Genomic DNA, 115,343 nt, shown 5'->3' with positions numbered 1-115,343 from the left:
GCAGGCGGGAGCGGTGCGGGATCCTTGCCGGGGACGGGAAGTTCTGCGGGGTCGCAGAGTGGTGACGGGGGAGGGGCGGGAGGGGACTCGTCGGCGGGATCCACCTCGAGCTCTTCATCTTCCGGTGGCGGGCAGCGAACGGTGACCCATATGAATCAGTCGGTAGGGATGAGTTCGCAATAGAGGTGATTACTGGACGGTTTCGAGTTCGTGGTTTGCGCGGTTTGGTTGAGTCGTAAGGGCGAGTCCTGGACCTACCCAGGGCTCAAGGTGAGCACCCCGATAGCCATAGCCCCCTTGGACAGGGTCAGTGGCTAAGAGTAACGGCGTATCGAGGTCCAGGATATCAAACCCTTTCATCCCCAGGACGAGGCTGAACGAGCAGCCCATCGCGAGGCGGGTTTCAACCATTCCTCCCACCATCAGTTTCAATCCGGCGGCGAGCGTCGTTTCTGCAATGGCGACCGCTTCGACCACGCCGGTCTTCATGATTTTGATATTGATGTAGTCCGCCGCATTCCGCGCGATCACGTCGCGGGCGTCCGCCAGTGAGCGAACCGACTCATCGGCGGCCACGGGGATGCCGGTGTCCCGACGAATGGCCGTCATACTGTCGAGATCGTCCCGCACGACCGGCTGTTCGAGGAGGACCATCGTTCCGCCGAATCGTTGCACGCCTCTGGCAAATGCCAGGCATTCCTCGCGAGAGAACCCCTGATTTCCATCGCCGATAAACGCAATGCCGGGCAGCGCGCGATGCACGGCTTCCAGTCGCCGGATATCCTGGTCCACATCGTTGCCCACTTTCATTTTGAAGAGGCGAAAGCCTTGGGCATACCAGCCGCGGGCTAAGGCCACAGACTTTTTAAGGGTGGAGATGGGAATGGTGATGTCGGTCTCTCGCGGGCGGACATCGTGCCCGCCCCAGAGTTGCCACATGGAAACCTGCGTCGATTGACAGTACGCATCGATCATCGCCGTCTCAAGCCCGCATCGGGCGGCCGGATGAGCCGGCGCGGTCTGTGCCATCTCAGCGGCGAGCCGGGCATAGTGCCCGGGCGATGCGCCGATCAATAGTGGGGCGAGCTGGCGGAGAGTGGCCAGACAGGAGTCGCGAGTTTCGCCGCCGACCTCCGGGAAGGGGGCGGATTCTCCATAGCCCTGTGTCCCGTCGTGCAGGGTGAGGCGGACAAAGATATTTTCAGCGACGACGCGGGCACCGGTTGCGACGACAAATGGGTCGGTAATCGGGATATCGATAGGCCAGAATTCGATCGTGACGATCTGGCCGCGGGACGACTGGGGCATGTGCGGCGAGCTTCCTATTGCGGTCATGGGTCGGGATAGTACCGAGCGGGAGATCCTGCTGTCATCAGAAAATGCGCGGTCTGCGGGGCACGAGGACCCCTTGGTGGTCTGGCCCTTGACAGGGTAGTGGCCAGTGGTCGACAACCCTGAAGGGATTGTAGAGAGAGGGTAGGTCGAATCGGCATGCTGCGCTATCGATATCAACGCATTGTGTTACTGGCTCTCACGGGCCTCATGAGCGTCTATCTCCTGGTTCCATTGATGGTGTCGTACGGAGTGACGCAGTGGCTGAGTCGCCAAGGGTATCGGAATGTCATCGTGCAGTTCGGCTATCCCGGATGGCGGGAACTCTCGATTCCTGTCGCGTCGTTTCAGTTGGATCTGGGGGACGAAGTATTGATGGTATCCGTGACGAACGTTCAGGTGGAGTACCGGCTGCCCGATCTCCTGTACGGCCGGGTTTCGCGGGTAGTGCTGCCGTATCTGGCCATTCAGATGTTGAACAATCATGACCGGTCTTTCGCTGGCGAATCCGCCGTCGAGACTATGTCGGACGAGGGGAGCGGATCTCCGTGGAATGTGCTCACGGCTGGTGATTTGCTGCGACGGATTCCGGTGTTGCCATTTGAAGAAGTCCACCTGAACCAGGTGACGGTATTTCGTGAGCAGGCGACCGGCCCGCTTCGCAAAGTGGCGATTCAGGGTGTGGTCGAACAACGAGACGGAGAACTCGGCGGGCGGCTGTCATTTCAAGGGCGTGAGACGGCGTCGTATACCCTTTCTCTGACCGGTCATTCCGCGACGACCTGGGCGGCGACGCTGGTGTCGCAACGGCCGCAGGCCGCCCCGATTCTCACCTGGCAGTCGACGGCGCAGGCGCGTGACGGACAGGTGCAGGTTGAGGGAAAATTGGAGGTCAATGTTCGCGAGCTGGCTCCGTTCATTGCGTTGGCGGTTCCGATCGGACCGGAGCTGAGCACTGTATCGGGGCGTGTCGCCGTCGTATGGACGGCCACAGCGTCGTCCAGCGCGGCTCTGAGTGCGCTTCGCGAAAGTCCGGAATCACTGCTTCAAGGATCGTTTCAGGCCACCGTAACGTTGCCGGCGTTGAAAGGTGTGGCCAAGCAGATTGCCATAGCGTCATCCGGGAGTTTCTCGGGGTCCCCGGCGCGGCTGGGCTGGACGATCGATCCCGGGGTGTTGGGAACGGCGACGGTGAATATGCAGCCACGCTTTGTGCCGGGTGTGGTCAAGTCGTTGTTGCCGAGCGGCGATCAGCCGATTCGCGTCGAACAGCGTCAGCCGCTTCAGGGGACACTCTATTGGTCAGAATCGCCGATTCGCCTGACCGTGGATGGTCCGGTCCATGTGGGGTATGGGGCAGCGACGGGACCGTTGGTGGTCGAGGTGGATGTCGCTCGGGCAGATCTGGTCGGCCAAGACCTCGTGTCGGGCGAAGGGGAGTTCCATCTGCGCGGGCTGGTGCCGCCCAGTTTGGCCGCCGGGGTTTCTGTGCGAGAAGTCCGGGGGGAACTTTGGGGCCGCGTGGTCCTGAAGCAGCACGTGGTGAACGGTACCGTGCATGTTCCCTCGATGATGACGGTGAAGCAGTTTGAACAAGGGCGTGTGACGATGTCGTCCGCGATCGTCGAGGTGGCCGCGCCGATTCCGGTCCGGTGTACGCTGGAATCTGGCCAATGCGCGGCCGGTCCGGGCACGCTCAGGATCGGCGCGCAGGGGATTCGTTCGGCCGGATACGACGTCACGCTGGCAGAAGGCACTGTGACGCTTCAAAGCGCCGAATCCGTCGGGAGTTCCTGGACGGCCCACGGGGGTATCGATCTCGCCGGAGTGCGAGTCGGACAGCTGCCGGTGGTGACGATCCCGCCGTCTGCGTGGCAGGTCAAGTTTGCTGCGAACCAAGCCGGGTTCAAGGCCGACGCGCGGGGAGACCTCCCTGGGCGCGAGGGCGTCGTCACGGCAAAGGTTGCGCACTCGTTTGGAGGGGGGGAAGGATCGGCGCGAGTGGTGCTCGGGCCACTCCAGTTCGATGCCGAGGCGAATCGTTTGCAAAAGTGGCTGCCTGGGTTGCCCGCGTCGTTCGATCTCACGGCCGGTCGAATAACGGCCAGTACGGATCTTGTGTGGCCATCCGGTCGACTGAAGGACTCGACAACGGTTGCGCCTCAGCCTGGCAGAATCACGATTCAGGCGGAACAGGTGTCCGCAGCTGTTCCGGGGATGGCGATTCAGGGAATCAACACGACGTTGGATTTTGATCTCCAGGGTTTTGAACAGGTGCGATCGAGTCAGCCGGCGGTGGTGAATGTGGCGGTCATCCAGACAGGGGTGATGCTGAGTAATGTGTCCGTGACAGCCGACCTGCAGTGGTCGTTGTCAGATCTCTGGCCGGTACTGGATCTCAAGGATTTTCAGGCTAGTCTCTTTGGAGGATCCGTGACGAGTTCCGGCCTTCATCTTGACCCGGCTGCGCCGCCTCACCGGCTGGTATTGTCGCTGCGGCGGTTGGATCTGGCGAAGCTCTTGAGCCTTGAACAGCAAAAGGGGTTGCAGGGGACGGGCCTGTTGAACGGGACGATTCCGCTCGCGGTGACGGCGAACGGGGTGAGTGTCAAGGATGGGACGGTGGAAGCCGAAGCGCCCGGCGGGGTGATTCGTTACCAACCTTCATCGGAGTCCGCCGCCCTTTTAGCCGACGCCGATTCGGGCATGAAGCTGGTGGCGCAGGCACTCAGCAATTTTCAGTACACAGTCTTGAAAGCCGGAGTGCAGTATGCGGAAGACGGGGTGTTGCAGTTGGCCGCGCAGCTGGAGGGGAGAAATCCTGACATGAAAAAAAGTCCGCCCATTCATTTCAATGTGAATGTTCAGGAAAATGTTCTGGCGCTCTTGCAAAGTCTTCGTCTGGTACAGGATATTGAGGAATCGCTTCAAAACAAGGCGCAACGACGATGACAGGGCAGGGGGATAGCATGGGACGGTGCGGAGTAGGACTGGCGATGGGGTTATGGCTTGTGTGGGGGATGGCCGGCTGTACGCCCCGTGTGGAGGTGGCCGCGCCGGATAAGCCGATTACCATCAACCTGAATGTGAAGATCGAGCATGAGATTCGGGTAAAAGTCGATAAGGATCTCGATCAGGTCCTCTCCAAAAACAGCGGACTGTTTTAACGAATGGCAAAGGAGGTAAGGATGGCCCGCATACACATGACGGTTGGTGCGGTTCTCGTGGCGCTCTGTCTGGGGACCGGGTTTGCTGCCTGGGCGTTGTCGCTGGATGAGGCGAAAGCCAAGGGCCAGGTAGGAGAACGGACCAGCGGCTATCTGGGTGTGGTGACGGGAGGGCGCGCCGAGGTGCAGGCGTTGGTCAACGACGTTAATCAGAAACGGAAGCAGGCGTATGAGGAGATTGCCACACGCAATGGCACCAGTCTGAACTCCGTCGAGCACCTGGCCGGAGAAAAAGCCATTCAGAATACGACGCCCGGGAATATCATCGAGGGGCCCGGAGGCTGGGTGAAAAAGTAATCAATCTACCCGTAGCGATCGTTCTTCCACGGGAGCGCGGTGTTCGAATAGCCGCGCACTTCCCAGAATCCCTTTTCATCCTTATCTGAAAACGTGATCTCCTTGATCCACTTTGCGCCTTTCCACGCGTAGCGCTTCGGGACAATGACCCGAACCGGGCCGCCGTGTTCCTTGGTCAGCGGTTTCTCGTTCCATTTATACGTCAGCAACACATCGGCGTCGTCGCAAACTTCGATGGGCAAGTTTGTCGTGTAGTCGTCGTATGATTTGAAGAGGACGAATTTGGCGAGCGATAGCGGTTTCACGACGGAGATGATCTGCTTGAAGCTCACGCCTTCCCAGTCGTTGTCGTAGCGGCTCCAGGAAGTGACGCAGTGAAAGTCCGAGCGGTCTTGGATGTGGGGCTGTTGGAGAAATTGTTCCCAGGTCCAGGTCACCGGCGTGGTGACGAAGCCCCCGATGGTCAGGGTCCAGTCTGAGAGCGGAATCTCTGGTTTGAATCCCAGGTCCAGCACAGGGAAGGTTTCGACGAGGTGCTGCCCAGGCGGAAGCCGGTCGTCGCCTTCATAGAAGACTTCGCGTTCTTCGCCTCCCCGCCTGGCTTTTGCCCACTGCTCTTTGGATTTTGTTAATCGAGAGTCATCGCTCATAGTTTGGCCTCCAGTTGAAGGGTACGGGAGTCAGGCCTCTTTTGACAAGTCTCCACGAGTGATCCGCTTCGTTCGATCATCTCAAGACACGGAATTGCCTTCTCGAATCAAAGGCCTAGGAGCACAATAGAGTCTGCTACGTGTGGGGACCCTATGAGATCATATCTTATGCTCAGAATTCGTATGAGGCCATATCGTGCTACTGCTGGACTGGCTTTGTTTGTGGCCGTGCTCGTGTTGCCTTGGGTGGGGAATGGGAGTGTTGCCTGGGCTGAGCGGAAAGCCTCAGTGGGACAGGGGGGAGTTGCCGACAATCGTTTGGCTGGCGGTCAGTCGCGGTCGCGCCTGTCTGATCCTGTCAAAAAGGACGTGGTGGGGAGCTCCAAGAAGCAGCCGGTCGGAAAGAGTCGCATCCTAAAAAAGAACAAGGGGCTGACAACGGAACAGCCCATTCGCCGCGCGGGTGTAGCCAAACCGCTCCGCCCTCAGGCTATGCTGACTCCGAATCCTGCGGAGCCCTATCACGGCATGCTTCAGCAGCCGCAGCGGTATACCCCGCGTTATGAACAGGGTAAGGGAGGGGTTCCAAACCCGAATGCCAGCGCGCTGCTCCATGAGCATTTTCAAGAACTCGACAAGAATCGAGACGGCTCAATCGATCCGTTTGAGAGGGCCTTGGGCCGGCTCGATCTTGATCGCGATCTCGCTGATCGCCAGTGGCAGTAAATCTGTAGATGCTTCAGAAATATCTTCCGGCCACCGATAGAGACACTAGTTATGCGGCGTCGGCGTGACAGGGAGGGATGGGTGCGGATCGGACTCTGTATGGCGGTACTCATCAGTTGCGGGTGTGCGGGAGCTCCCTCCACTTCAACCAGCAATCTGGCAGAGATTTCTCGCCAGGATCCGTGTGCGTCTCGTTCGCAACAGTCCGAGCGTACCGATACCCCCGGACGTTCCTGCCGTGCTCAACATGTCTGGTGGGATGACGTCGGTGATGCACTCAGTGGCGTGGCCACGGCGGTTCGGTTTCCACGTCAGTAGATGTGTGTCCAGATTTTCCTGATCAGTGTAACTCCCTTCTCCTGAGCCTGCCCCTCTGCGTTCGGTCAGGTGTCCTCACTCTGTGGCTGCATTCACATCCAGATAACAAGCCGTTTCGTACCTCTTCATAGCGATAGAGTAGGCTTGGGCTGCGCCGTGCTGGTAAGCAACAGTCGGCGGCGCGGACGATGCCGGCCGCCTGCTCCATTGACAGACCGGAGAGGAGTCCCCATGATATTGAAGAAACTGCTATGACCAGCCAAGCGCCGACGACCAGCCCATCTCAGCCATCGAACGGAAGCAAGTTCGCCATACTGGCAGGCATCGTCGTGGCCATCGGCCTATTTTTCTATTTCGATGTGGGCCGGTTGCTGTCTCTCGACGTATTGAAAAGTAATCGCGATCACTTGCTGGCCTTCACGGAGGCGAACTACGCGACAGCGGTCGGTCTCTTTATCTTGGCGTACATCGTCGTGGCGGGTTTGTCCTTGCCTGGAGCCGTGATTCTGACGTTGGCCGGCGGATTTCTCTTCGGCAGTGCCTTCGGCCCGCTCTTTGTGAACCTTGGCGCGACGACGGGGGCAACGCTGGCTTTTTTAACGGCGCGGTATCTGTTGCGCGATTGGGTGGAGCAGAAATTCGGGAAGTGGCTGGGACCTGTTCAACAGGGCTTTGCCAATAATGCATTCAGTTATCTGATGACATTGCGTCTGATTCCCTTGTTCCCGTTCTTCGTGGTGAATTTAGTCTCCGGTCTGACCCGTATGAACGTGGGGACCTATGTCGCGGCGACGGCGCTGGGTATCATCCCTGGCTCATTCGTCTATGCGTACGCCGGTCGGCAGTTAGGAACGATCAATTCGCTGAAAGAAATCGCCTCGCCGAACGTGATTGGGGCATTTGTGTTGCTGGGGCTGTTGGCCCTCGTTCCGACGGTCTATAAGAGATTCAGAGGAGCGCAGCGATGAGTCAGCATGATGAGAGCGTGATGCTGCCGGACGATGAGTATAATCGGCGGCTTGTCGCCAATGTCCACCCTTCCAATTGGATCAATCCGGAGCCATCCGGCCGCTACAATATTGCGGTCATCGGGGCCGGGACAGCCGGTCTGATCATAGCAGTCGTCGCCGCGAGCTTGGGTGCGAAGGTTGCGCTGATCGAAAAACATCTGATGGGCGGAGATTGTCTGAACGTGGGCTGCGTCCCGTCCAAGGGGGTGATTCGCGCCGCGCGGGCCTGGGCCGATCTCAGGAAGGCCGAAGACTTCGGTATTCATATTCCACCCGGTGTGACGTACGACTTCGGTGCTGCGATGGCCCGGATGCGCAAGCTGCGGGCTCGGATCAGCCACAATGACTCGGCGCAGCGCTATAGCCAGTTAGGTGTCGATGTTTACAGCGGCAGCGGACGGTTCACTGGCTCTGATTCGATCCAGGTCGAAGGGCCGGCCGGCAATCGCACGCTCAGCTTTGTAAAGGCGGCGATTTGCACCGGTGCACGCGCCTCCGCGCCACAAATTCCCGGATTGCAAGAGGCGGGTTATCTTACCAATGAAACGGTGTTCTCGTTGACGGAGTTGCCTCCGCGTCTTGCGGTGATCGGTGCGGGGCCGATTGGCTGTGAGCTGGCCCAGGCATTTGCGCGGTTTGGCAGCCAGGTGTATTTGATCGAGGCCCAGCATGGCATCATGCCGAATGAAGACCGCGATGCGGCGCAGGTCGTGGAGCGGCAGATGGTACATGAGGGGGTAAAGCTCCTCTGTTGCGGCAAAGATCTGACGGTCAGCAAGGCCGCTGGCGGGAAACGTCTGACGGTTGATTCCCATGGCCAACAGTATGATGTGACCGTAGATGAAATCCTGGTGGGTGTCGGTCGTACTCCGAATGTGGAGGGGGTGGGGCTGGAAGCAATCGGGGTCGAGTTCGACAAACAGAATGGTGTGAAAGTGAATGGCCGGTTGCAGACCAGTAACCCGCGCATCTTCGCGGCGGGGGATGTCTGCTCTCGCTACAAGTTTACCCACGCGGCCGATGCGATGGCGCAGGTTGTGATCCAGAACGCCCTGTTCCCTCATCCATTTGGACTGGGGTATGCAGACGTGGATTCACTGATTATGCCCTGGTGCACGTTTACGGAACCGGAGATCGCACACGTTGGGATGTATGAGAAAGATGCGCAGGAGAAAGGACTCGAGGTTGAAACCTATACGTTCAAGTTGGACGAAGTGGATCGTGCCATCTTAGATGGTGAAGACGAAGGATTTGCGCGCGTCCACATTCAAAAAGGTTCGGATAAGATCCTGGGCGCGACGATTGTGGCAGCGCATGCCGGCGAGATGATCAGCGAATTCTCCGTATTGATGAAGGCCGGGCTTGGGGCAAAGACGATTGCTGGAACCATTCATCCTTATCCCACACAGGCAGAGGTCAATAAGAAGGTGGTGAATCTCTGGCGCAAGGCGCACTTCACGCAGGCGACGAAGAATCGGCTTATGAAACTCTTTGCCTGGATGAGGCGGTAGAGGGAGGCTGCTGCATGACGGCCCTGCAGAGGATGATCGCGTTCACGGTTCTCGTTGCTGGCGGCTTCGGCGGCCAGATGATGTCCTGGGGGCAATCTGTGCCGGTGATCGAGGTTGGGACGTTCTCCTCGGATCAGCCTGGGTCTGGCCTTCCAAACGGCTGGAAGCCTCTGACGTTCCCGAAGATCCCGAAGCAGACAGAGTATGTGCTGGTGAAAGATGGCGGGCAGGTGGTTGTGAAGGCCGTCAGCGAGGCGTCGGCCTCCGGGCTGACCAAGGAAGTCACCATCAATCCCAAAGATTATCCCATCATCCATTGGCGCTGGAAAATCGAGAACCTGCTGAAACAGAGCGACGTGAGCCGGAAAGACGGAGACGATTATCCGGCGCGGCTCTACATTACATTTGCCTACGACTCCGACCGCGTAAGCCTCGGGAGGAAGTTGAAGTACACAGCGGGCCGGGCTCTCTTCGGCGACATTCCCATTGGTGCGTTGAACTATATCTGGGAGACAAAGACGCCGGTTGGCACGATCATTGAGAATGCCTACACCGACTTTGCACGGATGATTGTGGTCGAAAGCGGACCGTCTAGAGTCGGACTGTGGGTAGAAGAAGAGCGGAATATCTATGAAGACTACAAAAACGCGTTTGGTGAGGAGCCGTCGTTGATTAACGGCGTCGCGATTATGAGCGATACGGATAATACCAAGGAGCGGGCGGTCGCATTCTACGGAGATATTGCATTCAGCAAGGCGGCGAAGTAATCGATAGCCGGTTCCGAGCAAAACAAAGGGGACCGGCCCTCTATAGGCCGGCCCCCCTCGGGGACCGTTCCGCATCCAGGTGGGTGCGCGGATTCAAACTTTGTTATTGCACGGAATTCGCGAAGCCGCCTCGTGTGATTTCGGCGCGGACTGTGTCCCCGACCTTCTTCTGCTTGATGTGTTTCGTTCCCTGGCCGACGTACAGTTTCACCTGATTCCCTTCGTAGTCTTCCACGGTATAGGCATTGCCATCGATCTGTTTGACCGTCCCACCGACGGTCTTCCAGGCCGGGCCTGGCTTCGAGTCATGCTCCCCGCGTTTCGGGGCCTGGCCGACTTCAGGAATGTGGCTGGTGGATGAGGCCGCCGCCGCCGCGGACGAATGGTGCATGCCGGATGACTTTTTCTTTGCCTCTTTATCCTTGGCCAACGCCGGCGCAGCGGCCAGCGTCACCAGGGCGAGGGCGGCAACAGCGATCGTCATCATGGGGTTCTTTACGTGGCTCTTCATCGACAACCTCCTTAGAATTGAACGGTGCATAGTTCTTGGTTTGCCAGTACAGCAAGGCACATGCCGAAACCAGGCCATCAAGGACTTCCTGAAAAACCGAGAGGTTAGGATGCGGGTCTAAGGTCGGACACGTAGACCGTATGGCGAGAGGGGGAAAAATGGCGGCAGCCTGTGCAAATCTGCTCAGGGTGACGCGGCGCGGCTTCCCATCATCTTCCGCGGCGATCGTAAAGACTGAATCGGCAGCACAGACTGCGACGGTCATGATGGCCGTGACAGCCGACCTGATCGGAGTGGAAGCGGCCACGCGGGCTTGATCAAACGAGGCTTCTTTTATGTGCTGGGCAGCGCTTCGCTTAGGTGGAGCTTCTGGACAGCTTCCTAGCCTCCTGATACATAGCCAAGGTCTGGCGTTCCTCGGATATGGGTATCGTCAACGGATTAGATGGCGGCGCGTTGATTGGGGCAGAGGAGCTCAACTTTTTATCCTAGGGAGGTACCGATGAAGACGATGGTATTGGCGGTTGGCGTGTTGATGCTTAGCATGAGTGGGATGGTCTTTGCGCAGGCGGAGACGCCTGTCATCGATCAACGGCAGGCGAATCAGGAACAGCGGATTGATCGGGGGATTGCCAGCGGCCAATTGAATGAGCGGGAAGCCAATCGATTGAACAAGCAAGAGGAACATATCAACAAGATGGAAGATAAGGCAAAGGCCGATGGGGTTGTGACGAAAGGCGAACGGGCCAGGATCGATCACGCGCAGGATCGTGCATCACGGCATATCGCGCGGGAGAAGCACGACCGCCAAGGCAAACGGCATCAGTAATTCGCGGCACGGCGCCAGGAGTTTCATCCTGGCGCCGTATGTGAGTAAGGAGCGCGCAATGACCGCATCAAACCCGCGGAAAGGTACGCCCTCGCATTTCACGAGGTCATCGACCCTGCTAGAATGCGGGGATGGACGTCGTGACGACTCACCACAACGCGGACTTCGACGGGCTGGCGTCAATGGTTGCCGTGCGCAAGTTGTACCCCAATGCACGGCTGGTCCTGTCCGGCGGGGCGCAGAAATCCGTGCACGCATTTCTCCTGGCGCACGATCTGAATCTCACCAAGCTTAAAGATCTCGATCTTGCACAAGTGACGAAGTTGATTCTGGTCGATACCCACGACCCCGATCGTATCGGCCCATTCAAACAGTGCTGGCTGGATCCGAAGGTCGAGGTGCAGGTCTTCGATCATCATGGAGCAGACCCCAGCGGGAGCGGGGCTTCGGCAATCGGGAAATCCATCGCGCAGGTTATTGAGACGGTCGGGGCTACGGCGACCATGCTGATTGAGCGGGTGCGAGAGGCGGGCGTTCCGCTCACATCGGAGGAAGCGACCGTATTGGCGCTTGGCCTCTACGATGAAACCGGGTCATTCACGTATTCCTCAACCACGTCGCGCGATCTGCAGGCTGCGGCCTTTCTCATCGATGCCGGAGCCGATCTGAAGCTCATCGAGCAGACGCTGCATCAGCCGCTTGATCCGAATATTGTCGCGTTGTTGAACGATTTGCTACAGCACAGTGAAGTGCACTATCTGGAGGGCCGAAAGGTGCTCGTGGCGACCAGCACCTGCGATCGCGGGCGCGTGGAAGCGGCCGAGGCTGTGCATCAGCTGGCCGAGCTTGAAGGCGTAGACGCGGTCGTGGTGGCCGTGGTGAACGAAGAGCACGTGGAAGTGATCGGACGCAGCCGTACGCCGGAGATCGATGTCGGATGGATCGCGCAGGAGTTCGGCGGGGGCGGCCACGCAGTGGCGGCGGCTGCGATCGTCAAAGGGCAGACGCTCACAGAGGTGAAGGAACGGCTCATACACTTGCTGACGCAGCGGTATCGACCGACGTTGTTAGCGAAAGATGTCATGACCAAGCCGGTCAAGACGATCAGCGGAGAGACTACGGTCAGCGAGACGGAACGGCGAATGACACACTATGGCGTGAATGTTCTACCGGTGTTGGACGGCAAAGATCGGTATGCCGGGTTAGTCAGTCGGGAGGAGATACAGAAGGCGCTGTTTCATCGATTGGGCAAGATCCCGACGGCCGATATTCTCCAATCGGATCAGTTCGCGGCTCATTCAGACACGGACTTCCATACGATCAAACAAGCGATGCTGGAGCGGAATCAGCGATTCGTGCCGATTCTTGAGGGCACGAGAGTTGTCGGAGTCATTACGCGGACAGATCTGCTCAGGGCCTGGCACGACGATGTGTTGCCTTCCGTAAAGATTCGTCCAAAAGTCATGGATCCAAGCGGTGTGCCGAGGCTGGTGCATCATCGTGATCTCAAACGGCAACTGCAAGAGAAGTTACCGCCGCGCCTCTTTACGCTGATTCAAGAAGCCGGACAGTTGGCAGACCGGCTGGATTTGCCGCTCTATGTGGTGGGTGGCTGCGTGCGGGATCTGTTGCTGGGGATCGAAAATCTCGATCTCGATCTAGTCGTCGAAGGCGACGGGATCGCGTTTGCGCGCAAACTGGCGGCGGAACAGTTGGGGCGCGTCAAGGCGCATGACCGATTCGGCACGGCGGTGATCGTGTTGCCGGATGGTCTCAAGCTCGATGTGGCCACGGCTCGAACCGAGTACTACGAGTATCCGACTGCACTTCCCACCGTCGAGCAAAGTTCGATCAAGAAAGATCTGTATCGCCGTGATTTTACGATCAACGCCCTGGCGGTTCGTCTGAATGGCCGAGGATTCGGGGAGGTGCTCGATTTTTACGGCGGCCAGCGGGATCTGAAGAATCAGGCTATCCGTGTTCTCCACAGCCTCAGTTTTGTCGAAGATCCCACTCGCGTATTTCGGGCGGTCCGCTTTGAGACCAGATTCGGATTTCATCTTGGGAAAGACACGCTGGCGCTGGCGAAGGCCGCCGTCAAGATGGCGCTCTTCCAGAAGCTATCCGGCCACCGGCTATTGGAAGAATTAAAAGCGCTTTGTTCGGAGCGGGAGCCGAAGTCTGGATTGAAGCGATTGGCGGAACTCGATCTGTTGCGATTCATCCATCCGAAGCTCAGCTGGACTCCACGGCTGGAGAAGTTGCTGTTTGCCGTCGAAGAAACACTCGATTGGTATCGGCTGCTCTATCTGGATCGGAAGCTGGAGGCCTGGTTGGTCTATATGATGGCGATCGCAGCGGTCCTGCCCGATCGTGGCGTGACGGATTTGTTGAAACGGTTTCCCTTCAGTGAGCGTGAAGCCACGACATTGAAGGCCCTGCGTGGAGGAGCCCATCGTCTCCTGCGGCAACTTAGCAAGCAGCCGCCGTTGAAGCCGTCCGGGGTTTGCCGAATTTTAGAGGGAGCGCAGGATGAGGCGCTGGTGGCCATCATGGCCCAGAGTCCGTCCGATCGGGTGAAGCGGCTGGTGTCGGCGTATCTCACGGCCTGGCGGCAGGCTGTGCCCCGGCTCACCGGGAAGGATCTTCAATCCATGGGGATCAAGCCGGGACCGATCTATGGCACGGTGCTCACCCAACTTCGTGACGCGCACCTGGATGGCCTCGTCAAGACAGAGGCGGAAGAGCGAGCGTTCATCGAGAAACTCCTCCGCCGGTGACCGTCGAACCGCATTTAGTTCGACGGTGTAATCGTGAGCGAGACTTCGTTCGGCAGCAACAGGGTCACGTTGGCTTGGTTCCCGCTATCCGGCTGAATGATGGCAAACAAGGGGACCGGTTGCGGTACCGTGCTCGGTGGCATGGCCAAGAGCGCCGGGAAATCGATCAACGGCGAGACGGTCGCAAGACTCGCGAGCCGCAGCCTGAACGCCATCAAGATGTCGCGCAGCCGTCCGGTTTGCTCCTCCTGAGAGAGCGAGTGATTCGTGACAATTCCGAGATCCCATAACGGCTTGGTGATGGTGACTGGAAACGTGAGCCCGAGTTCCTTGGCCGTCGGCGTGACATCGATCAATATTCCAGACTGAATCGCTTCCTGCCGATCCCTGATGGTCGGAACATTCGATTCAGCGGTGGTGTCTGCTGCTGCGTCCTCCGGCTTCGAGTCCGTGTCGGAGAGCGGTGCGTGCTCAACGTGTGAAACCGCGGGCAGCGTCGCCTCTAGCTCAGCGAGCACGGCATCGACTTCCGGAAGTGCTGGGACGGCGTCTTTCGGCAAGGCATTCACAATGCCGTCATAGACGGTCCGCGCAGAGGCCGACCACGATGCGTTAAACGGGCGCCCGGCGAAGGCGGCGTCCGCAGCCTTTTTTTCATCGTTCGTCAGTGTTTTTGGAGTGGTGTTGTTTGTCATGGTGTGAAGATAAGCCGGATGATTTGAAGGTCAAGGGGGGGAGGGGCGGTAAGGTGAAGCCCGGGGAAGGGGCGTGCTATAGTTTCGCGCATGGCGCAAATGGACTATTACCGCGTGCTGGGTGTCTCCCGTGAGGCGTCCGATGAGGAGATCAAGAAGGCCTACCGCAAGCTGGTCTTTCAGCATCATCCTGACCGGAACCCCGATGCCAAAGATGCCGAGGCGAAAATCCGCGAGATCAACGCGGCCTATGAGATCGTCGGCGATACGGAGAAACGACGCAGCTATGACCGGCTCTATTGGGGTGACGAACCCCGCGCAGACTATGTGGATCTGTCGGCCATTCTCCATGAGATGGAGCAGAAGCTGTTCGATGAGGGACGAAAAGAACTGTTCGCGCTGCTGGTGAAGAATGTGGCTAGAGTCAAAGCCGAGTTGGCTCTTCTGCGCGAGCGGACCGTGGCGGCGCAGGGGTATGACACATTCAAAGAGGATCTGGTCGCAGAGCGGGGTGCGGAAGTGATGGATGATTTTCTCACCGAAGAGATGGAAGCCCGCAAGGGGAGACTCGTCGAAGTGGCCGCCGAGATGATGGTGTCGCAAGGAGTAGTGAAGAAAAGCGACGAAGGCGGGTTTCGCTCATTGCGAGGACAGCTGGAGGACAGCTTCCGAAAAGGCCGCATTCACGGATATGCTTCGGCCTTGGAGCTCTTCTACGAAAGACGGTAAACGTACAAGCCCTGACTCCTCATTCGGGTCACTGCGTACGGCTTACGTTTTTGCCAGCGGTCCCGCCACGAATTTTCCCGCCTGCATCACGCCCATGATTCTGCTGCGGTCCCGCAGGTACTCAATCCGCTTGAGCGGGTTGCCCTCCACAATCACCAGGTCCGCCTGCCGGCCTCGCATCAGGGTGCCCACCGTGTCATGAATGCCGATCAAGCGCGCGGCAGCCGCGGTTGAGGCGAGAATCGCTTCCATCGGGCTCATGCCGAACGCCACCATCCGCTCCAGTTCCTGCGCATTGTCTCCGTGGTAATTGAAGGGGGTTCCGGCATCGGTGCCCATGGCAATGCAGAGTCCGCTCTGATGGGCTTTCTTGAAGCTCGCTTGATGGCGTTTGGTCATCGCCTTGGCCTTGTCGAGCGCGCTGACGGGAATGCCGCAGCCTGGGCGTCCCGCCGCAGTAGTGGAAAGCGCCGAGAGCGTCGGAACCATGTAAACCCCGTGCGTTTTCATCAGCTCGCCGGCCTCGTCATCGAGCAGCGTGGCATGTTCGATGGAGTGGACGCCGGCGCGAATCGCGTTTTTCATGCCGGAGGATCCGTGTGCGTGGGCGGCCACTTTCTTCTGTGCTCGGCGAGCGGTCGCGACCGCGGCCGTGAGTTCGTCCAGGGTCATCTGCGCCTGATCCGGCGAGGTGCCGGGAGTGAGGACGCCGCCGGAAGCGATGACTTTAATCACGCCGGCTCCGGCCGCCAGTTGTGCGTCGACGGCGCGCTGGACTTGTTCGACCCCTTCGACTTCCTGACCGATGAAGCGGGCATGGCCGCCGATCATGCAGATCGCGAGCCCGGCGCCGACAATGCGAGGACCCGGCATGACTCCCTGGTCGATGGCGTGCTTCAGGACAAAGATAGAGTGGTCGCGAGAGCCGACATCGCGAACGGTGGTGAAGCCCGCCTCCAGCGTCTGCTGTGCGTGGCGCGCCGATTTCAACAGTGTCAAGGATGGCGCATCCGATTCGACCGTGGCGACGACGTCCGGCTCTCCTCCCAGACAGAGGTGCACGTGACAATCGATCAAGCCGGGCATGACCGTCAGGCCGCGGCCGTTGATTTTGGTCACGCCTTTCGGGATCGTCATGGTGCGGCTCGACCCCGTGGCGACGATCTTACTGCCGCGGATCAGCACGGTGGCGCGTTCGATCATGTACCCGGTTCCGTCAATGAGGCGAACATGCTGAATGGCAATGGCCATGGGATTATTCTCCGACGGGGAAGGTAATCACGATGCCGCCCATCACATCGTTCAATTTAAAATCTCGGCGTGGGCTGTTGGAGTGCTGGTTGTGGCAATCGACGCAGGCTTGCGAGCCGGCGCGGTCGGCATAAATGGCTTGGAAGTAGCGCGTGCCGCCTTTGGTGATGTAGCCGTAGTGCGGTTTATCGGGGTCCTTGTCCACCGCGGCGAGGCCGAGGCGTTCAAAGTCGCTGTTGGGGCCGTTCCAGACGTAGATCGGCGTGAGGCTGGCCAGGCGGAACGAAAACTTCAGGTCTTTCATCGCCACCAGCCGGCCGGATTCCATCAGATACTGGGCGGGCAACGCGACGCCGCGTTCGTCCTTCCAATGTTCGTGCGCCTGAATCCCTTCTTTCTGCAGTTTCACCACGACGTTATCCGTATAGTTATTGCGGTTGGCTTCGAGCAGCGCTTGGATAAACGCCGCCACCTTTTCTGCCGACACCATGTCCGTCTTCATGGAATTGGCCATGGTCAGCTTGAAGACCCAGAAAAAGGTGACGCTCATCAACGCGAAGACGACGGCTCCTAGCACCACTAAGAGAGAACGGCTCATGTTCAGTACTCCTTTTGCCCAGTTCGGCTATAGACTCGTGCGGCAGCGTGCAGTGCGATCCCCGGTGTGGAGAGCCAGCCGAATTGGATTAACATTTCCTCAAGGGCGTTGAGGAACGTCAACACGTTTGCTTCCGTGCTGGACTCTCCCATCAGTCCGATACGCCACACTTTGCCTTTGAGCGGGCCCAGCCCCCCGCCGATTTCAAGGCCGTAGATCTGGAGCAGCTGTCGGCGAATCGCGGCTTCATCGATATGCGGAGGGAGTGTCACGCAGGTCAACATCGGGAGCCGATGCTCCGCCGGGGGAAGCGGCAAGAACTCCAGTTCCATCAGTCCGGCGACTAGGGCCTCGCTGTTGAGCCGATGTCGCGCAACGCGGGCGGGGAGTCCTTCCTCTTCCACCAGTCGCAGCGCTTCGCGCAGTGCGTAGATCATCGATATCGGCGCGGTGTGATGATAGGCGCGTGATTCTTCGGCCCAGTATTCTGCGACCAGGGCCATATCCAGATACCAGCTTTGACAGGGAGTGCGATGGCCTTTGATGGCGGACAGGGCTCGCGGACTTATTGTGAGCGGCGCCAGTCCCGGCGGGCAGCTCAGGCATTTCTGCGTCGCGCTGTAACACACATCAATTCCCAGACGATCGACATCGACGGGAATGCCGCCGAGCGAGGTGACGGCATCGACGATCAGCAGCGCATTGTGATCCCGGCATAGCGAGCCGATGGCTTCAAGCGGTTGGCACGCGCCGGTTGATGTTTCTGCATGGACCAGTACGACGGCCTTCACCGGTCCTGACCGGCGCAAGGCCGACTCAATCATTTCCGTGGGAATGACTTGGCCCCAGGGTATCTCCAGCCGGATCGCTTTGCCGCCGCATCGTTCGATGACCGTGGCGAGGCGCGTGCCGAAGACGCCGTTTACCCCGACGACTACGGCATCGCCTGGTTCGACCATGTTGACGATGGCCGCTTCCATCCCGGCTGATCCGGTTCCAGACACGGCGATGGTGAAGGGGTTCGCGGTGGCGAAGACAAATCGGAGCAAGTGCTGCACATCAGTCATGACCCCGAGGAAGGCGGGATCGAGATGCCCGAGCAACGGCGCGGCAAGGGCCTGCAGGACACGGGGGTGCACCATGCTGGGACCGGGGCCGAGCAACAGGCGCTGGGGAGGAACAAAGTCGCGCATCATGCCGAAGTCTCCGAACGGTTTTGCGGGGCTAGTATAGCCAAGTCCGGAGTGAGAGGCCACGTGATAGTGGCGGGATTGTGGCCTCGTGCTGACAGGCTGTTCAGACGGGTCGTTCAGCCAGGCCGCAGCGAGTGAAGAGGCGAGGCGTACGTTCCGGTACGTCGAGCCTCTGAATGAAGCGAGAACGCCGCTGGCGGGCTTTCTCAACAGCCTGGGGGGGAGGATCTAGCCATTTCGAGGGATAGGTGCCTGCGAGGGGCCGATGGTATAGTCACCCCTATGTTTGATGCACGTAGGCAAGTGGGCGGCCAGGTGGGGCTTGCCGTGACGGGACGAGACGAGACGGCGTCGCCATTCAATGGGCCCGATCGCCCGCGTTTTTCGTTCGGGGTCAGTCTGTTTGCTGCGATGCTGCTCATCACGGCCTTGGGTACGCTGCTCTGGCTGTCTTCCAATACATCCAGACTTGATCGATTTGAGGATCCTGAGCGGGCGCTGGATCTGATGGTCAGCCGGACGATGGAAGCGCAGGACGGCTTGCTGCTTGCGCCGGACTGGCAACAGCGAGTGACAGAGTGGACGGCCGGCAGCAATGATGTCGAGCGGGCGCAAGCGATTCAGTGGTACCAAGAACTTGTGGCGGCGACCGCCTCGCCGGCAGCGAAATTGCGATTGGCGATTCTGCAAGCCGAGTCCGGGCGCCCATTGGATGCGCTGGCGGCGGCCAATATCTGGGCGGGTGAGGATGCGCCACTGCCCCTCTATGCCGCGTTCATCGAGGCCGCGTATGGTGAGGGTTCACTTACGCGCGAACGCGAAATGGAGTTGCAGTCCGCCTTGGCTGAAGTCCTTCCGTCCGGGTGGTTTTACAATCATCTCGCGGCAGCCTTGGCTGAGCGGGCGGGTGATGTGGATTTGGGTGCGACGGTGCGTGAGCAGATGCGTGCCCGTGCGGCGCGGATTCAAGGGGTGTCCCAACTGCTCACGGGCCTGGAACTGCTGGGATGGATCGGCGGATCGCTCCTGTTGTTGCGATTCGTCTGGTTGAGGATTCGACGGGACGACGGCCTACGCTTGCATCAGCCCGGGGTGCCGCCACCCTGGCCGGGAGGCATCGGCACGGCGGTGCTCTTGCGAGGCGGCGCACTCGGCGCGGTGCTCTCGCTGGCGTTTATTTCAATAGCACCGTTAGAGAATGTCTCGCTGCGCGCCGTGGCGATTCCGGTAGCGAATTTGCCGTTGTTGGGGATGGCCTATTACTACCTGCTCAGGCCGTCAGGATTGAATCTCGTCACTGGGTTCGGTTTACACATTCAGTGGCGGCAGATCGGGCGGCTGGCGAGTGTGGTGCTTGCGGTAGTCGCGGCCGGCCTGTGGGGCGAGTGGGTGATGGGGCAGGTGGCGGAGTCGTTACATCTGGCGAACCACTGGACGGAATGGTTCGACCCCGATCTCGTCTGGGGCTCGGGCTCGGTATTGACCGTCAGCTTGCTGGAGTATGTGGTCTTTGCGCCCATTTTCGAAGAGCTGGCATTTCGCGGGATCTTGTATGCGATCTTGCGGCGGCGGCTGAATCCGTTGCCGGCGGCCCTCATCAGCGCCGGCATCTTTGCCCTGGCGCATGGGTACGGCCTCATCGGTTTTATCAGCGTGTTGTGGAGCGGCGTGCTCTGGGCCTGGTTGTATGAGCGAACCGGCAGCTTGCTCCCCGGCATGATCGCGCATGCGACGAATAATCTGCTGGTGTGTCTGGCCGTGATGACTCTGCTTCGCTAGAATCGGGTTAGTATTTTCCGGTGCTGAACCGCCATCTCCGCCATGCGAGCTCAGAAGGAAAGCGTGCGGGCCGTATGGATAGGGAAGGCAGGGAATATTCTTTCTAAGTATCAATTCTAAGCTGTTTCAAAGTACGGAGAGGGGGGTGACAGGACAGAAATAGGCCTGCTATCGTACTCATTCTGGAGTGGTGCATCGGAGAGTTGACCGCTTCCGGCTCGATGGGTGAAAGGACACGACACGTTACGCCTATGACTGTTACTTCAAGATCCCGCATCAAACGAACCATCCTCTTCATCACCGCCGCGCTCTTTGTTGGAGGGGTGGTCATTGCATTTAAGTCAGGGTTATCGACCGCTGCGCCGGATGCACGGCATCTGTTCAGTATTCTGGGTACATCGTACTTCCTCGCATGGGGCGCCTACGCGCTGCTCTCGCATGTCTCTCGGGATGAAATCAGAAGCCAATTCGTATTGATGACTCTGTCTCTCGTGGCAGCGCTTCTTTTAGCCGAAGTTCCTGTCTGGCTGAATCTCATCGACTATAGAAAGACCTTTGTGTCCACCAGCTTTCTTCCGTGGGAGCGGCCCAATTATGTTCCGGATCGGGAGCTGTTATCGCTTCCGCGTCCTGGGTCAACCGTGAAGACGGTGTTCGGCCGGGGCAACATCGGCGAAAGCATCTGCCTTCCCGTCCGGCCGGCCGAACCCTTCGACGTCAAGTATGACAAGAATGGCTTCCGGAACGAACAGGATTTGGCAGAGGCTGCGGTCGTGGTGATCGGTGATTCGTATATCGAGTCTCCGATGATGCCTGGTCCGGTTCTCGCGACAACTCGATTGGCTGAGTTGTACGGAGGAACCGTTGCTAACCTCGGGCAATCCGGCTACGGCCCTCAGCAGGAACTGGTGGTGTTGAAGCGCTATGCGCTTACTCTTCGCGCAAAGTGGATCGTGTGGGTCTTTTACGAAGGCAATGATCTTGTAGATGCCCAAAGGTACGAAGAGCGGGTGTCTGTTCTGAACGGCATGTGGAATTCGATGAATTTGGCCTGGGACCGTTCGTTCGTTCTCAATAGCCTCATGGCACTTGCGCGATGGACTCACGGGTGTGTGCCGAATCAGCGGATCGCAGGGAATTATGGTCTGATTGATGGAGGAGATGGTCACGAAGAACGTGTCTATTTCCTAGATCACACGTCATCCATTGTGCCGACAGGACAGGAATTGAAGGCGTTACAAACAACCGCGAATTCTCTCAAAGAGGCCTATGAATTGGCTCGGAGCGAGGGCGCAGGCTTTATGGTCGCATTTGCTCCGACCAAGTTCAGGGTGTACCACGACATTGCCCGTTTTGACGGAAACGCTCAGGGGGATCTGAAATGGTGGGTGCTGAACGATTTGCCGGAACGGCTCCATCGTCTGGTCTCAGATATTTCTCCAGACATCCGATATGTCGACCTTACGCCCGCACTGTCCGCTGCGGCAAAGACAAAACAGTTGGTCTTTATTCCTGACGATACCCATTGGACCAGCGATGGCCATCGAGTAGTGGCTGAGACGCTGCACGCTGCCCTCACCGACGCGGGGCAGGAGCCACCTGCACGTGATGAGCGCGGGACACAGGCGAAGGCCGGCGGCACCGTGGACATCGCCAAGGGTGCCCTGATGGTGCGGAATAAGGACGGGACGATTCGCTATTGGAGCGATCGTGCAAGCGAATTGTACGGATGGGATAAGAGGAGTGCACTGGGGAAGGTGTCCCACCAGCTTCTCCATACCGTCTTTCCCGTTTCGCTGCAGCAGATTGAAACAGAACTCTTGGCAAGAGGGTTTTGGGAGGGGCGCCTGGTTCATGAGCGCCGCGACGGGACGAAAGTCACGGTCTTCAGTCGCTGGGAGCTTCAGCAAGATGCTGAGTCAAAGGACCAATCCGTCACGATCGTAGAAATCAACAGGAAGTTACCGGTCTAACCGTGTGCGTTCGCCGGACCGGTCAATGCGCCCGCTGCGACCCCGCCGCGCCGGCGGGTTTATCGGTCTGGAGATGCGAGCTCGCGAAGCGAGCGGAAGAGATCGGCGTGGGTCAAGCGCAGTTCGAGGTCTCGAAGGAGTTTAGTGGAGTCGATTCGCTTTCCCGTCTCTTTACCCGCCTCTGTCTGTGCGGTTGTGTCAGCGGGGCTTCGAGCTACAGGACCCATCATTGTCTCGCAGATATCTTTCCACGTGCGGGGCTGCCCGTCGCTGACATTGTAGGCCTCGCCGGGGTTTCCTCGTTCCACGGCGGCAAGGCAGATGGCCGCGAGGTCTTCGACCTGAATCAGGTTGACGTATTTGCGTGTCGGTCCGACGCGGCCTGTTCTGATCCAGTCGAGGGGATGCCGCCCTGGCCCATAAATCCCGGCGACGCGGAGCACGACGGCGCCATGTTCCTGGCGGAGGTACTCTTCACCTTGCACGCGCGGCTGACGGAGATCGATCGGAGCGGTCTCATCGATCCAGGGCGGCGGATACTCCTGCGCGTCTCCCTGGGTATAGGCGGAGGTGCTGCCGAGGAGTACCATCCGACGGTCCAAGCCGCGTAGTGACGCGGCGAATTGCTGGACAAGATTGAGTGGCGTTGCGGGAAAGCACCAGAGGAGATCGGCCTCGCGTGGGATATTCGCCCACGTGTCCGGCTGGGACAAATCAAACCGCAGACGCTGGGCCGTCGGGATATGGCTGAGATGCTGCTCCGGTGCACGGCTGGTGGCAAAGACGTTCGGTGCACGATCGGCAACGAGCGGCCACAGAAAACGGGCGGTGTAGCCTGAGCCGAGTATGACGAGGGGGGCAAGAGGTTGCTGTTGCACGATGAAACACTCCGTCTGATTTTTCCTACAATCTGACAGCGCACAGCCGGCAAAGTCCATTGAAAATATGCGCAGGTCGATTGGCATTAGTGTTCCATAGTGCTATAGGTAGGGAGAGCCGTTGATTGAATCAACAGGCATTGGCGCGTAAGGAGATTTACCATGAAGAAACCATTGTCGATCGTGACTGCGCTGGCGGGACTCGCTCTTCTCACCGGCTGTCCAAGCGACGGCGGCGGCCCAGGAGGCAATTTCACCCTGGGCGGGTCGAGTGCTTCAGCTATCGCATATGTAGCCAATCAAGGGACCAACGATGTCTCGGCGTACACGTTCAACAGCACGACAGGTGTATTAACGGCGGTGGCAGGGGCTCCATTTTCAGCCGGGACAAGTCCCAGTGCTGTTGCGGTGTCTTCAAATGGCTCGTTTGTGTATGTGGCGAACTCGGGAGCCAACACCCTTTCAGGATTTACAGTGAATAGCACAACAGGGGCACTCACAGCTGTCGCCGGATCTCCGTTCGCCGCCGGAACTACTCCCAGTGCTGTTACGGTGTCTCCGAATAACGCCTTTGCATTTGTCGCAAACCAAGGGACCAACAATGTATCGGCCTATTCGATTAACAGTTCAACCGGGGTATTGTCCGGGGTTGCCGGGTCCCCCTTCGCAGCGGGAACTAATCCGGCCGCAGTAGCAGTCTCTCCGAACAGTTCATTCGCTTACGTGGCGAATGGAGGAGGGGGTGTTTCAGCCTATACGATCAATTCAACTACGGGAGTCCTCTCGGCGGTAGCGGGATCTCCCTTTACGGCAGGAACCAATTCAAGTGCCGTTGCCGTAAGTCCCAACGGATTATTCGCGCTCGCGACAAATCTGGGATCCAACGACATTTCGGTCTATTCGATTAACGGATCGACGGGTGCCCTGTCCGCAGTGGCCGGATCGCCGTTCTCTGTAGGGACGAGTCCGACCGGCGTGGTCGTGTCACCGAACGGGTCTTTTGTGTATGTGGCTAACCAGGGATCCAACAATGTCTCAGCCTTTACGATCAATAACACGACCGGCGCATTAACGGCCGTCGCTGGGTCGCCCTTCTCAGCGGGTACGGGCCCGGCTGGAGTGACGGTTTCCCCCAATGGATCGTTCCTGTATGTAGCAAACGGGGGATCCAGCAACGTATCCGCATTTACCATCAACAGTTCAACTGGCGTTCTTGCCGTGGTCGCCGGGTCACCATTCAGCGCAGGTACGACTCCCTCTGGAATAGCGACGCCTGGGAGGCCGTAGCGTGAGCCAATCCAATAGGGTCCCCTGGCATGGGGTGGTAAGATTTCACGCCATGCCACTGTCTTCCTTTCATCCCCTCATCGCGGAATAGTTCCTGACGCAGGCCGAGCAGCCGTGCGGTAGTAACGACAAAGGGTTGGATCTGCAGCCCTGGCTATGCCGCTCTCTTTTCGAGTTCGGCTTGAAACACCTGACAGGCGTGGGTAAAGGCGGTTTCGAGTGGATCGAGCAACGGCTCGGTACCCTTGACCGATCCTTGACGACTGATTGCTTCGATCTGCTGGCACAGGTCTGACAGCAAGACTGCTCCGAGCACGGCACTGCGTGATTTCAAGCTGTGCGCGGCTTCGTTGACACGTTGGGCTTCTCCGTCGGCGACCCCCTGACGAACCTGGTCGACGAGTTGCTGCGAGTCTGTCAGATAGATTGTGAGGATTTTGGCGAGCATGTCCGGCTTGCCGGGGCGTTGCAGCGCGGTAATTGAGTTCCATGCTGCCTGGTCGACGGTCGGGGGAGCGGCTTGTTCGGTATCTGCCGGCGGAACATCTGCTGTCTGCGTGGACTGGATTTGGGCAGGGATCTCAGCAGTCGTGCTCTGCGCCAGCCACGCGGTCACCATCTGCTGCAGCTGTTCCATGGTGAAGGGTTTGGACAAGTAGTCGCTCATGCCGGATGTCAGGCAGTGGGCGCGATCTCCGGGTGTCGCATGGGCTGTCAGTGCAATGATAGGAATAGGTTGTCTCGACGGGCCGCTGTCCAGTTCGCTTTCCCAAGTCCGTATAAGGCGTGTGGCCTCGAACCCATCCATGTCAGGCATCTGACAATCCATGAAGATGATGTCGTAGCGAGTCGTCTTCACGCAATCGACCACCTCTCGGCCGTTCTGCGCGACGGTAACGGAGCAACCCAGGTTTTCGAGCATCAGCGTCGCGATCTCTTGATTGATAGGATTGTCCTCGCCCAACAAGACCGTGCCGGCTAGGTGGGGCTTTGAGGGCGGTGCCGGTGGCAATAACGCGGCTGGCAGCGGGTTCCTCCCGAGGAGCTCCAGGAGCGCTGCATGGAGCGCGTCGTATCGGAGCGGTTTGGTGACAAAGGGAATCCCGCCGAACACCGGGTCTTGTTCGACATCGGCCCGGCGGGTAAAGGACACGAGCCTAAGCAGGCCGGCATCCGCGAGGGCCGAATCAGACCGAAGATCCTGCATCACTTGAAGATCGGTCATATCCGCGAACGTTTCATCGATGAGCGCAATGACTTGTCCGCCTTCCGTTGCCAGTCCATCCATTACCTGCTCCAGAAACTCCGCGCCGGTATCCGCTGTTCGTGGTGCGAGGCCCCAGCTGGATAGGTATTGCGTCAGAAGCTGCCGGGTAGCAGGGTGACTCACGGCGGCGCAAATCCGGACCCCTGCGAGCGCCGGATCAGACACGCGTGCGGCGCTGGGCTCGGTTTGTAGCGGCAGGGGAAGCGTGACCCGAAACGTGCTGCCTTGTCCCATTTGGCTATGGACATCAATGGCGCCGCCCATCAATTGGCTGAGCTGTTTGCAAATGCTGAGTCCCAGGCCAGTGCCCCCATGGACCCTGGTCGAGGACCCATCCACTTGAGAAAATGATTGGAAGAGCCTCGCCTGGCCTTCGGAGCTGATGCCGGTCCCTGTGTCGGTGACGGCGATGCGAACGATCGCCGGCCCGGCTTCATGTGGCGCCGGCGCGTCTACGGTGAGGTGTACACGCACATCGCCCTGCTGGGTGAACTTGATGGCATTCCCAAGGAGATTCGTCAGGATCTGGCGAATGCGAATGGGGTCGCCGATGACGGCGGTAGGGGCCGATGGATCATACTCCGCCAGCAGCTGGAGCCCTTTTCGCTGCGCGCGCTCGGCCAACTGTTCCGTCGTGCGTTCAATCAGGTCGCGGAGATCAAGGGGAGCCGGCTGGATTTCCAGTTTTCCGGCTTCGATCTTCGAAAAATCGAGAATATCGTTGATGAGTGCCAGCAAGGTGTCGCCGGAGTTGTGAATGGTCTCTACATAGTGGCGCTGTGTAGCGGAGAGGGATGTTCGGGCCAGTATTTCCGTCATGCCGATCACGCCGTTCATCGGTGTCCGGATCTCATGGCTCATGTTGGCGAGGAATTCCGCTTTGGCTTTGGTTGCATCTTCGGCTGCGAGTTTGGCGATGGCCAGAGCTTCTTCGGCCTCGCGGCGGCGAGCGGCTTCCAGCACCAGGGTCATGAAGTTTCCCAGCGCTTGCGCAAACTGCTGTTCGTCAACGGCCCATTCTCTTGGCGGTCCCACATGTTCGACCGTCACCACTCCGGCTAAGCCGGTCCTGGTATGAAACGGGGCGTCCATCCGTGAGCTGACGCCACGCGGCGCGCGCACCCCGGCCGACAGCTCGCGAAAAGATGCATCCTGGCTCGCAGGCGGAGCCGTGAGGACCTGCCCGCGCTGGAGTTTCTCGAAATAGTCAGGATATCGCGAAAGGGACAGTGTGTGTTCCGGCCCATGACGGTCCGTGGACCGTTGATAACTGTCAAGGCAGTAGAGTCGGCGGTGGCCTTCTTCAAAGATCCACACCCTGGTCCGTTCTACTCCGAGGGCCTGGGCTGCCGTCGTCGTGACCAGTCGGGCCGCGTCGGCCAGAGAACCGTCAAAGACCGTCCGGTCTTTGACGAGATTCAGCGTGGCACTCTGCTGATGCCGCAGCCGTTCTTCTTTCGTCTCCAGTGACAGGTTCTCGGCTTGTAACACGGTGGCCCGCTCCTCGGCTTCGTGTTGCGCCTCGACGGCTCCGACGAGCTCCATCTGTGCGCGCACGCGCGCTTCGATCGCGCGGTTATTGGCGAGGGCCACCGCCACTTGGTCGGCCAGCCTGCGGGCAGCGGCGATATCATCGGGGGACGGGGATTTCCCCAAGCGATAGGCCAGCACCAGTGCGCCACTCACGAGATGGTTCACGATGATGGGAAAGGCCGCAAAGCTGGCGAGCTGAAGCGGGACCATCGCTGTCACGTACCCGGGTAGTGGGGCGGACGACGACAGCAATACATGGTGCGGGTGTCGCTGGAGCTGGTCGAGCTCTGTCTGTGAAAACTGACAGAGCGACTCGGTGAATTCACTCTTGGATCGGGAGTGCAGATGCCGCACGGACATCATCGTTGGTCCGGGCTGGCCGGATTCCATCAAGGCCATCCCGATGGCGTCACAGGCAACGGTTTCGGAGATTCGGGACTGCACGAGCCGCGTCATCGCGGTGGGCTCATGACTGGAGAGGATGGCGTGGCTGATGGCTGAGAGGGTTTCCAGCACATGAAACTGTCGGCTCAATTGGCCAGTCATGCGATTGAAGGACGCGGCCAGGTCTTCGAATTCGTCTCCGCTGTTGACGGTGACATGCGTGGTAAAGTCCCCGCCGGCGAGGCGCGTCGTGCCTTCTTGCAGGAGCGTCACCGGCTGCAGGCTTCGGCGAATGTGCGAGAGGCTGAGCAGCACCACGACACTCAACGCGGAGGCGATGACCATGAGGAAGGTGTGCCGGAACTGATCGACCGGGGCCAGGGCAGACGCTCTCGTTTGGCTCAGTGCAATGATCCAGGGGTCTGCAAGAAAGATGTATCGCAGGGGCACCGTCCAGGCGCCTGCGACGTAGTCGCGTTCACCTGAGTGCCAGACGAACGCTTCCGTCATGGGGGTGGTCAGGTCCTGTCGTTGGAGAGCCGGAAGCTCGATCCGTTCCTGAAAGGTTGAGTAGAGGATTCGTTGGTCATGGTCTTCAACGACCAGGTCGGTTTCTGCCGGCAGCATGTCTCTCGACTGCATGTCCCAGAGCAGAGTTTCATTGATCGAGGCCGAGAGGAGCCCTGCCTCCCATCGATCCGGATTGACGGCGCGAGCCAGAACAATGTCTCGAAGGTTGTTGGCGGCAGGTTGAAACAGGAGCAGCGTTTTTCCTGCCTTGAGATGGCTCACCTGCTTCTCGTTCAGCTGGTGGTGCGACGGGCTATCAGGTCTCAGCAGGCGGAGTTCGCGGAACCGAGGCCCCAGCTCCTGTACCGAGGCGGTGAGTATCGAGTCCTCTGTGACGGGTTCGTCCTGCGGCAGTCCGCCGGCGAGGCGGTCGAGATCCGCCTTGAGTGTCAGGAGATGATTGTAGAGCACCATCCCCTGAGACTTGCTTTCCTGTTGAAGCCGGATCGAGGATTGTGCCATCAACTGGTCGGTGACTTGCCGGTAGGACACCCAGCCAAGGATCGATGTCGGAACCAGAGCGCAGAGTACGAAGAGCCCCACCATGCGGCGGGCGATGCGACTCTGGAGCAGGGACGTGGAGAACAATGTCTTCATGATTCCGACGAATTAGAAGTAGGTCGCGAGGCCGTAGAATCCGCCATCGCTGGCGCGAATAATGTCATCGTGACTCTTCAGCGCGGTGAGAGGGGCGACGGTTTGTCCATCCCGTCCCATGCTGTAAATATCGAAATCGGAGTTGATCGGAACCAGAAAGCGATCCTTGCGCGCTCCTCCGACTCCGCCGCAGGGTGGGCCGCCGCCACCTCCGGCCCCACCGCCTCCAGGCCCACCGCTTCCAGCTCCGCTTGCGCCACTCCCGCTGCTGCCACCTCCGCTCGCACTGCTTCCGCTTCCGCCCTTCGCAACGAGCTGGACTAACGCCTGGGTGTGGGTCGTTCCGACCGTGAGGAGCACGAGTCCTTCATGGGGAGAGGAAGGGGTGGTGGCCGGAATAATTTGTCTGTCAGGTCCATGGTCTGGAAGATCGGGCTGGTGGAAGTGGCTAATGGTGACGGAGCCGCAATTGATTCGGTAGTACTGATAGGGATGTCCCCATGGATCAAGCAATGTGCTCCGGCCAATTTGAGCCAAGGTGTTGGGGTACTGCTCCGTCGAAAGAGCAAACCCCTGCACCTCTTTAGCTAGGCCGTGAAGTTCGGCGATGGTCCTTGCAATTCTGGCTTTATAGAGAAAGTCCGTGTAGGTCGGTACGGCGAGGGAAGCCAGAATGCCGGTGATTGCCACCGCAATCATGAGCTCGATCAGCGTGAAGCCGCCGGCGGTGCACCAGGCGTCAGGCCCCGTTGGTCGGGCTGCCTGATCGGTGCGTTGACGGAGCTTGTGTGTACGGTAGTCCACTCGCCTATCCTGTATGTGTTTTAAACCAGTCGAGCGACTCTTTTAGGCTCGCCAGATCCTGTTCGGTCTGTTGAACGAGTGTGGTGAAAATCGGATTGCGCTCACGGGCAACGGTTTCTTTAAGCCGTTCGACGTCGAGTGCCAGAGTTGTCTGTGCCTGTTTGGTGGCGCTGACTCTGGCCTGGAGCTGTGCCGTCATCCGGTTCAAGAGGTCGGCTTCAGGCGTCAGGTAGTCGTGCGGGCGAAGGATCGCTCTGCGGGACAGGTTACCCTCGCCGATCTCTTGGTAGAGCTGCTTGAATCGATCGAGAGGGCCGGCGATGCGATGCACCATCCGCAGGGAGTGCAGGCAGTGGAGGACCAATAGGGATCCAGCCCCAAGGGCCCATGGCCAATATCGGGCGTGCAAATTGAGCAGGTCGGTTGCGACGGCGGCGCGTTCTTGCCAGGAGAGCGCAGGGTTGTCGAGGGCTTGCATGAAGGGTCTGAATACGGGAACGGCCAACAGCAGTGCGATCATCGTCGTATAGGAGAGCACGAGGCTGAGCATGCGAACTTGAAGCGGGTGCATGAAGGTCAGCCGATGTTTTTGTGCGCGAAGGTCCTGTGCTTTGGATTGGTGATGGCGCGAGGGCGGATGAGCCAGTGAAGAAACTGGTGGCGTCTGGGTGAACGGCGTCGGGTTGCTCGAAGCGGGAAGCAGTGGACTCATGGTTACGCCGCCTTCAACCTAGTCGGTGGATCCACGGTGATCGGATTCACAAACTCGAGGGGTAGTTGAGAGGGCAATGGCGGAGTCTCCTGCGATTTGAATGCGGCGACACAAAGCTGAAGTCGGGCGATGTCCGTTCCCAGAGTTTGGAGAGCGGCGTTGAGTTCGGCTGACGACTGTTGCTGGATCGGCCTGACGATACCCTCATAGGTTTGTGTAACGAGCAGTCCCTGCCGATGCAGCCGTTCGATATTCTGCTCAAGATAGTCGAGCATGGCGTTGAAGTCCTGCGCTTCCCGATGGAGATAATCGTGCTTCCGCAATCTGGCGCGTTGGTGAAGGTGTCCGGCTCCGATGGATCGGAAGAGGGTGGCAAATCGATAGAGAGGGCCGGCGATGCGGTGCATGAAATACAGCGAGTGAAGGAGCAACCCGAGGAACGTCACAAGCAGCCAGGGCCACACCCGCGTGTTCAACTCCAGAATCTGGGTCGCGATCTGGGCACGTTCTTCCCAGGAGACCGTGGGAGCATCAAGCGGTTGCGCCATCGGGAGGAAGATCACGCCATAGAGCACGATCAAGAGGCACGAGAAATACACCAGCGTCATGGCGACGCACCAATACTGAATAGGATGCACGAACAGCTGTCTTCGTGTGAAGGAGGGGATCACGACTCCACCATGGTTCTGGTCCAGATGAGATGCGATTGATTTTTGAAGGTGATGGTCCGGTCATGAGAATCGTAGAAGAACACGAGCGTCTGCTCCTCTTTGTGAGAGTTGCCATAGACGAGTGTATAAAGGATGCGATGTCCATCGGGGACGGCTTCTAGCCGACGCACCGCTTGAGCATCGAGATGATCCCACCCTGCACTGAATATGACGGCGTGTTTGGTCATCACCAGCATGCTGTCCGCATATCCTTGCGCAACCGTATGCCATGTGCCGATCAATTCCTCAGGGCATGATACGGCCGGTCCTCCCGTCGCCATCATGGCGATGAGCCCTATGATGAGGCCAAAGGTCAGGAGGAGGAGCATTGACGAGCGCATGGCGGTCCGCGGTTCAGTGGAGTTGCCAGAGGTTGTGGTCGGTAGGGTCATATGCCTCGTCATCTGTGAGGGCCATTGAGGCAGGGTTGTTCATGCCGCCAGCCGGATCTGTTCGCTATCTCTATCGGTCTATTGGTGTGATGACTGTACATCGTTGAGAGATCGACTACGCAGGCCGCCTGCTCTTGTGGAGCAGCCTTGTGGTACGTGGTAAGATTTCACGCCATGCCACTGTCTTCCTTTCATCCCCTCATCGCGGAATGGTTCCTGACGCAGGTCGGACAGCCGACGGATGTGCAGCAGCAGGCCTGGCCGGCGATTCAATCAGGATCAGACGCGCTCATTGCCGCGCCGACCGGATCGGGGAAAACGCTCGCGGCCTTTCTGTCCTGCATCGATTCTCTCTTCAAACAAGCTCTTGCCCGCGACCTCGACGATCACACGCAGGTGTTGTACGTCTCGCCGCTGAAGGCCTTGAGCAATGACATTCAGAAGAATCTTCAAAAGCCGCTGGCGGAGATTGGACAGATGGCATTGCACGCGGGCTTGCTGATGCCGGAGCTGCGCGTGCTGGTGCGCACCGGCGATACGCCGATGGCGGATCGGCAGCAGATGCTGAAGCGGCCGCCGCATATTCTCGTCACGACGCCGGAGTCGCTGTTCATCCTCCTGACGGCGGAGAAAAGCCGGCGCATGTTGCAGACCGTGCGAACGGTCATCGTCGATGAAATCCACGCACTGGCGCCGAACAAGCGGGGCGCTCATGTGGCCCTGTCGCTGGAACGACTGGAAGCGTTGACGCTGGTGAAGTCGCAACGCATCGGCTTGTCGGCCACGCAACGGCCGATCGAGCTGGTGGCGGAGTTTCTGGTTGGAGCTCGCCCGCGTCCGACGATCATCGATGTCGGGCATCGCCGAGAATTGGATCTGGCCGTTGAAGTGCCGAAGGATGAGCTGAGTGCCGTCGCCACGAACGCCATCTGGTCCGATGTCTATGACCGCGTGGCTGAACTCGTGCGGCAGCACCGGTCGACGCTGGTGTTCGTCAATACCCGCCGGCTGGCTGAACGGGTGTCGCATTACCTGGAAGAGCGGCTCCAGGATCTGGGCCCTGACGCGGTAGCGGCGCATCACGGCAGTTTGTCGCGGCAGATTCGTCTGTCGGCAGAAGAGCGATTGAAGGCCGGCAAGACGCGCGTGGTCATTGCCACAGCCTCGTTGGAACTGGGGATCGATGTCGGCACGGTCGATCTCGTCTGTCAGATCGGTTCGCCGCGCGCCATCGCCGCCGGGCTGCAACGGATCGGCCGCGCGGGCCACTGGGTCAAGGCGATTCCCAAAGGCCGCATCTTTGCCATGACGCGGGATGAACTGCTGGAGTGCGCGGCGCTCGTGCGCGCGATTCGCCGGGGGACGCTGGATCAGATCGCGATCCCACCCGCTCCGCTCGACATTCTCTCCCAACAGATTGTTGCAGCCTCGGCCAGCCAGACCTGGACGGAGGACGAACTCTTTGCCTTGTGCCGGCGCGCCTATCCCTATCGGGACCTTTCGCGGGCCGAGTTCGATGGCGTCTTGCACATGCTGGCCGACGGGATCGCTACCCAGCGGGGGCGGGGCCTGGCCTATCTGTTCCATGATCGGATCAATCGGCGGATCAAGGGGCGGCGCGGTGCGCGGCTGGCGGCGATCACCTCCGGCGGCGCGATTCCTGACACGGCCAATTACGCGGTGGTGGCGGAGCCCGATGGGACGGTGGTGGGGTCGGTCGACGAGGATTTCGCGGTGGAGAGTCTCGCCGGCGACATCATGTTGCTGGGCAATACGTCGTGGCGGATCAAAGGGATCGAGGCGGGGAAGGTCCGTGTCGAAGACGCGCAGGGTGCGCCGCCCAACATTCCGTTCTGGCGGGGCGAGGCTCCGTCGCGGACGGCTGAATTATCGGCGGAGGTGGCTTTGTTGCGGCACGCGATTGCCGAGCGCGCACTGTCTGCTGATCCGGCCGTCAGTCATCTGTCAGCCATCGGGTGGCTCAAGAGCGAGTGTGCGCTGGATCAGCGTGGTGCGCAGCAGGTGATCGAATACGTCCTCACCGGCAAGGCCGTGCTGGGGACCGTGCCGACGCAGGACACGATCGTCGCGGAACGGTTCTTTGACGAGAGCGGCGGGATGCAGTTGGTTGTACATGCGCCCTTCGGCGGGCGGATCAACCGAGCCTGGGGTCTCGCGCTGCGCAAACGGTTCTGCGTCACGTTCGATTTCGAGTTGCAGGCCGCGGCGACAGATAACGGTTTGGTGATCTCGCTCGGTGAGAAGCACAGCTTTCCGCTGGAGTCCGTCTTTGGGTATCTCCATTCGAAGACGGTCCGTGAGGTACTGATCCAAGCGGTCTTGCTCGCACCGATGTTTGCGACCCGTTGGCGGTGGAATGCGTCGCGTTCGCTGGCGCTGCTCAGATTTTCCAACGGCAAGAAGGTGCCTCCGCAGATTCAGCGGATGAAGTCAGAAGATTTGCTCGCAGCCGTCTTTCCGGATGCGATCGCCTGCCAGGAGAATCTCACCGGCGAGCGGGCGGCCAGGCAGATTCCGGATCATCCCCTCGTGAACGAAACCATCCGCGATTGCCTGACGGAGGCGATGGATCTGGAGGGGCTGACGACCGTGTTGCAGGCCATCGAAGCCGGCACGATTCGCTGCGTCGCGGTGGATACGCCCGTGCCCTCGGTCTTTTCTTATGAAATTTTGAACGCCAACCCCTATGCCTTTCTCGATGACGCGCCGCTGGAAGAGCGCCGCGCCAGGGCGGTGGAGATGCGGCAGACTTTGCCGCCGGAGATGCTCGGGCAGGTCGGCGCACTCGACCCGGCGGCGATTGCAGACGTCGAGCGGGAGGCGTGGCCGGTGGTCCGGGATGCCGATGAACTCCACGATGCGCTGCTGACGCTGGTCTGGGTGCCGGTCAAAGAAGGAGCGTCTTGGGTCGTGTTTCTTCCGCGCCTCATCGAAGAAGGGCGGATCGTGGAGTTGTCGGCGAGGGGTGAGGCGGGAGCCGTGCGTGGCTGGGTGGCAGCGGAGAACCGTGAGCGGGTTGAACGATTGTTTGCGGCTGGTGATGAAGAGGTTCTGGTGACGGTGGTGCAGGGGTGGATGGAGAGTATTGGGCCGACGACGGTGTTGCAGCTGGCCGATCGGCTGCATCTGCCCGCCGATGGCGTCATGGCGGCGATGCTGAAATTGGAATCGCAGGGCCAAGTCCTCCGTGGGCAATTCAGATCGCACTCAGGACTCAGTACCCAGGATTCAGCACTCTCCGGCATCTCCGCATCCGAATGGTGTCATCGCCGGCTCCTGGCGCGGATCCATCGATTGACGATCGGCCGGTTGCGCAAGGACATCGAGCCGGTGACCGCCACTGAGTTCATGCGCTTTCTGCTTCAGTGGCAGCATGTGACGCCGGGCTCTCGGCAGCATGGGGAGGCCGGCCTCACGCAGATCATCACTCAACTGGCCGGGTTCGAAGCGGCGGCGTCAGCCTGGGAGCCGCAGCTCTTGCGCGTGCGTCTGGCGAAGTATGAGCCGGAGCTGTTGGACCGTCTCTGCCTCAGCGGTGCGGTCAGTTGGGGGCGACTCTCCCCGCATCCGCGCCTGGCATCCGCCGGTGAATCTGATAAAGCTCGGCGCATTGTACCCACTAGCGTCGCACCGATCAGTGTGTTTCCGCGTGAGGATGGAGAGTGGTTGATGGCGGCATTCGCAGAGGGTGCGGCGCAGGCCGGCCCTGACCCCTATGGTCAGTTGAGTGCGGTGGCCCAGGATCTGCGGCGTACATTGCACGAGCGAGGCGCGAGCTTCTTTGCGGATCTGGTACGGCTGACCAATCATCTGTCGGCGGAAGTCGAAGCGGGGCTGTGGGAACTCGTTGCGGCCGGACTGGTGACGGCCGACGGGTTCGACAATCTGCGTGCTCTCATGGATCCGCGACGCCGCCGTGCCGAGGGGCGGGCGCGCCGCCCGCGGCATACTGCGGGACGCTGGACGTTGCTCAGGGATCCGGCTCTGTCCTCAGCGCTCAGCATCCAGCAGAGCGCCGCTGAGGCCGTTGCCCGCCAGCTGTTGCGCCGGTACGGGGTGGTCTTCCGGGATCTGTTAGTGCGGGAATCGTTGGTGCAGTCGTGGCGGGATCTGATCGTGGTGTATCGGAAATTAGAACTGCAAGGAGAGCTGCGCGGCGGGCGATTTGTGTCGGGTTTTGTCGGGGAGCAGTTCGCGCTGCCGGAAGCCGTCGAAGCCTTACGTGCCATGCGCAAGACGGTGGGGGGCGCTGCGGCGGGATCAGAGATCAAGCTTTCAGCGTCCGATCCCTTGAATCTTGTCGGCGTGATCCTGCCCGGGCCGCGCGTCGCCGCGGTGCCCTCGAACTTCATCGTGTTGAGAGACGGAGTGGTTGCCCGGACCGTGACTGCCAAGGACGGGCCGGTGATTCACCGGCCCGCGACACGTGTTTCAGGCAGGATACCGGCCGGGTAGCTCACGGATTTTTCCCCGTGCCAGCAAGATCGCGCGCTCGATCAGTGCGCGGCCGGCGCCGGGGCTCCGGCGCACAGCACATCCCACTGCGTGGCGAGATTGGCGCTCCCGCCACCCCATGATAAGAACGTTCCCGTATGGTCGACCGTCGCTCCGGACCCTTCCCATTGCAAATCTTTGGCATCGCCCTTGGCGCGAAATCGAGGCCGGCCTTTCCCTGGACCGTCTCCCCACACGCCGACGTAGCTGTAGTTCCCGCCATCGATTCCATTCAGGCGTCCGGCGAGGCAGTCCGCGCTGGCGCGATACAGCGGCCGAAATCCGATCCAGCCGGATTGAACTTGTTCTTTCGCGCAGTACTTGTCGCGCGGCTTGTAGGCGGCGCACCACTTTGCGGCGTCGTCCGGGGAGATTCGGGCTTCTGCCGTGGCATTGGCGGTGCCGATACCGGACTTGGTCGTGACCTGAGGATTGAGACATTTGGGGAGATTGCAAATCGGGAGGTATTCGGCTTCCGCGCTGAGCGCAGGACCGCCGGAATGAATGAGGCCTAACATCAGAATGGCGGCCCCAAAGAATCGTCGGCAGCGTCGCTGTGTCGTGGGGGATGATGGCATTGGAGACCTCCTTCAGGGGCGTGGCTGACAATCAACGGAGGCAATGTAGAAGAGCGGAGGCTGGCCTGTCAATTGTACGCGGTGGGGCTCTGATGGGAATGGTCTTGAGGGGGATTCTGCTTAGATCGGTAGCGCCAGCAGGGGACAACGCGCGCCGCGGAGCACCCGTTCCGTCGTGCTGCCTCGCATGAGATCCAGCAAGGTATGTTGTTTGGACGTCGTCATGACGATGAGATCGACGTCGAAGTCTTTCCCCATGGCGAGAATCACCTCCACGACATTTCCCTGGCAGGCCATGGTGTGCCAGAGCCAGCCGGTCTTGATCGGGTAATGGAGCGAGTGCAATGTGTGATCGTCTCCTACTTGGACGACGATCACCGTGAGATTGTCGCAGCCCAGGGCAGACGCCAACTGCGCGGTCGTGTCGATGGCCAGTTGCGGGCTGTATTCCGCGCTGACCGGCACCAGTACCCGGCGGAGCTTCGGTTGCCCTGAATTCTTCACCACGAATCCTTCGACCTGGGCGGGGACGAACAGCGTGGCCATGTGACTGCCGCGGGCAACCGGTTCGGCAACACTCTCATGTTGCCAGCGGGCGAGTCCTTCGTACTGATGTGTGGCCATCACCAGCAAATCGGCCGGGTGCTTGGCGAGATATTGGAGGATGGCGTCGGTCCGGTGCTTCGCCACCGTGCGGGTCTTCTTGATCGCGATTCCCAAGTCGGCCACTTGCTCGCGCGGACTGCCGTGAGGGAGCAGTCCCCAGCGTTCAAGCAGGGGGCGTACTTGAGGAAAGTCTTCGAAGTCCGCCCGGGGAACATCCGGATCGATATGCATGATCGACAGCTCGCCTCGGGCGGCCACGGCCAATTTCACCGCGTGGATCAGGCCAGTGTGGCTGTCCTCCGAAAAGTCGGAAGGATGGAGGATGCGTTGAAATGGGAGTGGCGCGGCAGAAGCGTGTAGTGTGGTCATACGAAATCCGGCAAGGGTTAGTGAGATGTTCGATAGGGTTGAGCGGTCAGTTGGAGCTGCGTGAGCCATTGTTCGGGGGCCGCATGGGAGTCCGGCCAGTCTTGAGCGTAACGGTGTTGGACTGCGGCGTCGAAGTCGGTGCGATGGGATTCCGGCACGCCCAGCAATGTTCCGACGGCGGTCAGATACTCGCCGGATCCGGACGCGATGTTCTGCGCCATATTCTCCCGGCTCGCTGCGATCAGGGCGAGTGCCTTGTGATCGGGCTTCAACAGCCCGTCTTCTGACACCCAGCCGTGAGCAGATGAAGTGGTACCGCTGACATTTGACGTCGTGTCGGTAGTCTGGTTGAGCGTGGCTTTGATCGAACAGCCGGTGGAAAGGGCAAGCGCAAGGCAGATGACCTCAAGTCGGACAGAGACTACGGGCATGCGCATGAAGGCTCCTCCATTTTGAGGCAGTGGAACAGCTGATCTGGTGGGTACTATATCACAGCACCCCTTAAGTTTAGCTAGAGGGAATCCGATAAGGGCCACAGGAAAAGGGAGCAGAATATATGCCAGTTTCAGCGCTGACCCCATTCGACCCGTCCAGATTTTTCCAGGCTTCGGCTGCGGCTCCTTCAACCTCTCAGCCAGCCCCTCAGCGGCTCGATACCAAGGTGTCGGCCGTCTCGGCGGCGGCGGATCTGAGCGGGCGGCTGAGCGTTACGACGGCTGAAGGCGACAAAATCACGCTGACCGCCGATTTTGAGGCTCGGTATCGGGCCGTGAACTATCAGGCGCAGGCGCAAACCGAGAACGGGACAGCGCAGGTTAAGGCAACGAGCGTCGAGGCCTCTTTAAAGAAGCAATATGGCGTGACGGTCGAAGGAGATCTGAACGAGCAAGAGTTGCATGATCTGGAAAAGCTTTTCCGGAAGGTGAGCAACATCTTCAGCAAATACTTCCGCGGCCAGGACGATGAGGCCCTTGCCAAGACGGCCAAGCTCGCTGACAAGTTCGGGGGGTTGTCATCCTTGTCCAGCCTGGATCTCAGCGTCAATGTCGAGCGATCGGTAACGGTCGTCGCAGCTCAGGTGGCGTCATCCGTGACCGGATCGCCGGCGTTGCCAGAGAACCAACCGGCTCAAGCTCCGGCCTCAACTCAGACGTCCAGCACTCCCTCAACACCGGTTACCCCGGGTGTGGCGCCTTCGACGGCTGCGGCGATCCCGCAATCGTCAACCGGTACTACGGCGCCCACCCAGCCCGCTGCCGACGCGGCGGCTCCGGCCGCGGATTCGACGATTCGCCTCGTCGCCCCGGCGCCGGATGCCTCGCAATCGAAATCGCTGGCCGAGCAAGTGTTGGATGCACTGAAAGAGACGAAGGTGGAGTCAGAAAAGATCCGGAAGCACCTGCCGGACTTCTTCAAGAAATTGCGTGAAAATTTGGAGAACGAGTTGCGCGAGACCCGTGAGCAGGCGGCTGAAGCCACCTCTGACAAACCCACGGCATCTCCTGCCTCGACTGCGAGCAGCGTGGTGGTTGCGTACCAGTCGGTGCGCCAGACGTCATTCTCTCTTTCGATCAGAACCTAGGGCAAGAAGCGTCAGCCTTCGGGTTGGCGTTAGGTGAGACGCGGCGAGGCCTGGTGATCCCGGGCCTCGCCGTTGTCGTGTGGTGCCCGCGCTAGTTCGGCCACAATTGCTGGTACCACTTCTTGCCCTCGACTGTCGGCACCGCAGCGAGGTTCATCTGCTTGCGGATGTCGCCGATATTCCAACCGGTCAATGTGGCCAGCGTTTGCGCTTCCCGTTCATAGCGCTCGCGCAGTTGTTGACGATAGGCGGTCGCAGCCGTGCATTCGTCCGCGCCGCTCCAGGGATGACGGAGGATGTAGCGTGCCTGGAAGTTCGACCGGTCCGGGGTTTCCTGGAACGTCAGATCTTCAGGGAAGTGCGCCGCGTCATAGCGAACGTGCAGGCGGGTCAGGAACACGTTGGGGGCTTGCCCCATGAAGCCTTTGCCTGCCCGTCCGACATTCTCCTGCCAGAACACACCCAGCCCGCGCAGTTCATCGGCTGAGAGAGGATTCGCCGCGCAGGGGTCGCACCAATTCATGTCCCAGGCATACTCTAGAAACACGCCCCGGTCACTCTCACGCTTCACTTGTTGGGTGAAGAGATCGCGATAGAAGTCTCCGAATGTATCCTTCACATAGAGCGGGATCTCCTGCGCTTCCGGCAATCGGACGGTCCGATAGTTCGTCGTTTCCACGCGGCCCTGCTTGGTCAGGAAATAGATGAACAGTTCCTGCGCGCCGTCGGCGTTCACCGTGCCGAGGCGGATCGGCAGCATGAACTTCGGCGATTCAAAGGCGATCTGGAGCGGCCGCAAGTGTGTGAGGCCGAGCTTGGCCTGTTCGCCGAGATTGACCTTGGCGACAAAGAACTTCAGATTCTGTTTCAGATAGCTGTGGAGCACGGCTGACGCTCCGCTGGGAATCTTGTAGCCGTTCTCCGTCAGCCAGGTTTCCAGTCCGGCGCTTTCCTTCGCCGAAAGAATGAGGATGTCGTACTCGCCCACGAGGTACTGCGCCTCCACCGTCACGCCCAGAACCTGATCGCGTTTGCGTGTGGCTTCGGCGGCGGCCGGGGCCATGCTCTTCATGGCGCCCATCCGGTCTTGCATCATGTCATCGCGTCGGCAGGGATTCTCATCGAAGTATTCCACCAGACGGGGGGCCGAATAGTCGGCCAGATGCTTCAGCAGGGCCGGATCGCCGACGTGGATTTGTTCCTTCTCCAAGACGGTCGGCACCGGGACCACCATCGCAAACTCCTTCGCGTCGCCCTTAAAGTCGTTGGCCATGGTGATAACGGTCTTGTTGTTGTGGCGCGCGATGGCGACTTCTGACGCCTTGTTGAACAACTTGGTATCGGCCTTGCCGACGTAGAAGCCGCAGAAGGCCGAGGCCTCGCCGTTCCAGGCGAACAGGCCGATGAGCAGGGTGAGTATGGGAATAATGATGCGTCTCATGAAAACCTCCTTTGTGGGTGAAGCGATAGGATGGGAGCCAGAGGCTCAGGCGACTCTCCGGTTGTGGGCCGGGACCAGTCGTAGCGGACCGCGGGAAGTAGCCGGTCAATCAATGGCACGAGCGGCGCGCAGGCGATTAATCCCCAGAGGGAGGCGTTGGGACGAAATAACCCGAACTGCACATAGAGAGCCGTCAGCGTGACGAGCAGGGCGTAGATGATCCGTCCGGTTCTGGAATCCGGCGTCGTTTTTGGATCAGAGATCATGAAGAAGGCAAAGATGAGCAGCGCGCCGCTTTCGAGCTGATGCAGCGGAATCGTGAGCGGATCGCCCAGCCAGATGGCCCGCGCAAATAACAGGCCGACATAGAAGGAAAGAAAGGCGAGGGTCACATCCGCCCGCGCGGCGCGGGTGACCACGAGTGAACCGAGGCACGCGATGAGAAAGCCGAACCAGGCGACCTGTCCCCATTGCCCCGATGAAATCCAGCCGAGCCCGCCGGCAAGCATGACGACCAACGCCAGATTGGTCGGATTGAAGACATGCTTGTCTTTCCCACGGATGACGAACTTACTGCCGATAGCAACGACGGCGGCCAGCGCGGCGACTTCGAGATGATCCGTGCGGAGGAGCAGGCAGAGTGAGAGGGAGGAAATCAGCGGGCTCTTGGGGTCGAATGTCGATAGGTTGACGTAGCGTGTGCCTGCATATTGTGTGAGCAGTGCAGCGCCGATCGTGATCGCGATTTGGAAGAGGGATACATCGAAGCGCAGCCAGATCACACCATACAGGAGCAGCGTGCTCAGACTGGCGATCTGATACAGGCGGGGATCGAGTGTTGAAAGATGTGTCTGGAGTCGATGCTGGTTCATCGGGCACCTCGTGAGTAGAGTGGCGTTGACGTCTACTCACGATATGGCGCGAGGGATGGAATCCTTTCAGGGGGAAGGGGGAATGTGCGATCCACAGGCTTGTTCAAGCGAGTTTCAATGAAAACGCCTAGTTGAAGAAATGGCCTCTCTCCATAGCCTGGGCGGCCAGCGATGTTGCAGAGGGGAATGATTGACAGGCGGGAATCAGTATCGTTAGGGTTCCGTGAAATCCGGGGTCGTTGATGTGCCGGTCGGCTGAAAAGGGGACATACGCATGCCTAATACCTATGCTGTATTGAATGGCGGTAGTGTGGTGATAGAGGTTTGGATAGGGCCGATCATGCATGAGGAGCTTCTGGCACATGAACGACGGCATTTGAGTGACCCCTTGGTGAAGGCCGGAGCCTCCGCGTTGGTTGATGCCGAGCGCGCGCAATTCGGCACGACTGTGGAGCAGGTGAAAGACTTTGCTGCTCTCTATGGCCAAACGGTTGGCCGGCTCCGGGTTGGCAAGGTGGCGCTCTTAGTCAACAAAGAGACCTATGCGCGAGCCCTGGTGTTTTTAAAAGAAGCGGAAGGGTATGGTGTGAAAGTCATCGTCTTCAACTCCCTCGACATCGCCTGCACCTGGCTTGGCCTTGATGTCACCGTGGCGAAACAACAAATGCAGGTGCTTCGGGCGCAGGTGGAGCGGGCCGCTTAATTTCAACCATGAGGAGAACCTATGCGCAAAACGGCATCGGGCTTCGTCAAGGTGCGGGCTATCAGCGGGACCTACGTTGTTTTCCTGGCCTTCGATATGAAGGAGGCGGATGCGGCGGGGCTCATGGGGTTTGCGATCCAACGCACGGACATTACCGACGAGGAAACAACGTGGCTGCGCGGTAACAAGACGTTTCCCCGTATCCGTATATCCACGGGCATCGAAGATGCCAGCAGCCATGAGCATCCGTTCCAGGCCTTCCAGTGGGCGGATTATTCGGTGAAGCCGGGGTACAAGTACAGATACCGGGTGATTCCGATGTACGGCAGTCCCGGTGCCTTGATCGAAAAGCCCGCAACCAGCGTCACCATCGAAACTGAACTGCGCGCCGGTACCAAGCACGATGTGCACTTTAACCGTGGGGCAATCGCCTCACAGGCGTTCGCCAAACGCTTTTCAGGAATGACGCTTGATGAGGCCGGCGCACCCGCCTATGAGTGGCTCACGCGCGATCTATTGCCCGCGTTGCTCGGGTTCATCGGGAAGGCGAAGGGGCAGGCCTACAGCCTTCACGCCGCGATCTATGAAGTGAAGTGGCCGGAAGTGTTAGCGGCATTCAAGGCGGCCGCCGCTTCCGGCGCGGACGTCAAGATCATCTATCATGGGAACGATGACGAGACCGGATCGGACAACGGCAAAGAAATCGCGACGGCGAAAATTACATCCCTGTGTGTTCCACGCGTGAACGCCAAGCTGATGCACAATAAATTTATCGTGCTGAGCAAGAACGGCACACCGATTTCTGTGTGGACCGGTTCGACCAACTTCAGCCGGAATGCATTGTATGGTCAGCTCAACGTCGGGCATGCGATTCACGATAAGACTTTGGCTAAGCGGTTTCTCGCCTACTGGACGGAGCTCCACGGCGACCCGGAATCGAACGAGCTGAAGGACTGGGCCGGGTCGGAAAATGCCTTGCCTCCGCCTGACGATTCCGACTCACTGACGCCGATCTTCTCTCCCCATCGCGGACGCGACGTATTTGATTGGTGGATCGATCTGGCACGCGCGCCCAAGCCGCTATTCATGACGTTCCCGTTCGGCATCGTCGCAGACTTCCGTCCTGTGTTTGACCGGAACGACGGAGTGCTGCGATTCGCCTTGTTGGATAAATACGTCAATGGCGGCAATGCGGCCTCGCGAGCCGCTGCAATTGCCGAGATCGAGCGCATCCGGCGCCACGAGAACATCGGCATGGCAGTCGGGCATCGCCTCTTTGTGGACTGGGTCGATGGCTGGCATCAGGAGGGCCCGGGGATCGGCGTCAATGTGAACTGGGTGCATACCAAGTTTATGCTGATCGACCCGCTCGGCAAGAAGCCTGTCACCCTTACCGGTTCAGCGAATTTCAGCGAGGCCAGCGTCAATACCAACGATGAAAATATGGTCCTCATTCGAGGCGATGCCCGTGTCGCGGATATCTACTTCGGCGAATTCATGCGCGTGTTTGCCCATCATCGCTTTCGTGAATCGGTGAAACGGTACATCGACCGGTATGGCGCAGCGGCGTTCAACACGTGGAAGCCGCAAGATTTGTTTGAGGACTGGCGGAAGTGGGTGCCGGGGCATTTCAAGAAGAACTCAGAGTATGACCTCAAGCGGCGGTATTTTGTGGGGAGCTAGAAGCCCTAATCGGCGGAACGCTACAAGGGGAGACGGTCTGAATTTCTGAAGAAGGCCGTGCGGCAGTGTACAGCGTGGGTGCGGTGATCGGAGCCAGGATCCCGAGATGTGGGCCGTGGAGGGCGGTTTGCAGGCCTGCCAGGGAGTTGCATTCATTTCGAGAGGCCATTAGCATGCGGGAGACTTTCGTGGCGAGGGCAGGGCATCCCATGAAGATCCCATTCTTACTGTTGATCCTTCTACCATCGTTGTTAACGGCCTGTGCGCTGGAACGGGAGCTCTCGCGCACGCCCCGCACGGCGGTTGAGCAGGTGTTGCTGACGCAGTCGGTTCACCGCGCGTTTGAAGATTTGACGATTCAGTTACCCGCGGGCGTCAATGTCGATGTGGATGCGACGGGCCTTGAGAGCGAGCAGTCCCGCGTGCGGATGACGAATACCACCGAGGGGGCGATGAGCCGTCCCGGACGCGATATTTTGTATATTCGCGATGCCGTATCCGCTGAGCTGGGGCGAAGAGGCTACCGCGTGTCGGTTCGAGATGCGGAGTCGCCGTATTTGATCCGCGTGATGGCGGAGTCGTTTGGCACCATGCAAGGCCTTACCTTTTTGGGGATGCCGGCAGTCCAGAGCGTCTTGATTCCATTTGCCCTTCCGGAACTCACGCTCTACAAAGAACAAGGTCAGAGCGGGTATGTCAGGTTGCATCTTGATATCTACGACAATCGGACGGGCGAGTTCCTCAGCTCGACGCCAACGCTGATCGGCCGGGCGTACTACGATCAATATACAGCGGTCTTCTTCTTTACGTGGTATCGCACGGATGTCACCGCGCCTCCGTAAGGGCGAGCCCGTGAGGAGCCACTGTTGAACACTTCTGACACGGCGCTGTGCGATTCAGCATTGTGAGCGTAATCGGCACCCGCTGAAGTATGTGGATATGGCGGCTCCAAACCGGAATGTCCCGTTGTGCGCAATGCGCGGAGACATACGCGCGCATGGGTTGATCCTGAATACCATCGCGTCGACTACAAGGTTCAGCCGTCGATGAATGTCTTCATGGTCCAACATTACCCAGGAGGAAATCGTGAAGGAGAAAGTCACTACAGTGGCTGCAGTGGTTATCATGATCTTCGCGTTGTCCTCGTCCGATCTATTCGCAGACCTCAAGGTGACGGCGCCGATAAAGCCGTGGCATGTCACGGAGATCGCCGCCGATACCCCCCGCTGCGACTCGCCGACGACGTACTCGTATAATGTCACCTGGAAGCCCGTGTATGAAACCTGGAATAAGCTGCGGGCGCCGTCGGTCTGGAAATCCTACGTCGTGCAGACCTATAACTGCGCCGAAACCAGTATCATCATTTGCGATGCCTTGTGTACGACACGGGCGACAGGGTGTTCGATCAAGCAAGCGACTTCCTGGATGCGGATCGCTACCGTACTCAATGACGAGCGAACGGCAAAAGGCTCCTTTATGCAGATTAGCGGCGTGCTCAGGCCTCCGCTGACGGTGGTCGACAGGAAACTGCAGTGTGTCAATTAATCGGCTGGGTGTATGTGTTTGAACGTGGCCGGGAGGTAGTGGTTGAGGTGTGTCCCTGAGGTGAGGACGGTTGTAGCGACTTGGATGTGAACGTGTGGAAATGAGACGCGAGTGATTATGCCCGGGGAACGTGATGGGAAGTGAAGTCCTTTTTCGAGTTGGCTCTTATCTATCCGTGTTGGCGATCATGGCCACATGGGAGGTTCTGGCGCCGCGTCGGCCGCTGACGGCCTCGAAGTTGTGCCGGTGGGGCGGCAATCTTACGATCGTGATCTTGAATACGGCGATTGCCCGGCTGTTTTTTATGGGTGGCGTGGTGGCCGTCGCCGCCATGGCGCAAGCACGGGGCTGGGGACTCTTGAATCTGATCGATGTCCCGGCGTGGCTAGAGATTGCGATCGCCATCGTGGCGCTTGACTTCGTCATCTATTGGCAGCATCAAGTCTTCCACTACGTGCCGATTCTCTGGCGGTTTCACATGATGCATCACTCCGACCTGGATTTGGATGTCTCCAGCGGGGTGCGTTTTCATCCGGTCGAAATCGTGATCTCAACGATGGTGAAGGCGGCAGCCGTGCTGGCGCTGGGGGTTGCTCCGTTGGCTGTGGTTATCTTTGAGATCGTGCTGAATGCGACAGCCTTGTTCAATCACAGCAACGTGCGGATGCCCGTGAGTCTTGATCGCGTCCTCCGGTGGTTCGTCGTGACGCCGGACATGCACCGCATCCACCATTCGGTGGATGTGCGTGAAACCAACAGCAACTACGGATTCAACGTGCCCTGGTGGGACCGCCTGTTCGGCACCTATTGCGCGGAACCGGCCTTGGGGCAATTGGGAATGAAGATCGGCCTCGAACATCTCGGCCCCCCGGTCTGTTTGAACCTGTTCATGATGTTGCGGTTCCCGTTCGTGGCTCAGCTTGGGCGCTACGCCGGACGAGCGCAGCCGTGAGCGTCTTCAGCGAAGAGTTTTCGGTCGCCTCTCCCCCGCGCACATAAGATTCTTGTACAATCGATTCCATGCATGAGTTCTTGCTGGTGCTGGCCAGTCTGGTCGGGGTCGTGGTGCTCGGCGTGATTGCGCAGGTCATCACGCCACTGATCATGATCGAGTTCGGATTGTGGATCCTGGCCGGAGGCTTGCTGATCGGGATTCCGGCAGGATTGTGGTATCACGTGGTTTTGTATCGCGCACTGAAGCGGCGGATCACGCTTCCGTCATGGTGGTGGCGGCGGCCGGTTGAGTTGCACGACCGGCTCACGCCAATCGAGTTTGCGCCGGTGCGTCCCTGGTTTGTGGCCGGCGCGGCGGGATTCGTCCTCTGCTGCGTGGGCGGCATCGCGGCGATTGCGGGGTTGTCGATCGGTCAGTTCGCTCCGTAACGCAGTGACCGCCTTCCGGTCGTGCGGCAGGTCTTTATTCCACGACGTGCAGCTTGATCAGATTCGTTCCCCCCGGTTGCCCGATGCGAGTCCCGGAAAGAATCACAATCCGTTCTCCGGTTTTAGCCAGCCCCTCCGCTTTTAGCCGTCGCGCGGCCTCGTCCACGCGGGCATCGGTCTGTTCGATTTGCGGCATGGTATAGGGACGCACGCCCCAATAGAGGGCCATGCGCTTCCTGATCGGCTCAAACGGGGTGAGGGCGATGATCGGTGCGGCCGGTCGCTGTTTCGAGATGAGGTGCGCCGTCGTGCCCCGCTCGCTGAAGGCGACGATCACACCGGCCGTGATGGCTTTGGCGGCCGAGGCCGCTGCAGTACAGATCGCTTCGGGGAAGGCCATCTCTCCCCAATCGGTGTGACGCTTGGGTTTCACGCCTGGTTCGGGACCTTCCTCTGCCGCGCAAATGATGCGACCCATGACTTGAACCGTCTCCACTGGGTACGCTCCGATGGCTGTTTCAGCTGACAGCATGACCGCATCGGTGCCGTCGAACACGGCATTGGCGACATCCGAGGCTTCCGCTCTGGTCGGACGCAGGGCCTGGGTCATCGACTCCAGCATTTGCGTGGCGGTAATGACGAGACGGCGGCGGCGGTTCGCTTCCGTGATAATGCGTTTTTGCAACAGCGGCACGGCTTCGGGACCCATCTCAACGCCCAGATCTCCCCGCGCAATCATGACCCCGTCCGCCTGTTCCAGGATCGCATCCAGGGCGGTGACGGCTTCGGCCCGTTCGATCTTGGCGATAATCGGCAACGTGCCGCCGCATTCGGCGACCAATGCCCGTGCGGCCAGAATATCTTCAGGCCCTCTGACGAAGGAGAGGGCCAGGTAATCGACGCCGTGGGCGATGCCGAACCGGATGTCTTCCCGGTCTTTGTCGGTCAGGGTGGGCGCGCTGACGAACGTGCCCGGTAAATTGATGCCCTTATGCGAGGTGATGGCCCCTCCGGTGACGACGGTACATTCGGCGGCTCCGCCGGAGATGCGATCGACCAGCAGTTCGATCAGTCCGTCGTTGATCAGGATCCGCGCGCCGGGTCTGAGATCGCGAGCCAGATAGGGGTAGGTGACGGGGATGTCAGGGATGGCGGAGTGTGCCGCGGCGATCGACTGTGCGCCGAGCTGACCGCCGGACCGCGCCAGCATCGTCTGCAGCCGCACCGATTGGCCCATTTTCACCATGATTCCCGCATCGGGTAACTCGCCCACGCGAATCCTGGGCCCCTGCAGATCCTGGATAATTGCGACGGCCGCCTGGCGGCGCTCCGCCGCCTGACGAATTGCGGTGATGGCAGCCGCGTGGGTGTCATGATCCCCATGGGAGAAGTTCAGCCTGGCGGCATCCATGCCGGCTTCAATAAGCCGTTCCAACATCGTCAGCGAATTACTGGCGGGCCCGATCGTACAGACTATCTTTGCCTTTCGCATGGTGCTCTCCTCAGCTCTTGACAAGAAACGGCGGACACCCAATGATGCACTCGTTCACGCCCGGTGATGGGCGTCACCTGTCGGTGATCGGGCCAACGACCCCGAGGTGAAGGAGGGGCATGCAGAGTACCACAGATTCGCTTGATTTCGTGACGATTGAAGGCCTGCTGGCCTATGGAGAGCAGTTCGCGCGCCGCCCGGCGATCGACGGCGTGTCGGCGCCGCCCGCTCCGGCTTCGTCGAACGACCGTGCCGCGCGAGCGCGCCAGGCGATGGCGTCGATCAAGGATTTTGTCGCCCGCGCTCGCGCGGGATTTCCCAGAGCTGACGCCTATCGGTCGGCCAGGCAAGCCGTGATCGATGACGCCTGCGCCGGCGATCCGCTGGTATTTTTTGCCGCCTGGAACCGGTTGCTCGCGGAAGGCGCGCTTCACCCCTTGATGCGGGCGCCGATCGGATCGGTGTTGAAGCCGACTCAGCGGCGTCCGGTGGCGATCGTGCCGCGTGCGCAGCTCACGCCGCAGCTGGCGGATGGACGTATCGTGCTCGATTTGGGCGATGATCGATTCTGGCTCCTGCCGCGTGAATTGTCCGGCCGCACGCTGCTCTTTACCATGCGCCACGGCATTTCCCGCGTCGAGAGTAAAACCCATCGGGTCGGTCGCCGGTTGGCGAATCAATTGGATGTTGAACGGGGCGTGCCGCGGGCTGACGTCGTGGGGGCCGCGCTGGCCCGGATGGTCGGCGTGGTCGGGCAGCAGCTGGATTTTCTCCATTTGTCGAATTACCTGGAGCCGCGCGGGTTTCTCCACTTCATCAGCCGGAGTCCCAACACGCGGCAACTCTTTGAGCGCGTGAGGGCTGCGCTGGCCCGTGACCCGCTTCCTCCGACCGAGGCTGTGTATGCGCCCGCTTTGGAGTCGTCGGATTTCGGATGGATCACGGGCGTCGAAAAGACGGTGGAGGTCCAGGAGCTGGCCGCGGCGTTCGGCGTCGAGGTGTCGACCGCGAAACGGCTGATCAAAGATCCGCTGTATTGCTATCCCGGCGGCAATTCGTTTTTCGATCTCTACGTCGATGTGATCGATGGGCTGCACCAATTGGGGGCCGCGCATGCGGGGCAAGCAGCCTGCCTGTACACGCACAGTTCGACGTTGCGGGCCCTCATGATTTATCTGGATGCGCGCCCGTTTCACGAAGCCTTCACGGAGTTCAGCGACTACAAAGAAAGCCAGGACAATGTCGTGCTGCTCACGTTTGAGAAAGGGCACTTGTCGGGCTATTCCACGGCGGTTGGATTATCGGAGCGGGAGCGGGCCTCGCGGGATTCATGGATGGCGGTGGAGCGGGTACGGAAAGACCGGGTGACGCTGAAACCTCGGCAGATCAAGCGGATCGTAGCGCTGGTCTCGGGGGGAGACTTCGCCGGCGCCGGCGCCGCCTTGAAAGAGTTGCGCGTACAGGCGTATCGATTCGGTCTGGAGGTTCATTTCGTCCGGCACGGGTTCCTCGGGCTCGCGAACAATTGGATCGAACCGGTGACCGAAGAAGATACCCGCGGCATGAGCAGCCATGCGAGCAGTCCCATCGGCAGCAGCCGCTTCGAGGACTTTAAAGACGAACTGGTTCAGCGGGCGGCGGTCGGGCACCTCGCGCCCTTCCTAGAAGACGCGGCGTTGGTGGTCCTGGGAGGCGACGGAAGTTTCCGCGGGGCGCGGGCGATTTACGAAGGGTTCGGCGTGCAGGTCGTGGGCATACCCGGAACCATCGACAACAATCTCGAAGGCACCATCTCGCTCGGCTACCATTCAGCCATGGCCCTGGCGGATCAGTCTATTGAGTCGCTCAAGGCGACGAGTGCCGCCATGGGGAGCGTCTTTTTCGTAGAAGTGATGGGCGCGGGGTCGGGACATCTGGCGCTCGCCTGCGCTTATCAAGCGCGGGCTGAGGGCTTATTGGTCAACGAACATCCCGATCCCGATGCCTATATCGATGAGGTGATTCTCGGCACGCTGAAGCGCACGTTGGGAGTGCCCAACAAGAGCCACTTGTTTGTCGTGGCCGAACGAACCCCTCATCGGCATCACCGGGAGGGTGGAGTGCATGGCTTGGTCGACTACGTGGCCGGCGCGATCGGCGGATGGGCTCAGCGTCATGCGAAGCCCGGCCAATATCCATTGACGCTCGCGACCAAGGCTACCATTCTCGGCCACACGTTGCGGGGCGCTCCTCCGACACCGGAAGACAAAGCCATTGCCCAGCATCTGGCCTATGAGACGGTCCATCGTTTAGTGGAGCGCCCGGAGGATGTCGTCGGGTGCATGATGGCGTATCGCGAGCGCGGAGCGATCGACGCGATCCCGCTGCATGCCGTGTCGCCCAAACAGTTTGACTGGGATCTCTTTGCTAGGATGCATGGCACGGAGTTGCGCAACGGGCCGCCGTGACAGACTCGTCTGTCCGCAGCGGGGTCTGCGAATCTGTACGGTGACAGGCGCGGTGCAAAGGACAATCTGCCCATGCTGGAGCTCAAAACCGTCGCGCTGTTTGTAGCCACGGCCATCGCTGAGATCGTCGGGTGCTATCTTCCCTATTTATGGCTGAAGAAAGACGCGCCGATCTGGCTGTTGATTCCGGCTGCGGCGAGCCTGGCGGCGTTCGTCTGGTTGCTTACGCTGCATCCGCTCGCGGCCGGGCGTGTCTATGCGGCCTACGGTGGGGTGTATGTGTCGGTCGCCATCCTGTGGCTGTGGTTCGTTGACGCGGTGCGACCTTCTCCCTGGGATTGGCTTGGTGTCGCGATCTGTCTCTGCGGCATGGCGATCATCATGTTTGCGCCACGCCAGCTCTCACCCTAGGGGGAGGAGATTCAGCGCGATTCAGCGGGGTGCTGGCCAAGTATTTGCGGAGCCGACGCGGGTGAGGTCGATGTCGGTGAAGCGTGCTGCGATCGGATGGCGGGTGCCGGCTTTCGTGCCGGGACGGACAATCTGCATGGCCTGAAAACCAGCCATAGTGGCGGCATCCAGTTCGGCTTCGATATCGGAAAGAAACAATATCGTGCCTGGTGGGAGTGCCAACTGTTCGGCGATGCGACGATAGGACGCGGCATCCGCTTTGAGGCCGATTTCCGTATCGAAGTAATGGGCGAAGAGGCTGGTGAGATCGCCTGTTGTCGTATGGGTGAGGAGCAGGTGTTGGGCTTGCGCGGAGCCGGATGAATAGAGAGCGAGTTGCAGCCCGCCGACATGCCAGGCGGACAGGGTGTCGGTCACATCGTCATAGAGTTCCGGTGCGAACGCGCCGTTCCGGTAGCCTTCTTCCCAGATGAGTCCCTGTAATCCCTTGAGTCCTGTGTGCTTGCGGTCTTGCGTCATCCAGCGTCGAAGGATGTCGGGAAGCTGGTTCTCTGTGGGCCTGACGCCCTCTTCCTGCGCCACGGTGTCCTGGCAGAGGAGCAGCCAGCGGCGGACGTCGCCATCGTCTCGATGATCGGCTAAGAACCGGTCGAGATGGTGATGCGCATAGGGGAACAGCGTCTCCCGTACGAACGTGATCGGGAGAATCGTCCCTTCGATATCCATGACCACGCAGCGGATCGTCATGCGCCGGCCTGGTAGTGTTCTTCGATGTGGGAATTCGTGTAGTGCGGAACCCAGCCCGCTTGGTCGGTGAAGATCCGAATGGCCCGCACGGCGGGATGTTTCCCCAGATCGAACCAGTGTTTGGTGTTGGCCGGGACCGCAATGATGTCACCGGCTTGGCAGAGCAAGGAAAACACTTCGTCTTCTTCCCGTTCCAGATGGAACCAGAACAGGCCTTCGCCTTCGACAAACATGCGCACTTCGTCTTCGTCGTGGGTGTGTTCGCGCAGAAACTTGTCGCGGATCGCGTCGAGGTTCGGCGTCCGGCCGGTCACCGTGACCACGTCGACCGTCCGGTAACCGCCCTGTTCCATGAGCGGGGTGAGCCGGTCTCGGTAGGCAGCCAGCACCTCACCGTCCGGCGTGGCCGACGAAACCGTCGCAGGGGAGGGCCACCGGTCGTACATGATTCCTCGCGCGTTGAGAAAGCGCCGGATCTCCGTTTCATCCGTGTGAGACGTATGCCGGTCCGGCACTTGAAGTATGGCCATGGCGTCGAATCTCCAATTCGCATTGCAGAATGAACTCGAACGTTTCGAGATGGCGTTTAGCCTCGGAGAGATCGCGTCCCCACACGTAGAGGCCATGTCCCGCTAAGAGAAAGCCGTAGGAGGCTGGAACGGCGGTGAGCGCCGCTTCGATCAAGACGGCGAGTGTGGGAATGTCTTGTGCGTTGGGAAACACCGGGAGCTGAACGGTGCACTCGTGTGTCTTGATGCCCTCCAACCCTTTCAGCAGTTCCCAACCGGAGAGAGAGAGGTGCCCTTGCTCGCTGGCGCGTTGAGAAAGGAGCGTGGCGGCGAGTGAATGAGTGTGCAACACGGCGCCGGCATGCATGGTGCGGTAGAGCATGAGATGTAAAGCCGTTTCCGCCGAAGGGATCAGTTTCGTGTCCGAGACCGGCCGACCCTGGTGGTCGATCGCGAGCACATGCTCGGTTCCGAGATGCTCTTTGTCCACACCCGAACTCGTAATCGCGCAAAGAGCTGGTATGGCTTCGTTTGGAAGGCGGACGCTGTAGTTGGTGCTTGTGGCGGGTGCCCATCCGTTCCGGTGCGACCAACGGGCGATTTCTGCCAACTGGCCAGCGGCTGCGGTGAACCCTGGAATCGTTTTCATATATGAGATTCCCGTTTCTGACGTCCGTATATGTACCATATAGGCGTCACGCCTCGTTACTGGCGGATGCGCCAGGAGAGTCGTGCGTCGTCATTTTCCTTCACAGTCCTCCGGAATACCAACAGAGCGGCGCTGGTTTCTAATTGGCGCGCCGGGCGTTCTGCTGTGTTTGACCGGAAGCGTTGCCGCGATTGCTGATCATCCGTGTTCATCCGTACGGGTGGAACTCCTGGCCGGGCACCGGGGCTTCCTGATTACTCGTCGAGGCTGGGGCGCATGAGGTAGGGGCCGTACACTGTGGCAAAGAGCAGGTAGCCGGCGCTCCAGGCTGCGGCGGCAGCGCCGAGCATGAGAGTCGCCGGGAGGCCGGTCATCGCCCCGAAGACTCGCAGTAGCGCACCCAGGTTGACCAGCATGTAGATCATGAGCGTCAGGCGGTCTGCCTGTTTCGGCCGTCCCGTGTGGCCTAAGCTGGCGCGGGTCATCACTGCCATGGTCATGGCGCCGACTGCGCCCGTCGTGAGGGCGTGCACTGCATCGGCCGGCTTGAGGCCGAATCCCAGCGTCGCTCCACCGATGATGAGCAGCGCCAGTGTGAGCCATCCATACCCCACATGCAGGATCAACACGATCGGCTCGCGCCAGGTGAGCCACCCGCGCCAGCGCGCGAGGCGGACGATATTGGCTAGCCCGGCGGCGATCAAGAGCCATCCGGCCACACTGGCCTGAGGGTGAATGGTCCAGCTCAGCGCGGCCATGACTGTGAGGAGAATCGCCGCTCCATCAATGCTGGAAAAGTCTGGAAGCTCTTCGGGACGGCCCTGCTCGGCCAGGTAGTCACCGGTGAAGCTGGGTGTCACGCGTCCGCCGATGAGCGTCAGCAACAGCATCATCAGCGCGACGGCCATCCGCTCGGGTAGATCCGTTTCTGATCCACTCAGCGCCAGCGCGTGAAACAAAATATTGGCGGCGGCATAGAGACTGATGACGATGCCGATCGGGGCGCGATCCCACGCCTTTCCTGCCGCGATCTCTCGCCAGACAATGGCGGCCAGCGCAGCCAGATATCCCGCATCAATGAGCGCCCCTACGAGTGGCGTTGGCCACGGCATGGCGATCGTCAGGCGTCCGGCGAGCCAGAGCATCAACAAGGCCAGCAGCGGCGTGCCTTTGAGCGGCGGCCGGTCGGTCCAGTTCGGCATTGCGGTGAGGAGGAACCCGGTAATCACCGCTGGCAGAAAGCCGAAGAGCATCTCGTGCACGTGCCAATCGCGCGGAGCATAGCGGAAGGGTGAATCCGTCCAGCCTGTCAGAATCAACGCCCAGACGGGAATGGCTAGACCGGCAAAGAGCGCCGCGCTGAGGAAGAACGGGCGGAATCCGTAAGACAAGAATGCCGGGCCCTGGTCGTTGGGTGATTCTGTCGGCATATGAAAAGTCTGCGCCCCTTCGCCTCAGTGGTGAACGGGGAGGATTATTGCTGCTGGGCCAGCAGAATGTCGACAGCGATCTGCGCGGTAGGGGAGGGATCCTGGCTGATGACATAGGTGGCCCGTTCCTGTGAACCAGTGGGATGCGGTGTGGCCACCGACTCCTGAATGAGATTCGGCGAACGTCGGTTGAGGAGCGCGGCCTCTTGTCGTGAGATGGGGCCGAACGGGACCCGAGAAAGGCGGACGATCACGGTCCCACTGCCAGCCGGCAATGGCAGGCGCTGGCGTTGTCCGGCTGGGATCTTCATGGAGATGTGGCCGCTTGCTTTCAGCGGCAGCAGCAGTTGGGTGTTGGCCGCTCCCACATTTCGCCATACCTGAATGTAGCCATCTTGATTGGACTCAATGGTCAACTGCACGGGCGTTGGATTCCTGGACGCGGCGGCTGCGTCGACTTCCTGCTCCTGCCCATCAGAGTTCTGTACGACAAAGCTGTAGCGTAGCCCAAGTGGTGTGGATGCTGTCGCAGGACCAGCTGCCTTGCTGAATTGTGAGAGCCCTTCCATTTTTCGCTGGAGTGGGGCGGCTTGCGGAGCAGATTCGGCAAGGGGCTTCATGGCGCGTTCGTTGTCCCGGAGCATCTTACCGGCATCGGCGCGGACTCCCTCTCCATAGAACAAGGCGCGTGCGCTGATGGGCTGTTCATCCGCAACGGGTGCTGCGGATTGCGCTGGTGACGGCACGATCATGGGCTCCGGCGTCGGCGCTGGTAATCCAGTAGCAAGCTGTCGGTCGGCTGACGCGGCGGCTCCTTCAGATAGTGCACTCGGTGCGGTGCTCGGAGCTGTCGGCTGCTTCCCGCCTTTCTCTCGGGGGCTTCTTGGGGGAGTAAGCTCTTGAGCAGAATCAGCCGGCCGGTATTCCTGTATTTGTGACGAGGCGGCCTTTTTATTGAGCGCCAGCTTATCAGTGCGCATCTCTTTCTTGGCGATTGTCGGTCCGGCTGCGTCGGTCTCTTTGGGTGTGGGCATCGGCGCTGTAGATTGCGGTGGCGTCGTGTCTTCCATCGCGCCGGAGTGTGCGTTCTGCTTCAGGCTGTCCTGATAGACCTTGGTGCCGAGGACGACGGCAAAAACGACGGTGGCCAGTCCGCCGGCCAGGGCGAGATTGGCGGGGCGCCGGAACCAGTCCAGCCATGAGCCTGGTTTGTCGGCAGGAACCGGAGTGGCATTGTGCAAGGCTTGGAGCAATCGGCGTCGCACGGCCGGGTCAGTCAATAGTTCTTTCAAGGCCTGCTCGTCGGCCAGAGTATTGAAGAGTTGCTGATCCTGCATGGCGGCGGTAAAGAGCTGCCGGCGTTCCTCCGGCGTCAGCGTATCCGCCGCAAAACCGCCGAGAAGTTTTTCGAACTCGTGTTCTGCCATCGGTTAGTCCCAGCTGCCGTCCATCGCCGCTAACAGCTGCTTCCTGCATCGAAGATCCCAGGTATAGATCGTATTGATTGACGATTGTCCCATGATCTTTTGAATCTCGGGAAAGGTTTTCCCCTCCAGTTTCCACTTGAAGAGTTCCCGGCAGCGCTCGCCGAGTTGCATGACCGCGGCGAGTAACCGGTTCACGCGTTGCTGTTGGTCAAGCTGAGCGGCCGGATCAGCACCGGGGTCGGCCAGCGGCAATTCCTCGACCGACTCCTGATTGTACTCGCCTCGCCGGAAGGCCTTGCGGTGAGCGTCGAGCATCTTGAACCGCAAGACCTGAAATGCCAAGGGGACCAGTTCGGTCACGTCGGTGACTGCGGGGTACTTCTCATGCAGCACTACGAGCGTTTCCTGGGTCAGATCTTCGGCCTGGTCCCTCGATACTCGTGATGTCGCGAACGCGAGAATCCTTTCGCGAAGCGAGGCAAGTATCTGATTGCGGTCCATCGGTGCGCCTATCTATCGGTTCGAGTGCATCGTGGAATGAGGAAGAATGTCGCCCAGCGACCGGAAACCCAGCTTCAATCCGTTGCACACTTCGACCTGCCGGTCGAAGCGGTTTGTGGTCTGCATCATCTTGCGTAACGTGCCGAAGGCCACGCGCCCCCAGGCGGCGATATGAAACACGGAAAGGGGATAGTCGGTTCCGAAGAGCAGGCGCTCGTGTACCTCGGGGTAGTTGCGCAGGTGCAGGAGCATACGGAAGCGGTTCGGCAGGGTGAGGGCGGAGATATCCGCATAGAAATTCGGATAGCGCTGCACCAGATCGCGCAGGGTCGGCAGAAACTTCTCGAAGAGAATCAGTCCGTAGCTGCAAGCGTGAGCTGCGATGACCGTGGCCCCTTCGTCGAGCGCGACTCGAAGCCGGTCGGGTTCGCCGACCGATTGGTCTTTGCCGATCAAGCTGAACTCGTAGCCGACATGGCTGAGGAACGGGAGCTTTCGCTCGGCGAGCGCCCGGTAAAACCGCTTGTACTTTGGATCGGCCGGGTCGAACTGTTGCGCGTTCGGCAGCACTTTGACCAGCGTCGCTCCGGCATCCGCACACCGATGCACTTCTTCGACCGCGTCCCGCCGCTGCGGGTTGATGGAGATGCCGGCCAGCAATTCGTCCGGATGGGCCTGGGCGGTCTTGAGCACATAGTCATTGTTCACGAGCAGATCGGTATGCTCCAGGCTCAGGATGCCGTTGGAGTCATAATGGCCGTCCATACCGAGCAAGACACCTTTCTGTACGTGCTTCGAGGCGCGCAGTTCGATGAGCAGATCGTCCAGATACTTTTCATTGGCTTCACGCGGCCGGTTGACGGAGAGGCCGTGCTTCCAAAACAGAAAACGAAAGAGCGGGCTCTTCAGCATCTTCGGCGAAATATAGCAGCGGTTGTTGCCGTCGGGCAACGCGGCAAGATGCACATGGCAATCGATGAGCGATTTCGTGTTCATGGCTCCGTTCTTCTGATCACGGCCATGTCGTTCTCGTGCAAGCGGCCGGATGAGGCTTGCCGTGGATATTCGTCGGGCGTGGGAAACGCAGGGGGTTCCGTGCGGCGAGACGTCATCAGGGCGCGCTGTCCTGGGCCAGTCGTTCCATCGCGATCCGTTTGACTCCACGCAAATCCAACTTGCCGGTGCCGAGGATCGGCAGCGCGTCGACTTTCACGAATTGGTTTTTGGCCGGGATAAAGAGATTGGGTAATCCGCTGGTGGCGAGCTTGTCGAGCACGGTCGGGAGCATCGCGTCGTCGATGGTGTAGAGCACGGCCAGCCGTTCGCCCTTTTTCTCGTCCGGGAGGCCGGTCACGGCGAAGACTTGCAGATCTGCGCCGGCGGCCTGTTGCAAGGCTTCTTCGACTTTTCCGTGAGGCACCATCTCGCCGCCGATTTTTGAAAAGCGGGAGAGCCGGTCGGTAATCGTGAGAAATCCATCGTCGTCCAGCGTCGCAATGTCGCCGGTAATGTACCAGCCGTCTTTCATCGCCTTGGCCGTGAGGTCTTCCCTGCCGAGATAGCCGCTCATCACATTGGGACCTTTGACCAGCAGCATGCCGGATTGGCCCGGCGGCAGAATGGCCCAGGTCTCCGGATCGACGATGCGCACCGACACGCCGGGAAACGGCTGGCCGACAGTCCCTCGGCGCGACGCCACCTGGTAGAAGCCGGAGGCGCGGAAGTCCGGACAGTTGGCCGAGATGACGGGCGCGCACTCCGTCACGCCGTAGCCTTCGACCGGGGTGATGCCGAACTTGTCCTGGAATGCCTGCACGAGGCGGAGCGGGAGTTTTTCCGCGCCCGTCAGCACGACACGCAGGTTACTGAATTGTTCAGGCGTGCAGCGGCGCAGATAGAGCTGTAAGAAGGTCGGCGTGACGACCAGGAGGGAAATGCGGTACTGGCTGCAAAGTTCACCGATGGCGCCGACATCCAACGGAGACGGGTGAAAGACGATGCCGGTATTATTGCGCGCATAGAACCAGAGCAGCATATAGCCGAACGAATGGAAGAAGGGAAGGATGCCCAAGGCGCGATCGGCTTGGCTGATGTGGATGACCTGTCCGGCGCCGTCGACGTTCGCATTGATTGCGAAGTGCGAGAGCATGACGCCTTTGGGTTCACCCGTGCTGCCGCTGCTGAAGATGATCGTGGCCAGATCGTCCAGGCTGATCGGCTGCTCCCGGCCGCAGGCCCGCTCCAGAAGGCCGATCGGCGCGAAGAGTCCCAGCAGCAAGGCGGTGAATTTCTCGCCGCCGGATATCGTCCTGGCGATATCTTCCAGATACAAGACCGTGACGCTGCCGGGGATTTCCAATTTGGCCTTGTCGATAAACAGACGGCTGGTGAGCACGGTCTTGAGGTCGGCCTGAGTCACTGCCGATTCCAGCCCGACACGGCCGACGGTGTAATTCAGATTCACACTGGTTTTTCCAGCGAGGGCGGCGGCGACGTTGAGCAGCGCACCGGGCACGCTCGGAGGCAGGAGCAGCCCCACATGACGCTGGCCCCGCCAGTGCGTTCGCATGGCGCGCGCCAGCGTGACGGTGCCGATCAAGGCTTTGAGTCCGGTGATGCGCGGGCGAGAGGCGTCGGCCATAGCAAAGGTGAGCGGATGGCGGCGCCAGGCGGTGATGACCGGGCGATGGATCGGTTGCTGGTCGGCTTTACGCAATCTCCAGGCGGCTTCACCCAGCTCGCGCACGAGCCGGCGGAGTTCATGCGCCGGAGTCCCGGCCGGTTGCGGCGCGCCGAAGGAGACTGTCACCGGATAGGGAATCTGTTCCGGAAGCTTCCAGATGAAGCGGCCTTTGACGAAGCTGAAGAGGCTGCCCCAGACGCGATCCAGATGAACCGGGATGATGGGGACGGTGCGTCCTTTCACGATGCGTTCGAATCCACGGCGGAACGGCAAGAGCGTGCCGGTTCTGGTGATTTGCCCTTCCGGGAAGATGCAGACGAGCTCGCCGTCGTCGAGTGCCTGACCGGCGCTACGGAGCGCGCGCAGGATGACCCTCGGTCCCCCGGAAGAAGAAATCGGGATGACCTGCATAATGTCCATCAACCATTTGAACAACGGATGGGTCGCGTAGGCGGCATCGACTACAAAGCGGACCGGGCGGTCGAGGCTGGCGATCAGGAGAAACCCGTCGACCAGCGACATGTGGTTCGGGACCAGAAGCGCGCCGCCTGTTTGCGGTACGTGTGCCGGTTCGACAATGCGCACTCGATAGAGCGTTTTAGTCAGGAGCATGAGGACGAGGCGGACGAAGGCGCCGGGGACCAGCCAGAGGGCCCACAGGGTGCCGGCGAAGGTGGCCGCAGCCGCCGCGAGTAGAATGCCGGTGCTGGAAAGGCCGAGAGATGCCAAGATGCCGCCGCTGAGCGATCCCATGAGGACGCCACTATACGTGCAGGTATTTGAGAGGGCAATGATGCTTCCGCGCCGATCGGTGGGCGCATGCCACTGGATCAAGGAATTTATGGGCACGACAAAGAGTCCACAGGACAGGCCAAGTCCTGCCATCAAGATGAGTGTGCCGTAGAGTGCTGGACCGAGCAGTCCCAGCAGTAAGAGAAACACCCAGATCCCGATGGCGCCCATGGGAATCAAGCCGTACTCGATGCGCTCGCCGGAAAGTTTTCCCGCGAGCATGGCGCCGGCGCCGATGCCGATCGAGAGCACGGCGAGCGGGAGGCCGGAGAGCGAGTCCGGCAGGGTCAGGACCGTTTTGGCGTAGACCAACATATCTTGGCCGACCAGGCTGGCGATCGTCCAGAAGAAGGCGGCGCCGAGGATCGTGAGCAGCAAGGTTTGGCTGGCGCGGACGGCGTGAATGGCTCCTCCGAGCGTGGAGCCGATGCCTCCCTCTGTCCGGGCGACCGGGACGGAAGGGACGGTCAGCGATGCGCCGAAGCCGATGAGCGAGAACAGCGTGAGCGCCAGCGGAGCCAGCCAGGTGGATGAGCCTGCGCCCTCCAGCAGCATTCCCCCGACGGCGGTGCCGCCAAGAATTGCGAGGAAGGTGCTCAATTCAAGAATGCCATTGCCCTGGGTGAGCCGGTCGTGCGGCAGAATTTCAGGCAAGATTCCATATTTCGCCGGGCTGAAGAGTGCGCTGTGGGCGCCCATACAGCCGAGTACGATGAGGGGCAGCCAGCCCCCGGCCTGATCGATAAAGAGGGCGACGGTGCCGGCCGCCATGAGGCCGACTTCAACGGCTTTCATGGACACGATGACGGTGCGTTTGCTGATGCGATCCGCCACCACACCGGCCACCAGCGAGATCAGCACCAACGGGAGTGTGAAGATGACAAATGTGAGCGTGGTCTGCGATTGAGAGGCTGCTTCCAGATCCGCGCCCGGCGCCAGGGTCGCCGCGACCTGACGAATGCCGAGGAGCGCGACTATGAGTTTCCAGGCGTTGTCGTTAAAGGCGCCGAAGAATTGCGCGATCAACAGACCGCGAAGCGGATGCGACGATGGAATGGACATGTACTCGCGCTTGGGTGAATGAAAGTGATGTGTCTAACTATGGAGCAAGTGCACGCGGAGGTCAAAGGAAACGTCGCTCAGAGTGAAGGAATCCGGGTATTTCTCGGTTGCAGAGGCCGGCTTCCGGCTGTCTCGTTCCGGCGGTTATGAAGGCGGCGGGAGGTTTATCGGCAGTCCTTCCAATTCCATAATCCGCAACGCATTGGTCGTTGGGCAGGGGCCTGGCCGCAGGGTGTAATCGAATTGCAGTGTGCCGGCCGCGACTGTTTCTTGAAAGTGGCTGTTGGTGAGCGCGGGAATCGATTGGTCAAGATCGGCAAGCTCGAGATCGTGGGTGGTGACCAAGCCGTAGCCGTTGCCCATGGCTAGTGCCCGTACATAGGCCCGACTGCCAATGAGCCGCTCACGGTTGTTGGTGCCTTTGAAAATTTCGTCGATCAAGAACAGCACCGGCGGGGCCTCTCGATCCTCCGTCGCCTGAAGAATCGACTTCAAGCGTTTCACTTCCGCATAGAAGAACGACAGGCCTGCATCCAGGGAGTCGTTGACGCGAATGCAGCAGGCGAGGCGGCTCCAGGTCCAGGCAAAGGTCTTGGCGCAGACCGGCGCACCGGCCTGCGCGAGGCAGAGATTGATGCCGATCGTTCTGAGGAAGGTGCTCTTGCCGGACATGTTTGAACCGGTGATTAGATACAGAATGCCGCGGCGTGCAAATGCGATGTCGTTGGTGACTCGCTTGCCCGCGGGGATGAGCGGATGGCCGAGTCCTGTGGCGGTCAGCGCCTCGGTCCGGTGGGGTGTCGGCCAGGTATATGACGGGTGCAGGTAGGCGAAGGTGGCCAGTGCTGATGCGGCTTCCACTTCGGCGAGGCAATCCAGCCAGAGTGGGAGGAGGTGCTGGATCCGCCGTTGGAATTGTTGCAGGCGGAAGGTAAAGAACAGATCCCAGGGGCACAGCGCATTGAGCACCAAGTGAACCAGCGGATGCGCTTTGACGCTGACGCCATGGAGCACCCACGCCAGGCGTCGAATCAACGCCGACGGGGCCTTATCCGTTTCTAGGAGCACGCGGCAGGTTGCGGCCAGTGCCGATCCCGGTTTCTGGGCGCGCTGCTCCAGGAACTGTAAGAGCGTTCCCAGTTTTTCGACTTCATGATGCAGGCCGACGGCATGCTCCAGCAATTCCTCTCCCTGATCGGTCTGAAAAAAGATCACCGCATAGAGGCCGAACGAGATCATCCAATAGGACGGCATGAGGTTGAGCAGCGTGCCAAGGCCGAGAATCAGCGTGGTGGCGGCGAGTATGGCTTGGATCGGGAGGACGATGCGGAGGGAGGGCAGATGCAGATGATGCCGCAGGATCGCCTCAATGCGTTGCCCGTTGATTTCCGCCTCGCCCGTCAGCCGGGCTTGGACGTTCAGCCGATCCCGAAACCCTGTCAGCCGAGTCAGTTCTTTGACCAGCCGGTGTCTGCTCTGCCAGGTCTGTTCATCCGGCGGTTGAGTGAGGAGCCAGGAAGCGAGCCGGTCGTGGCCCTGTGTGGACGTGGTCGTGTCGAGGAGATGCAGTAGGGAGCGAGGGCCGAGCAGGTCGAGGTCATGGGCATAGAGGTGTATGGCGGACTGAACCGGTCGATTGGGCGGGATGGCGTTCCAGTCGAGACGCAGACGGCCGAGATGCTGGCGCTTGATGCCGGACCATAACGCCAGCCGGTGAATCCGGTGTTCGAGCCTGTTATGATACGCGGCGATTGTGAGAAATCCGATGACGAACAACAGGAGCGACCAGTTGCCGGCGTCGTACTGTTCCAGCCGGTAGAGCGTCACGGTGATGAGCAGTCCGACCAGAAAGAGGACGCCTCGCCACCGGGAGAATCGTGTGCTGGCTTGTGTCCCGCGCCGGTGCAGGCGCTCGCCCCGTTGTAAGAGGCGGGTGAGGGTGTGTTCGCGTCTGGTGTTGGTGTGGTCGGACGTCACGATGAGATCGACCATACTGGGAAGGGCGCGTGCTCGTCAATTAATTGTGAGAGAGACTCGATGATGCAGGAATGGGTTGATGTCAGTATCCACAGCACGGTTGATCCTGGAGAATTGCTTGGGTTGCTGGGTGATCCTCATGTACGGGGCGCCTGGGAGGATCAAGGGGTGACCCATCTCTATTGGTCGCGTGACCATTGGAGTGGAGACCAGTTGGGACAGGTCCGCGCGGCGCTGGATCAACTCGATCCCTCCGGGCAGAGCAGTGGGGCTGTGCACGTCGGAGATCTGCCGCACCAGGATTGGAATCGGCAGTGGGCGCAGTCGGTCAAGCCGCTCCGGGTCGGGCGCCGGCTGGTGATTCGGCCCAGTTGGGAGCCTGCGTCATTGCTGGCCGGTGATCTCGACATTATCCTCGATCCCAAACAGGCGTTCGGGACAGGCCATCACGCGACCACCCGCATGTTGTTGGAGTGGCTGGAGGAACTGATTCGCGGCGGTGAAACGGTGCTGGATGTCGGGTCCGGCAGCGGTATTCTGGCGATGGCGGCGTTGCGGCTGGGTGCGCAGTCGGCTGTCGGTGTCGAAATCGATCCGGTGGCGGTGGACTGTGCTCAGGAGTGTGCGGGCCAGAATGCCTTCGGTCAGGAGTTGACCCTCATCTGCGGAACGCTGTCCGATGTGGCGATGGGTACGTGGCCGGATGTGGTGGTCGCGAATATCGATCGGCAGACGCTCTTGCTATTAGCCGATGAGTTGGCGGCCTACGGCGTGGCTGGGTCTCGGCTCTTTTTTTCAGGTCTGCTGGTTGAACAGGTCGAAGAAGTCATGGCACGCTATGCCGGCTTGGGGTTGTATCCTGTGAATCGGCGAGAGCAGGAAGGCTGGGTGGCGATCGAGCTGCGTCGAGCTGAATCGTGTGAAGGCCATGAGTAGAGCATGAACAGCGGACGTCCGCCCTATCCGCATATTCATCAGGTCAGCGTCTCGGACGGCGGGGTGCCGAAACAGCCGGTGCTGGAGGCGCGTGTAAGCCGGCTGGGTGTCGAAGGAGATCGTCAGCGTAACGTGAAACTTCACGGCGGTCCTGATCGTGCGGTCTGCTTATTTTCGCTGGAGGTGATTGAGCAATTGCGCCAGGCGGGCCATTCCATCGAGCCGGGTTTCTCCGGAGAGAATTTGACGTTGACGGGGCTGGACTGGAAGTTGGTGAGGCCCGGCGTCAGGCTCACTGTCGGGCCCGATGTTGAATTGGAAGTGATGAGCTATACATCACCCTGTCGCCACAATGCCCAATGGTTCCACGATGGCGACTATCAGCGCCTGTCGCAGAAGAAGCAGCCAGGGTGGAGCCGGGTGTATGCCAAAGTGTTGAAGGATGGAGTCGTTCGACCGGGCGATCAGGTGAACGTTCAGACAAAGGCCGACTGATCCAAGGAGTGAGCGTATGATATCACGGGTTCTTGAGCCGGAATTCATGGATGATCCTTTGCAGGCCACGGCCTATGCTGAGGCGGATTTCTCCGCAGAGAATCAGCGCTTCGTCGAGTTGTTTCGAGAATACTTCCCGGAGTTTTCCCAAGGGCATGTGTTTGATTTTGGCTGCGGGCCGGGCGATATTCCCGTTCGACTGGCCCGTGCCTTGCCGGATTGTCGCGTCACAGGAATTGATGCGTCGAGGCCGATGATCGAGTTGGCTGAGCAGGCCGTTCGCCAGGCTGATCTGTCGAGCCGGGTATCTGTGCGCTGTGAACGATTCCAGGATCTTGCCGGAGCCAACCAGGCTGATGCGGCTGTCTCCAATAGTCTGCTCCATCACTTGCCCAATCCGTTGCAGTTCTGGCACAAGCTGCGGCTCTTTGTGAAGCCCGGCTCGCCGGTGCTGGTCATGGATCTGTTGCGGCCCGAATCATCCGAGGCGGCCCAAGCCATTGTGGACCAGTACGCGAAGGGAGCCCCTGATATTCTGCGCCGCGATTTCTATAATTCGCTGCTCGCGGCATTTACCGAAGATGAAATCGGCGCCCAACTCGCGCAGATGAATCTCACGCGGTTGCTCATCGATGTGCCGGATGATCGGCATTGGGTCGTTGGCGGCATCATCTATTGAACAGGATGGTGAAAACGATCCCCAGCTTCGTTCTCGGTTGTGAGAACGCCTTAACGTACCAACCGCGTACGCCTCGGCGTTCACACTCCCTGCGGCCTTGCTGGATGATCGTTTTGACCATCCTGCTGCTTCTTTTGGTTGAGGCCCATGCCATGGCTCAACTGGATCGGCTCAGACGATCACAGGCTTTGGAACAAGCGCTTCCTGTGGAAACGCCGATGGTGTTGATTCCTGGAGGCCCGTTCGAGATGGGGGCAGCCGGAACGCAGGCATTGGAAGATGAGCGGCCTCTGCATCGTGTGATGCTCGATCCTTTCATGATGGATGTGTCTGAGGTAACCACTGCACAGTATGGCGCGTTTCTCTCGGCGACCGGGCGTGCGGCTCCTTGGCTGTGGGAGACCGTGAGTGTGGCCCAACACAGTGATCGTCCCGTGATCGGCGTAGATTGGCATGATGCCGATGCCTATTGCCGCTGGAAAGGGAAACGGTTGCCGACGGAAGCCGAATGGGAAAAGGCTGCACGCGGCGTCGATGGGCGGCTGTATCCCTGGGGCAATCTGCTGCCGACGAAAGAAGTCGCGAATTTCGCGCTGGGGGCACGGTTCAGCTACAGTCAGGTGCTTATGCCGGTACAGTCGTATGAAGCCGGTAAGAGCCCCTTCGGGTTGTATCAGATGGCGGGGAATGTGGGGGAATGGGTGTCTGACTGGTACGGTGCGAATTATTACGAACGTAGCCAGGAAACCAATCCATCAGGCCCTGAGAACGGCCAATTCAAAGTGCTGCGCGGCGGGTCCTGGTCGGATTTGCCCAAGTATCTGCTCACCTACGGGCGATTCAGGCTTCCTCCTGAGACGCGTAATAGCTACATAGGCTTCCGCTGCGTAAAATCCTAACAGGATGCTGAAATAGACGCCCAACGGCGTTCTCAGTCATCCATCTCCTTGCGACGTACCGCAGAGGGTACGCCTCAGTCGCTGGACTCCCTGCGGCCTTGTTGGATCGTCTATTTGAGCATCTTTGTTTCAGAGGCATCAAAATAGTCATTCCGTAAGGCCCACGTTGAGAGCCACATGCAGGAGTATTTGTGGGCTATGTTGGGAAGTGGGTGAGGAGAGAGCAACGCGAAGTTGAGACTGATCTTAAGCAGCTGTTACAGAATGCTTTTACTGGCTTCGCCAGAAAGCGCACTTTCGTTGCCGGCACTATCGTAGGCGGAGAGGGCAAAGAAGTAGGTGGTGTTTCGCTGAAGGCCGGTTACGGTGTAGCTGGTGACTTTCCCAATTACTGCGGGCGATCCTGACGAAGTGTAATTTCCCGACGAGGTTCCAAAATAGATCTTGTACCCGGCCAAGTCGCTCTCGCCGTTTGCAGACCAGGAGAGGGTGACGCTTCCGGTAGAGGATACAGGTGGCGGGGAGGTTGGGGGCGGAGCCGTTGGCGTAGGAGTAATCGCAGGCGTGGACGGCTGGAGTAAGTTCGCTAACCCCGGGCTCATCTGGACAAGCCGGGACATGGACGGCGCTAGACTGGTTATGGGGAGACCTGATTGAGCGGCCGCCGTCAATGGAGCGGCGGCGGCGGTATTGCGAGCGGCGGTTGGAGCTGCGGTGTTGCTCAAAGAAGACATCGACAGTGGCCTCGTGGCAATCGGAACAAGGGGAGCAATCGTACGGTCACCGATCGGAGTCGGCGTGCTCTTTGATGGACTCTCTGGCACAGTTTGGGGAGCCGTGATGTGAATATTTCCCGCTGAAGACAGTCTAGAGCTTATTCCTGATGAGGGCATTGGTTCTGACGGGAGAGGAGGGCTGATAACCGCCGCGGCCGGTTTTTTTGTCAATTTGTGGTGGAGTGTTTGCGTGGGAGGGATTGTCACCACCGGCGCCGCGGCTGCAACTGGCCGGGAGGGCATGGCTGTGGATTCCGGCCGCGGGACGATCGGCAATACCGGAGCGTCGGGACGGTGAATAAGACTATGCTGTTTTGGAGTAGCCGTCTCTCCAGCGAGGGCGGGAGCTGCGAATGCTATGGCCAGGACACAGATGCATGTGGAGAGAGTGGGTACTGATCTGTTTGTGGGTGTCATAATCAACCTGAATTTAGTTTTGGTTCTGCGTCATGCGACAAGAGTCATTAGTATAAGCAATAGGTATGCCAATGGTGGATTGGTGCTTTGTGAGGACAGGTGAATGTAAGTTATTGATGTAGCGTAAAAATATTTGCAGCTTGTCAATGAATACCTAAGACGTGAAGGCAAGGTTGGTTCTTCCTGAACGAAATGGTACGGCAGTATGAAGCGAGCTACATGGCTATTTCATGCTCGTGAAGATGAAGCCGAAATGGATTACAGGCTCGGGAGAAGGATGGCGACGAGGACGATACTGGTAAGGAGAGTGAGAACTGCAAGGTATTGCAGCAGGCTGCTATCGTGAGTCCATGCATTCTGCCAGTCATCAGGGTAGAGCGCATGATCGTCATGCCCGGGGAGTCCTCCGAATAGACCCATGGCCTGCTCAATCTTGATGAGTTGCTGTTTAGCCTGTTGATGGCGGTGGTGCTGCTGCCAGATGATCCCCATATAGGTGAGTGCCAACAAGAGCGTCGCACAGGCCAGGAGCAGTCGAGGTGTTGTTGAGAGTGAATGCGCTGCGGGTACGAGGAGAACGATATTTAGTATGGCGACAAGCGATCCTGCACCAATTGCCGTCCAGCGCATCATCTCGTTGCGCCGCCGATAGACCTCTTCCTTAAAAATCGGATAGAGCCGCAGAACTGTTTCGTGCCGCTCATCGTCTAGAGCCATATCAGTGTGCCGTGAGCCAATCCGCAATAAGAGTCGTCATCCGGTTAAAATCCGCACTTTTAGTGAATTGGTGGTCGGCGCCTGGCAGGAGCTCCATACGGGTGGGGCAGGTTAGTGCAGCGGCCAACTGCTGACTCTGGTGTAAGGGGACGCATTCGTCCTGATCTCCTTGGACGATGAGGGTCGGCGCCGTGATCGTCTTTGCAGGTTCGTAGGCAATTCGGCGAAGGCAGTCCTCATAAAATGCGTAGCGGAGACGGATGCGTTCCGTTCCGCCCATGAGATTGGGGATGGTGTCGGTCGATTGCCACACGGCCATCTCAGCATCTCCGAGTGTCAGCCGTAGTTCCTCAGCGAAATCGACGACGGGACATTTTAAGGCTAGGCACGTCAGATCGCGACGCTGCGACGCGGTTAAAATGGCGACCAGCCCCCCAAAGCTGGATCCCATCAACCCCAGCCGACTGAATCCTTTTTGTCGGACAAGATCTAGTGCGGTATTTGCCTGCGCCACGGCTCTCGTCGTGGTGAGCGCTTCAAAGGGGCCGTCGCTGTCTCCCTGCCCGAAAAAGTCAAAGGCAAAGGTTGCGATACCCTGAGCATTGAGGATGCGGGTCAACGTTTTATTAGTGGCGCTGCGTTTTCCGGAGAGGAAGCCATGGCACAGGACGGCGATTCGATCTGTCTCACTGGCGGGCGTGGCCAGGACTGCGGCTACACGGTGGCCCTGAGGGTCTGAAAACGAAAGATCCTGTTCCATTCTGGTCAAGCGCCTGCCGTCTGATCCGGTTCAGTCCAGAGGACCGTGACCAGTTTGACGGAGAAGACGGTCAGGCCGGTCAGCAGCAGCCCGCACGAAGCCCACATGGCGCCTTGGACGTAGGGTGACGACAGGGGCACATTCCAGGTAAGCGATGCGAGCAGGGCTAAGCCCATCGTGCCCATGCAGAGGCTGGCCACCTGTACGGTTCTCCACCGATTGATGACGCTCGTCAGGTGCTCAAGATAGGGGCCTCGTTTCTTCGGGCTCGGCACACGGCGCACGGCCAGGGTCACCGGAACGAGGTGGGAGAGCGCGCCCATGATCGTTTGTAGAATAAAGCCGATCAGTGCCATGTGCGTGTACGCCACTAAGTGCAGCGAACCGAAGGGCATGATCGGCGTGGCCGCGATGTTGTTGGCTGCTACGAGCACGCCGAGCACCAGTGTCAGCACCAGGAAAAACGTGGCGACCAGGAGGTGATCCGATGCGGCGCTCCCTTGATGGGTCGACCGGAGCCACGTGGTGAAGAGATTGGCGGCATAGAGTAGCGCACTGAAGACCAACATGCCTCCTCCGGCCATCTCGATCAGTACCGAAGAATTCATGAATCCTGTGATCAGCACCGCTAACCCCAGCGGGAACAGCCATATGACGATCCGAGCGAGCCGGGGACTGGAAAGCGGCGCGTTCAAAACCGTCGGCAGCAGATTATGCATCGTGCCGACGATTGCCAGCGTGATAAAGCCGAGCAAGTTGAGGTGGATGTGGGCGAGCCGAATATAGCCGAACGATTGTTGTGCCCATCCGAAGGCCAGGGTTTCCCCGCAGGCTAGTCCGACGAAGAGCGCCAACACCGCCAGCGCGTAGTACCAGAGATTCAGCGGAGGGGCATTGAGGCTCTGTCGGGCTTGGAGCCAAGTATCGCGCGCAATCCAAAGAAATGACGCAATGACGAAGAACCCGCTGATGCCGATCACCGTGTAGTTGTGGAGTCCGAATCCCGCTACCATTCCCACGGCACTCCCGTTAATTGTGACGAACAGGAGCGGGTGCGACTCGCGCTGCGTGCGGCCGGTCAGGAGGAGCGGGGCGATGAAGGTGAGCAACGCGCCCAGAATCATTTGCGCCACCCCACCCACGAGAGCGGCATGCACATGAGCGTGCCGAATCCAATGGGGGAGCGGCGTCCCACGAACCAGGCCGACCAGGATGGCCAGTCCGACGAGCGACGCCAGCATCAGCCATGAAAATCCGGTCAGAAGGAACGTGAGCGGGCGTCCAGGAAGTCGCGACATTGTTGATCCCTATGTTTCGAGAAAGTAGAAGTGATTGGTCGGGCCGGTGCCGTGTCCAATGGCAAGACTATGGCGGATGGTTTCCGTGAGGTAGGTCTTCGCGGCCTGCACCGCATCGGTCATCGCTTTGCCGCGCGCCAGTTGGGCGGCGAGCGCCGAGGCGAAGGTGCAGCCGGTGCCGTGTGTGTGGGGCGTGTCGATGAACTCGCCTTTGTAGATATTGAAGAATCGGCCGTCATAGAGCAGGTCGGTGCCACGTTCGGCGAGCAGATGGCCGCCTTTGATCAGCACGTACTGACAGCCGAAGCCGTGAATAATCTTGGCCGCGCGTCGAGCATCCGCCAGGTTGCCGATGGCGATGCCGGACAACTGTTGCGCCTCGTGGATATTGGGGGTGACGACGAGCGCGAGCGGGAAAAGCAGCTTCTTGAGGGCGTCGATAGCATCCGGCTTCAGGAGTGCGCGTCCGGATTTGGAGACCATCACCGGGTCAACGACCAGATTCGCCACTTTTTGTACAGCGAGCATTTTTGCCACGAGCTCGACGATCGCCGTGGAGGAAAGCATCCCGGTTTTGACGGCGGAGACCTCGAAGTCGTCGAACACGGCGTCGAGCTGCGAGCCAATGATGGAGGTCGGCAGCTCGAACACATCGGTCACGTCTTCCGTGTTTTGCGCGGTGACGGCGGTAATCACCGACATCGCGAAGACGCCGTTCGCCGACATGGATTTGAGGTCCGCCTGAATTCCGGCGCCTCCGCCGGAGTCGGATCCGGCAATCGTGAGAACTTGCTTTAAAGTACGTGCAGTCATGGTGGTTCCGATTGGTTAGGGAGTTGCTGGGGATGGTAGCGAGGGCGACGTCTCAATCGTCAGATTGTCGATGGCAAAGGTGGCGTCTCGGCGCGGTGATTTTTCATGAAAGGAGAAGATGAATTGCGACACGGCCGCGGAGTCGGCCGGCGCCGTAAACATCAGCACCGCTCGATCCTTCTCTCGCGGCGAGAGTTCGACCCCTCTGGTACAAAGCCCTTCGCGATTGCCCTCGACACTTTGTGCCCACTGCCCACCCTGATCGTCCTTCAAAACGGTATTTTGGAGCAGGCAGAGCAGTTTTACATCGCGTGGCGACCGGTTTTCAATTGTCAGATCCATGCGTATTTGATTGTCCTGCCGGCTCAGTGTTCGCACGACCAGTTCGTAGAAATCGTTTCGGTGGAAGCCCAATCCTTCCGGGATGGTCGGCCCTTTCGGAGGTTCTACTTTGACCGCCGGCGGCTTATTGAATTCCTTGACCAGCTCGCCCAGCGGTCCCACTTTCGGGATCATGCCCCGAGCCGCTCCGATCGCCTGGGCATTCAACGGGCTGATGAGCTTCACGGTGACGAGGATTCCCTCTGGGGCGTCGAGGTAGGACCCCATGACAAAAATGTCCGTGCGGATGGCCTTTGCCGCTCCCTTCAGGGCCTTCGGGGAAGCCGCGTCGATTTGAGTGAGGTGTCGCTTCTTGAGTGTGGAGCTGACGAGCTTGCGTTCCACGACTTTCAACTCGCCTGCGACTAGTAGTTGCGTGCCGAGTTCTTCCGCCAAGAACTGTCCGATCGGCGTGACGACGCCCTTGGCATCCGTGAAGTCGATAATGGCCAGACGTTCTTTCTTGGCTTTCAACGATTCGGCGATCACCCCATCGGCCAGGGCCTTCAGGCTTTCTTCATAGTTACCAGCCGCGAAGACGTGACCGGAAAGCAGCGTGCTGCAGAGGAGTCCTGATATGATGAGGAACTGTCTGATCATGAGCGTGGGCCATTATACTCAGGTTAGGTTGGGTGTCCAGAGCACAATTGCCTGCCCTTCTTCTCCTCACACCGGCCACTGTTCTTCGTTCCAGGCCATTTCCCAGAACATCCATTCGTAGCGGGAGCTGATGACGAAGGCTTCTTCCATCCGGCGTTTTTCTTCAACGCCTGCGGTCTTGGCCCACTGATCGACCTTTTTTCTCATCCAGCGCTGGACTTCGGCGAACTCCGGCGAGGCATAGAGCATGAGCCAGTTCCGATAGGGGTGATTCTTTTTCGGTGGGCCATTCTTCAAGAGATGTTGGCCGACGACGCAGTAGATCCAGGCGCAGGGGAGGGCGACGACGGTAATCTCTGTGGCCGATCCGGTGTGGGCGATGCTGAGCATGTGGCGGGTATAGGCATAGTTGGTCGGGGCCATGGGCACAGAGGTCATCTGCTTAGCACTCATCTTCCACTGGGTGCCGTAGCTTTCGTGCAGGCTGCGCTCGACGACGATGGTGTCTTCGGCCAGTTTGGCAAAGCGGAGCGCGCTCTCCGAATCAGGAGCCTTCACCGCCCCTGCGGCAAACACGCGCGAGAGGTCACCGAGAAATCTGGCGTCCTGCAGAATGTAGTATTGAAATTTCCGTTCCGGCAGCGTTCCGTTGCCCAGGGCGACGACGAAGGGATGCGTCAGCTGGCTGTTCCAGATGGGGGATGCCAGAGATCGAAGATGACGTGAGAAGGACATAGGATCTCCTGATTCAAGGAGCTGAAGTCTTCGGAGTCGCCGGCCAGGGGCGTGGCAGCCGGTTGATGCCGTCCAATGCGGCGACTTTATAACATTCAGCCAGGGTCGGGTAGTTGAAGACGGTGTCGATAAAGTAGTCGATCGTTCCATGATAGGCCATGACGGCCTGTCCTACGTGGATCAATTCAGTGGCGCCTTCCCCGATGATATGCACCCCGAGGAGTTCCTTGGTCTGTCGATGGAAGAGGAGCTTTAGCATGCCGGTCTCATCGCCGATAATCTGACCGCGAGCAATTTCTCGATAGCGGGCGATGCCGGCTCCAAATGGGATGCCGGCTTGGGTCAGCTCTTCTCCGCTGCGGCCGACCATGGAGATCTCAGGAATCGAATAGATCCCGTAAGGCAGCAAGGCGGTATCGGTGCGATCCTGATGGCCGAACGCATGGCAGGCTGCGTGCCGGCCTTGTTGCATCGAGGTGGAGGCCAGCGCGGGAAAGCCGATGATGTCGCCGGCGGCATAAATATGAGGGACTGCGGTCTGGAAATGTTCATTGACGGTCAGCCGGCCTCGGCTGTCTGGGGTGAGTCCGACTTGTTCGAGATTCAATCCCTGGCTCGCGCCCGTCCGCCCGATGGCGTACATCAGGGTGTTGGTGACAATTGGCTTGGCCTGTTGCAGGGTCACGGTGATCTGTCCGTCCGGCTCTTTCTGAATGCCAACGACTTCTTCCCCGTGGTACAGGGTGACGCCGATCTCTTTCATTTGCCGCTGGAGGGTCTCGATGATTTCGATATCCACGAATTCGAGCAGCCTCGGACGCTTGTCGATTAGTGTTACCGGGACGCCGAGCATCGCGAGAATCGACGCGTATTCTGTCCCGATCACACCTCCGCCGACGATTACGATGGAGGACGGCAGTCGTTTCAAGGTGAGGAGCTCATCGGTGTCGATGATGGATTCCCCGTCGAACGGAATCGAGGACGGCCTGGCCGGTTTGGTGCCGACGGCAATGACGATGACGTGGGCGGTATGTTCAACGGTTCCGGACGGCTGCTGCACCAGCAGCCGGTGCGGATCCACGAAGCTGGCGGTGCCGTAGATCACATCGACGGCGTTGCGCCGCATCTGATCCTGGACGGTCTGGATGCCGTTCGTAATGACGTGCGTGGCTTGAAAGCTGAGGTCTTCGATCGTGATCCGGTCTTTGACGCGATACTCCGCGCCGTAGAGATTACGTTGGCGAAACCCGGATAGATAGAGGGCGGCCTCGCGGAGCGACTTGCTGGGGATGGTGCCGGTGTTGATACACACGCCGCCGACGACGGCGTTGCGCTCGATGATGCCGACCTTTTTGCCGAGCTTGGCCGCTTGGACGGCGGCTTTCTGTCCTGCGGGGCCGGTGCCGATGACCAGGAGATCGTAGTTAGCCATCTTAGCTGGCGGTCACCAGGGAGCGGGCAAACTTGAAAGCTTCGTCGAGGTCGGGGAGTTGGGCAAGCTCCGGGGTGATTTGGAGATAGCGGATCACATTCTGTGCATCGACGACCATGACGGCTCGGGTCAGGATATGCGGCTCGCGCAGAAAGAGGCCATGGGCCTTTCCGAAATCGGCGCCACGATAATCAGAGAGAAACGTGACGTTGCGAATCTTGGCCTCTTCCGCAAAACGTTTTTGAGCGAAGGGGGTGTCGATGCTGACGGTGATGAGCTCGACCATTTTATCCAGGCCGCGATTCTTTTCGCTCAGTTGATGGGTTTGTTGTTCACAGACTTTCGTGTCGATCGAGGGAACGATGCTGATGATCCGGACTTTCCCCGATCCGGCGGTGTGGGCGATGTTGACCAAGGCGAGATCCCGATCCGTCAGCTTGATCTCGCGCAGATGATCGCCGACTTTCACGCCGGTGCCGGACAGCTGCAAGGGGCTGCCTTTGAAGAGGACCGAATGGCCCTCGCCTGCCACGACCGTTCCGTCGGCCACGGGCAAGTTTTTGTAGGAGAATCCTGAGTCTGGGAGCCGGCCGGAGCTCCCGCACGCGGTGAGTCCGTTGGCGAGGAACAAGCCGATCACGAGAATCTGAAGGCCGCGTCTGGTCATCATGCACTCCGCAGTGGTGTGGGAGGAGATTGCCTAGAGAGTATATCCTGCCGCTGCCGAACGCTCAAGGCTGGAGGAACAGCAGAAGCTGCGCATTCACGAGTTCGGGTTGCTCCCATTGAGGAATATGACCGGCTTGGGGAATGCCGACAAACGTCGACGTTGGAATGAGATCGTGCAGTAATCTGCCTGCCCGTATGGGGAATACGCGGTCTTCCTCACCCCAGAGAATCAGGGTGGCATAGGGAATCGTCTTGATGCGCGGAGCATAGTCTGTTTCCCATGCCGGCAGATTGTCCCCTACGGTCATCAGCGGCTTGATCAGCCCCGGTCGTTGGCGATTTCTGTTGGACCGTTCGAGCACTGCGGGGGTGAGCAGGGTGTGATCATACACGATCTCTTTGAGGATCTTGTCGATCATGAGGCCGCCGAACAGCCAGTTCCCGAACGAGACGAGCCAGGACGGCGTGCTGGTGGTGAGGGCGCGCTTGATCGAGGGATTGGTCAAATGCTCCATGACCTGTGGCGGGAGTCCGCTGATCAGTACAAGTTTTGACACCCGGTCTGGGTGATCCAGCGCCATGCCGATGGCGAGTCCTGCTCCCATGGAATTGCCTACCAGCGAGGCCTGAGGAATGTGCAGGGCGTCTAGGAATCCAACCAGAAATTGCAGCATCTCTTCCGGGGTGTAGGCGATATCCGGTTTGTCGGAGAGGCCCGATCCGGGAAGATCCGGCGTCAGGATACGGAAGTGTTGTGCGAGCGCCGTCTGCTGATGCTCCCACTGCCACATCGATCCGCCGAATCCGTGGATCAAGACCACCGCCGGACCGGCGCCTCGGTCGAGGTAGGCGATGCGCTGGCCATTCACGGTGACGCTGTTGACGGGAAAGTGTTCGACGGCGTCGAACCAGGGCGGCAATGGATCGGGCGTAGCGCAGGATGCAGCGAGCATGCAGAAAATTCCACCGACGATCATTCGAAGGAAGGCCTGCACAGACGACCCCGGACGTGAGTGACGCTGGTTGATTTAGTCCAGCTGGATGACGGTCTCGTCGGTCTTGACGTTGTCGCCTTCTGCCGCGAGGATCGCCGACACTGTGCCGTTGATCGGAGCCGGAACCCGGCTTTCCATCTTCATGGCTTCGATGATTAAGAGCGGGTCGCCGATTTTCACCTGATCGTCTTTGGCCACGAGGATTTTTACGACACGGCCGGGCATCGGCGGCGCCACATCGCCGGGTTTAGAGGGGCGCGGCCGCCTGGGTTTCGATCCCGTGCCGGTGTCAGGGGCCTCCGGCACGCCGGCGAGCACTTCCTGAATCGGTTCCAGCGACACTTCTTCCAGCTTATCGTTCACGCGGATGTAGTAGGGCTTCCGTCCATCGACCTTGCGGCCCGAGCCGGAGAGCTTCACATGGTAGGTTTCGCCGTGGACGGTGACGTTGAATTCCACCGGCGCCAAATGCAGCTCGCCTGCAACGGCGGGACCTTTGGCTCTCGTGACTTCCAGCGGATCCGGAGTCAACTCGCCCTTTTCGCGGGCCTCGAAGAAGTCACGCGCGATGGCGGGGAAGAGCACGAACGAGAGCTGATCTTCCACAGACTGAGCCGATGCCGGCAGCTCCTTCTTGCTGGCTTCCAGTTCCGGTTCCAACCGATCGGCGGGTCGCGTTTTGATCGGTTCTTCATCGCCGATGGCGCGCGCCAGGATGTCATGATCGACCTGGCCCGGTGCGCGGCCATAGAGCCCGAGAAAGTAGTTCTTCGTTTCCGTCGTGATGACTTTGTAGCGCTCGCCGGTCAGCACATTCAGGGTTGCTTGGGTGCCGACGATTTGGCTTGTGGGGGTCACCAACGGCGGATAGCCCATGTCTTTTCTGACGCGCGGGACTTCATCCAGCACTTCTTTCATGCGATCCAGGGCGTCCTGTTCCGTCAACTGTGCGGCCAGGTTTGACAACATGCCGCCGGGAATTTGTGACGTCAGGATTTCGGCATCGACCCCGGTGAAATCGCTTTCAAATTGGCGATACTTGCGGCGCACGCTCCTAAAATGTTCGGTGATCGGCAGGAAGGTTGCCAGATCCAGCCCGGTGTCGTAGGGCGTATTCTTGAGCGACGCGACCAGTGTTTCGGTGGCCGGATGCGACGTTCCGCCGGCCAGCGGAGACATGGCGGTGTCGAGCATATCGAGCCCGCCGAGGATCGCCATCAACGCAGACATCGACGACATGCCGGAGGTGTAGTGGGAATGCAGATGGATCGGAACTTTCACGGCGCTCTTGAGGCGCTTGATGAGGTGATAGGCTTCCATCGGCTCCAGCAAGCCGGCCATATCTTTGACACAGAGCGTATCGGTGCCGAGATCTTCCAGCTGTTTGGCCATGCTCACGAACCGGTCGACGGTATGGACCGGACTCACCGTATAGCTGATGGCCGCTTCGACATGCTTGCCGCAGGCTTTGACCTCTCGAATGGCGCGGTCCATGTTGCGCACGTCGTTGAGCGCGTCGAAGATCCGGAAGACATCGATGCCGTTGGTGGCGGAGCGTTCGATGAATCGTTCCAGGACGTCGTCGGCATAATGCCGGTACCCGACCAGGTTCTGCCCGCGCAGCAACATCTGTAGCCGGGTGTTGGGCATGGCGGCCCGCAACGCCCTCAGCCGTTCCCAGGGATCTTCTTTCAGGAAGCGCAAGCAGGTATCGAACGTCGCGCCGCCCCACACTTCGAGCGACCAATAGCCGACGGCGTCCAGCTTCTGTGCGATCGGCAGCATGTCTTCGGTGCGCATGCGCGTGGCGAGGAGCGATTGATGCCCGTCGCGCAGGGCGACGTCGGTGATCAGAACTTTGTGCCCGGGGGACGGGTGGAGCTGAACCTCGGCCGGCTTGGTTACTTTCGTTCGCGAGGTGCGCACGACCGGTCCACGAACGGGTTTCTTGGTCGCTGCCTTCTTCGATTGTACTATTTTTCGTGCCGCCATCGTCGTTGCGTACTCTTAATAGGTGTGGTGCGAGTGTTGTCGGCTATCTTGGGGCGAACCGGCTAGAGGCCTTCATAGGCGGCGATCGCCGCGGAAATGGCTAACACCAGATCTCCGGGTTGTTCCTCGTCGTCGTAGTTATAGAGGTCCGGGTGCGTGTCGAGATACGACGTATCGAATCGTCCGGCTCTGAAGTCTTCCTCCTGCATGATCGCCTTCATAAAGGGGATCGTCGTTTTGACGCCTCGCAGCACATATTCTTCCAGCGACCGGCGCATACGGCTGACGGTTTCTTCCCATGTCCGTCCGCGCACGGTCAATTTGGCGAGTAACGCGTCATAGTAGGGCGGGATGGTGTAGTCCTTATAGACCGCTCCGTCGATGCGAACGCCGATGCCGCCCGGCGACAGATACGCGGTGATGGTGCCGGTGCAGGGCAGGAAGTTATTGCGCGGGTCTTCGGCGTTGATCCGGCATTGAATGGAATGGCCTTGCAAGGTGACATCCGACTGCCGGATCGCCAGTGGCTTGCCGGCGGCGATGGAGATCTGGTTGCGCACGATATCGATCGCGGTAATCTGTTCAGTGACGGTGTGCTCGACCTGAATCCGTGGATTCATCTCCATGAAGTAATAACGGCCGTCCTGATCGAGCAGGAACTCGACGGTGCCGGCGTTGTCATAGGAGACCGCCTGGGCGATTTGGATGGCGGCCGCGCCCATCTCGGCGCGCAGTTGCGGGGTCAAGATCAGTGACGGCGCGATTTCGATCAGTTTCTGATGGCGGCGTTGAATCGAGCAATCCCGTTCGCCCAGGTGGATGGTATTGCCGTGCTTGTCCGCCAGGATTTGGAACTCGATATGATGTGGGCGCTCGACATACTTCTCAATGAATACGGCGCCGTCTCCGAAGGCGGCGAGGGCTTCGCGGGAGGCCACTTCCATATTGTCGCGGAGCTCGGCATCCGTCCGGACGACGCGGAGTCCGCGCCCGCCGCCGCCCGAGCTGGCTTTGATCATGACCGGATAGCCGGCGTCTTTGGCGAAAGCCAGGGCTTCTTTCATATCCGTGACGCCGCCTTCGGTGCCGGGGACGACCGGGATCCCGATTTTTTTTGCGAGATCGCGGGCTTTGATCTTGCTGCCCATGGCATTGATGGCAGAGGGCGATGGGCCGATGAAGGTAATACCGGATTCCTGGCACAGCTCGGCAAACTCCGCGTTTTCAGAAAGAAAGCCGTATCCGGGATGGATCGCATCGGCCCCGATTCTCAGGGCGAGGTCGACGATCTGTTGCTTGTCGAGGAAGCCCTTCACCGGGCCTGGGCCAACAAGATAGGCTTCATCGGCCTTTTTGACGTAGATGCCGGTCGAATCTGCCTCGGAATAGATGGCAGCCGTGGCGATATTCAGCTCGCGGCAGCCGCGAATGATGCGCATGGCGATTTCGCCGCGATTTGCGACTAGGATTTTCTTAAACATACGACAGCTGGCCTGACCCACAGAAGACCCTGCACGCGGCCAAGTCCGCCGCAAGGGAGCGCGTAACCTAGCATAGAGTCAAAAGTCCTGTCGAGAGATTGGGAGGTAGGGAAGGACTAGCCAGTCGTCACGGTCACAGCCGTGGCGCCGGTGAGATGGGTGCCGGTGAGGGTGACGTTGACCGAGGCCCCCGCGCTGCCGGTATTCGGTGTGAGCGCCGTGATCGTCGGCGCACCGAACCTGCCGGTGTTGCGTGTAATCGAGAGCAGATTGCCGACGGCATCATACGTATACGTCGCGACATTCCCCTGCCCGTCGATCACCTGCGAGAGCCGACCCAAGTCGTCATAGATATACTGCGCCTGGTCAGCCACCGCCAGCGTCGGGGCCAACGCACAGAGCATCAGCACACAGACCACAGCCATCAGCACTTTTGAGAACGCCATCTGCTTCATCGACAGTCTTTCGTCACCGAGTTGGACTCATTCGTGCTTCACTTAGATCGCACCATCTTCGCTTGTCTTGCTGAGTGCACAGTCAAGAATCGACCCTATCTCTCTTTTCGTCACTGATTCAGCTCACTCGCACGTCCATTCCAAAGCCACATCGCACTCAAGCTCCGCCCGAAAAGTAGCCTGTCTCCTTTTCTCCTCCCGGACACACGGACGGGACAAATCGTAGGTGAACCGGGTGATCTGATTCAGCGCGTCGGTGATCTTGGTGAGGCAAGCAGTCTCATCCCCACCTAAATCAACGCTCATTGGTTCTTTTTCAGCTACAGCAGACATCAGTTATTCAGCCTATCCCCCTTGGTATCTCTGGTAAGCCTTCTGTTTACCAGCTCCACAAAACTCCTGGGATTGTCTGGGGACATCAATAAGGTTCGGCTAATACCCGTACGTTTCCGCACAAGAATTCCTTCCTCTGCAAAAGGCTTCCCTGGCCATTGCTCAGCATGAAACATGACCGTCGGATCGGGTAATTCCAATCTGCGAACCACCTCTATTGTCTCAATGTCTTTCAGTGACACTTTTCGTAGCGTGACAAGCCCGAATAAGCGAACACGGATTGCATCACCTGATACATCGTGGACATAAACGCGATTCATATAATGAAGGTAGAAGCCAAATAGCGGCAGGATCACCAATAGTCCAAATAGGACTACAATTATTTCGTCAGTTCTCATTAACGCTCCCTCACTTACGCTTGCCTAAAGGCAGAGGAATATGACTAAGAACTTGTGTTTCTGTCGACATTGAACTCCGCCCGATTCCAGCCCCTGGGCCCGCTGTAATAGACAGTTGCCAAATATAGTTTCCTTTTGGATCGTACCCATCGCCATATTGCAATGAAAAGTTAATTCCAGGAACACCTATGTCATAGGAAGCAGTTCCAGCAGTATATTTAAGATCAGCAGCAGATGTTGCATTGGTGATATACGGCCCTATTCCAATTCCTCCAAAGCCGCCCACAACCCAATTTGGAACATTGGGATCTGGACTTGGGTAACCAATACTTCCCAGTGGCCCTCCGGCAAATGCCCCTACACTAGAAAACGAGCCGACATTGAGCCCTTGATCTCCTCCACCAAACAAGCCAGCTCCGACTGAAGCAGTGCCCGCTATGCCCACCAATCCATTTCCAGATCCACCTGAAATACCTGCGGTGCCGCCAATGCCAAGTAGCCCAAGAGGATCACGGAGTTGGATCGGAGAATTCCAAACGTAGGCGAAGACATTCAGATCTCCTCCTGCATAACGAAGAGGATCCTCATTCATAAACCGGTGAGTTTTAGGCATAGCGTACCGATTGCGATAGTAGTACAACCCCGTGCCATCATTCTCCCGCCCCGTGTATTGCAGCACATTCGACGAACTACCCGTCACCGTGGTTTTCCCAAACGGCTCATAGCCATAGGTCGCCACAGATCCACCGGTAGCATCGCTCAAGGCCAGTAAACTCCCCAGGGCGTCGGTGTGGTAATGCTCGTTGCCTGTTCCGGTCTGGCGGATAAACGGTTCATCGATGTTCAGACTGCGCAGATAGTTCGCGCCGACCGTCCCACCACCGATCTCGGCAGCAATATCGTTTCCGTCATAGGCAAACTGGGTACTTGCACCGTTGATCGTCTTGCTCGCTCGACGACCGAGCGGATCATAGACGAAGTTCGCCGTTGCTCCGCCGCTCATGCTGATCAACCGATTCCTGGCGTCCCACTGATAGGTATTCACGCCATCGTTCATCAGATTCCCATTCGCATCATACGTGAGCGTTGCACCGGCAAAGGCTGTCTGCTCATTCGCGGCATCATAGGTGGCTGAAGCCACGGCACTTGGTAAGAGGCTGGCGGTCCCGTTGGTTCTATCAGCGCTGAACCGGTTCCCCGCCGCATCGTAGGTATATGTGAGTGCGTCGATCACTCCGCTTGAGCCATTGTGGGTAATATTCGTCAAACGTGTAGCCAGATCGTACGCGTAGCTCGTGGTCGTCCCGTTAGAGTAGCTCAGTGAAGCCCTCCGATTGGCGTTGTCATAGCCTAGCGCGGCGAATAATGAACCTTGCGCCACGCGGGTGAGACGAGAGGCAGCATCGTATTGATAGCTCGTTGGCTGCTGGCCGTTGGCAGCCATCTGCGTGCGGCGACCGAGTATGTCGTACTGATAAGTAACCGTTCCCTGCTCGGTCGTCTCCTGGATCAACCGATTCAGGATATCGTAGCCAAACTCAATCGTCCCGGCACCGGAAGCGGAGTCGCTGGCCTTCACCAATCTTCCGACCGTGTCATACGTGAAGTTCGTGCCGGTGCCGTCGGCATAGCTGGAGCTCGTCCGGCGGTTCAGCGGGTCATAGACAAAATTGGTCTGCTGGTTCTTGCGATCGGTGAAGCGTGTGAGGTTGCCGACCAGGTCGTATTGATAGCGTTCACTCCGATTCAGCGCGTCGGTCCTGGTTTGGAGCCGGTCCATGTTGTCGTAGACGTAGGTCGTGGTCTGACTCTTGGCCTCGGCGACGGTGAGGAGATTCCCGTTGGGATCGTAGATAAAGCCGGTCAAACCATTGATGGCGTCAGCAATCTGGGTGACCTGGTTCACCGGATCATAGGTGAACTGGGTGGTCTTGCCGCGGGGATCGATGAGGGCCGTGAGGCGCGAGGCCGCGTCATAGAGGCGCTGCGAGCGGTTCCCCAGCGGATCGGTCACGCTCGCCGTTTGGCCAAACGCGTTGTAGGCAATCGTGGTGGTGTGGTTGAGCGGATCAGTCGTGGTCAGCAAGTTAAACCTGCCATCATAGCTGTAGGTGGTGATGCCGCCGGTGTATTGGGACGTGAGCGCCAGGCGGCATTAGAGGAGGGCTTGTAGTTTGCTGAGCGTTTCTGCGACTGCGTCGAGCGGCGCGACTCCCTTCTTGACCGCCTTTCGGATTTTCCAATCCAGGCTTTTGACCTGATCTGCCAGCACGACGCTCGTATGGCTGGGTTCGTCTGAGATGACGACTTCAAATGGATAGCCTTTGGATAGCCTTTTTTCTGGCTGGTCATAGGGCAGCACAGCATCAAGCCGCTGGCGCGATTGTAACTGGCCGGCGACAGTACAAGGGCTGGTCGATGTCCTGCTTGTTCCTGGCCAGCTTGAGAATTGAATTGCAGCCAGACGATATCTCCCCAGTCTGGAATACATCAGGGTGCCTTCACCACCAGACCTCTCGTCCGGCCGGATCACCGGTGCTGATTTCGTCGTGCACATTCTTTGATGTAATGCGTTTCACTAAATCGTCCAATCGGCAGACGCGGCGAAGGTGCGGCTTCAGGACGACATTCCCTTCCCGGACGACGATCTCAAGGTCGTCGTGGGCTTTGAGCCCTACCTGCATGGCCACACTCTTCGGCACTCGGATCGCCAGGCTGTTTCCCCATTTCTGCGCGGTCGTCTTCATCGTGATTCTCCCTATGTAGATACGGCGCAGATACTACAATGAGGTGGCAGGTGTGTCGAGCGAGGGTGGCTCGAGTTCTACGTGGGAGCTCACTCCTGCGCGAACGACAACGCGTGGAAGCTAACGAGGGAATGTGGTGTGTGATGGAGAGGTGACGGCAATCAGGGAGAGAGGGGCTGCCTCTCTCTCCCTGAGATTGAGTCACAGTCGAATGTTGCCTACTTGGCTTGGACTAAGAATCCCTTGGATCGGGCGTTGCCGCCGCCGGCGACGATGTCGATGAACGACATGCCCGCTTTCACGTCGGGCACCGTGGCTTCGATGGTCGCTTCGTTGACGAAGGTGTAGTCAATCTTGGCCGGGCCTGCTGCGCTGAAGGCCACGCCGCGGAAGCATTCTTTACTGCCGAAATTCTCGCCGGTGATCGTCACTTTCTGGCCGGGCTTCGCTTCGTCCGGCTGGACTTTGAAGATTTTCGGGCGCTTGCTTCGATCGCAGACCGGATCTTGCTCGACTTTCTCGGAACCCGACCCCTTGATGGACTCTGTGCCGTAGAGCGTAAACCCCGCGCCGTCGACAAAGGCTCCGTTATTCTCTTCCGCCGCGGCTTGGGTAGACGAGAGGGGAAGCATGAGGAATGAACCGAAGAGCATGAAAAGAGCGAATGAAGAACGGGACTGCATATGGACCTCCTTGATGAAGATCTAGCAGAATGCTGAAAGAGTCCGCCAGCGGCGTTCTCGCATCGCGCAGAGACTCAACGTACCGGCGCGTACGCCTCGCTTCTGTGCTTCGCTGCGGCCTTGCTGGACAGCCTTTTTGAGCATCCTGCGGTGGTTCTGGACTTGGCCGCATCTTGAAAGATCTTGGCGCATCGGTGACATCAACCGGATTTTCCGCAGCCTATTAGTGACTCGGCATTGGCACGTACGTTTCAGCAATAATGGCTTGACCGGGAGCCGACAGTGCGAATTGTGCGAATGCATCGACGAGAGGATTCGCCTCTTTCTTGGAGAGCAGCAAGACCGGCCGGCGAAGCGGATAGCGGCCGTCTTTGACGGTCGGCGCTTCCGGCTCGATCTTATCGACCGCGAGTAGGCGCACGGCCACTCCGGTCGAGACGACTGAGAGGCCGGTACTGAGTGAAATATAGGTGACGGCGGAGAGCGGTGGGAGTGTGCCGACCACTGTTTTCACGGCTTTGTCATCGTGCCCGATGACCTTGGCGGTATCCGAGATCTTTCCGACAATGCCCAACTGCGACTCGAACGCGTCGCGGATATTCTGGTTGCGTGGGCGGTCGATCAGGAGGATTCGTGTGTCTGGCCCGCCAACGTCTGCCCAAGTGGTGAATTTCCCGGAAAAGAGCTCAGCGACCTGCTGTTTGGTAATTTCTTTCGTGAAATTGGAGAGGTGGACGAGAATGCCGATCCCGTCCCATCCGATTTGTTTGCTGGTTAGGTCTGGATCTTCTGATCCTGTGATCGCGATATGGGCCTGCCCGGACTTTACCATGTCGACCGGCTTGGAATTGTCTTCCCACAGGATGTCAATGTAGGCGCGAGGATTCGCTTTCTCAAAGGCCCTGGCCAGTGTTTCAATGGTGTTGTTCTCCGGCCCGTTGCCGGCGATCACCAGGCTTCCTGCCACGTCTGCATGAGAGGGGGAGGAGAGGGCCACGAACCCCATGACGCTTACCCAGCAGGCAAACAGCAATCTGACGATCATGCCAGCTCCCTTGTGGTCGTGACGTGACTGAGCCGATATGAGTGCCACCCTGTGGTCATGTGCTAGGAGTCTGCTCCTGGGCCTGATCCAGGATCGGAGGGCGATGCGGCATTTGGCTGGGGGACATTGCGCTTGGCGTTCAGGGGGGGGAGTTTGGCGAATCGGTCCATCCGCTCGTTGAGCATCGATCCGGCCTTCATTTCTGCGAAGCCCGGCTTGTGGTCACCTTTGACAGTTGAGGCAAAGGAGGACAGGAGCCGCGTGGCGTCCTGTGCCTGGCAGAACGGACATTCGGTATCTTCTGGGCGCGCATGCACGGACTGCGTGGCCTCGAAGGCTTTTGAGCATTGCCCACACCGATACTCATACACAGGCATGATCGAGTTCCCTTTCTCTGACTCTTGGCAGATCCGCTCCGTCACTGAATCGCGCATACGGCGGAATCTCGGCAAATACCCCGCCGGTGCCCTTGACCGGCCGACGAACTTTGCCTTATTGTACACAACCAAGTAGATGAACTGCCAGCGTGAATCACAGGAGGCTGTCGATGTCGGTGTTGATTAGAAAGTACAAAGGGAACAACGGGATGATGCAGGAAGAGCGCATCGATGAAGAGGATCGCATTGAACGGTATATGCGTCTCTTCGACAAAGACGATGTGAAGAAGTTAGAGACCGGCGTCAAGGTCGTCATCGAAAAAGACGAGTGGATTCTCGTTCCGTAATTCGATTGTCGGGCGGGATCATCGAAGAATGGCTTCGGTGATTCCGTTCGGCACTCCCTTTCCAGTGTAGATTGGCCGTCATGATTTATTGGGTCCATATTGCCCGCTCCATCGATCGCGTGACACTCCATAAAGAACGGTGCTCGGAAGTTCCCGCGAACGTCTTCTCCAGCGACTTTTGGGAAGGCGGTTGGTTCGATTACCCTGATAAAGAGCGGGCCCTTCGAGCCATGGAGCAGGCCGGCACCAACGTGCAGCGACGCTGTGCGCTGTGTCGTCCGTAACGAATCTGTTCCGGCTCTCGCTCCGTTTCCTCACGAAAAGCACCTGATTCTCCATGCCGCGATTTGCGCTACTCCTGACAACCCTCATTTGGGGAGCGACCTTTCCTGCGACGAAGGCGGCGCTCGACCAGATTCCTCCCTTGTCATTTCTGTTCTTGAGATTTCTGCTCGGGGCAGTTCTTGTGGGACTCTGTTTGGTCCTGATGGCTCGACCGGTCTCGGTAGACCGAGCCGTGCTCCGTGCCAGCGCGATCGCCACCGGATGGCTCTTTCTTGGATATGTCCTGCAAACCGTGGGGCTGGGTTACACCACGGCATCTAATTCCGCTTTTATCACTACGCTCTACGTCGTGTTCGTTCCGCTCATCTTGCGGCGCTTCGGCTCGCGATCATGGGTTGCGGCAGGGATCGCCACGGTTGGCTTGTGGTGCTTGGTCAAGCCGACAACAAGTGTCAACGTCGGAGACCTGCTCACCCTCGGGTGTGCGCTGGCATTTGCGGCCCATATGGCCTGCCTGGAGCGGTATACGCGTGAGCTGGATGCGACCTCGCTGTTTCTCTGGCAATTGGTGGCTATGTCCGGACTCCTGTTCGTGGCCATGGTCTGGGAACATCCGACGGTGAGCGCGTTCGAGCCGACGACGGTCTTATTGATCGGCCTCGCGGTCACCGGAGTCTTGGCGACCCTGGCCTTTGCCGTACAGATGTGGGCGCAGCAGTTGCTCGCCGCGCAACAGGTGGCGCTTATTTTTTCGCTTGAGCCAGCCTATGCGGCCTGGCTGGCGTGGTATTTTCTCGGGGAGTCGCTCGACTGGTTGGGGTGGGTCGGGAGCGGATTGATTTTGATCGCGGTGATTATTGGTTCGTTGGGGGCGAGTGTGCCGGAGGCTGATCGCCCGCTTCAGATTTCACCGGCTGCATGATGAAAGGTTTTTAGCATGGCGCAGAAATTCGGGAACGGCCGGTGGGTACAGGAAGGCTTTTTGGACAATCGAGTCGAGGGGACCGTGGTCGGCCGCATTACCTTTGCCGTGATCGGGACGGTCGACGTCTATTTGCGCGGAAACTTTAAGGGGGAGATCGCCGGGCAGCTGATTCAGTTCCGCAACCGGCGCTTTGAAGACGATGATGTGGCCGGGCAGGTGATCGGCGATATGGAGAGTCCGCAGATCGGCGATGTGAATCTCATGTCCTTCGATCCCCATCCTAACCTGGTTCCGCATCCGTATATCGAGTGGTTCTCGTTGCGGAAGAATCACTACCGCTTTGAACTGGAGCCGGAAGATGCGTGGATTGTAACGGGGGATGCCGTCGCGGCATTGGACTCTCAGAGCCAGCGGATTCGAGCCGCGCTGGCGGGGCAGGCCGTCGTCAAGCCACGCCAAGAAGAGTCCGACTGGGTCTAGCGACGGCGAAGTCTGTTCGTGTCAGGCGGTGAGCGTGTCCTGTTTGCTCTTCCCCTCCCGCACGTAACTCGGCACATCGCGAATGTCCCACACCAGCCCGACCTTCTCCATCATCTTCAGGCAGTAGTAGGTCATGTCGACTTCCCACCAATAGAACCCCTGCCTGGTTGAGGCGGGATAGTAGTGGTGGTTATTGTGCCACCCTTCGCCCATTGTAATGAGCGCGAGGATGAAGTTATTGCGGCTATCGTCGCCCGTCACGTAGCGCTGTGAACCATAGACGTGAGACAGCGAATTAATCGTGCAAGTACCGTGGATGAGCGCGACGGTCGAAATGAAGAATCCCCAGATCAGCATCTGCGGGCCATTCGTGCCGAGTCCCGGCGCATAGGTTTCGAGCAATTTCCCAAGTCCAAACATGCCGAATCCCGCGACGGTCGGCATGAGGATGTCAAACCGGTCGAGAAAGCGAAGTTCGGGAAATTTCGCGAAGTCCTGAATATTTTTCAGGCGTGGCGCGAAGTGCGTCTGTGACGTAAACCATCCCATATGCGACCAGAGAAACCCTCCCTGGCGCGGAGAGTGAACATCGTCGGGCGTATCCGAGGCGATATGGTGATGCCGGTGATGGCCGGCCCACCAGAGCGGGCCGCGTTGGGCGCAGGATCCTCCCAGCAGGGCAAAGGCAAACTGCACGGCACGAGAGGTCTTGAACGTCCGGTGCGAAAAATAGCGGTGATACCAGCCGGTGATGGCGAACATGCGGAGAAAGTAAAAGGCCACGGCAACCGCCACGGCTGTCCAGCTCCATCCGACCCAGATCACGCCGAGACACATCAAGTGAACGGCGATCAAGGGAAAACAGCGGACCCAGTCCATCTTCGGCACGCCATCCGATTTCATGTGCTCCAGCCCCGCCCAAGAATCGAACCAGCGAAGGACGGTCAGCCGCAGATCTTGGCCTCGAGTCGGTTGTAAGGTGCTCACGTCGGACATTCACTACCTCCAGGTCAGGGATACGGCGGCATGGCGAACAGGATGCATGCGGCGAATCCCCAGTTATGCGCAACAGGATCAGGGCACTTGGGGAAATCTGAAAAGGCAGGCCGCCGATGCTGGATGTCTTGTTCACGCGTACAGGGGCCAGCTTGATACTAGATGATCCATTATACATGGACTGTTGAAAAATGAAACAACCAGGTCCTCTCTCTGCCGTGTAGGGTAGGTGCGCGACGAAAGGCGTCTGCTATTTTTTCTGGCGATCTTTCGCGGTTTGTTGATTTGACACTCTGACCCCCGCGTCTCTAAAATGCGCTGCTTATGAATGATCGTTTCCTCAAAGCGTGCCGGCGTGAGCCGGTTGATTGTACGCCGGTCTGGTTTATGCGCCAGGCTGGTCGATATATGTCTGAATATCGCGCACTGCGGGCCAAGCATTCCATGCTCGATTTGTGCAAGACGCCTGAACTGGCGGCGCAAGTCACCATGCAGCCGATCGACCGGTTCCCCCTCGATGCCGCCATCATTTTCGCGGACATTCTCCTGCCGTTGGAGCCGATGGGGTTGAACCTGGAGTTTGCCGAGGGTGAAGGTCCGGTGATTCACAATCCGGTCCGGGACCGTGCTGCGGTAGAACGATTGAAAGTGGTGGATGGCAGTGAGCTTGAATACGTTGCTGAAGCCATCAGGCAGGCGCGTCGCGCATTGAACGGGCGCGTGCCGCTCATCGGATTTGCCGGCGCGCCGTTTACGCTTGCGAGTTATGCGATTGAAGGCGGCGGGTCGCGGAACTATCTCCACACCAAGCAGATGATGTACAGCGATCCCGCGAGCTGGCACAAGCTCATGGATAAGTTTGCCCGGGTCATCACCGGGTATTTGCGACGGCAGATCCAAGCCGGGGCGCAGGCGGTGCAGCTGTTCGACAGCTGGGTCGGCTGTCTGTCGGCGGGGGATTATGCCGAGTATGTGAAGCCTCATGTCCAATTGATTTTCGACGGGCTCAAGCACGAGGGCGTTCCCCTCATCCACTTCGGCACCGGCACGACCGCGATTCTTCGGCAGATGCGCGAGGCCGGCGGCGATGTGATCGGCATCGATTGGCGCATCCATCTTGATGAAGCCTGGTCCATGGTCGGACACGATCGCGCGGTGCAGGGGAATCTCGATCCACTGGTTCTGTTTGCGCCGCTCCATGAAATTGAGCGGCGCGTCGAAGATATTTTACGGCGGGCCGGCAATCGGCCGGGCCACATTTTCAATCTCGGTCATGGCATTCTTCCGACCACTCCGGTCGATCATGTGGCGGCGACAATCGACATGATCCACAAACTCAGCCAACGCTAATCCAGAGTCATCTCATGGCGGATGCACAAGGTCCGGTCGCTGTTCTGCTCATGGCGATGGGGGGGCCGGATTCCCTCGACAACGTCGAGCCCTTTCTCCTGGATGTCCGCGGCGGGCGTCCCACTCCTCCTGAACTCGTCGAAGAAATTCGTGAACGCTATCGTGCCACGGGCGGGAAGTCGCCCGCGGTCGGCATTACGCAAGAAGTCGCGAAGAAGCTTGAACGGCGATTGAACGAGTCGGGTGGTCCGCGCTATCGAGTGTACGTCGGGTTGCGGCATTGGCATCCCTTCATCAAGGACACCTATGCCGAGTTACTCGTCGACGCGCCGGGCCAGGTGATCGGGCTGTGCATGGCGCCTCAGCAGTCGTCGCTGAGCACCGGAGCGTACCGTAAAAAGGTGGAGGACGCGCGGTCCGCTCTTCAGAGCACTTGTGCGGTCAGCTATGTGGGAAGCTGGAGCCAGCACCCGCAACTGATCGCAGCGATCGTTGAGAATGTCAGACAGGGATTGCTGAAGTTTCCCGCCGACCTCCGTGACCACGTTCCGGTTTTATTCACCGCGCACAGCCTGCCGGAACGCATTGTTGCGATGAAAGACCCGTATCCCGATGAGGTCAAAGGCACGGTCGATGCCATCACGGCCTGCTTAGGGAATCAGCCGACGCGGTTTGCCTACCAGAGTCAGGGCCGATCCAGTGAGCCCTGGTTGGGCCCGACAGTCGAGTCTGCACTGGAGACCCTGCATCGCGAAGGCCATCGACAGGTGCTCGTGGCGCCGATCGGTTTCATTTGCGATCATGTGGAAACGTTGTTCGATATCGATATTGAATTGAAGCAGTCGGCGGTGAACATGGGAATGCAGTTGGAACGGATGCCTATGCTCAATGCCGCTCCGGCACTGATTGAGACCTTAGTGTCGGTGATCGATGCCCACCAATCGTCGCGGGTACGGTAATCCGTGCCCACTCCTCGCACAGTCGTCATTGTCGGCGGTGGCATCTCTGGGCTGGCCACGGCGTTTTCTCTCCAAGAGCAGGCGGCAGCGGCCGGGTATGCCGTTCGCTGTATTGTGCTGGAGGCCGGGCCATCCTGGGGCGGGAAGATTGTCACGCATCGAATCGGTGACTTGACGACCGAAGCCGGGCCGGATTCATTCCTTTCGCAAAAACAGGCCGGGCTGGAGTTGTGCCGAAAGCTGGGTCTGACCGATCAACTCATCAATACCAACGAAAGCGCGAAGCGAGCGTTTGTCCTCTCGCGTGGGCGGCTGCATGAGTTACCCGAAGGGCTCATTACCTTTGTCCCGAAGCAGCTGGGGCCATTTCTCAGGAGCGGCCTGCTGAGTTGGACCGGATTGGCGCGCATGGGATTGGACGTAGTAGTGCCGCGCGGCCCCTCACAAGGAGACGAATCGCTGGCCTCGTTTTTCCGGCGACGGTTCGGATCGCAAGCCTTTGAGCGAGTGCTGGAGCCGCTCATGGCCGGGATCTATGCCGGCGATGCGGACCAGATGAGTGTGAAAGCCACGTTCCCGCGATTCGTCGAACTCGAGCAGGAATACGGCAGTATCATTCGCGGCATGATGGCTGCCAAGAAGAAGCAACCGCCGGCTCCGGCCGGAGGAACCAGGCTCACTATGTTCGTCAGTTTGCGCAACGGGCTGGGTGATCTGGTGACGGCCTTGACGGCGCGCCTCGCACAGCAAGGAGTGGAGTTGCGCACGGGCTGCCAGGTCGAGGCGTTGCGCGTGCGGTCTCATCAGTTGGGTCGCTGGATGTACGATCTCATTCTCAATGATGGGTCGGCGCTTTCGGCAGAGGCGTTAGTCTTGGCGACGCCCGCCTATGTGTCCGCCGAGTTGCTTCGTCCACTAACGCCGATTGCCGGCGGGTTGTTGGAGATGATTCCCTATGCGTCAACGGCGACCGTCGCGATGGCCTTTCCAGCTCACGCCGTTGCAGGGGCTGTTGAGGGATTTGGCTTTATCGTCCCGCGCGCGGAGGCCAGGGATCTGATTGCGGCGACCTGGACATCGCTGAAATGGCCTCATCGGGCGCCGGCGGATCAGGTATTGAGTCGTTGCTACGTCGGCGGGGTGGGGCGGGAAGAGATCCTTCAGCTGAGCGACGATCAGATGGTCGCCAAGATCCGCGCAGATTTAGCCGCGCTGTGTGGCATCACAACTGAGCCAACCTATGTCGAAGTGAATCGCTGGTGGAAGGCGATGCCGCAATACACGCTGGGGCATCTCGATCGTCTGACGCAGCTGGATGCCGCGTTGAGCCGTTACGGGGGACTCGTGCTGACCGGCGCCGGGTATCGCGGCGTGGGGATCCCCGACTGTATCCGCGATGGAGCCGTTGCCGCGGAGAAGGTTCTGAAGCACTTGGCAAACCCATCCCGATCATAATTCCGGCGCGCAGTGAAACCCGTATCAGATAAGCACAATCATTTCACCACTTCCGAACGGATTCCGGACGCGCCCAAAGTGGAACGACCATCCAAGGCCCGCTATGCTGCGCTCGTTGTACGCCACCACGCCTGGAGCTGACGTGTTCCGCCGCCCCCCAATGCGGCTGTTGTAGGCATGCTGCACTTTCAGATCGAACCCGCCGTTTCCGGGCAACACCAGATCGGTGTGCACCAGACTCAAATTCCCCGTGAACGGCGCCACACTTTCTTGCACCTGTTGAAAGATCGCCTGGGTTGAATCAGCCAAGAGCTGGCTGACATCCGTCGCGCCATACTGCCCCTTCTGGCCATAGAACGGATCATCTTTCCCATCACCCGCCGACTGGGCCCAGAGAGATGGGACAAATCCTACGAGCAGACTGAGCATAATCGCAGCACAGCTTACGTTGAGTATGGGACGGACTTTGTCTTTGATCAGAGGCATTGGTGCTTCCCTGTACCAGCTCATCCTAGGTCCTGCCTTTCAAGCCTACTCATATATTTTAGCCCTGGGATTCCCTGTGCTTAGTGCAATTCTCACTAGTCGCCTCATCCGTTTTGCTCGACTTCCACGACGCACCGAACCAAACACTGCTCTACACACATAACGCGGCTCTCTCTAGATGAAGCCGGTCAAGTAGACTTATCGGTCTTTTGTCCTGTACTCATTGAGTACTCTCTCAAGTGCCTCTGCGAGAAGAGTATCGTCTTCAGCCTCCATGACTCCCGCCTCTGAATCATGACGCAATAGCCAAACAACATCGATCACATGCCGAATTGAAGGGTCAAGTTCATTGAGATTGAATCCGACAAACCCTAAAAGGCCAAAGGCTGTTTTTATGCCCAGCTTACCCTTGCATACCAATAGTGCTATGAGGAGAACGCTCTCGCGTACATCAAAGAAAGCTTTCTCCGCTGAAAGAAGGGCAAGATCCCAAAGCGCGGATTCATCACCAGAAGACCAGATCTCTAACAACATCGTTTCGATCTGAGAGGGAAGCTCAAGGCCCCTGTCGTACAAGGCAGCAATCATAGCTTTCGCTTTTTCGATGTCGTCTTCAAGTAAGCCAACTTTAATGACTTCCCAAATCCAATTGGCTAACTTTGGGTCTAACATGGCCCCTCCCAGAACATTCAGTAGCGTCCACCAGGAACTTTATCTGGACCAAACTGTGGTGGATGGTTTTCGTATGGAGGCTTCTGCTTACCTTCACCAACTGTTTTCGTTCCTGTCCATTCATCAGGAAATTGCCGCTCTCCACCATGCTTTCCAATTTGGTTCTGATGTTGATGTATGATCTCCCCATCCTTAGTCACCGTTTGAGTTCGAGATATAGCAGCTCCATTCTCCCGCTCAATGGTTTCGATTTTCCGAGCACCGTCTGCCCCGAGAGTCTTCTTCTCAATAGTTTCTTTTGTGATGGTAATTGAACTTCTGACTGCGTCAGCACCATTTTGAATGCCCGTTATCGCTTCAATCGAATGTTCCGCTCCGCGCCCTGCTTTGAGAAGTTCTCCCGTTCCCGCGACAGGACTCACGACGCCAGCAATACTCAGGCCCACATCAACGACGGCGGAACTAATCCCCACGCCAGTATAGACGGCAAATCCTAGCTTCGCGACATCGACGGCGAGGAATACGAGATCGATCGGCGTGTTGCCGGAGGGATCCACAAACCGATAAGGATTATTCGCCGAATATGCATAAACATTATGAAATTGCCCACGTCCCAGCGTTGAGGCTTGCTGCCCCCGCAATAATCCTGGATCGACGGACAAGAAGCGCCCCAAGTTTCCCGTCGTAGTATCGCGCCCCAAGGAGGTGGAGGCTGGTTTCTGGATCGACGATCTTGGCGAGGAACTACTGGTTGTTGGCGACATTTTCCACTAGGCCGGCGATTTCGCCGAAGGGTTAATTGTCCGCACTCCACACCACGCAAGATAGGCGAATGGGCTAGCCCATTCGGGTATAGTCATTGGAGGGGAGCAGGGCTACGCTGATAACAGTGTCGGATGTGATGGGTGATTTCGAGGCTCTTGTCATCGTTGGAAGGCAGCCTCTATAGTACGGTGGATTGGTGGCACCCCCTCGAACCTGAACTGGAAACTGCGAGATGGATAACAAGCTGACGATTTTCGATGTGAGCGGGCCGTTCCGTGAACCGCGCGAGCCGATATTTTCGTATGACTACTCCGTTCAACGGCAGGCCTGGGCGACGCCGGTTGGGATTCGTGTCAAAGTCTCGATTCCCGATGAGCTGGATGTGTTGCGCGAGCGATTGTTGGGGCCGGTCGCCGGATCTCCCGGACAGCAACTGGTGATCGGCAAAGTCCTTTCGCGGACGATCGCGGATTGGAAAGTGCAAATTGCCGAGGCGGAGGGGATGCTGCTGGAGCGGCGCGATGTGATGCTGGCTCCATTCGTGGGACCGCTGGTCCATTTGTTTCAAAAGCTAGAACTCGTGTTTGAGCAGGAAAAGGCGACGTTGCGGGAAGAGGTCAGAAAACGGGTCGGCTTATAGCGGATCATCCCTTCTTTAGAGGCGATTGGCTCCGATCTTCCGAGCGGTCGCGTTCACACACAGATTCTGGGGATAGCCCTGTGGATAGCGATATTCATCAGCCTGGATGTGCTGGTTCTGCCAACAGATGAGCTTTTTGCCTGAGATTTAGGCATTGGGGTGTCTGCGCCGTCTCCTACTAGATCTTGTGGCGGACAGCAAAGGCCTGAATGGCTCTTGACAGGGCTGCGCGGCCTGTGGACAGACAGTGTTCCGAAGCAGTCAAATCACTTAGGATTTCACTAGAAAATAGAGCGATACCGTTTGGAATGGACGCCGGATTCGTCGGTATAGCCCAGCGATCCTTTGTCCGGCGCGCCGGTATCGCTCAAGTCGATCCGGTAGTGGCCGCGCACTTCCTCCATCGTCACTTCAAAAGGAATCGCCCGCGGCAGGAGTGTGCCGGGTGCATGGGCACCAAGTGCCAAGGTCTTGAGTGCTTCCACTCCGGCATATTGCTTATCCGAAAACACATAAATGTCGGCGACGGCATGATCGCCGAGCTGGTGTCCCGGTGTCGTGGCGGGGATATGGTCGCTCAGCGTGCCGGCCAGCCGTTCGCTCTTCAGCTGTTTTAACAGGCCGGCCACTTGGCTGTCGGTCGCTTCCGGCGGTACGACAATCGCGACGACGTTCATGTCTGTGATGCTGGTCTGGACTTTGAAAATGACTGGCGCGGATTCCGGATCTTCCACAACGGGTCCTGCGGGGCCCTCCGTCCCGGTCGCTTGTTTGTTGCGTGAGCTGGGCACGATCAGCGCGACAAACAACCAGAGGCCCAACAAGATGGCGAACACCACCACGAGGGGATGGGCGCCGGCGCGTTTGCCTTCTTGATAGGGATTCTGCTCGTCGCTCATGAAGGGATATCCTTTGCTGTGGCCGCTGAGTCTGATTGCACGGCGGATTCGCGTAGCCGGCGCTTGGCGTTTTCCCAGAGCCCGTCCAATTCACTGGCCGTCATGCCGGACAGCAGGCGTTGCTGTTCGGCCGCCTGGGATTCCACCAGGGTAAATCGGTCGACAAAGCGATTGGTCGAGAGCCGCAGGGCATCTTCAGGGTTGACCTTGAGAAACCGGGCGAGGTTGACGAGTGAAAAGAGCAGATCGCCGAGTTCCCCCGCGACGTCGTCCTGATGCGAAACGGAAGGGGCGGCTGCCGCCGCTGCCAGGGCGGCTTGTAGTTCGCCGATTTCCTCCGCGATCTTCTTGAAGACATCGGCCAGCCCGGTGGCATCGTGGGACCAGTCGAACCCGACGCGCGACGCCCGAGCCTGGACTTGATAGGCTCGGAGCAACGCCGGGAGCGCTTTAGGCACTCCATCCAATGCCGATTGTGTTCCACCGGCGGCCTGCCGTTCGGCCCGCTTGATCTCTTCCCACTGACTCAGGACTTGTTCACCGGTAGCCGGTTTCGTCGCCGTGTCCGGAGCACCGAAGACATGCGGGTGCCGCCGCACCAGTTTTGCGGCTAAATGGTCGACGACGTCGTCGATGGTGAAGGTGCCGGATTCGGACGCAATCTGGCTGTGGAAGATGACTTGAAGCAGGACATCGCCGAGTTCTTCCTTGAGCTTGGCGGTATCCCGGTGGTCGATGGTCTCCAGGACTTCATAGGCTTCTTCAAGGAGGTAGGGCTTCAGCGATTCGTGTGTTTGTTTGCGGTCCCACGGGCATCCATTCGGAGCCCGGAGTGTGGCCATAAGATCGATCAATTTTGCAAAGCGCTCGGACATACGTTCCTCGGTTGAGAGCCGCACTGTATACCGATAGGAATGTCGGCTTCAACGGTCGTCCGTCGCTTGCGAGCTCCGGGAGCCTATGGTAGGGTACCGCGCATAAATTCCGAGTTGTTGATGAGGGAGCTATGGCGGAAGAAGAAGGATTCGTCATCCGGGATCGGCGGGGTGGAAGTGGGGAGACCGCCGCGAATGCCTCAGGTCCACGCGAATCTTCCAAGCCGACGGTGGCGCCGGACTCGGATATCGAGTCTCACGCATCGGCGTTTCCCGTCACGTTCTCTTCCTTCGTCATTTCACTAGGCTCTTCTTCGCTGATGCTGATGGGAGAAAAGCTTGACCCTCAGCAACAGGCCGTTCCCGTCAATCTTCCGCAAGCCAAAGAAATTGTCGATTTGCTCTCCGTGCTCGAAGAGAAAACCAAAGGGAATCTCACCTCGGAAGAGCAGGCGGTCTTGCGGGACATGCTCTACGCGCTTCGCATGAAGTACGTTTCCCTCTCGTCCGGCAAATAGCTCCGACGGGGCAGCACTCACCGGTTTCCCACGGATCCGCTCAGTTCAGAGCTTTTGAGACGGCTCGCCAATTCCGTTATAGTGGGCTCAGTGCTTCGTACAACGAGGCGAGGAGCGTAGTCGTCCCCATGCCGGATTCGGAACAGCCATCACGTTCATTGTCCTCTGCGGGGCCGGGCTTGGCGGAACGTCGCGTGTCCGGCATCGAGTCTTCCGGTTCTGCCGCCTCCGGCAAGCCCCCTCGTTCCAACGAACCCGAGCGCAAGGCGCCCCAGCTCCGTCCGGTCTGGTTCGTCCTCATCTTATTGATCCCCAGTCTGGCGCTGACGTTCTACTATTCGCAGATGGCGGTGCCCGGCGGGGGCGAAGCCGATTCGTTTTTGCCGACGACCAGCTACGCTTTTGTGCTGCTGCTGTTGAATCTCGACTTAATCGGCTTCGTTGTGCTGACGCTGTTGCTCTCGCGCAACTTGATCAAAGCCTATTTCGAGCGGCGGCACCGGCTGGTCGGATCGGGGTTTCGGACGAAGCTGATCGCGGCCTTTATCGGATTCTCGCTGATCCCGACGATTCTGCTGGCGATTGTGGCGAGCGGGCTGGTCAATAAAGCAGTCGATGTCTGGTTCAGCGATCAGATCGATCGGGTGATGAAGGATTCGTATGAAGTTGCCCGCATGCAACATGCCGGACACATTGCGCTGGCCGTCAACAGTGCGCGCGCGATCGGGCAGGAGTTGTTTCGCGAAGATATGCTGATGTCCGAACAGCGCGATCTGCTGATTGCGGCCATGGCCCGCAAGCGGATGGAATACGGCGTGGCGGGGATCGAAGTGTTTTCATCGAAAATGGAGACGCTCACCAAAGCGCTGGATGCGGACATTCCCGCCGGCGTGTTGGACCTTCCGGTCAGTCAGCTGGTGTTGCAGGTCATCAACGGGAAGCAGGAGTTCACGTCGGTGCAGGAGGCGCAGACCGGCCGGTTGGTACGGGCGGGGGTGCCGGTCGCGGCCGGGAACAATCGGGGTGAACTGGCCGGCGTCGTAGTCGTCGAGGCCTATGTGCCGGAATCGCTGCTCACGAAAATGGAAGGCATCGGGCGGCAATACGAAGAGTATAAGCAGATCAAGGCTATGAAGAATCCAATTAAGGCCGGCGCCTACCTCTTCGTGGCGGTCGTGACTGTGATGATCCTCTTTAGCGCCACCTGGTTCGGATTTTATGTCGCCCGCAGTATTACGGTGCCGATTCAGCGCCTGGCCGAAGCGACCGAGGCGGTGGCGCAAGGCGACCTGTCGGTGAAGATCGATGCCAAAGCGACCGATGAAATCGGAACATTGATCGAGTCCTTCAACCGGATGACCGGGGACTTGCAAGGCAGCAAGTTCAAGTTGGAAGATGCCAACCGCTCGTTGCGGCAAACGAACGTCGAACTGGATCGCCGCCGGGCCTATATCGAAACCGTGGTGGAGACGATTGCCGCCGGATTGCTGTCGATCGACCGCAACGGCATCATCACGACATTCAATCCTTCCGGCGAGCGGATTCTCGGGTTGTCCGCCGACCGGATCCGGGATCGTCCGGCAAACGAGGTCTTTAAAGAATTCGGCCTGGATGTGTTTCAAGCGGTCTACGACCGGATGCAAGCCGATGCCCGGGACGACTGGTCGCTGGAAGGGCAAGTGGATGTGCAAGGCAAGCCCGTGAAAATCAGGCTGAACGGGTCGCGTATGCGGGATGAGGCGAATAAAGACCTCGGGTACGTGTTGATCTTCGACGACCTCACGGAATTGATCAAGGCGCAGAAAGTCGCGGCCTGGCAGGAAGTCGCCCGCCGCGTGGCGCACGAGATCAAGAATCCGCTCACGCCGATCCAACTCTCCGCGCAGCGCTTGCGGAAGAAGTTTTTCGAGAAGTCCCCGGACTTCGACAAGATTTTTGATGAGGCCACCAATGTGATCGTGACCGAGGTGGGCAGCTTGAAGCATATGGTGGACGAGTTCTCGAAGTTCGCCCGCCTGCCTGCGCCGCAGATGGCCCGGCAGTCGCTCAATGAGGTGATTGAGGAAGTGCTCACGCTGTACCGTGCGGCGCATAAGGACATCGCCTTCTGCGTCGAGTTGGATGAAGATCTTCCGGTGCTCAACTTCGACCGTGAACAGCTCAAGCGGGTCTGTGTGAATTTATTTGATAATGCCATTCAGGCGATGAATCATACGGGGCGTGTATGGGTCAGTACGAAATATGACACCAAACGCAAGCGCGCGATCGTGAGCGTGGCCGACGAAGGCATCGGGATTACGCTCGAAGATCAAGAGAAGCTCTTTGTGCCATATTTTACGCGGAAGAAAACCGGGACGGGGCTGGGGCTGGCGATTGTGCGCCGGATCATCACCGATCACGACGGCCAGATTCAGGCGTCGAATAATCAACCGAAGGGCGCGGTGTTTACCTTCGATCTGCCGGTGTAGGAGCCACGAGGAATGGGCGGTCAGGTGAAGCGGGATTCACGTATTACGGGGGACGCATGTCAGCATCGATCTTAATCGTCGACGACGAAGCCGCTATTTTAACGTCATTGCGGAGCATCCTTGAGGATGAGGGGTATGACGTTTCCGTCGCCGGCAGCGGCATTGAGGCCTTGAAGATCTATACGACGGATCCGCCGGACCTCATGATCTTGGATATTTGGATGCCGGAGCTGGATGGATTGGAGACTCTGAAACGGGTGAAAGAATTCGTGCCGACGGCCCAGGTCATGATGATGTCGGGGCATGGCTCCATCGAGACAGCGGTCAGGGCGATTAAGCTGGGGGCGTACGACTACATCGAAAAGCCGCTGTCCCTGGAAAATGTCACGCTCCGCGTGAAGCACGCGCTCGATCAATATCGGTTGGAACAGGAAAACCGGACGCTCAAGACGAAGGTCCAACGGAAGTTCGAACTCGTCGGCCAATCGTCCGTCATGCAGCAACTACGGCAGCTGATTGAAACAGCCGGCCCCACCAACAGCCGAGTCTTGATCGGCGGGGAGAATGGGACGGGCAAAGAGCTGGTGGCGCGCGCAATTCATACGCACTCCGCCAGGGTCGAGCATCCGTTCGTGGCGGTGAACTGCGCTGCTATTCCCGAGACGTTGATTGAAAGTGAATTGTTCGGCCATGAAAAGGGATCGTTTACCGGCGCGACCTCGATGAAGCGGGGGCAATTCGAACAGGCCGACGGCGGGACGTTATTTCTAGATGAGATCGCCGACATGAGCTTGAACACGCAGGCCAAGGTGCTGCGCGCACTCCAAGAACAGCAGTTCACCAGGGTCGGCGGCGGGAAGTTGATGAAGGTGGACGTGCGGGTGCTGGCGGCATCGAACAAAGATTTGGAAAAAGAAATCGCCAAGGGGACGTTCCGTGAAGATCTGTATTACCGCCTGAACGTCGTGCCGATCATTGTGCCGCCGTTGCGGGAACGCCGCGAAGACATTCCTGCGCTGGTTCGGCATTTCATGAAGATTCATGCCGAGGAGCAGGGGCTGCGTATCAAAGAAGTGACACCCGAGGCGATGACGGTCTTCCAGCAGTATGAATGGCCCGGCAACATTCGCGAATTGCGCAATCTCATTGAGCGTCTGATGATCATGGTGCCGGGAACGGTGATCGATGCGCCGCAGGCGGCGATGTCGCTACAGGGGCGGGGGAGCAGCCAGAGCGCGGCGGCCAGTGCTCAGGGGAACAGCCCGTTGCTGACGAAATCCTATGATTCCTTGCGCGATGCCAGGAATGCGTTCGAGAAGGACTATATCGGCCGAAAGCTGCGCGAGCACCATTGGAATATCTCGCGGACGGCCGAAGATCTTCAGATCGAGCGCAGTCATCTCCATCGCAAGATTAAGCTGCTTGAAGTGGAGATGCGCCCGGAAGTCTAGCTCGTTGGGGAATAAGCCAGAGCCTGCCTAAAAAACGGCCCGTCGCCGTATCGTGGACGTCCCCGCTGTTTGCGTGGTTTATATGGCGGGGGAATGGGCTCTCCAACTACTGCGTTGACCCTCGCAAGACGCTCCGTATAAGATGCGTCCCTCTTATGACGACCTATCGCGACTCAGGTGTAGATATCGATGCGGGCGACGAGTTTGTCGATCGCATTAAGCCGCTTGTCCGGTCGACCTTTCGTCCGGAAGTGCTGACCGATCTTGGCGGCTTCGGTGGACTGTTCCGCCTCCAGGCCAAGAAGTATGAAGATCCGGTACTGGTCTCCGGCACCGATGGCGTCGGGACCAAGCTCAGAGTGGCCTTTCTCATGGATCAGCACGACACGATCGGCATCGATCTCGTGGCGATGTGTGTGAACGATATCGCCGTCAGCGGCGCTGAACCGCTCTTCTTCCTCGACTATTTCGCCACGGGGAAATTGTCTGTTCCCAAAGCACAAGAAGTGCTGAAGGGCATTGCCGAGGGCTGCCGCCAGGCCGGGTGCGCGCTCATCGGAGGCGAAACGGCCGAGATGCCGTCGATGTATGGAAACGGGGAGTACGACCTCGCTGGCTTTGCCGTGGGCGTCGTGGACCGCCCGAAGATTATCGACGGCCGGTCGATTGCGCCGGGTGATGTCATCATCGGGCTCGCATCTTCCGGGCTGCACAGCAATGGCTATTCGTTGGCGCGGCGGGTGTTGTTCGAGCAGGCCAAGCTTACCGTGACCAGCCGCGTGCCGGAACTCACGACGACCGTCGGCGAAGCCCTGCTGGTTCCGACCAGAATTTATGCCAAGCAGATACTGGCGCTCATTCAGGAATATCCCATCAAGGGCATCGCGCACATTACGGGCGGCGGGATCACCGAAAATCTGCCGCGCGTCTTCCCGGCCGGCGTGCGGGCGCGGATCCACCGGGATCGCTGGGTCGTGCCGCCGATCTGTTCGCTGATCAGCCGGCTGGGTTCCGTCGAGCGAGATGAGATGTATCGTGTGTTTAACATGGGGATCGGATTGATCCTCGTGGTCCCCGCCGGATCGGCGGACGCCGTCATTGCGCGGGCGAAGGCGTTGGGCGATCAGGGCTATGTGATCGGTGAAATCGTCGCCGGCACTGAGACAGATCCACAGGTGGAGTATGTCGGGTAAAAGAACGGCTCCTCTTCGAGTGGCCGTCCTCGCATCGGGGCGTGGATCCAACCTCCAAGCCATCATCGATAGCATTGAAGCCAATCTGGTTCAGGCGACCATCGTCGCGGTCGTCAGCAATAAAAAAGATGCCGTGGCGCTGGAACGGGCCAGGAAACACGGGCTCAAGGATCTCTTTGTCGATCCCAAGCCGTTTGCCGGGCAGCCCGACAGCCGTGAAGCCTATGATCGGGCGCTTCTAGCCATCTTGCAGCAACATGATGTGGAGTTGGTGTTGCTGGCCGGCTACATGAAAATTGTCACAGCCGTGTTGGTGAATGCCTATGCCAACCGGATGATGAACATCCATCCGTCGTTGTTGCCGTCATTCCCGGGATTGGATGTGCAGAAGAAAGCCATTGAGTGGGGATGCAAATTGGCGGGTTGCACCGTTCATTTTGTGACCGAAGGGGTCGACGAAGGGCCGATTATTTTGCAGGCCGCCGTGCCGATCTTGGATGACGACTCGCCCGAGACGTTGGCCGCGCGGATTCTGGTGCAGGAGCACAAACTCTATCCCAGAGCCGTGCAGCTTTTCGCCGAAGGCCGGCTGCGCGTAGAGGGGCGTCGGGTATTCATTGAGCAGGGGAAACCGGTCGGGGAAGCCGTCATCGGCCCGTCATAGCCTTTGTTGCTGAATGATCGTCCGCAAGTGAACTTCCTGTAGAGACTCGCGGACTGGTTGTGTATAATCCGGCTGCTAAGGGGACGCGAGCCATACTTCCTCCCCGTTCTTCTACCGCAGCATCGAGTGTGCGCGCTCATGCGCAACCAACCCTGCGGGATTCGCGGCTCGTGTCTTCTGTTCCGCCAGGTGGGGGGCTAGCTCAGTTGGGAGAGCACTACGTTCGCAACGTAGGGGTCGGGGGTTCAACTCCCCTGCCCTCCACCAAATCACTTTCCTCAATTCAAATAGAGCCCGTGTGGATTTCTTCGAGGTCTGACGGCTCCGATGGCGTCCGCGTATCTCTCCTTTCTTGAATGCGCTTCGATTGGTCCCGGCTTTGCTTAAGACAGAGCTGAGTTTGTCTTAGTCCCTTTAAATAGGGTGTCACTGTGGCATTTCCCCTCAATGGGGAGCGGTTGCAGTGTGGCCTTTGGGGGCATTTGTGGCTTGAAGCGAACGCGACGGCAGGATTAGGCTGTCTCAGTGATGACGACAAGAAGGAGTCGAGCATGACGGAAGAATGGGGCGCAGTGCTGGTCGTCGATGATGATGCCGAGATGCGCGAGTTGGTCTTTGATGTACTCAAGGATCGCGGCCATCAGATTGCGACGGCGGGAAGCGGGCAGGAGGCGCTGAAGCTCTTGGCCGGAGAAGATTTTGCCGTTGTGCTCACCGATTTGAGAATGAAGGGGATGTTGGGGACAGAATTGTTGCTCGAGATCAAACGGCTGTATCCCGATATCGGCGTCATCCTCATGACCGCGTTCGGGTCCGTCGAAACCGCCGTGGAAGCGATGAAGCGAGGCGCGAGCGATTACCTCACGAAGCCGGTGAAGACGGAGGAGATTATTCGTGTGGTGGAACGCGCCGTGCGGGAATCCGCTCTTCGGCGCGAGGTAAGCCGGCTGCGGAAAGAAGTGCACAAGGAATACAGCTTTCATCACATTCTCGGAAAGAGCAAAGCGATTCAGGCGGTGTTCGATCTGATCCGCCGCGTCGCGGATAGTCCGACCAATGTGTTGATCACCGGGGAGAGTGGAACGGGAAAAGAACTGGTGGCGAAGGCCATTCATTACAACAGCGATCGCAAGGATGCGCCGTTCGTTCCGGTGAACTGCGCCGCGATTCCCGAACAGTTGTTGGAAAGCGAGCTCTTCGGTCACATGCGCGGGGCCTTCACCGACGCGAAGTCGGACAAGCGCGGGCTGTTCGAGGAGGCGCAAAAGGGCACGCTCTTTCTCGATGAAATCAGCGAGTTGCCGATTATGCTCCAGGCGAAAATCCTGCGCGCCATTCAGGAAAAGGAAATCCGCCGAGTCGGCGCCAATAAGCCGATCGCGGTGGATGTCCGCATCATTGCCGCCACCAATCTGCATCTTGCGGAGGAGGTGAAGGCAAAGCGGTTTCGTGATGACTTGTTCTATCGACTCAATGTCATTGAAGTCGTGTTGCCGCCGTTGCGGGATCGCCGGGAGGATATTCCCATCCTAGTGGAAGCCTTTCTCAAGAAATGTGCGGAGGTTCGGCACAAAGAAGTGAAGGGGGTCAGTGAATCGGCTCTGGCGATGTTGATGGACTACAGCTGGCCGGGCAATGTGCGAGAGCTGGAAAATGTGGTGGAGCGGGCCGTGACGCTCCATCGCGGTGAGAAGATTGCGCCGGACGACCTGCCGCTGGCGGTGCAGGGCGCTCGCGGGGACCGGCGGGTGCTCGACGAAGCCGCGGAAAAGATGCTGCCGCTGCATGAGATCGAGCAGGAGTACATCAAGAAGATTCTCGATAAAACCGGCGGGAACAAGTACCAGGCTGCGCAGGCGTTGGGCATCGACCGGAAGACCCTCTACCGCAAGCTCGGTGAGATTGAAGAAGCGAAGACTCACGAGTAGACTGTCGTTCACCATGCACGCCGGTCCAAGGCCCTCGTGAGCCCGCCACTCGACACCTCCACTCGCCTGAAAGCAGGGGCTATTCTCCTGCTCACTCTCTCGATCTTTGGTCTGGATCTCCTGACCCCGTTGGGATGGGCGGACTGGCTGTTGTATTTCATTCCTCTCGTGATGACCCTGCAATCGCTTCGGGATCGTGACGCCTACAATTTTGTCGCGGCGGTCACCCTGTTGACCGCCCTGGGTGGGTACTTCTCGCCGCGCGACATTCACCCGGCGGTGGCGTTGATGAATCGTGCGTTCGGCCTGATGATCATGTGGGGGGTCACCTGGATCATTGTTCGGCAGAGGCAGGTGCAGAGTCAGCTCGTCGGCGCCCGGGCCGCGCAAGCACAGGCAGAGGCTGGCCGCAAAGCGGCGGTGGCGGCGCGTGAGCTGGCGGAAGCCAGTGCGACCGGCGCGATTCACCGCGAGTCCCAAGCCGCCCGAGAACTCCTGCTCAGCAGTCTTCGATTGGACGGAATTGTCCAGTCTGCCATGGACGCCATTATCACCAGCGATGAACGGATGCAGGTTCTGTTATTCAACGAGGCCGCTGAGCGGATGTTTCAGTGCCCTGCCCGTGAAGCGATTGGTCAATCGGTAGACAAGTTTCTGCCCGCGCGATTTAGAGATGCCCATCGGCATCATGTGGAGGAGTTCGGACGATCTCGCGTGACGAGCCGGAAAATGGGGCAACTCGGGAAGGTGATGGGGCTTCGCGCGAACGGCGAAGAGTTTCCGGTCGAAGCGGCGATTTCCCATATCGTCGTGGAAGGTAAGACGCTCTATACCGTCATTCTCCGAGACATTGCGGAGCGGCTGCGGGCCGAAGAGCAGTTGCGGGGAATCGAAGAACGATCCCGGCTGGCCCTTGAAGCCGGCCAGCTCGGGGCGTGGGAGCATGATGTGGCGACAGGTCTGGTGCAGCTGGATGCCCGGGCCCAGGCGATCTATCGGTGTGGGACCGGCGTGTCGCTCGGAACGATGATCGCCTGCGTGCATCCCGATGACGCTCATGCCTTGCAGGAGTTGATGACGTCGACGCATCGGCCGGACGCGCCGGATGCCCGGTTTACGTCGGAGTACCGGATGCAGTATCCCGACGGGGAAGTGCGCTGGATGGTGGTGCGGGCACAGGCGTTTTTCGACGGAGCCGGACAGGGTTTTCGGGTGACTCGTGTGGTCGGGACCACGCAGGATGTGACCGCTCGTAAGAGGGTGGAGCATCTGATCCGGCAGAGCGAAGAGCGCTATCGGCGTCTGGTTGCGGTGTCGCCCTATGGCATCCTTGTGGTCCGGGCCGATCGGATCATTTTTGCCAACGATCAGGCGCTGAAACTGTTCGGCGCGGTGAAGGCCGAGGAAATCGTCGGGAGATCGCCTTTCGAACTCTTTCATCCGGAATGCCATGACGCGATGCGCGAGCGGGCCCATGCGCTGCTCGGTGGCAGCCAGGTGACTCCGATGGTTGAGGAGCGCATCGTCAAGCAGGACGGCACGCCGATGGATGTCGAGGTCAGCTCGGCCGGATTTTCCGACGAAGAGGGGCCGGCGATTTTGGCGATGCTGCGCGATATCAGTGAACGGAAACGGCTGCAGGAGCGGCTACGCAAGACCGAGCGCATCGCGGAGCTCGGAACGGTCGCCTCCGGGATGGCGCATGAGATTGGGACGCCCATGAATGTCATTCTAGGCCGCGCGGAATACCTGATGGATCGCGTGACGGATGAGACGGTCAAGAGGGGTTTGCAAACGATTGTGGCGCAGGTGGAACGCATTACGCGCGTCATGAATCAGCTCCTGGCCTTTGCTCGGCGCAAACCGTCTGAGCGCGGCCCGTTGTTCTTGCGGGATGTCATCGAAAACAGCGTCGAAATGTTTCAGGAGCGGCTTGTGAAAAGCCGGGTGCAGGTCGAGATGCAGCTGGATGAGGCCTGTCCCAGAGTGCAGGCGGATGCTGATCAAATGAATCAGGTACTCATCAATCTCATCATGAATGCCATTCACGCAATGCCGGACGGCGGGCAACTCCGTATCGGGATGGTCCCGGCTGACGATATGGTCAAGCTCACTGTGGCGGATACTGGCCACGGGATTCCTCAGGCGGTGATCGCCAAAGTGTTTACCCCGTTCTTTACGACCAAAGAGTTTGGCAAGGGAACGGGGTTAGGGCTTACGGTGGTGAAAGGGATTATTGAAGAGCATCACGGTTCGATTGTCGCTGAAAGCCAGGAAGGTCAGGGCACCACGTTTACGATTCTCTTGCCGAAAAGCGGATAGTGCGTGCCGTCACCTCTCGCCTTGGTTGGGGCATCTTGCAACAGCCGAATGTACGTATGTTGGGGTGTTTCTCTTCAGCCTGCGATCGCGGGCAAATCGTTCGTCGCGAATGCCCTCTAAAATAGCCTGATTCGTCTGTGGCTGCGAGTTGGCGCAATGGCATTGTCCTTGCGACTTCCCCCAAGACGAACGACTGTGCGGTGACAAAAAACTGTTAAGGAAGGTGTCCTCGTGGGAGAGGGTAAGCCGACTGTACTGGTGGTGGACGATGACGGAGAGATGCGCAGCCTTCTTCGTGACGGTTTGTGGAGCGAAGGGTATGTCCTTCGGGAAGCCGGAGACGGGGAGGAGGCGTGTCATGTGATCCTCCGGGCGGTGCCGGACTTGATTCTGACGGAGATTCATTTGGCTGCTGGCGGGGTCGACTATATCAATCGTCTCAGAGCGATCGTCCCGCATTGCCCTATCGTCGTCATGACAGCATTCGGCGATGAACAGGTGAAGGCGAAGGTGTTTCGAGCCGGTGCGACGAGGTATTTCAGCAAGCCGGTGCATCTGGCAGAGCTGAGGTCCTGCGTGAAGCAACTGCTCGGGGCCGGGAGTCAGCAGGTGTTCTAGCGTGGCGTGGCCACGGCAATCGTGTGTTAACGTTCTCGAGAATCTAAATGGAGTATAGAGATGGCCGGATCTCAGCCAGAGGTGTGCGCGGTTCCATCGTTCAGTGATCCTATTCTTGTCGCGAGGGTCGAAGCGATTCGGCAGCTGGCAGGTGGGATATCCGATCGCGTGGCGGTAGTGGATCGCGAGTTCAATATTGTCTATGCGAATTCGTCGGCGTGGACGAATCGTGAGCCCGGTGACGCGGATGCGCATCAGGCGAAGTGCTATCAGGCGTTTGCGCAGCGGACCGATCCCTGCGGCGCCTGCCCGGCGACAAAAGTGTTTGAAACGCCGGACGTCCAGTCTATTTCGTGCGGGACGGAAGGCGATGGAACGGCCTGTGGGATGCGCCAAGCATTTCCGTTGGCCGCCGGTGACGGGCAGGTCACGTCCATGCTGGTGTTGTTTAACCCCCTTTCTCAGACGACCCTTCGCACGGCATTGCCGGTCTCAAACGATCTTCCCGCTCTGACGGTACGAGAGCATTTGGGCGATCTCATCGGTCGCAGCGCGGCCATGCAGCAGCTGTTCGACATGATTGTCCTAGTCGCAGAGAGTCAGGCCACGGTCCTGATCCAGGGCGAAAGCGGTACAGGTAAGGAATTGGTCGCCAAAACGATTCATCGCCTCAGTGATCGGCGGGATAAGCCGTTCGTAGTGGTCGATTGCGGATCGCTTCCGGAGACGTTGTTGGAGAGTGAGTTGTTCGGCCATATGAAGGGATCGTTTACCGGTGCGACGGCCAACAAGCGGGGTTTATTCGAAGAGGCCGACGGCGGGACGATCTTCCTGGATGAAATCGCCGATACGACGCCGACCTTCCAGGCCAAACTGTTGCGGGTGTTGCAGGAAGGAGAGGTCAAGCGGGTGGGAGGAAACCAGCCGATCAAAGTTGAGGTGCGTGTAGTGTCGGCCACCAACAAGGATTTGAGTGAGTTGGTGAAGGCCAAGGCATTTCGGCAGGATCTCTATTACCGTCTGGCCGTTCTGCCGCTGTTTCTGCCCCCGCTTCGAGAGCGGCGAGACGACATTGCCTTGCTTGTCGATCATTTTGTCGTGGCGTCTTGTAAACGGCATCGGCAGGCGCCGAGAACGGTTTCGCCCGATGTCATGCAGGCGCTCAGTGAGGTTGCGTGGCCGGGGAATGTTCGTGAGCTGCAGCATTACATTGAGCGGGCCGTTGTCACGACAACGGGCCCGGAGCTGGCCTGCGGAGATATCGTGGCATTGAGATCGAAGGCACCGGAGGAAGGGCTGAGAATGGTCGTCCGGGATGCAGTCAGTCTCACAGAACGGACGCGCATCGTCGAAGCCTTGAGAAAGACCGGTGGCAATCGACTCCGGGCAGCCAAGCTACTCAAGATCAGCCGAGCTGGTCTCTACAATAAGTTGCGAGAGTACGGCCTCCAATAATCCTTCCGTGCCCTTATTTGCCCCAACCAATCAATCTGCACTGTCTAGACGGCTAGACAGTGCAACTACATGAAAATACAGGATTCAAAAGTTAGAGACGTAGGGGACTGTCTATGGCTGTGGAATCACGCCATTCGAGGGTCCTGTGCTGAGGAATGAATGAAGGGCAGCGGAGCCGCTCCAGGACTGGAAAATCGAAAATATGCTGAAAGTGTATCGAGTTAGGCATAGCGCTTGCGGATAGAAAGTCTCGCTGGTGAAGGTCTGGGTAATTTTGGACCGGCCTCCGAATGACCCATTCCTTCGTAAGAAGGATCCTTCACCAGCTCTAAATTCCTCCAGTGGAGAGGCCGGGTAGAGTCGGAGGCCGGTGCTTTTTGAAAAAAGGTACGCGGAACACGGACGAAGGGCATTCGTTGTCGGTGTGTTTTAACCGTCCGCCCATGGTAGGGGCGGTCATAACAGGGGGAGGCCGTGTATGAGGGTTTTTCAACTTCAATCTCAGCGTCAACGGCGGCGTAGCCGCCTGTCGTTGATGCTGCACAGCGTGTTGCTGACAGGCAGCCTGGTGGCAACACCATGGCTGTTTGCCGCAGGACCTGGCGAACCGTCGCATGACGGTCACGCGACTCCGGTCGCGATGCCGGGTTGGACGCAACAGCTCAAAGGCCAGACCGTGGTGGAAAACGCCATGGAGGGTCGTGCCGGCAATGCAGAGAAGATGGAGATGCAGCACCATCGCTTGATGGAGAAGCTGGGGGACCAGGCGAAGAAAGACGCGCAGGCAACCCCGACCTCCGGTGCGTTCAACGAGATGTCGATGATGCACCAGTACATGGGGCAGGACGGCAGCAGCTTCCTACTCATGACGGATTCCGGCAAGGGCGAGCCGGTCATCGCGTCCGGCGGGAAGTGTCCGGCCAATGCTCCGGTCAAGAAGTACGACGTCTCGATGATCAACATCGAGATCAGCTTGAATCGCTGGCTCGACTTCTATCCAGGGTACATGTACGTCCACACGGGCGACATCGACAAAGTCCGGGCCGAAGAGTCTAAGAACAAAGCCGCTCGCGAGAAGGACGGTTTTGATCCGGGCGCAGTGACGACCGGAAATCAGGGCGATGCGATTCAGCCGTTGGTGCTCCGCGCCAACCAGGGCGATTGCGTCAAGATGACGCTGCGGAATCAGATGGAAGGCGAGGATGGCAGCTTAGTCATTCAGGCTTCCAGCATGATTGTGAGCGCCACCGGAAAGCCTGCGACCACCACGAATCCTGATACGGTCGTCTCACCGGGTAAGACGCAGGACTTCGAATGGTATATCAACCCCGGCATGCAGGAAGGTGTGCGGCAGTTCCATTCATGGAGCCATGACCGCGAGTTGACGGTGTTGGGCCTGTTCGGCGCCTTCATCGTCGAACCGAAGGGTTCTAAGTACCTCGATCCGCTCGGTACGGGCGCGGCGCCCGACACGAATGGCGGATGGCAGGTCATGATCGATAACGGCTCGGGACCGGACTTCCGCGAATTCGTGCTCTTCTATCACGAAATCGGCGACGAAGCGTTCCGTCCGCTGAACAAGAAGGGTGACTTCTTGCCGCAGCGCGATCCGTTGACAGACGCCTATCGTCCGGGTGGCCGCGCGATCAACTATCGCAGCGAGCCGTTCGGCATCGATCAGATGCATTTGCAGCATGAGTATTTCGGGTTCGAGGACGAGTCGATGGCGTACAGTGCGTACACCTTCGGCGATCCTCCCACCACGGTGGCTCGCGGTTACCTGGGTGACCCGGTCAAGTGGCGGTTGGTGCACGGTGGATCGGAAGTGTTCCACTCCCACCATCCCCATAGCGGAACGATCCGCTGGCAGCGCAGCCCGCGTTCCGATCAGGAAGAGCATTGGTATAAAGGTCAGGACGGTCCGGTGAAGTATCCGGTCGTTCGGACCAAATCCGATCGGGTGGACGTGGAAGTCGTCGGTCCGTCCGAAGCGCTCGACCTGGAGCCGGAGTGCGGCGGCGGCGGCTGTCAGCATTTGGCTGGCGAATTCCTCTATCACTGCCATGTGGCGCATCACTACGTCGCGGGCATGTGGGGGTACGGCCGGTTCTACAACACCCTCCAAGTTGGTGCGGCGCATACCGACACGATGCCGGATATGCGTGAGTTGCCTGATCGTCAGGGCCGCATGCGGCAGGGTGTCTCGTCGGACAAATTGATCGGTTCGACCCTCGACTGGTTCGGCAAGACCTTCAAGATTGTCGACAAGAGCCAGAAGACGAACTGGAAGTCCGATCCGGTGATCGTGAACGTCAAGGATTGGGTCGAAATGTTCGTGCCGGCTCAGGGTCAACCAGGCCACACCAATGACGAGAAGGGCCAGATCATGGCCTATGACTCGACGGTGTGGGACTGGAAGTGGGATGGCAACATCGCTCGGGGCGAGCGCGAGAGCACTGCGGCGAACCCCAAGTATCCATGGGCCGCCAAGTGGGATGACAGCACCAGACCGGCTATTCTCTTTGACCCGACCACGGGCAAGATGGCCTGGCCGCTGTTCAAACCGCACTTCGGCAAGCGCGTGCCCTTCTCTGCGAACCATAGTGGCGCCCCCTGGCTGGAGCCGATCCACCAGGATGCCAACGGTGAGCGGACTTCCGAGCCGGCCCAGCCCGGCGAGCAGGGACGTTGGAGTCTCTGCCCGGTCAATGCGAACCGGAAGTTCTATAACATTCACTTTGTCCGCATGCCGATCACCCTGGCCAAGAAGCAGGGGAAAGAGCCGGCCATGGTGGATAAAGACGGTCTGATCTATCTGCTCCACGAAGAAGAGCGGTTGACCAGAGCCAACGACGATCTCAAGCTTCCGGCGGTCATTCGCGCCAACGTGTATGACTGCGTGGACTTGGTCCTCACCAGCGAGTGGGACGATGACGACTACACGAATTTCCAGTCGTCGAAGATCAACATCCATCCCCACTTCTTCCAGTTCGATACAGGGAACTCGGACGGAGTCATCTCCGGGATGGAGTATGAAATGTCCGTGCGCCCCTTCACGATGTGGGGGAAGAAGACGAAGCACGGATTGCCCGCTCCGATGGTCGCCAAGATCATCGGCGGAGCCAAAGCCGGAGCCAGCTCCATCAAGATTCAGCTGGCCCCTGGCGCCACGGCCTTCCATGTGAACACGGAAGTCATGGTGGGCATGGATTGCTTAGAGAAGGGCAACGATCCGACGGCGTCACTGCCGCGGGATAAGAGCTGCTCCGAAGTCGCCCGGATCAAGGAGATCAAGGGCGATCAGGTGACCTTCTTCAAGCCGTTGAAGAACAACCACCCGGCGAACGACCTCGTGTCGCCGGAGTTCGTGCGGTATCGGTGGTGGGTGGACGTGGATATGGGGACCGTGTTCTGGCATGACCACGCGTTCGGCGCAACGACCTGGCCACATGGCGGGTTCGGCGTGACGATCGTGGAGCCGTTCGGGTCCACCTATCACGATCCGAAGAACGGCAAGCTGGTGTGGAGCGGTCCGGTGGCGGACATCCATAGCAATGAGCCGATCGGTGCCGGTGTGAGCGGCAGCTTCCGTGAGTTGATGGTCTCCATCCACGACACGGTGCCCCACACGGTCAACGTCATCGAAGCCGGCAATCCTCCGGGACAGCCGATCGAAGTGGCGTTGGAAGCAGGCAAGACGGTGTCGTTCCAGATGCCCGATAAGATCATGAACGCACCGAACAAGTACATCAACGGCGGGACGCATACGACCGGCAGCGGTTTCAATTTCCGCGCGGCTCCGTTTGCACAACGTCTCTCGAACAATCCCGATACGTCGAAGCTGTTCAGCAGCGCGATCCATGGGGATCCGGGTACACCGCTCCTGCGGGCGTACACGGGCGACACCATGGTGTTCCGCCTGTTGCACCAGCTGATGAACGAATCGCACGTCTGGACGATCGCCGGCCACACCTTCCTCACGGAACGGTATGCGGCGGATGCCAACCGGAAGAACTCGATTCACGTCGGGATCGCCGAGCGGTATGACCTCGTGACCAAGGCGGGCGGATTCCAAGGCATGCCCGGTGACTACATCCACTTCAACGGCAGAACGTCACACTTCGCCGAAGGCGGATGGGGCATCGTGCGCGTGCTGGATAAGGAAACCGCGGATCTGAAGCCGCTTCCCAGGGGGACCAATCCCCTCGGGATTCCAGCCACTCCCAGCTCGGTCTGTCCGGCTGATGCTCCGGTGAAGAACTTCAATGTCGTGGCGTTGGATCGCCCGATGAAGCTCCATCCGAAGGCACCGGATGCGATTGAGGTGGACTTCGAGCGGAAGATTGAAATGACCATGCCGGAAGGCAAGATCTTCGCGCTCGAATCCGAAGCCACGACGGTCGCCAGCGGGGTCACCCCGAATCCGCTGACGCTGCGCGTCAACCTTGGTGATTGCATCAAGGTGAATCTGAAGAACAAGATGAAGGCAAGCCGGGCGTCGTTCTTTGCGCCGGGATTGGCCTTCGATCCGAGAGACAGCCAGGGGCTGAACGTCGGCAACAACAGCGGCGAGCAGACCATCGGTCCGGGCGAAAGCCGGGGCTACACCTACTATGCGCATCCGGCGAACAAGGAAACGACGTCGCTGGTGTGGGATGGTGGGAACATCGTCGTCAATCCGCGTAACGGATTGTACGGTGCCATTGTCGTCGGTCCGAAGGGATCGCAGTACCGCGATCCGGTCACCGGCGCCGATGTCTCGGAGAAGAATAGCTGGCGTGCGGACGTCATCGTCGATACCAGCTTGTCTGAGAATGCAGGCAGGCGGAACTATCGCGATGTCGCTCTGTTCTTCCAGGATGAAGACAACATCATCGGAACCGCGTTCATGCCCTATGTGCAGAACGTCGCCGGTTTGACGTCGGTGAACTACCGCGCCGAACCGTACAAGTTCCGTGAAGAGCAAGGCTGCTCGCTCGGGAAGATTTTCCAGCCCTGTGCGGTGGATAAGCCCGAGGATCCCGTCACGCCTCTGATCGAGGCGCATGCGGGCGACGCGATTCGCATCCATGTCATCGGTGCGAACAGCGAGCAGAACGGAATGTTCGGCGTCGAAGGCCATGAGTGGCCCATCGAGCCGTATATGCCGGGTGCCGACATGATCAGCGTTGTAGAGTATGCCGGGTCGGAAGTGCTGGACGTGTTTATCCGTGGCGGTGCGGGCGGACCGTATCGTCAGGTGGGTGACTTCGTCTGGTCCAACGCGCGGCTGCCGTACACGCAGTCCGGACAGTGGGGCTACCTCCGTGTCTTGCCGACTGGCGATTCACGGATCCAACCGCTCGGCGCAGCCGGTATGGGCGCCAAGCAGGCGGAAGCGGAGCCCGCAGTGAAAGCCATTCCGACCGCAATGAAGTAAGCGGAGCGGACATGGTGTAACACCTCGTGGGGGAGCTGCCAGAACTATGCGGCTCCCCCACTTGTGTTTTGAAAGGGATGGGGGAGGCTGAGATAAGGGGGGCGATCCCTGTATACTGGAGATCAAGGGACTTCAGTTTTCACCTTAACCTCAATCTGACGAAGGAGGCCGGAGAGTAATGACGATCAAAACACAACTGATTGCGGGAATATTGGCGCTGGCGGTGGGCAGTCCGGCGTTGGCCTATGAAGAAGCCACGGTCTCCGATGGCGGGACCATCACGGGGACCGTGAAGCTCGATGGCGCAGTTCCCAAGCCGAAAGGCTACAACCTGACGACGCTGCCCGACCCCTTCTATTGTGGGCGTATTTCGGACGGACAAGGCTGGCGGATTCTCCAGCCGTTCCAGGTCGGGTCCGACGGCGAGTTCCGCGATGTGGTGGTCTATCTGGAAGGAATTGAGAAGGGCAAACCGTTCGAGGAAAAGACAGTGCCGCAGATCGAGGCGCGAGACTGTCTGTTTCTGCCGTTCACCACCGTCGTGCGGGACGATCAGTCAGTGACCGTCGTCAACATGGACCCGGTCATGCACGACATTCAGGCCTATGAAACCTCGAATTTAGGCGCGCGTGTCCTCTTCAATGTGCCCCTGCCGATGAATTCGCAACATCCTCGCAATTTTAAGGATCGCACCGAAGCTGGGATGTATCACAAACATATGGCGGGGCCGCCGATGAAGCAGTTGGTCAATCTCAGCAAGAACCGCCGCATTTTCGTGATGCAATGCGGGTTCCACGCCTATATGGAAAGTTGGGGCTTGGCCATTACGAATCCGTACTTTGCCAAGACGGACGAGCAGGGCCGGTTTACCCTGACCGATGTGCCGCCCGGTACCTATAAGCTGGTGGTCTGGCATCCCTACGTTCGCACGACAACCGAGCAGACCGTGACGGTGAGCCCGAAGGGGACCGTGGAGGCTGCGATTTCCGTCCCGGCTCCGACGGGCCGGCTCTATGCCAATGAAGTGTTGGACCATGCGTATACGCGCTACAACGTGACCGAGGAAGCCAAGAAAGAAATCGATCCGCTGGTTCATAAGCAGGATCACTAAACCGCACGAAACGGCGAGCGGCTAAGGGGCGAGAGGGCAGGGAATGAGCGGCAATCGGAAGAGCAGTGTGTGGTACGCCAGTGTTCTTTCCTGCCTCCTGCCCCTTGCCTCTTGCCTCGTCGCCTGGAGCGTCGCTCACGCGAATCATGAGTCATCGGCTCAGCCGCCGCTCTGGACTCCGCTGGACGAGGTCGAGCAGATGGCCATGATCGAAGTGCCGGGCGGCATGGTCACG

The 115,343-nt window shown here is 59.1% G+C and carries 101 protein-coding genes, 1 tRNA gene and 1 pseudogene (2 of these 103 only partly in view); 49 read left to right on the top strand and 54 right to left on the bottom strand.

Translation table 11 applies throughout. The annotated features are described in order from the left end of the window. Positions 1-183 carry the end of a type IV pilin protein gene (locus NITLEN_RS18520; RefSeq protein WP_121987829.1) on the top strand. 423 nt of this gene lie to the left of the window's left edge, so only the last 183 of its 606 coding nucleotides appear in the window; the start codon falls outside the window, past its left edge; the stop codon is at positions 181-183. 6 nt (positions 184-189) lie between these two features. Here the strand turns inward: NITLEN_RS18520 and NITLEN_RS01600 are convergent, their stop codons facing one another. Beyond that, the gene (locus NITLEN_RS01600; protein WP_121987828.1) at positions 190-1,308 is read right to left on the bottom strand and encodes a dipeptide epimerase; all 1,119 of its coding nucleotides are present in this window, start codon (positions 1,306-1,308) and stop codon (positions 190-192) included. Between the two features lie 183 nt (positions 1,309-1,491). On the opposite strand from NITLEN_RS01600, the gene NITLEN_RS01595 reads away from it, so the two are divergent. Genes NITLEN_RS01595 through NITLEN_RS01585 form a run of 3 tightly spaced genes read left to right on the top strand, consistent with a single transcriptional unit; the run spans position 1,492 to position 4,856 of the window. Continuing rightward, on the top strand, positions 1,492-4,284 hold the full coding sequence (locus tag NITLEN_RS01595; RefSeq protein ID WP_121987827.1) for an intermembrane phospholipid transport YdbH family protein: 2,793 nt from the start codon (positions 1,492-1,494) through the stop codon (positions 4,282-4,284). Positions 4,285-4,328: 44 nt separating this feature from the next. Continuing rightward, positions 4,329-4,499 (top strand): YnbE family lipoprotein, encoded by a 171-nt coding sequence (locus NITLEN_RS01590; protein WP_342776530.1) that lies wholly within the window; start codon positions 4,329-4,331, stop codon positions 4,497-4,499. Positions 4,500-4,520: 21 nt separating this feature from the next. Beyond that, a complete protein-coding gene (locus tag NITLEN_RS01585; protein WP_219999364.1) occupies positions 4,521-4,856 on the top strand; it encodes a YdbL family probable chaperone protein in 336 nt (111 codons plus the stop codon). A gap of 5 nt (positions 4,857-4,861) precedes the next feature. Here NITLEN_RS01585 and NITLEN_RS01580 read toward each other — a convergent pair whose 3' ends face one another. After that, the gene (locus NITLEN_RS01580; RefSeq protein WP_121987826.1) at positions 4,862-5,506 is read right to left on the bottom strand and encodes a molybdopterin-dependent oxidoreductase; all 645 of its coding nucleotides are present in this window, start codon (positions 5,504-5,506) and stop codon (positions 4,862-4,864) included. Between the two features lie 183 nt (positions 5,507-5,689). On the opposite strand from NITLEN_RS01580, the gene NITLEN_RS01575 reads away from it, so the two are divergent. The 4 genes from NITLEN_RS01575 (at position 5,690) to NITLEN_RS01560 (ending at position 9,838) form a co-directional block, all read left to right on the top strand. Next, positions 5,690-6,232, top strand: coding sequence for an EF-hand domain-containing protein (locus NITLEN_RS01575; RefSeq protein ID WP_146216064.1), 543 nt, complete (start codon positions 5,690-5,692; stop codon positions 6,230-6,232). A 569-nt stretch (positions 6,233-6,801) separates the two neighbouring features. Further along, positions 6,802-7,518: a TVP38/TMEM64 family protein gene (locus NITLEN_RS01570; protein ID WP_121987824.1), complete on the top strand. Its 717-nt coding sequence runs from the start codon at positions 6,802-6,804 to the stop codon at positions 7,516-7,518. Beyond that, positions 7,515-9,071 carry a mercuric reductase gene (locus tag NITLEN_RS01565; protein WP_121987823.1) on the top strand — a complete coding sequence of 519 codons (1,557 nt, stop codon included), beginning with the start codon at positions 7,515-7,517 and terminating at the stop codon, positions 9,069-9,071. The genes NITLEN_RS01570 and NITLEN_RS01565 overlap by 4 nt, the downstream gene beginning before the upstream one ends. A 14-nt stretch (positions 9,072-9,085) precedes the next feature. After that, positions 9,086-9,838 (top strand): DUF3047 domain-containing protein, encoded by a 753-nt coding sequence (locus NITLEN_RS01560; protein ID WP_245924359.1) that lies wholly within the window; start codon positions 9,086-9,088, stop codon positions 9,836-9,838. A gap of 103 nt (positions 9,839-9,941) precedes the next feature. On the opposite strand, the gene NITLEN_RS01555 is transcribed toward NITLEN_RS01560, so the two are convergent. Then, positions 9,942-10,349, bottom strand: a complete 408-nt coding sequence (locus NITLEN_RS01555) for a hypothetical protein (protein WP_146216063.1) — start codon at positions 10,347-10,349, stop codon at positions 9,942-9,944. Between the two features lie 502 nt (positions 10,350-10,851). On the opposite strand from NITLEN_RS01555, the gene NITLEN_RS01550 reads away from it, so the two are divergent. After that, complete coding sequence (locus tag NITLEN_RS01550) at positions 10,852-11,178, top strand: hypothetical protein (protein ID WP_121987821.1); 327 nt, start codon at positions 10,852-10,854, stop codon at positions 11,176-11,178. A gap of 140 nt (positions 11,179-11,318) precedes the next feature. Continuing rightward, entirely contained in the window at positions 11,319-13,958 is a 2,640-nt protein-coding gene (locus tag NITLEN_RS01545) for a CBS domain-containing protein (RefSeq protein ID WP_181416573.1), read from the top strand. A gap of 14 nt (positions 13,959-13,972) precedes the next feature. On the opposite strand, the gene NITLEN_RS01540 is transcribed toward NITLEN_RS01545, so the two are convergent. Next, positions 13,973-14,653: a DUF6573 family protein gene (locus tag NITLEN_RS01540; protein ID WP_121987819.1), complete on the bottom strand. Its 681-nt coding sequence runs from the start codon at positions 14,651-14,653 to the stop codon at positions 13,973-13,975. 90 nt (positions 14,654-14,743) lie between these two features. Here NITLEN_RS01540 and NITLEN_RS01535 point away from each other — a divergent pair, with 90 nt between their 5' ends. Beyond that, positions 14,744-15,382 (top strand): DnaJ domain-containing protein, encoded by a 639-nt coding sequence (locus NITLEN_RS01535; RefSeq protein WP_121987818.1) that lies wholly within the window; start codon positions 14,744-14,746, stop codon positions 15,380-15,382. A gap of 42 nt (positions 15,383-15,424) precedes the next feature. Here NITLEN_RS01535 and NITLEN_RS01530 read toward each other — a convergent pair whose 3' ends face one another. The 3 genes from NITLEN_RS01530 to NITLEN_RS01520 are packed head-to-tail and all read right to left on the bottom strand — an operon-like array spanning position 15,425 to position 18,427. Continuing rightward, a complete protein-coding gene (locus NITLEN_RS01530) occupies positions 15,425-16,633 on the bottom strand; it encodes a metal-dependent hydrolase family protein (RefSeq protein ID WP_121987817.1) in 1,209 nt (402 codons plus the stop codon). Between the two features lie 4 nt (positions 16,634-16,637). Continuing rightward, positions 16,638-17,231, bottom strand: a complete 594-nt coding sequence (locus NITLEN_RS01525; RefSeq protein ID WP_121987816.1) for a Tll0287-like domain-containing protein — start codon at positions 17,229-17,231, stop codon at positions 16,638-16,640. A gap of 2 nt (positions 17,232-17,233) precedes the next feature. After that, positions 17,234-18,427 (bottom strand): pyridoxal-phosphate-dependent aminotransferase family protein, encoded by a 1,194-nt coding sequence (locus NITLEN_RS01520; RefSeq protein WP_121987815.1) that lies wholly within the window; start codon positions 18,425-18,427, stop codon positions 17,234-17,236. A 279-nt stretch (positions 18,428-18,706) separates the two neighbouring features. Here NITLEN_RS01520 and NITLEN_RS01515 point away from each other — a divergent pair, with 279 nt between their 5' ends. Together NITLEN_RS01515 and NITLEN_RS01510 are read left to right on the top strand one after the other, a co-directional pair. After that, on the top strand, positions 18,707-20,203 hold the full coding sequence (locus tag NITLEN_RS01515) for a CPBP family intramembrane glutamic endopeptidase (RefSeq protein ID WP_121987814.1): 1,497 nt from the start codon (positions 18,707-18,709) through the stop codon (positions 20,201-20,203). Between the two features lie 251 nt (positions 20,204-20,454). Then, positions 20,455-22,176, top strand: coding sequence for an alginate O-acetyltransferase AlgX-related protein (locus NITLEN_RS01510; RefSeq protein WP_181416572.1), 1,722 nt, complete (start codon positions 20,455-20,457; stop codon positions 22,174-22,176). 59 nt (positions 22,177-22,235) lie between these two features. Here NITLEN_RS01510 and NITLEN_RS01505 read toward each other — a convergent pair whose 3' ends face one another. Continuing rightward, positions 22,236-23,054, bottom strand: coding sequence for a Rossmann-fold NAD(P)-binding domain-containing protein (locus NITLEN_RS01505; RefSeq protein WP_146216062.1), 819 nt, complete (start codon positions 23,052-23,054; stop codon positions 22,236-22,238). Between the two features lie 162 nt (positions 23,055-23,216). Here NITLEN_RS01505 and NITLEN_RS01500 point away from each other — a divergent pair, with 162 nt between their 5' ends. Next, complete coding sequence (locus NITLEN_RS01500; protein WP_121987811.1) at positions 23,217-24,341, top strand: lactonase family protein; 1,125 nt, start codon at positions 23,217-23,219, stop codon at positions 24,339-24,341. 154 nt (positions 24,342-24,495) lie between these two features. Here NITLEN_RS01500 and NITLEN_RS01495 read toward each other — a convergent pair whose 3' ends face one another. From NITLEN_RS01495 to NITLEN_RS01470, 5 genes are read right to left on the bottom strand one after another with little or no spacing between them, the layout of a single operon-like run. Beyond that, the gene (locus tag NITLEN_RS01495; RefSeq protein ID WP_121987810.1) at positions 24,496-28,692 is read right to left on the bottom strand and encodes a response regulator; all 4,197 of its coding nucleotides are present in this window, start codon (positions 28,690-28,692) and stop codon (positions 24,496-24,498) included. Between the two features lie 12 nt (positions 28,693-28,704). Next, the gene (locus tag NITLEN_RS18515; protein WP_281267740.1) at positions 28,705-29,496 is read right to left on the bottom strand and encodes a type IV pilin protein; all 792 of its coding nucleotides are present in this window, start codon (positions 29,494-29,496) and stop codon (positions 28,705-28,707) included. A gap of 4 nt (positions 29,497-29,500) precedes the next feature. Continuing rightward, positions 29,501-30,208, bottom strand: a complete 708-nt coding sequence (locus tag NITLEN_RS01480) for a methyl-accepting chemotaxis protein (protein ID WP_121987809.1) — start codon at positions 30,206-30,208, stop codon at positions 29,501-29,503. A gap of 2 nt (positions 30,209-30,210) precedes the next feature. Next, a complete protein-coding gene (locus tag NITLEN_RS01475) occupies positions 30,211-30,816 on the bottom strand; it encodes a HAMP domain-containing protein (RefSeq protein WP_181416571.1) in 606 nt (201 codons plus the stop codon). A gap of 59 nt (positions 30,817-30,875) precedes the next feature. Further along, complete coding sequence (locus NITLEN_RS01470) at positions 30,876-31,259, bottom strand: hypothetical protein (RefSeq protein ID WP_146216060.1); 384 nt, start codon at positions 31,257-31,259, stop codon at positions 30,876-30,878. A 225-nt stretch (positions 31,260-31,484) separates the two neighbouring features. On the opposite strand from NITLEN_RS01470, the gene NITLEN_RS01465 reads away from it, so the two are divergent. Further along, positions 31,485-35,786: a DEAD/DEAH box helicase gene (locus tag NITLEN_RS01465; RefSeq protein ID WP_121987806.1), complete on the top strand. Its 4,302-nt coding sequence runs from the start codon at positions 31,485-31,487 to the stop codon at positions 35,784-35,786. Between the two features lie 41 nt (positions 35,787-35,827). On the opposite strand, the gene NITLEN_RS01460 is transcribed toward NITLEN_RS01465, so the two are convergent. The 3 genes from NITLEN_RS01460 to NITLEN_RS01450 form a co-directional block, all read right to left on the bottom strand. After that, positions 35,828-36,403 carry a hypothetical protein gene (locus tag NITLEN_RS01460; protein ID WP_121987805.1) on the bottom strand — a complete coding sequence of 192 codons (576 nt, stop codon included), beginning with the start codon at positions 36,401-36,403 and terminating at the stop codon, positions 35,828-35,830. 120 nt (positions 36,404-36,523) lie between these two features. Further along, positions 36,524-37,378 carry a universal stress protein gene (locus tag NITLEN_RS01455; protein WP_181416570.1) on the bottom strand — a complete coding sequence of 285 codons (855 nt, stop codon included), beginning with the start codon at positions 37,376-37,378 and terminating at the stop codon, positions 36,524-36,526. A 17-nt stretch (positions 37,379-37,395) separates the two neighbouring features. Next, positions 37,396-37,815, bottom strand: a complete 420-nt coding sequence (locus NITLEN_RS01450) for a DUF3015 family protein (protein ID WP_181416569.1) — start codon at positions 37,813-37,815, stop codon at positions 37,396-37,398. 119 nt (positions 37,816-37,934) lie between these two features. Between NITLEN_RS01450 and NITLEN_RS01445 the strand changes: the two genes are divergently transcribed. Beyond that, entirely contained in the window at positions 37,935-38,960 is a 1,026-nt protein-coding gene (locus tag NITLEN_RS01445; protein ID WP_121987802.1) for a hypothetical protein, read from the top strand. A gap of 91 nt (positions 38,961-39,051) precedes the next feature. On the opposite strand, the gene NITLEN_RS01440 is transcribed toward NITLEN_RS01445, so the two are convergent. Next, positions 39,052-40,401 (bottom strand): DUF2330 domain-containing protein, encoded by a 1,350-nt coding sequence (locus NITLEN_RS01440; RefSeq protein ID WP_121987801.1) that lies wholly within the window; start codon positions 40,399-40,401, stop codon positions 39,052-39,054. After that, complete coding sequence (locus tag NITLEN_RS01435; protein WP_121987800.1) at positions 40,398-41,273, bottom strand: RnfABCDGE type electron transport complex subunit D; 876 nt, start codon at positions 41,271-41,273, stop codon at positions 40,398-40,400. Before NITLEN_RS01435 ends, NITLEN_RS01440 begins: the two co-directional genes overlap by 4 nt. A gap of 274 nt (positions 41,274-41,547) precedes the next feature. On the opposite strand from NITLEN_RS01435, the gene NITLEN_RS01430 reads away from it, so the two are divergent. The 6 genes from NITLEN_RS01430 to NITLEN_RS01405 all read left to right on the top strand — a co-directional run bounded on the left by NITLEN_RS01430 (position 41,548) and on the right by NITLEN_RS01405 (position 46,587). Beyond that, on the top strand, positions 41,548-41,976 hold the full coding sequence (locus NITLEN_RS01430; protein WP_146216059.1) for a hypothetical protein: 429 nt from the start codon (positions 41,548-41,550) through the stop codon (positions 41,974-41,976). A gap of 21 nt (positions 41,977-41,997) precedes the next feature. Continuing rightward, positions 41,998-43,659, top strand: coding sequence for a phospholipase D-like domain-containing protein (locus NITLEN_RS01425; protein ID WP_121987798.1), 1,662 nt, complete (start codon positions 41,998-42,000; stop codon positions 43,657-43,659). A gap of 209 nt (positions 43,660-43,868) precedes the next feature. Continuing rightward, a complete protein-coding gene (locus NITLEN_RS01420; protein ID WP_121987797.1) occupies positions 43,869-44,501 on the top strand; it encodes a hypothetical protein in 633 nt (210 codons plus the stop codon). Between the two features lie 244 nt (positions 44,502-44,745). Continuing rightward, the gene (locus tag NITLEN_RS01415; RefSeq protein WP_146216058.1) at positions 44,746-45,204 is read left to right on the top strand and encodes a hypothetical protein; all 459 of its coding nucleotides are present in this window, start codon (positions 44,746-44,748) and stop codon (positions 45,202-45,204) included. 187 nt (positions 45,205-45,391) lie between these two features. Then, positions 45,392-46,156, top strand: a complete 765-nt coding sequence (locus NITLEN_RS01410; RefSeq protein ID WP_219999363.1) for a sterol desaturase family protein — start codon at positions 45,392-45,394, stop codon at positions 46,154-46,156. A 68-nt stretch (positions 46,157-46,224) separates the two neighbouring features. After that, positions 46,225-46,587, top strand: coding sequence for a hypothetical protein (locus NITLEN_RS01405; RefSeq protein WP_121987794.1), 363 nt, complete (start codon positions 46,225-46,227; stop codon positions 46,585-46,587). 34 nt (positions 46,588-46,621) lie between these two features. Here the strand turns inward: NITLEN_RS01405 and pyk are convergent, their stop codons facing one another. Beyond that, positions 46,622-48,079: a pyruvate kinase gene (gene pyk, locus NITLEN_RS01400; RefSeq protein ID WP_121987793.1), complete on the bottom strand. Its 1,458-nt coding sequence runs from the start codon at positions 48,077-48,079 to the stop codon at positions 46,622-46,624. Positions 48,080-48,198: 119 nt separating this feature from the next. Here pyk and NITLEN_RS01395 point away from each other — a divergent pair, with 119 nt between their 5' ends. Together NITLEN_RS01395 and NITLEN_RS01390 are read left to right on the top strand one after the other, a co-directional pair. After that, complete coding sequence (locus tag NITLEN_RS01395) at positions 48,199-50,526, top strand: 6-phosphofructokinase (protein WP_121987792.1); 2,328 nt, start codon at positions 48,199-48,201, stop codon at positions 50,524-50,526. 72 nt (positions 50,527-50,598) lie between these two features. Further along, positions 50,599-50,937 (top strand): YnfA family protein, encoded by a 339-nt coding sequence (locus NITLEN_RS01390; protein WP_121987791.1) that lies wholly within the window; start codon positions 50,599-50,601, stop codon positions 50,935-50,937. Positions 50,938-50,958: 21 nt separating this feature from the next. On the opposite strand, the gene mtnC is transcribed toward NITLEN_RS01390, so the two are convergent. From mtnC to NITLEN_RS01345, 9 genes are all read right to left on the bottom strand, one after another. Next, positions 50,959-51,684 carry an acireductone synthase gene (mtnC, locus tag NITLEN_RS01385; protein WP_121987790.1) on the bottom strand — a complete coding sequence of 242 codons (726 nt, stop codon included), beginning with the start codon at positions 51,682-51,684 and terminating at the stop codon, positions 50,959-50,961. After that, on the bottom strand, positions 51,681-52,214 hold the full coding sequence (locus NITLEN_RS01380) for a 1,2-dihydroxy-3-keto-5-methylthiopentene dioxygenase (RefSeq protein WP_121987789.1): 534 nt from the start codon (positions 52,212-52,214) through the stop codon (positions 51,681-51,683). Before NITLEN_RS01380 ends, mtnC begins: the two co-directional genes overlap by 4 nt. Beyond that, positions 52,168-52,842, bottom strand: coding sequence for a methylthioribulose 1-phosphate dehydratase (locus tag NITLEN_RS01375; RefSeq protein WP_181416568.1), 675 nt, complete (start codon positions 52,840-52,842; stop codon positions 52,168-52,170). The genes NITLEN_RS01380 and NITLEN_RS01375 overlap by 47 nt, the downstream gene beginning before the upstream one ends. Positions 52,843-53,096: 254 nt before the next feature. Continuing rightward, positions 53,097-54,272, bottom strand: a complete 1,176-nt coding sequence (locus tag NITLEN_RS01370) for an NnrS family protein (RefSeq protein WP_121987787.1) — start codon at positions 54,270-54,272, stop codon at positions 53,097-53,099. Between the two features lie 44 nt (positions 54,273-54,316). After that, complete coding sequence (locus NITLEN_RS01365) at positions 54,317-55,699, bottom strand: hypothetical protein (protein ID WP_121987786.1); 1,383 nt, start codon at positions 55,697-55,699, stop codon at positions 54,317-54,319. Between the two features lie 3 nt (positions 55,700-55,702). Beyond that, the gene (locus NITLEN_RS01360) at positions 55,703-56,200 is read right to left on the bottom strand and encodes an RNA polymerase sigma factor (RefSeq protein WP_121987785.1); all 498 of its coding nucleotides are present in this window, start codon (positions 56,198-56,200) and stop codon (positions 55,703-55,705) included. 12 nt (positions 56,201-56,212) lie between these two features. Next, complete coding sequence (locus NITLEN_RS01355) at positions 56,213-57,196, bottom strand: amidohydrolase family protein (protein ID WP_121987784.1); 984 nt, start codon at positions 57,194-57,196, stop codon at positions 56,213-56,215. A 115-nt stretch (positions 57,197-57,311) separates the two neighbouring features. Next, positions 57,312-60,737 carry an acyl-[ACP]--phospholipid O-acyltransferase gene (locus NITLEN_RS01350; protein ID WP_121987783.1) on the bottom strand — a complete coding sequence of 1,142 codons (3,426 nt, stop codon included), beginning with the start codon at positions 60,735-60,737 and terminating at the stop codon, positions 57,312-57,314. 144 nt (positions 60,738-60,881) lie between these two features. After that, complete coding sequence (locus NITLEN_RS01345; RefSeq protein ID WP_121987782.1) at positions 60,882-62,729, bottom strand: MutS family DNA mismatch repair protein; 1,848 nt, start codon at positions 62,727-62,729, stop codon at positions 60,882-60,884. Between the two features lie 45 nt (positions 62,730-62,774). On the opposite strand from NITLEN_RS01345, the gene NITLEN_RS01340 reads away from it, so the two are divergent. From NITLEN_RS01340 to NITLEN_RS01325, 4 genes are all read left to right on the top strand, one after another. Continuing rightward, a complete protein-coding gene (locus tag NITLEN_RS01340) occupies positions 62,775-63,650 on the top strand; it encodes a 50S ribosomal protein L11 methyltransferase (RefSeq protein WP_121987781.1) in 876 nt (291 codons plus the stop codon). A 3-nt stretch (positions 63,651-63,653) separates the two neighbouring features. Next, complete coding sequence (locus NITLEN_RS01335) at positions 63,654-64,145, top strand: MOSC domain-containing protein (protein WP_121987780.1); 492 nt, start codon at positions 63,654-63,656, stop codon at positions 64,143-64,145. Between the two features lie 16 nt (positions 64,146-64,161). After that, complete coding sequence (locus NITLEN_RS01330) at positions 64,162-64,824, top strand: class I SAM-dependent methyltransferase (protein WP_121987779.1); 663 nt, start codon at positions 64,162-64,164, stop codon at positions 64,822-64,824. 104 nt (positions 64,825-64,928) lie between these two features. After that, positions 64,929-65,723: a formylglycine-generating enzyme family protein gene (locus NITLEN_RS01325; RefSeq protein WP_181416567.1), complete on the top strand. Its 795-nt coding sequence runs from the start codon at positions 64,929-64,931 to the stop codon at positions 65,721-65,723. 257 nt (positions 65,724-65,980) lie between these two features. Here NITLEN_RS01325 and NITLEN_RS18765 read toward each other — a convergent pair whose 3' ends face one another. From NITLEN_RS18765 to NITLEN_RS01220, 20 genes and pseudogenes are all read right to left on the bottom strand, one after another. Then, positions 65,981-66,325 carry a fibronectin type III domain-containing protein gene (locus NITLEN_RS18765; protein ID WP_425464133.1) on the bottom strand — a complete coding sequence of 115 codons (345 nt, stop codon included), beginning with the start codon at positions 66,323-66,325 and terminating at the stop codon, positions 65,981-65,983. 849 nt (positions 66,326-67,174) lie between these two features. Beyond that, the gene (locus NITLEN_RS01315; protein ID WP_121987776.1) at positions 67,175-67,633 is read right to left on the bottom strand and encodes a hypothetical protein; all 459 of its coding nucleotides are present in this window, start codon (positions 67,631-67,633) and stop codon (positions 67,175-67,177) included. A gap of 1 nt (position 67,634) precedes the next feature. Further along, entirely contained in the window at positions 67,635-68,393 is a 759-nt protein-coding gene (locus NITLEN_RS01310; protein ID WP_121987775.1) for an alpha/beta hydrolase, read from the bottom strand. 5 nt (positions 68,394-68,398) lie between these two features. Beyond that, positions 68,399-69,691 (bottom strand): cbb3-type cytochrome c oxidase subunit I, encoded by a 1,293-nt coding sequence (locus NITLEN_RS01305; RefSeq protein WP_121987774.1) that lies wholly within the window; start codon positions 69,689-69,691, stop codon positions 68,399-68,401. Positions 69,692-69,700: 9 nt separating this feature from the next. Further along, positions 69,701-70,504, bottom strand: coding sequence for a bifunctional hydroxymethylpyrimidine kinase/phosphomethylpyrimidine kinase (gene thiD / locus NITLEN_RS01300; protein WP_121987773.1), 804 nt, complete (start codon positions 70,502-70,504; stop codon positions 69,701-69,703). Between the two features lie 15 nt (positions 70,505-70,519). After that, positions 70,520-71,485: a FlgO family outer membrane protein gene (locus NITLEN_RS01295; RefSeq protein ID WP_121987772.1), complete on the bottom strand. Its 966-nt coding sequence runs from the start codon at positions 71,483-71,485 to the stop codon at positions 70,520-70,522. Between the two features lie 66 nt (positions 71,486-71,551). Further along, entirely contained in the window at positions 71,552-72,220 is a 669-nt protein-coding gene (gene tenA, locus NITLEN_RS01290; RefSeq protein WP_121987771.1) for a thiaminase II, read from the bottom strand. 13 nt (positions 72,221-72,233) lie between these two features. Further along, positions 72,234-73,652 (bottom strand): Si-specific NAD(P)(+) transhydrogenase, encoded by a 1,419-nt coding sequence (gene sthA, locus NITLEN_RS01285; protein ID WP_121987770.1) that lies wholly within the window; start codon positions 73,650-73,652, stop codon positions 72,234-72,236. Between the two features lies 1 nt (position 73,653). After that, a complete protein-coding gene (gene tpx / locus NITLEN_RS01280; RefSeq protein ID WP_121987769.1) occupies positions 73,654-74,322 on the bottom strand; it encodes a thiol peroxidase in 669 nt (222 codons plus the stop codon). A gap of 61 nt (positions 74,323-74,383) precedes the next feature. Further along, positions 74,384-75,274, bottom strand: coding sequence for an alpha/beta fold hydrolase (locus NITLEN_RS01275; protein ID WP_181416565.1), 891 nt, complete (start codon positions 75,272-75,274; stop codon positions 74,384-74,386). 75 nt (positions 75,275-75,349) lie between these two features. Continuing rightward, positions 75,350-77,308, bottom strand: a complete 1,959-nt coding sequence (gene oadA, locus NITLEN_RS01270; protein ID WP_121987767.1) for a sodium-extruding oxaloacetate decarboxylase subunit alpha — start codon at positions 77,306-77,308, stop codon at positions 75,350-75,352. Between the two features lie 62 nt (positions 77,309-77,370). After that, positions 77,371-78,789, bottom strand: coding sequence for an acetyl-CoA carboxylase biotin carboxylase subunit (gene accC / locus NITLEN_RS01265; protein WP_121987766.1), 1,419 nt, complete (start codon positions 78,787-78,789; stop codon positions 77,371-77,373). A gap of 116 nt (positions 78,790-78,905) precedes the next feature. Further along, positions 78,906-79,244 (bottom strand): RHS repeat domain-containing protein, encoded by a 339-nt coding sequence (locus NITLEN_RS01260; RefSeq protein ID WP_121987765.1) that lies wholly within the window; start codon positions 79,242-79,244, stop codon positions 78,906-78,908. Positions 79,245-79,576: 332 nt separating this feature from the next. Beyond that, on the bottom strand, positions 79,577-79,975 hold the full coding sequence (locus NITLEN_RS01250; protein WP_121987763.1) for a hypothetical protein: 399 nt from the start codon (positions 79,973-79,975) through the stop codon (positions 79,577-79,579). 10 nt (positions 79,976-79,985) lie between these two features. Beyond that, entirely contained in the window at positions 79,986-81,989 is a 2,004-nt protein-coding gene (locus NITLEN_RS01245; RefSeq protein ID WP_146216057.1) for an RHS repeat-associated core domain-containing protein, read from the bottom strand. 141 nt (positions 81,990-82,130) lie between these two features. Next, positions 82,131-82,462 (bottom strand): annotated as a pseudogene (mazF, locus tag NITLEN_RS18620) (endoribonuclease MazF). 14 nt (positions 82,463-82,476) lie between these two features. After that, positions 82,477-82,722 (bottom strand): AbrB/MazE/SpoVT family DNA-binding domain-containing protein, encoded by a 246-nt coding sequence (locus NITLEN_RS01235; RefSeq protein ID WP_121987761.1) that lies wholly within the window; start codon positions 82,720-82,722, stop codon positions 82,477-82,479. A gap of 218 nt (positions 82,723-82,940) precedes the next feature. Then, positions 82,941-83,405, bottom strand: coding sequence for an IPT/TIG domain-containing protein (locus NITLEN_RS01230; RefSeq protein WP_121987760.1), 465 nt, complete (start codon positions 83,403-83,405; stop codon positions 82,941-82,943). A 223-nt stretch (positions 83,406-83,628) separates the two neighbouring features. Beyond that, complete coding sequence (locus NITLEN_RS01225; protein WP_121987759.1) at positions 83,629-84,450, bottom strand: substrate-binding domain-containing protein; 822 nt, start codon at positions 84,448-84,450, stop codon at positions 83,629-83,631. Between the two features lie 62 nt (positions 84,451-84,512). After that, positions 84,513-84,827 (bottom strand): FmdB family zinc ribbon protein, encoded by a 315-nt coding sequence (locus NITLEN_RS01220; protein ID WP_121988530.1) that lies wholly within the window; start codon positions 84,825-84,827, stop codon positions 84,513-84,515. A 170-nt stretch (positions 84,828-84,997) separates the two neighbouring features. On the opposite strand from NITLEN_RS01220, the gene NITLEN_RS17970 reads away from it, so the two are divergent. The 4 genes from NITLEN_RS17970 to NITLEN_RS01205 all read left to right on the top strand — a co-directional run bounded on the left by NITLEN_RS17970 (position 84,998) and on the right by NITLEN_RS01205 (position 86,864). After that, the gene (locus tag NITLEN_RS17970) at positions 84,998-85,174 is read left to right on the top strand and encodes a hypothetical protein (RefSeq protein WP_181416564.1); all 177 of its coding nucleotides are present in this window, start codon (positions 84,998-85,000) and stop codon (positions 85,172-85,174) included. Positions 85,175-85,254: 80 nt separating this feature from the next. Beyond that, positions 85,255-85,458, top strand: a complete 204-nt coding sequence (locus NITLEN_RS01215; protein WP_121987758.1) for a hypothetical protein — start codon at positions 85,255-85,257, stop codon at positions 85,456-85,458. Between the two features lie 53 nt (positions 85,459-85,511). After that, a complete protein-coding gene (locus NITLEN_RS01210) occupies positions 85,512-86,381 on the top strand; it encodes a DMT family transporter (protein WP_121987757.1) in 870 nt (289 codons plus the stop codon). Positions 86,382-86,396: 15 nt separating this feature from the next. Beyond that, positions 86,397-86,864 carry a hypothetical protein gene (locus tag NITLEN_RS01205; protein ID WP_121987756.1) on the top strand — a complete coding sequence of 156 codons (468 nt, stop codon included), beginning with the start codon at positions 86,397-86,399 and terminating at the stop codon, positions 86,862-86,864. A gap of 21 nt (positions 86,865-86,885) precedes the next feature. Here NITLEN_RS01205 and NITLEN_RS01200 read toward each other — a convergent pair whose 3' ends face one another. Further along, positions 86,886-87,860 carry an acyl-CoA desaturase gene (locus NITLEN_RS01200; protein WP_121987755.1) on the bottom strand — a complete coding sequence of 325 codons (975 nt, stop codon included), beginning with the start codon at positions 87,858-87,860 and terminating at the stop codon, positions 86,886-86,888. Between the two features lie 324 nt (positions 87,861-88,184). Here NITLEN_RS01200 and hemE point away from each other — a divergent pair, with 324 nt between their 5' ends. Genes hemE through hemG form a run of 3 tightly spaced genes read left to right on the top strand, consistent with a single transcriptional unit; the run spans position 88,185 to position 91,624 of the window. Next, positions 88,185-89,210, top strand: a complete 1,026-nt coding sequence (gene hemE / locus NITLEN_RS01195) for a uroporphyrinogen decarboxylase (RefSeq protein ID WP_121987754.1) — start codon at positions 88,185-88,187, stop codon at positions 89,208-89,210. Positions 89,211-89,224: 14 nt separating this feature from the next. Continuing rightward, positions 89,225-90,169, top strand: a complete 945-nt coding sequence (gene hemH / locus NITLEN_RS01190) for a ferrochelatase (protein ID WP_121987753.1) — start codon at positions 89,225-89,227, stop codon at positions 90,167-90,169. Between the two features lie 3 nt (positions 90,170-90,172). After that, a complete protein-coding gene (gene hemG / locus NITLEN_RS01185; RefSeq protein ID WP_121987752.1) occupies positions 90,173-91,624 on the top strand; it encodes a protoporphyrinogen oxidase in 1,452 nt (483 codons plus the stop codon). 24 nt (positions 91,625-91,648) lie between these two features. Here hemG and NITLEN_RS01180 read toward each other — a convergent pair whose 3' ends face one another. From NITLEN_RS01180 to NITLEN_RS01170, 3 genes are all read right to left on the bottom strand, one after another. After that, positions 91,649-92,110, bottom strand: a complete 462-nt coding sequence (locus NITLEN_RS01180; protein ID WP_121987751.1) for a DUF6531 domain-containing protein — start codon at positions 92,108-92,110, stop codon at positions 91,649-91,651. A gap of 198 nt (positions 92,111-92,308) precedes the next feature. After that, on the bottom strand, positions 92,309-92,782 hold the full coding sequence (locus NITLEN_RS01175; RefSeq protein WP_121987750.1) for a hypothetical protein: 474 nt from the start codon (positions 92,780-92,782) through the stop codon (positions 92,309-92,311). Between the two features lie 17 nt (positions 92,783-92,799). Continuing rightward, positions 92,800-93,444 (bottom strand): RHS repeat-associated core domain-containing protein, encoded by a 645-nt coding sequence (locus NITLEN_RS01170; protein ID WP_146216056.1) that lies wholly within the window; start codon positions 93,442-93,444, stop codon positions 92,800-92,802. Between the two features lie 335 nt (positions 93,445-93,779). Between NITLEN_RS01170 and NITLEN_RS01165 the strand changes: the two genes are divergently transcribed. Then, positions 93,780-94,187 (top strand): hypothetical protein, encoded by a 408-nt coding sequence (locus NITLEN_RS01165; RefSeq protein WP_121987748.1) that lies wholly within the window; start codon positions 93,780-93,782, stop codon positions 94,185-94,187. 281 nt (positions 94,188-94,468) lie between these two features. Here the strand turns inward: NITLEN_RS01165 and NITLEN_RS01160 are convergent, their stop codons facing one another. Together NITLEN_RS01160 and mazG are read right to left on the bottom strand one after the other, a co-directional pair. Continuing rightward, positions 94,469-95,086, bottom strand: a complete 618-nt coding sequence (locus NITLEN_RS01160; protein WP_121987747.1) for a hypothetical protein — start codon at positions 95,084-95,086, stop codon at positions 94,469-94,471. Next, on the bottom strand, positions 95,083-95,961 hold the full coding sequence (gene mazG / locus NITLEN_RS01155) for a nucleoside triphosphate pyrophosphohydrolase (RefSeq protein ID WP_121987746.1): 879 nt from the start codon (positions 95,959-95,961) through the stop codon (positions 95,083-95,085). Before mazG ends, NITLEN_RS01160 begins: the two co-directional genes overlap by 4 nt. Before the next feature lie 131 nt (positions 95,962-96,092). On the opposite strand from mazG, the gene NITLEN_RS01150 reads away from it, so the two are divergent. The 13 genes from NITLEN_RS01150 to NITLEN_RS01090 all read left to right on the top strand — a co-directional run. After that, positions 96,093-96,479 carry a DUF1844 domain-containing protein gene (locus NITLEN_RS01150; protein ID WP_121987745.1) on the top strand — a complete coding sequence of 129 codons (387 nt, stop codon included), beginning with the start codon at positions 96,093-96,095 and terminating at the stop codon, positions 96,477-96,479. A 128-nt stretch (positions 96,480-96,607) separates the two neighbouring features. Continuing rightward, a complete protein-coding gene (locus NITLEN_RS01145) occupies positions 96,608-98,947 on the top strand; it encodes a sensor histidine kinase (protein ID WP_121987744.1) in 2,340 nt (779 codons plus the stop codon). A gap of 56 nt (positions 98,948-99,003) precedes the next feature. Beyond that, positions 99,004-100,398 carry a sigma-54-dependent transcriptional regulator gene (locus tag NITLEN_RS01140; protein ID WP_121987743.1) on the top strand — a complete coding sequence of 465 codons (1,395 nt, stop codon included), beginning with the start codon at positions 99,004-99,006 and terminating at the stop codon, positions 100,396-100,398. Positions 100,399-100,553: 155 nt separating this feature from the next. Then, entirely contained in the window at positions 100,554-101,591 is a 1,038-nt protein-coding gene (purM, locus tag NITLEN_RS01135) for a phosphoribosylformylglycinamidine cyclo-ligase (RefSeq protein ID WP_121987742.1), read from the top strand. Further along, complete coding sequence (gene purN, locus NITLEN_RS01130) at positions 101,581-102,255, top strand: phosphoribosylglycinamide formyltransferase (protein WP_121987741.1); 675 nt, start codon at positions 101,581-101,583, stop codon at positions 102,253-102,255. Before purM ends, purN begins: the two co-directional genes overlap by 11 nt. 191 nt (positions 102,256-102,446) lie before the next feature. Beyond that, positions 102,447-102,522, top strand: a tRNA-Ala gene (locus NITLEN_RS01125). Positions 102,523-102,806: 284 nt separating this feature from the next. Continuing rightward, positions 102,807-104,183, top strand: a complete 1,377-nt coding sequence (locus NITLEN_RS01120; protein WP_121987740.1) for a sigma-54-dependent transcriptional regulator — start codon at positions 102,807-102,809, stop codon at positions 104,181-104,183. Between the two features lie 36 nt (positions 104,184-104,219). Then, a complete protein-coding gene (locus NITLEN_RS01115; RefSeq protein ID WP_121987739.1) occupies positions 104,220-106,505 on the top strand; it encodes a PAS domain S-box protein in 2,286 nt (761 codons plus the stop codon). A gap of 231 nt (positions 106,506-106,736) precedes the next feature. Then, positions 106,737-107,123: a response regulator transcription factor gene (locus NITLEN_RS01110; RefSeq protein ID WP_121987738.1), complete on the top strand. Its 387-nt coding sequence runs from the start codon at positions 106,737-106,739 to the stop codon at positions 107,121-107,123. Between the two features lie 60 nt (positions 107,124-107,183). Then, positions 107,184-108,578: a sigma-54 interaction domain-containing protein gene (locus tag NITLEN_RS01105; protein WP_121987737.1), complete on the top strand. Its 1,395-nt coding sequence runs from the start codon at positions 107,184-107,186 to the stop codon at positions 108,576-108,578. Positions 108,579-109,056: 478 nt separating this feature from the next. Beyond that, on the top strand, positions 109,057-113,997 hold the full coding sequence (locus NITLEN_RS01100; RefSeq protein ID WP_121987736.1) for a cupredoxin domain-containing protein: 4,941 nt from the start codon (positions 109,057-109,059) through the stop codon (positions 113,995-113,997). A gap of 178 nt (positions 113,998-114,175) precedes the next feature. After that, positions 114,176-115,108 (top strand): carboxypeptidase-like regulatory domain-containing protein, encoded by a 933-nt coding sequence (locus NITLEN_RS01095; RefSeq protein WP_121987735.1) that lies wholly within the window; start codon positions 114,176-114,178, stop codon positions 115,106-115,108. A gap of 43 nt (positions 115,109-115,151) precedes the next feature. Then, positions 115,152-115,343, top strand: the start of a protein-coding gene (locus NITLEN_RS01090) for a formylglycine-generating enzyme family protein (RefSeq protein WP_121987734.1). It continues 771 nt past the right edge of the window; the window shows 192 of its 963 coding nt (coding positions 1-192); it begins with the start codon at positions 115,152-115,154; the stop codon falls past the right edge of the window.

It is taken from the genome of Nitrospira lenta, from assembly GCF_900403705.1.
In the GTDB taxonomy this organism is placed as follows: Bacteria; Nitrospirota; Nitrospiria; order Nitrospirales; family Nitrospiraceae; genus Nitrospira_D; species Nitrospira_D lenta.
This window is presented reverse-complemented; position numbering and strand designations above follow the sequence as displayed.

Excerpts from the sequence above, each read along its gene's own strand:
- NITLEN_RS01600 (WP_121987828.1), bottom strand. The coding sequence starts at position 1,308 with ATGCCCCAGTCGTCCCGCGGCCAGATCGTCACGATCGAATTCTGGCCT.
- NITLEN_RS01595 (WP_121987827.1), top strand. The coding sequence starts at position 1,492 with ATGCTGCGCTATCGATATCAACGCATTGTGTTACTGGCTCTCACGGGC.
- NITLEN_RS01590 (WP_342776530.1), top strand. The coding sequence starts at position 4,329 with ATGGGGTTATGGCTTGTGTGGGGGATGGCCGGCTGTACGCCCCGTGTG.
- NITLEN_RS01585 (WP_219999364.1), top strand. The coding sequence starts at position 4,521 with ATGGCCCGCATACACATGACGGTTGGTGCGGTTCTCGTGGCGCTCTGT.
- NITLEN_RS01580 (WP_121987826.1), bottom strand. The coding sequence starts at position 5,506 with ATGAGCGATGACTCTCGATTAACAAAATCCAAAGAGCAGTGGGCAAAA.
- NITLEN_RS01575 (WP_146216064.1), top strand. The coding sequence starts at position 5,690 with ATGAGGCCATATCGTGCTACTGCTGGACTGGCTTTGTTTGTGGCCGTG.
- NITLEN_RS01570 (WP_121987824.1), top strand. The coding sequence starts at position 6,802 with ATGACCAGCCAAGCGCCGACGACCAGCCCATCTCAGCCATCGAACGGA.
- NITLEN_RS01565 (WP_121987823.1), top strand. The coding sequence starts at position 7,515 with ATGAGTCAGCATGATGAGAGCGTGATGCTGCCGGACGATGAGTATAAT.
- NITLEN_RS01560 (WP_245924359.1), top strand. The coding sequence starts at position 9,086 with ATGACGGCCCTGCAGAGGATGATCGCGTTCACGGTTCTCGTTGCTGGC.
- NITLEN_RS01555 (WP_146216063.1), bottom strand. The coding sequence starts at position 10,349 with ATGAAGAGCCACGTAAAGAACCCCATGATGACGATCGCTGTTGCCGCC.
- NITLEN_RS01550 (WP_121987821.1), top strand. The coding sequence starts at position 10,852 with ATGAAGACGATGGTATTGGCGGTTGGCGTGTTGATGCTTAGCATGAGT.
- NITLEN_RS01540 (WP_121987819.1), bottom strand. The coding sequence starts at position 14,653 with ATGACAAACAACACCACTCCAAAAACACTGACGAACGATGAAAAAAAG.
- NITLEN_RS01535 (WP_121987818.1), top strand. The coding sequence starts at position 14,744 with ATGGCGCAAATGGACTATTACCGCGTGCTGGGTGTCTCCCGTGAGGCG.
- NITLEN_RS01530 (WP_121987817.1), bottom strand. The coding sequence starts at position 16,633 with ATGGCCATTGCCATTCAGCATGTTCGCCTCATTGACGGAACCGGGTAC.
- NITLEN_RS01525 (WP_121987816.1), bottom strand. The coding sequence starts at position 17,231 with ATGAGCCGTTCTCTCTTAGTGGTGCTAGGAGCCGTCGTCTTCGCGTTG.
- NITLEN_RS01520 (WP_121987815.1), bottom strand. The coding sequence starts at position 18,427 with ATGATGCGCGACTTTGTTCCTCCCCAGCGCCTGTTGCTCGGCCCCGGT.
- NITLEN_RS01515 (WP_121987814.1), top strand. The coding sequence starts at position 18,707 with ATGTTTGATGCACGTAGGCAAGTGGGCGGCCAGGTGGGGCTTGCCGTG.
- NITLEN_RS01510 (WP_181416572.1), top strand. The coding sequence starts at position 20,455 with ATGACTGTTACTTCAAGATCCCGCATCAAACGAACCATCCTCTTCATC.
- NITLEN_RS01500 (WP_121987811.1), top strand. The coding sequence starts at position 23,217 with ATGAAGAAACCATTGTCGATCGTGACTGCGCTGGCGGGACTCGCTCTT.
- NITLEN_RS01495 (WP_121987810.1), bottom strand. The coding sequence starts at position 28,692 with ATGAAGACATTGTTCTCCACGTCCCTGCTCCAGAGTCGCATCGCCCGC.
- NITLEN_RS01480 (WP_121987809.1), bottom strand. The coding sequence starts at position 30,208 with ATGAGTCCACTGCTTCCCGCTTCGAGCAACCCGACGCCGTTCACCCAG.
- NITLEN_RS01475 (WP_181416571.1), bottom strand. The coding sequence starts at position 30,816 with ATGACGCTGGTGTATTTCTCGTGCCTCTTGATCGTGCTCTATGGCGTG.
- NITLEN_RS01470 (WP_146216060.1), bottom strand. The coding sequence starts at position 31,259 with ATGCGCTCGTCAATGCTCCTCCTCCTGACCTTTGGCCTCATCATAGGG.
- NITLEN_RS01465 (WP_121987806.1), top strand. The coding sequence starts at position 31,485 with ATGCCACTGTCTTCCTTTCATCCCCTCATCGCGGAATGGTTCCTGACG.
- NITLEN_RS01460 (WP_121987805.1), bottom strand. The coding sequence starts at position 36,403 with ATGCCATCATCCCCCACGACACAGCGACGCTGCCGACGATTCTTTGGG.
- NITLEN_RS01455 (WP_181416570.1), bottom strand. The coding sequence starts at position 37,378 with ATGACCACACTACACGCTTCTGCCGCGCCACTCCCATTTCAACGCATC.
- NITLEN_RS01450 (WP_181416569.1), bottom strand. The coding sequence starts at position 37,815 with ATGCGCATGCCCGTAGTCTCTGTCCGACTTGAGGTCATCTGCCTTGCG.
- NITLEN_RS01445 (WP_121987802.1), top strand. The coding sequence starts at position 37,935 with ATGCCAGTTTCAGCGCTGACCCCATTCGACCCGTCCAGATTTTTCCAG.
- NITLEN_RS01440 (WP_121987801.1), bottom strand. The coding sequence starts at position 40,401 with ATGAGACGCATCATTATTCCCATACTCACCCTGCTCATCGGCCTGTTC.
- NITLEN_RS01435 (WP_121987800.1), bottom strand. The coding sequence starts at position 41,273 with ATGAACCAGCATCGACTCCAGACACATCTTTCAACACTCGATCCCCGC.
- NITLEN_RS01430 (WP_146216059.1), top strand. The coding sequence starts at position 41,548 with ATGCCTAATACCTATGCTGTATTGAATGGCGGTAGTGTGGTGATAGAG.
- NITLEN_RS01425 (WP_121987798.1), top strand. The coding sequence starts at position 41,998 with ATGCGCAAAACGGCATCGGGCTTCGTCAAGGTGCGGGCTATCAGCGGG.
- NITLEN_RS01420 (WP_121987797.1), top strand. The coding sequence starts at position 43,869 with ATGAAGATCCCATTCTTACTGTTGATCCTTCTACCATCGTTGTTAACG.
- NITLEN_RS01410 (WP_219999363.1), top strand. The coding sequence starts at position 45,392 with ATGGCCACATGGGAGGTTCTGGCGCCGCGTCGGCCGCTGACGGCCTCG.
- NITLEN_RS01405 (WP_121987794.1), top strand. The coding sequence starts at position 46,225 with ATGCATGAGTTCTTGCTGGTGCTGGCCAGTCTGGTCGGGGTCGTGGTG.
- pyk (WP_121987793.1), bottom strand. The coding sequence starts at position 48,079 with ATGCGAAAGGCAAAGATAGTCTGTACGATCGGGCCCGCCAGTAATTCG.
- NITLEN_RS01395 (WP_121987792.1), top strand. The coding sequence starts at position 48,199 with ATGCAGAGTACCACAGATTCGCTTGATTTCGTGACGATTGAAGGCCTG.
- NITLEN_RS01390 (WP_121987791.1), top strand. The coding sequence starts at position 50,599 with ATGCTGGAGCTCAAAACCGTCGCGCTGTTTGTAGCCACGGCCATCGCT.
- mtnC (WP_121987790.1), bottom strand. The coding sequence starts at position 51,684 with ATGACGATCCGCTGCGTGGTCATGGATATCGAAGGGACGATTCTCCCG.
- NITLEN_RS01380 (WP_121987789.1), bottom strand. The coding sequence starts at position 52,214 with ATGGCCATACTTCAAGTGCCGGACCGGCATACGTCTCACACGGATGAA.
- NITLEN_RS01375 (WP_181416568.1), bottom strand. The coding sequence starts at position 52,842 with ATGAAAACGATTCCAGGGTTCACCGCAGCCGCTGGCCAGTTGGCAGAA.
- NITLEN_RS01370 (WP_121987787.1), bottom strand. The coding sequence starts at position 54,272 with ATGCCGACAGAATCACCCAACGACCAGGGCCCGGCATTCTTGTCTTAC.
- NITLEN_RS01365 (WP_121987786.1), bottom strand. The coding sequence starts at position 55,699 with ATGGCAGAACACGAGTTCGAAAAACTTCTCGGCGGTTTTGCGGCGGAT.
- NITLEN_RS01360 (WP_121987785.1), bottom strand. The coding sequence starts at position 56,200 with ATGGACCGCAATCAGATACTTGCCTCGCTTCGCGAAAGGATTCTCGCG.
- NITLEN_RS01355 (WP_121987784.1), bottom strand. The coding sequence starts at position 57,196 with ATGAACACGAAATCGCTCATCGATTGCCATGTGCATCTTGCCGCGTTG.
- NITLEN_RS01350 (WP_121987783.1), bottom strand. The coding sequence starts at position 60,737 with ATGTCCATTCCATCGTCGCATCCGCTTCGCGGTCTGTTGATCGCGCAA.
- NITLEN_RS01345 (WP_121987782.1), bottom strand. The coding sequence starts at position 62,729 with ATGGTCGATCTCATCGTGACGTCCGACCACACCAACACCAGACGCGAA.
- NITLEN_RS01340 (WP_121987781.1), top strand. The coding sequence starts at position 62,775 with ATGATGCAGGAATGGGTTGATGTCAGTATCCACAGCACGGTTGATCCT.
- NITLEN_RS01335 (WP_121987780.1), top strand. The coding sequence starts at position 63,654 with ATGAACAGCGGACGTCCGCCCTATCCGCATATTCATCAGGTCAGCGTC.
- NITLEN_RS01330 (WP_121987779.1), top strand. The coding sequence starts at position 64,162 with ATGATATCACGGGTTCTTGAGCCGGAATTCATGGATGATCCTTTGCAG.
- NITLEN_RS01325 (WP_181416567.1), top strand. The coding sequence starts at position 64,929 with ATGATCGTTTTGACCATCCTGCTGCTTCTTTTGGTTGAGGCCCATGCC.
- NITLEN_RS18765 (WP_425464133.1), bottom strand. The coding sequence starts at position 66,325 with ATGAGCCCGGGGTTAGCGAACTTACTCCAGCCGTCCACGCCTGCGATT.
- NITLEN_RS01315 (WP_121987776.1), bottom strand. The coding sequence starts at position 67,633 with ATGGCTCTAGACGATGAGCGGCACGAAACAGTTCTGCGGCTCTATCCG.
- NITLEN_RS01310 (WP_121987775.1), bottom strand. The coding sequence starts at position 68,393 with ATGGAACAGGATCTTTCGTTTTCAGACCCTCAGGGCCACCGTGTAGCC.
- NITLEN_RS01305 (WP_121987774.1), bottom strand. The coding sequence starts at position 69,691 with ATGTCGCGACTTCCTGGACGCCCGCTCACGTTCCTTCTGACCGGATTT.
- thiD (WP_121987773.1), bottom strand. The coding sequence starts at position 70,504 with ATGACTGCACGTACTTTAAAGCAAGTTCTCACGATTGCCGGATCCGAC.
- NITLEN_RS01295 (WP_121987772.1), bottom strand. The coding sequence starts at position 71,485 with ATGATCAGACAGTTCCTCATCATATCAGGACTCCTCTGCAGCACGCTG.
- tenA (WP_121987771.1), bottom strand. The coding sequence starts at position 72,220 with ATGTCCTTCTCACGTCATCTTCGATCTCTGGCATCCCCCATCTGGAAC.
- sthA (WP_121987770.1), bottom strand. The coding sequence starts at position 73,652 with ATGGCTAACTACGATCTCCTGGTCATCGGCACCGGCCCCGCAGGACAG.
- tpx (WP_121987769.1), bottom strand. The coding sequence starts at position 74,322 with ATGATGACCAGACGCGGCCTTCAGATTCTCGTGATCGGCTTGTTCCTC.
- NITLEN_RS01275 (WP_181416565.1), bottom strand. The coding sequence starts at position 75,274 with ATGCTCGCTGCATCCTGCGCTACGCCCGATCCATTGCCGCCCTGGTTC.
- oadA (WP_121987767.1), bottom strand. The coding sequence starts at position 77,308 with ATGGCGGCACGAAAAATAGTACAATCGAAGAAGGCAGCGACCAAGAAA.
- accC (WP_121987766.1), bottom strand. The coding sequence starts at position 78,789 with ATGTTTAAGAAAATCCTAGTCGCAAATCGCGGCGAAATCGCCATGCGC.
- NITLEN_RS01260 (WP_121987765.1), bottom strand. The coding sequence starts at position 79,244 with ATGAAGCAGATGGCGTTCTCAAAAGTGCTGATGGCTGTGGTCTGTGTG.
- NITLEN_RS01250 (WP_121987763.1), bottom strand. The coding sequence starts at position 79,975 with ATGAGAACTGACGAAATAATTGTAGTCCTATTTGGACTATTGGTGATC.
- NITLEN_RS01235 (WP_121987761.1), bottom strand. The coding sequence starts at position 82,722 with ATGAAGACGACCGCGCAGAAATGGGGAAACAGCCTGGCGATCCGAGTG.
- NITLEN_RS01230 (WP_121987760.1), bottom strand. The coding sequence starts at position 83,405 with ATGCAGTCCCGTTCTTCATTCGCTCTTTTCATGCTCTTCGGTTCATTC.
- NITLEN_RS01225 (WP_121987759.1), bottom strand. The coding sequence starts at position 84,450 with ATGATCGTCAGATTGCTGTTTGCCTGCTGGGTAAGCGTCATGGGGTTC.
- NITLEN_RS01220 (WP_121988530.1), bottom strand. The coding sequence starts at position 84,827 with ATGCCTGTGTATGAGTATCGGTGTGGGCAATGCTCAAAAGCCTTCGAG.
- NITLEN_RS17970 (WP_181416564.1), top strand. The coding sequence starts at position 84,998 with ATGTCGGTGTTGATTAGAAAGTACAAAGGGAACAACGGGATGATGCAG.
- NITLEN_RS01215 (WP_121987758.1), top strand. The coding sequence starts at position 85,255 with ATGATTTATTGGGTCCATATTGCCCGCTCCATCGATCGCGTGACACTC.
- NITLEN_RS01210 (WP_121987757.1), top strand. The coding sequence starts at position 85,512 with ATGCCGCGATTTGCGCTACTCCTGACAACCCTCATTTGGGGAGCGACC.
- NITLEN_RS01205 (WP_121987756.1), top strand. The coding sequence starts at position 86,397 with ATGGCGCAGAAATTCGGGAACGGCCGGTGGGTACAGGAAGGCTTTTTG.
- NITLEN_RS01200 (WP_121987755.1), bottom strand. The coding sequence starts at position 87,860 with ATGTCCGACGTGAGCACCTTACAACCGACTCGAGGCCAAGATCTGCGG.
- hemE (WP_121987754.1), top strand. The coding sequence starts at position 88,185 with ATGAATGATCGTTTCCTCAAAGCGTGCCGGCGTGAGCCGGTTGATTGT.
- hemH (WP_121987753.1), top strand. The coding sequence starts at position 89,225 with ATGGCGGATGCACAAGGTCCGGTCGCTGTTCTGCTCATGGCGATGGGG.
- NITLEN_RS01180 (WP_121987751.1), bottom strand. The coding sequence starts at position 92,110 with ATGCCTCTGATCAAAGACAAAGTCCGTCCCATACTCAACGTAAGCTGT.
- NITLEN_RS01175 (WP_121987750.1), bottom strand. The coding sequence starts at position 92,782 with ATGTTAGACCCAAAGTTAGCCAATTGGATTTGGGAAGTCATTAAAGTT.
- NITLEN_RS01165 (WP_121987748.1), top strand. The coding sequence starts at position 93,780 with ATGGATAACAAGCTGACGATTTTCGATGTGAGCGGGCCGTTCCGTGAA.
- NITLEN_RS01160 (WP_121987747.1), bottom strand. The coding sequence starts at position 95,086 with ATGAGCGACGAGCAGAATCCCTATCAAGAAGGCAAACGCGCCGGCGCC.
- mazG (WP_121987746.1), bottom strand. The coding sequence starts at position 95,961 with ATGTCCGAGCGCTTTGCAAAATTGATCGATCTTATGGCCACACTCCGG.
- NITLEN_RS01150 (WP_121987745.1), top strand. The coding sequence starts at position 96,093 with ATGGCGGAAGAAGAAGGATTCGTCATCCGGGATCGGCGGGGTGGAAGT.
- NITLEN_RS01145 (WP_121987744.1), top strand. The coding sequence starts at position 96,608 with ATGCCGGATTCGGAACAGCCATCACGTTCATTGTCCTCTGCGGGGCCG.
- NITLEN_RS01140 (WP_121987743.1), top strand. The coding sequence starts at position 99,004 with ATGTCAGCATCGATCTTAATCGTCGACGACGAAGCCGCTATTTTAACG.
- purM (WP_121987742.1), top strand. The coding sequence starts at position 100,554 with ATGACGACCTATCGCGACTCAGGTGTAGATATCGATGCGGGCGACGAG.
- purN (WP_121987741.1), top strand. The coding sequence starts at position 101,581 with ATGTCGGGTAAAAGAACGGCTCCTCTTCGAGTGGCCGTCCTCGCATCG.
- NITLEN_RS01120 (WP_121987740.1), top strand. The coding sequence starts at position 102,807 with ATGACGGAAGAATGGGGCGCAGTGCTGGTCGTCGATGATGATGCCGAG.
- NITLEN_RS01105 (WP_121987737.1), top strand. The coding sequence starts at position 107,184 with ATGGCCGGATCTCAGCCAGAGGTGTGCGCGGTTCCATCGTTCAGTGAT.
- NITLEN_RS01100 (WP_121987736.1), top strand. The coding sequence starts at position 109,057 with ATGAGGGTTTTTCAACTTCAATCTCAGCGTCAACGGCGGCGTAGCCGC.
- NITLEN_RS01095 (WP_121987735.1), top strand. The coding sequence starts at position 114,176 with ATGACGATCAAAACACAACTGATTGCGGGAATATTGGCGCTGGCGGTG.